Raw genomic sequence first — 115,343 nt, forward strand, 5'->3', positions numbered from 1 at the left:
GTGGAAAATATCCATGACTTATGGAATCGCGTGCTCGCGGAAATCGAGCAGAAAATTAGCAAGCCGAGCTTTGAGACTTGGCTCAAATCAACGAAGGCCCACTCTTTGCGAGGTGACACGCTCGTCATCGTAGCCCCGAACGAGTTTGCTAGAGATTGGCTTGACTCCCGCTACTCCCATTTGATTGCCGAAACAATCTATGCCATTACCGGCGAAGAGCTGGCCGTCAAATTTATCATTCCGCCTAACCAAGGCGACGAAGACGCTGAATTTCAGGCGGCAGCGAAAAAACAGCGCAAGCCATACGAAGAGACGAACGATTTCCCGCAGAGCATGCTAAATCCGAAGTACACCTTCGATACGTTTGTCATCGGCTCCGGCAACCGATTTGCGCACGCCGCTTCCCTAGCCGTCGCCGAAGCCCCGGCGAAAGCGTACAATCCGCTGTTCATCTACGGCGGTGTCGGGCTAGGGAAAACGCATCTCATGCACGCCATCGGCCATTACGTCATCGAACATAATCCGTCAGCGAAAGTCGTCTACTTATCTTCGGAAAAGTTTACGAACGAGTTTATCAACGCCATCCGCGACAACCGTCCTGATGACTTTCGCAATAAGTATCGAAACGTCGACGTTCTGTTAATCGATGATATTCAATTTTTGGCGGGAAAAGAACAAACGCAGGAAGAGTTTTTCCATACGTTCAATACGCTTCATGAAGAAAGCAAGCAAATCGTCATCTCGAGCGACCGGCCTCCAAAAGAGATCCCAACGCTTGAGGACCGTTTGCGTTCGCGCTTTGAGTGGGGATTGATCACAGACATCACGCCGCCTGATTTGGAAACGCGAATCGCTATTCTCCGGAAAAAAGCGAAGGCAGAGGGATTTGATATCCCAAATGAAGTGATGCTCTACATCGCCAACCAAATCGATTCAAACATCCGCGAGCTGGAAGGGGCGCTCATTCGCGTCGTCGCCTATTCCTCGCTCATTAATAAAGAAATCACCGCCGATCTAGCAGCTGAGGCGCTCAAGGACATCATTCCGAGCGCGAAGCCGAAGGTCATCACGATTCAAGACATTCAGCGCGTCGTCGGCCAACACTTCAACATTAAGCTTGACGATTTCAAAGCTAAAAAACGAACCAAATCGGTCGCGTTTCCCCGGCAGATCGCCATGTATCTCTCCCGTGAGCTGACCGACTGTTCGCTGCCGAAAATCGGCGACGAATTCGGCGGCCGCGACCATACGACGGTCATTCACGCCCATGAAAAAATAACGAAGCTTTTGCAAACGGACACGCAGCTGCAAAAACATATTCAAGAGATTCAAGAAAAGCTGAAGCAATTGTGAATAACAGTCGCTGTCTTACGCACAGCTTATCCACATGTGGACAGGCTGTGCTTGCTCGTCTTTATTTGTTTATCCACATACCAACAAGCCATACGACTAGTACTATGATCTTTGCTTTTATATCTTTATAATTTATTTCCGAAGACATTCCAAATGGGGAGGAACAACAGCGTGAACATTTCCATTGACCGCGAAGCGCTCGTCAAAAGCGTTCAAGATGTGATGAAAGCCGTATCGACAAGAACGACGATCCCGATTTTGACCGGGATTAAACTGACAGCCTCGGCTCGCGGAGTCACCTTAACCGGAAGCGACTCGGACATCTCCATTGAATCGTTTATTCCGCTCGAAAAAGAAGGACGGCTGCTGGTGGATGTAAAGAGGCCGGGAAGCATCGTCTTGCAGGCGCGCTTTTTCTCTGAAATCGTGAAAAAGCTGCCGCAGCAAACGGTGGAAATCGAAACGGAAGACAGCTTTTTAACCGTGATTCGCTCAGGGCACTCCGAATTCCGTCTCAACGGATTTAACGCCGATGAGTACCCGCGCTTGCCGCAAATCGAGGAAGAACACGCCTTTCAAATTCCGGCTGATTTGCTGAAGGCGGTGATCCGCCAAACGGTATTTGCCGTCTCAACATCGGAAACGCGCCCCATCTTGACAGGTGTCAACTGGAAAATAGAAGATGGTGAACTCGTCTGCACCGCTACCGACAGTCACCGTCTGGCAATGCGCAAAGTCAAAATCGGCATTGAAAGCGATTGGGCGTATAACGTCGTCATTCCTGGAAAAAGTCTGAATGAATTGAGCAAAATTTTAGATGATGGCAACCATCCGATCGATATTGTCATCACGGCCAATCAAGTGCTGTTTAAGGCGGAGCATCTTCTGTTTTTCTCACGCCTGCTCGACGGGAACTATCCGGAGACAGCCCGCTTAATCCCGACGGACAGCAAAACAACGGTGACCGTCAATGCCAAGGAGTTTTTGCAGGCGATCGACCGCGCCTCCTTGCTAGCAAGAGAAGGGCGAAACAACGTGGTGAAACTGGCGACGCTCTCAGGAGAGAGGTTGGAAATTTCCTCAGTTTCCCCGGAGATTGGAAAAGTAACAGAACAGCTGAAAGCCGAATCGCTTGAAGGCGAAGAGTTGAACATTTCATTCAGCGCCAAATATATGATGGACGCGTTGCGCGCGCTTGATGGCACCGACATTCAAATCAGCTTCACCGGGGCGATGCGGCCGTTTGTCTTGCGCCCGCTCCACAGCGACTCCATGCTTCAGCTCATCCTGCCGGTCAGAACGTATTGAAGCCGATCCGCTTTGGCGCGTCTGATGGCTAAGGCTGACTTGAATGCCATCAGGCGTTCATTCAATGTAACTATTCACCCCAGTGCTAGTGTATAAAAAAGCCCAGCACAAATAGGGCATTTCGGTCATAGAAAATGCCCTAGGTAGCGGAAAGAACTCGATCGATCGTTTCGCCTGCCAACAGAAGACATAACGAATCCCACACGTTTTTTTCGTGTTTCGTCAGTGTGGAAACGATGCTTCTTGCGATGCAAAACGACTGCGCGAATGTTTCTTCGCGAAACGTACCCGAAATGTTCTCTTTGACTTTGACCATGCGAAGATCGCGTTCGGCTTGGTTGTTATCAAAGGGAACATGTACTTCACGTAAGAAACGCAGCGCTTCTTCCTTTCGTTTTTGAAGGCGTCGAACAAAAGCGAGTGCTTTTTTCGGAAGAGGCGTCATCGTTTCTAATCGGTGTTGTGCTCTTTCTAGGATGCGATCATACACTCGTTCCCACCGTCTCGCTTCTTCTTCGGAAAGTGCACCGTGATGGGCTTCGACGGCTTGCTTGGCGGCTAACAGAAACGTGGTCATGCGCATCGCCCACGTATGCCCCTGTTCGATGAATCCTTTTAACTCACGCAAATGGTGGGCATGACAAAGGGCATGGGTGGCATGTGTGTATTTCGGATACGTACCGAACGCATCGTGCATCATCGTCCCTTCATATCGGGGAAGAATCCCGATATCATCGGTCGCTTTTTTTCCACGAGAAGCGTGAGGAGCCAAGTATGTATATCTCGATGTACACGCGACATGCACCCATGCGAGTTTCCCATTGATGCGCAAACTCGTTTCATCGACATGCAGGATGTTGGATTCAAGTAAGGCGTCTTCGATGATGTCCATATTGGATTCCAACGATTCGCGTCCTCGTTTCACCATATTGGCAAGAGTTCCCGTACTAATCGAGTGTTGATATAACGCTTCGATTGTATCACTTAAACGCTTGTACGGGATCAATTGGATATGATGTAAATAAACAACGAGCGCCGTGAGCCGTGGACCGTATTGCACATGATTCGTGACATGGGATGGGAATTCGGCTTGTTGCACGCATCGACAATGTGGACACGATTTCACTTCACGTTCATGTTGTGTCACCTCGATCGCCACAGGAGGGACATCAAACACTTGACGGATATCGACTTTGAACGGTTTGACTTCACGCAAAGAAGCTCCACATCCTTGACACGTATGCACACGGTGGACGACACGATGATGTGGATGTTCCACTTGACGGAGCGTCTTCCCCTCATGTCCCTCTTGCCCACCAAGCTTTTTGCCAGACGGCTCGCGGGAGGAACGCTTTTTCTCAAAACGGTCAGAAGATGGGGGCAAATGGCTATTGGAGCTGTTTTTTTTCGTGCGTGCTTCCAGCTCTTGAACACGGTACTTCAGTTGTTCATTTTCTTTGCGTAGCTGTTTGTTTTCTTTCAACAGTTGCTCAATGACTTGTTGTTGGTGAGTAATGAGCTGCTTTTGTTGTTGGGCTTTGCTGATTAAGCTTTCAACTGTAAATACAGCTTGTTGTACCGTCAACATGCGATTCACCTCCTTGTCTATCAATATTCACATCATGGACAGGAAAAGCAAAAAATATTCAGCTCACTTTATGATGTGGCTGAATAGTTACCATTCAATGAGGGAGAGCCACCGCTTTTCTCCCTTTCATCGGGTTTCTTTGCGAACGAACGAATTTTTCGGTAAAATAAAAGAATAGGCAGTTTGTAACGAAAGCGAGCGATGAACGGATGGAACGACAAGTCGCCATTAAGACGGAGACGATTACGCTAGGGCAGATGCTAAAGTTGGCGCATGTGATTGACACCGGCGGCGCAGCCAAATGGTTTTTGCAGGAACATGACGTGCTGGTGAACGGGGAACGGGAAAACCGGCGCGGGCGGAAGTTAAAAGAAGGCGACCGGGTCGAGATCAAAGAGGTCGGCGCGTTTGTCATCGTAAAAGCGGAGTAGGTGAAGGCCGGGTGTTTTTAACCGACTTAGCGTTGACGAACTACCGCAATTATGAGCGGGAAACGATGCGTTTCGATCAAGGGGTAAACATTATTTTGGGGGAAAACGCCCAAGGAAAAACGAATATGATGGAGGCTATTTACGTTTTGGCGATGGCCAAATCGCATCGCACGTCCAACGATAAAGACCTTATTCGTTGGAATGAAGAGTATGCTAAAATAGAGGGGAAAGCAGAGAAACGCAACGGATCGTTGTCGCTCGAACTGTTGATCTCCAAAAAAGGGAAACGAGCCAAATGCAATCACATTGAGCAGCAGCGGCTCAGTCAATATGTCGGCCATTTAAATGTCGTCATGTTCGCCCCGGAAGACTTGAATTTAGTCAAAGGAAGCCCGCAAGTGCGGCGCCGGTTTATCGATATGGAAATCGGGCAGATTTCGCCCGTTTATATACACGATTTAAGCCAGTACCAGAAGTTGTTGCAGCAGCGCAATCATTGCCTGAAAATGATGCAGACCCGCGAGCGGAGCGACGAGGCGGTGCTTGACGTCCTAACCGAACAGCTTGTTTGGCTGGCGGCCAAAATTACGTTGCGACGCCGCCAGTTTTTGTCGTTGCTTGAGCAGTGGGCGGCTCCCATCCATCGCGAAATCAGCCGTGGGGCCGAACAGCTCCACATTCGCTATGAACCGTCGGTCGACGTATCAGACAAGGCGGAATTGTCGAGAATAGTAGAAGCATACAGAGAAACGTTCGCCGCCGTAAAGGAGCGAGAAGTTCAACGAGGGACGACCTTGGTCGGCCCCCACCGCGATGAGGTGGCGTTTTGGGTGAACGGAAAAAATGTACAAACTTTCGGTTCACAAGGACAACAGCGCACGACAGCGCTGGCAGTCAAATTGGCAGAAATTGAGCTCATCTTTTCCGAGTTAGGCGATTACCCCATTTTATTGCTTGATGATGTATTGTCGGAGCTGGACGACTTTCGGCAAACCCACCTCCTTGATGCCATCCGGAAAAAAGTGCAAACTTTTGTCACAACGACAAGCATCGACGGCATTAACCACGATGTGATTCAAGAAGCGGCGATTTATCGAGTCCATTCCGGTTCGGTCATCGCTCCTTCTTGATCGTGATTGAACGTTTGCAAAGAAAGCGTAGGTGATCAGGCATGACCATGGAACAGCGAGTCGAGGCGTACGATGCAAGTCAAATTCAAGTGCTTGAAGGCCTTGAAGCCGTCCGCAAGCGCCCAGGAATGTATATCGGATCAACGGGATCAAAAGGGCTGCACCACCTCGTTTGGGAAATCGTCGACAACAGCATCGACGAAGCGCTGGCAGGCTATTGCACGACCATTGATGTGACGATCGGCAAAGACAACAGCATCACCGTCGCCGACAATGGACGCGGCATCCCGGTTGACATTCATGAAGCGACTGGCCGCCCGGCTGTTGAAGTCATTATGACCGTTCTGCATGCCGGCGGGAAGTTTGGCGGAGGGGGTTATAAAGTATCCGGCGGCTTGCACGGGGTTGGCGCTTCCGTCGTCAACGCCCTGTCGGAGTGGCTCGAAGTGTACGTGTATCGCGATGGAAACATCCATTATCAGCGGTACGAGCGGGGAGAGCCTTGCACCGACTTGCAAATCATCGGCGAAACGGACCGAACCGGGACAACGACTCGCTTTAAGCCGGACCCAGAGATTTTTACCGAAACGATTGAGTTCGATTACGAAACGCTGGCCGCCCGGTTGCGCGAGCTCGCCTTTTTAAATCGCGGCTTGAAAATCACGTTGACCGATGAACGGGTTGACAACCGGAGAAACGAATATGTTTATGAAGGCGGCATTCGCTCCTATGTCCAGCATTTGAATCGGACGCGCGAAGTGCTGCATGAGGAGCCGATTTATATCGCCGGCGAGCGGGACGGCATTGCAGTTGAAATCGCCTTGCAGTACAACGACGGGTACACGAGCAACATCTATTCGTTCGTCAACAACATTCATACGCATGAAGGCGGCACGCATGAATCCGGCTTTAAAATGGCGCTGACGCGCATTATCAACGACTATGCCCGCAAGCAACAATTGGTGAAAGACAACGATGCCAATTTAACCGGTGAGGATGTGCGTGAAGGATTGACCGCCATCGTGTCGATCAAACACCCGTCTCCGCAATTTGAAGGGCAGACGAAAACGAAGCTCGGTAACAGCGATGCCCGTACGGTGACCGATGCGATTTTTTCCGAACAGTTTGAAACGTTTTTGCTGGAAAACCCGACAATCGCCCGCAAGATTGTGGAAAAAAGCATGATGGCAGCGCGCGCCCGGCTGGCGGCGAAAAAAGCGCGCGAGTTGACGCGGCGCAAAAGCGCGCTCGAAATTTCCAATTTGCCGGGGAAATTGGCCGACTGTTCATCGCGAGATCCAGCGATCAGCGAGCTGTACGTCGTTGAGGGCGACTCGGCGGGCGGATCAGCGAAACAAGGGCGTGACCGCCATTTTCAAGCCATTTTGCCGCTGCGCGGGAAAATTCTTAACGTGGAAAAAGCACGCTTGGACAAAATTTTGTCAAACAATGAGGTGCGGGCGATTATTACGGCGCTTGGCACGGGCATTGGCGAAGATTTTGACATCTCGAAAGCCCGTTATCATAAAGTCATTATCATGACCGACGCGGACGTTGACGGCGCTCACATCCGCACGCTCCTTTTGACGTTCTTTTACCGCTATATGCGTCAATTGATTGAACAAGGCTATATTTATATTGCCCAGCCTCCGCTCTATAAAATCGAGCAGGGAAAACAAGTCCGTTACGCTTACAACGACCGTCAGCTTGAACAAATTCTCGCCGCGTTGCCCGATCAGCCCAAACCGACGATTCAGCGCTACAAAGGATTGGGCGAGATGAATCCGGAACAGCTTTGGGAAACGACGATGAATCCAGAGACGAGAACACTGCTGCAAGTAAGTTTGCAGGACGCCATCGATGCGGACGAAACGTTTGAAATTTTAATGGGCGATAAAGTCGAACCGCGCCGCCAGTTTATCGAAGAAAACGCGCGTTACGTGAAAAACTTAGATATCTAGGAGGCCGGTGAAAAACCGCTGATCCCCTTCATCAATGGGAGAGTGATTGAAAAGCAGGCCCGATACAACAAGGTTTTTCTAATTGAGAAATGACATGGTAAAGCCGTATACGCCATTAAATCACAACCTTCTAGGAGGGTCGGTGAACGTCACATCATTGGAGTCCGTTTTAAAGCTGATCCATCTGATTTTTTGTAGGCTTTGAACTGAGAGGAAGACAGCCCCCTTCCCGCTTCGTGACGCCGCTGGGTGTCCTCGCATGCGCAGGTGGACTGACGCCACCCGTCTGTCGCCGGCCAGTCGGATCGGAGGAGGGTTTTAAGGGAGGTTTGAAGAATGGCAGAACATGAACAACCGCGCATTCGCGAAGTCAATATCAGCCAAGAGATGCGCTCCTCGTTTCTCGACTATGCGATGAGCGTCATCGTTTCCCGCGCGTTGCCGGATGTGCGCGACGGCTTGAAACCGGTGCACCGCCGCATTTTGTACGCCATGCATGATCTTGGAATGACCGCCGATAAACCGTACAAAAAATCAGCTCGCATCGTCGGCGAAGTGATCGGGAAATACCATCCGCACGGGGATGCCGCCGTGTATGATACGATGGTGCGCATGGCGCAAGATTTCAACTACCGCTACATGCTTGTTGACGGCCATGGGAACTTTGGATCGATCGACGGCGACGCTGCCGCCGCCATGCGCTATACGGAAGCGCGCATGGCGAAAATCGCGATGGAATTGCTTCGTGATATCAATAAAGATACGATTGACTACCAAGACAACTATGATGGCTCGGAAAAAGAGCCGGTCGTGCTGCCGTCCCGATTTCCGAATTTATTGGTCAACGGCTCATCGGGCATTGCGGTTGGAATGGCGACGAACATTCCGCCCCATCAGCTCGGTGAAGTGATCGATGCGTTGCTGGCGCTAAGCCGAAACCCAGAGATGACGGTTGCCGACTTGATGAAATACATCCCGGGCCCCGATTTTCCGACCGCCGGACAAATTATCGGCCGCAGCGGCATCCGCAAAGCGTATGAAACCGGCCGCGGTTCGATTACGCTGCGCGCCAAGGCCGAAATTGAACAGCAGCCGAACGGCAAAGAAACGATCATTGTGAGCGAACTTCCTTACCAAGTGAACAAAGCGAAGCTGATTGAGCGGATCGCCGAACTTGTCCGTGAGAAAAAAATCGACGGGATCACTGATTTGCGCGATGAATCGGACCGGAGCGGCATGCGCATTGTCATCGAGGTGCGGCGCGATGCGAACGCCAAAGTCGTGCTGAACAATTTGTACAAACATACCGCGCTGCAAACGAGCTTTGGGATTAATATGCTCGCTTTGGTGAACGGCGAGCCGAAAGTGCTGAACTTAAAAGAATGTTTGGAGCATTATTTAAACCATCAAAAGACAGTGATTCGCCGACGGACGGCATTTGAACTGCAAAAAGCCGAAGCGCGCGCTCACATTTTAGAAGGTTTGCGCACGGCTCTCGATCATTTGGATGAAGTGATTGATCTCATCCGCCGTTCGCAGACGACAGAAGCGGCGCGCCAAGGATTGATGGAGCGGTTTTCCCTCAGCGAGCGGCAGGCGCAGGCGATTTTGGATATGCGTTTGCAGCGGCTGACCGGCCTCGAGCGGGAAAAAATTGAACAAGAATATCAAGAGCTTGTCCGCTTGATCGCTGAGCTGAAAGCGGTGCTCGCCGATGAAGAAAAAGTGTTGCAAATCATCCGTGACGAATTGAGCGAAATCAAGGAGCGGTTTAATGATGAGCGGCGCACGGAAATCGTGGCAGGAGCCGTCGAACAGTTTGATGACGAAGACTTGATTCCGCACGAGCGCGTCGTCATTACCCTCACCCATAAAGGCTACATCAAGCGTCTGCCTTTATCGACGTACCGGAGCCAAAAGCGCGGCGGTCGGGGTGTGCAAGGAATGAACACAGCGGAAGATGATTTTGTCGAACACTTGCTGATCACATCGACTCATGACACTGTCCTATTTTTCACGAACAAAGGGAAAGTATATCAGGCGAAAGGCTACGAAATTCCAGAGTTCGGACGAACCGCCAAAGGGCTTCCGATCGTGAACTTGCTCGAACTTGAAAAAGGTGAATGGATCAACGCTATGATCCCGATCGAGGAATTTGACGGCGAACGTTACCTCGTGTTTGCAACGAAACAGGGGATCGCGAAACGCTCTTCGCTCTCCGCGTTTGCCCATATTCGCAACAATGGGTTGATCGCTATTCATTTGCGTGAAGGCGATGAACTCATTTCGGTCCGATTGACAGACGGTCAAAAGCATGTAATTGTCGGCACGAAAAATGGTCTGCTCATTCGCTTTCCGGAAACCGACGTGCGGGCCATGGGACGCAGCGCGACTGGAGTCAAAGCGATCACGCTTGACGACAACGACGAAGTAGTCGGGATGGAGATTTTGGAAGATCACCATGACGTGCTTGTCGTCACGAAAAAAGGGTTCGGCAAGCGCACTCCGGCTTCGGAATACCGCGTGCAAAGCCGCGGTGGCAAAGGATTGAAAACATGCAATGTTACACCAAAAAATGGCCCGGTTGTTGCGGTGACGACTGTCGTCGGCAACGAAGATTTGATGGTCATTACGACAGGCGGCGTGCTCATTCGTATGGCGGTCAGTGACATTTCCCGCACAGGGAGAATCGCTCAAGGCGTAAAACTTATCCGCCTTTCTGGCGATGACGAGCATGAATGTGTAGCCACTGTGGCGAAAGTGCCTGAAGAAGAAAAAGAAGAAGGACATCTCGCCTAATGGGGACGACGCTCTGCTGCAACGGACAGGGAGCGTCGGTTTTTATGTCGAAACCGCTGTCCATGCACCCAAAGTCATGTTACGATAAAAGATATAAGAGAAGGGAGGAACAAACTGATGGTTCGCGTAAACCGTTCCCGGCTTCGTGAAGGATGCGTGCTTGCCGATGATGTGCTTGGCCCGACCAAGCGGCCCATTATCCCGAAAAATACGATCATCACGGAGCCGCTGCTGCACGTGCTTGAAAAGTTTCTCATTGACGAGGTGGAAATCGAGCCAGTTCTCGCCAATGGTGAGCCGTTTTTTGAAGAAGATGTCATCGGGGCGACGGCTCATCGACAGCCCATTTCCTCGTATTTGCAGGCGGTCCAACGATATAAACAGCTGTTTCAATCATGGCAATCGGGACTGCCGATTGAAATCAGGGAAATCCGCGAGCTGATCATTCCGCTTTTAGAGCAAATGGCGCACGCGAAGCACGATTTGCTCACAGTTCGTCATTATGCGTCCAAGGACGATTATCTTTATCATCACGCTGTCAGTGTAGGAGTGATCGCTGGTTTGCTGGCAATGGAGCTCGGATACAGCGAAGGGGAATGCTATCAAGTTGCTCTTGCCGGCGCGCTAGCAGACTGCGGAATGGCGAAAGTCAGCAAACAGGTTTTATGGAAATCGTCCGCTCTTACCGAGGCTGAATTTAACGAGGTGAAACAGCATCCGATTTTCGGTTATCGCATGGTACAAAAAATCCCGGCCTTAACTCATGGAGCCAAACTCGCGGTGTTGCAACATCATGAACGAAAGGATGGCAGGGGTTACCCGCTTGGCATTCAAGCAGAAAAAATTCATCCGTACAGCCTGATTGTGGCTGTCGCCGATGTATTTCATGCCATGACTTCAGAACGGCTATACCGCCGGAAACAATCACCGTTTCGGGCGATTGAAACGATTTGGCGAGAACAACCTAGCAAACTGGACGCCCAAGCTGTCGCCGCGTTGATCAACGGCCTCATTGGGCTGCAAAAGGGCACGATTGTCCGGCTTTCTGACGGCCAGCGGGCCGAAGTAATATCTGCTCGCTCTGACGATCCTGTCCGACCGATTGTCAAAATCATTGAAACGGGACAGTTGCTTCCATTGAATCAACGGCGCGATCTATTTATCGATGAGATCCTATAAAAACCGTCATTCCAAAAAATTCTGTTGCAAAAATGAAAGAGACGTGATACAATCAAATTTGCTTGCAACGATAAAAAAGAAAAAAGCGTTGACTTTTGATCGCTTTTTTGTTATTATTTAATAGCTGTCTTTATTCGTGATCATGCTCCTTGAAAACTAAACAAAACCCAAGCGCCAATACGAAAAGCGGAGGTCGCTTGCCTATCGGCGAAACGCGCTGGAGGGCCTGCGAGGAGGCTATGGCTGCCGCAGCAGGACCGAAGCGTCGCGAGCCGATAGCGGCCGAAGCTAGACAATCCGAAAAGTGGAGGCCGCTTGACACGTTTGGTGTCGGTGCCGAAGCTTGCAAAGCCAATCCACTTTCTTTTGGAGAGTTTGATCCTGGCTCAGGACGAACGCTGGCGGCGTGCCTAATACATGCAAGTCGAGCGGACCGAATCGGAGCTTGCTCTTATTTGGTCAGCGGCGGACGGGTGAGTAACACGTGGGCAACCTGCCCGCAAGACCGGGATAACTCCGGGAAACCGGAGCTAATACCGGATAACACCGAAGACCGCATGGTCTTTGGTTGAAAGGCGGCCTTTGGCTGTCACTTGCGGATGGGCCCGCGGCGCATTAGCTAGTTGGTGAGGTAACGGCTCACCAAGGCGACGATGCGTAGCCGGCCTGAGAGGGTGACCGGCCACACTGGGACTGAGACACGGCCCAGACTCCTACGGGAGGCAGCAGTAGGGAATCTTCCGCAATGGGCGAAAGCCTGACGGAGCGACGCCGCGTGAGCGAAGAAGGCCTTCGGGTCGTAAAGCTCTGTTGTGAGGGACGAAGGAGCGCCGTTTGAACAAGGCGGCGCGGTGACGGTACCTCACGAGAAAGCCCCGGCTAACTACGTGCCAGCAGCCGCGGTAATACGTAGGGGGCGAGCGTTGTCCGGAATTATTGGGCGTAAAGCGCGCGCAGGCGGCTTCTTAAGTCTGATGTGAAAGCCCACGGCTCAACCGTGGAGGGTCATTGGAAACTGGGGAGCTTGAGTGCAGGAGAGGGGAGCGGAATTCCACGTGTAGCGGTGAAATGCGTAGAGATGTGGAGGAACACCAGTGGCGAAGGCGGCTCTCTGGCCTGTAACTGACGCTGAGGCGCGAAAGCGTGGGGAGCAAACAGGATTAGATACCCTGGTAGTCCACGCCGTAAACGATGAGTGCTAAGTGTTAGAGGGGTCACACCCTTTAGTGCTGCAGCTAACGCGATAAGCACTCCGCCTGGGGAGTACGGCCGCAAGGCTGAAACTCAAAGGAATTGACGGGGGCCCGCACAAGCGGTGGAGCATGTGGTTTAATTCGAAGCAACGCGAAGAACCTTACCAGGTCTTGACATCCCCTGACCACCCAAGAGATTGGGCGTTCCCCCTTCGGGGGGACAGGGTGACAGGTGGTGCATGGTTGTCGTCAGCTCGTGTCGTGAGATGTTGGGTTAAGTCCCGCAACGAGCGCAACCCTCGCCTCTCGTTGCCAGCATTCAGTTGGGCACTCTAGAGGGACTGCCGGCGACAAGTCGGAGGAAGGTGGGGATGACGTCAAATCATCATGCCCCTTATGACCTGGGCTACACACGTGCTACAATGGGCGGTACAAAGGGCAGCGAACCCGCGAGGGGGAGCGAATCCCAAAAAGCCGCTCTCAGTTCGGATTGCAGGCTGCAACTCGCCTGCATGAAGCCGGAATCGCTAGTAATCGCGGATCAGCATGCCGCGGTGAATACGTTCCCGGGCCTTGTACACACCGCCCGTCACACCACGAGAGCTTGCAACACCCGAAGTCGGTGCGGTAACCCTGACGGGAGCCAGCCGCCGAAGGTGGGGCAAGTGATTGGGGTGAAGTCGTAACAAGGTAGCCGTACCGGAAGGTGCGGCTGGATCACCTCCTTTCTAAGGGGAAAAGCGAAGGTCGCCCGCCTATCGGCAAAACGCGCTGGAGGGCCTGCGAGGAGGCTATTGCCGCCGCAGCAGGACCGAAGCGTCGCGAGCCGATGGTGGACGGAGCTAGCCAATACGAAAAGCGGAAGCAAGACAACGATGGATCGTTCACACAGAGGCGCTTGTGGTTTTGTTTAGTTTTGAGGGAGCATGATTCCTCGACACAACGATATTGGTTATGGGCCTATAGCTCAGCTGGTCAGAGCGCACGCCTGATAAGCGTGAGGTCGGTGGTTCAAGTCCACTTAGGCCCATCTCGATGAAGGGGCCTTAGCTCAGCTGGGAGAGCGCCTGCTTTGCACGCAGGAGGTCATCGGTTCGATCCCGATAGGCTCCACCATTTCCATCGTTCCTTGAAAACTAGATAACCGGAAACGCAAAGGAAGAAGCCGAGACGCTGTAGGTTAAGCTAGAAAGGGCGCACGGTGGATGCCTTGGCACTAGGAGCCGATGAAGGACGGGGCAAACGCCGAAACGCTCCGGGGAGCTGTAAGCAAGCGTCGATCCGGAGATGTCCGAATGGGGGAACCCCCTGTCCGTAATGGGGCAGGATCCATGCCTGAATCCATAGGGCATGGAGGGCACACCCGGGGAACTGAAACATCTTAGTACCCGGAGGAGAAGAAAGCAAACGCGATTCCCTGAGTAGCGGCGAGCGAAACGGGAACAGCCCAAACCAAGAGGCGTGCCTCTTGGGGTTGTAGGACCGCTCATAGGGGAGTGAGAAAGGAACGGGGTAGACGAACCGGTCTGGAACGGCCGGCCAGAGAAGGTGAGAGCCCTGTAGTCGAAACTTCGTTCCCTCCCGAGCGGTTCCTGAGTACGGCGGGACACGGGAAATCCCGTCGGAAGCAGGGAGGACCATCTCCCAAGGCTAAATACTCCCTAGTGACCGATAGCGAACCAGTACCGTGAGGGAAAGGTGAAAAGCACCCCGGAAGGGGAGTGAAAGAGAACCTGAAACCGTGTGCCTACAAGTAGTCAGAGCCCGTTCATGGGTGATGGCGTGCCTTTTGTAGAATGAACCGGCGAGTGACGATGGCGTGCGAGGTTAAGCCGGGAAGGCGGAGCCGCAGCGAAAGCGAGTCTGAACAGGGCGTGAAGTACGTCGTCGTCGACCCGAAACCAGGTGATCTACCCATGTCCAGGGTGAAGGCCGGGTAACACCGGCTGGAGGCCCGAACCCACGCACGTTGAAAAGTGCGGGGATGAGGTGTGGGTAGGGGTGAAATGCCAATCGAACTTGGAGATAGCTGGTTCTCCCCGAAATAGCTTTCGGGCTAGCCTCGGGTGTAAGAGTCTTGGAGGTAGAGCACTGATTGGGCTAGGGGCCCTCATCGGGTTACCGAACCCAGTCAAACTCCGAATGCCAACGACTTATGCCCGGGAGTCAGACTGCGAGTGATAAGATCCGTGGTCGAGAGGGAAACAGCCCAGATCGCCAGCTAAGGCCCCCAAGTGCACGTTCAGTGGAAAAGGATGTGGAGTTGCGAAGACAACCAGGATGTTGGCTTAGAAGCAGCCACCATTTAAAGAGTGCGTAATAGCTCACTGGTCGAGTGACTCTGCGCCGAAAATGTACCGGGGCTAAACGTGCCGCCGAAGCTGCGGGATGACCGTTGGTCATCGGTAGGGGAGCGTTCTAAGGGCAGAGAAGCCAGACCGGAAGGACTGGTGGAGCGCTTAGAAGTGAGAATGCCGGTATGAGTAGCGAAAACAGAGGTGAGAATCCTCTGCGCCGAAAGCCTAAGGGTTCCTGAGGAAGGTTCGTCCGCTCAGGGTTAGTCGGGACCTAAGCCGAGGCCGAAAGGCGTAGGTGATGGGCAACAGGTGGAGATTCCTGTACCACCTCCTTCCCGTTGGAGCGATGGGGGGACGCAGGAGGATAGGGCGAGCAGGCGGCTGGAAGAGCCTGTCCAAGCAGTGAGGCTGGCCAGTAGGCAAATCCGCTGGCCGGAAGGCCAAGCTGTGATGGCGACGGAGTCATCCGGAAGTCCCCGATTTCACACTGCCAAGAAAAGCCTCTAGCGAGGGAAGAGGTGCCCGTACCGCAAACCGACACAGGTAGGCGAGGAGAGAATCCTCAGGCGCGCGGGAGAACTCTCGTTAAGGAACTCGGCAAAATGACCCCGTAACTTCGGGAGAAGGGGTGCTCTTTCGGGTGAAGAGCCTGGAAGAGCCGCAGTGAAAAGGCCCAAGCGACTGTTTATCAAAAACACAGGTCTCTGCGAAGCCGAAAGGCGACGTATAGGGGCTGACACCTGCCCGGTGCTGGAAGGTTAAGGGGAGCGCTGAGCGGAAGCGAAGGTGCGAACCGAAGCCCCAGTAAACGGCGGCCGTAACTATAACGGTCCTAAGGTAGCGAAATTCCTTGTCGGGTAAGTTCCGACCCGCACGAAAGGTGTAACGACTTGGGCGCTGTCTCAACGAGAGACCCGGTGAAATTATACTACCTGTGAAGATGCAGGTTCCCCGCGACAGGACGGAAAGACCCCGTGGAGCTTTACTGCAGCCTGATATGGAATTTTGGTATCGCTTGTACAGGATAGGTGGGAGCCTGAGAAGCCGGAGCGCCAGCTTCGGTGGAGGCGCCGGTGGGATACCACCCTGGCGGTATTGAAATTCTAACCCGCACCCCTTAGCGGGGTGGGAGACAGTGTCAGGTGGGCAGTTTGACTGGGGCGGTCGCCTCCCAAAAGGTAACGGAGGCGCCCAAAGGTTCCCTCAGAATGGTTGGAAATCATTCGGAGAGTGCAAAGGCACAAGGGAGCTTGACTGCGAGACGGACAGGTCGAGCAGGGACGAAAGTCGGGCTTAGTGATCCGGTGGTTCCGCATGGAAGGGCCATCGCTCAACGGATAAAAGCTACCCCGGGGATAACAGGCTGATCTCCCCCAAGAGTCCACATCGACGGGGAGGTTTGGCACCTCGATGTCGGCTCATCGCATCCTGGGGCTGTAGTCGGTCCCAAGGGTTGGGCTGTTCGCCCATTAAAGCGGTACGCGAGCTGGGTTCAGAACGTCGTGAGACAGTTCGGTCCCTATCCGTCGCGGGCGTAGGAAATTTGCGAGGAGCTGTCCTTAGTACGAGAGGACCGGGATGGACGCACCGCTGGTGTACCAGTTGTCCCGCCAGGGGCACCGCTGGGTAGCTATGTGCGGACGGGATAAGCGCTGAAAGCATCTAAGCGTGAAGCCCCCCTCAAGATGAGATTTCCCATCGCGTTAGGCGAGTAAGATCCCTCGAAGATGACGAGGTCGATAGGTCCGAGGTGGAAGCGTGGCGACACGTGGAGCTGACGGATACTAATCGATCGAGGGCTTAACCTAGAAAAGCGGAGGCCGCCCGCCGATCGGCGAAACGCGCTGGAGGGCCTGCGAGGAGGCTATGCCGCCACAGCAGGACCGAAGCGTCGCGAGCCGATGGCGGCCGGAGCTAGACCGGACGATACGCGGCTTCTTCCGACGGTTATCTAGTTTTGAAGGAATGCGTTCCTTCTTGACAGGAATTAATTTTCTGGTATAATGATTGATGAAAAACGGAATCGCTTGCCTAGTGGTGATAGCGGAGGGGAAACACCCGTTCCCATCCCGAACACGGAAGTTAAGCCCTCCAGCGCCGATGGTAGTTGGGGCCAGCGCCCCTGCAAGAGTAGGTCGCTGCTAGGCAAAAAATCCCTTGTCGATGTTCATATCGACAAGGGATTTTTTGTTTGGTTTGACCGTTATGTTTCGTACTGTAAAGAAATAGTTTGTTCTCAGCCAACGCAGAGTGGCAGCCGTTACTGCGGGTTGGATCATAACGGCATTTACGCATCGGCTGAGCAGCTGTTCCATTTTTGCATCAAGTATTCATTCACGAGCCATGGAACTTTTTTCGCTGACACGGTGAGAAATTCGACAATAAAAATATACGCTTTGCTTGGATAGGAGTGAAGAAGCTCGCACCACCACTCGGTTTCATACCGAGAAATCATGCTCAAATTGTACAACAATAAATAGTGAGCATGTATTTCCGGTAACAAAAAAATTTTTTCTTTCTTGACCGCGATTCGATAGGTGCCATCAAGCTGAAAGAAAAATGGTCCCTCCCCGACCGGGGAAAGCGGCGCTGTCAGTTGAAAACGTAGCCATTCTCCTTCTTCATTGACAAATGTGATCGCCTTTCCTTGCCCCTCTTCCCGTAGGTATTGAAGGAAGCGAGTCAATGGCATGTGATAATAGTCTAAAATGGCTTTTGGGATGGCTACCATTGGAGGGGAGACAGTATGTACAACCGGCAAAGACAACTGCTTTTTTCGTCCACTTAAGAGGAAAAAGGTGTCATGCAATTCGCCGATCCGTTGCAACAACGCCCCCATCCGAAACTTCTCCCCGGCTTCCTGTTTCACATGAAACATTTTTTCAGAAAAATGAGTGAATAAACCGTTTTTTTGTACTTTTACCTCATCATCAAGAAATTCATAACCTTGCTTTTTCCGTTTCCTTGCTGATACACCGTGGGCGAGGACTGACGTCGACTCAGGATAATCGGGATCAACGGTAAGCAGACATGCTTTTAAAAGCTGCACCATACCATAAAACAACAACACAGGCTTGATTGACAGCGGTGCCTGTTGAGCTGTAGCATAAAAGTTCTGCCCGTGCTCCAAATAATATAAAAACGGGTAGCAGTTCGTATAGCTGCGCTGAACAGCATCTTCGCGATGCAATTGTTTGTAGCATTGCTGCAAAAATTGGCGAGCGGTGTCAGCGGATTGGAAAACGGAAAGGCGGGGTTGTTTGTTGTTATTTCCGAACATTTTATCCCCCCTGTCACTAGATGATGAACAAATAACTGAAAAGTTGAACATTTCCCTGATTCCTTGACAGTAGTTTAACCAGTTGTTAAGCTACTAATAATATTTCCGGACAAGGGGGAGAAAACATGTGGGAAACGAAATTTGCAAAGGAAGGTTTGACGTTTGACGATGTTCTTCTCATCCCAGCCAAATCAGACGTATTGCCGCGCGACGTTGATGTGACGACAAAATTGAGCGATACCCTGCAGCTGAACATCCCCATTATTAGTGCCGGCATGGACACTGTGACGGAAGCCGAGATGGCCATTGCCATGGCTCGGCAAGGAGGACTTGGCATTATTCATAAAAATATGTCCATTGAGCAGCAAGCCGAACAAGTGGACAAAGTGAAACGCTCAGAGCGGGGGGTTATTACCGATCCCTTTTTCTTGACACCTGACCATCAGGTGTATGACGCGGAACATTTAATGAGCAAATACCGGATTTCAGGTGTGCCGATCGTCAACAATGCCGACGAACAAAAGCTTGTTGGCATCATTACGAACCGCGATTTGCGCTTCATTCAAGATTACTCGATAAAAATTTCCGAGGTAATGACGAAGGACCATTTAATCACTGCTCCGGTTGGAACAACGTTGGAGGAAGCGGAGAAAATTTTGCAAAAACATAAGGTTGAAAAACTGCCTTTGGTCGATGAAAACGGAGTGTTGAAGGGGCTCATCACCATTAAGGATATTGAAAAGGTGATCGAGTTTCCCAACTCGGCAAAGGACGCTAAAGGACGGCTTGTTGTCGGTGCAGCCGTAGGGGTGACAGCCGACACAATGATCCGCGTCAAAAAGCTTGTTGAGGCGGGAGTCGACGTCATTGTTGTCGACACAGCGCACGGTCACTCCAAAGGTGTTCTTGAGACGGTAGCGAACATTCGTCGTCAATACCCAGACTTGAACATTATCGCTGGCAATGTCGCGACAGCTGAGGCGACGCGCGATTTAATTGAGGCGGGGGCGAACATTGTCAAGGTTGGAATTGGACCGGGATCCATTTGTACGACGCGGGTTGTCGCCGGGGTCGGTGTTCCACAAATTACGGCGATCTACGACTGTGCGACAGAGGCGCGCAAACACGGCGTTCCCATTATCGCTGATGGCGGGATTAAATACTCCGGTGACATCGTGAAGGCGATCGCAGCTGGAGCGCATGCCGTCATGCTTGGAAGCTTGCTCGCCGGCGTTTCGGAAAGCCCGGGAGAGACAGAAATTTATCAAGGCCGCCGCTTTAAAGTATATCGGGGCATGGGATCGGTCGCGGCGATGGAGCGCGGCAGCAAAGATCGCTACTTTCAAGAAGATGCGAAAAAGTTCGTTCCCGAAGGCATTGAGGGGCGCGTGCCATACAAAGGACCGCTCGCCGATACGATTTACCAGCTCGTCGGCGGACTGCGCGCCGGTATGGGCTATTGCGGGACGAGAAACTTGGATGAGTTGCGGGAGAAAACGCAATTTATCCGCATGACGGGCGCAGGGTTGCGCGAAAGTCATCCGCACGATGTACAAATTACGAAAGAGGCGCCAAACTACTCCGCGTTTTAAGCGCAGTTGCGCCAATCGTCCTAAGTTTGACGGAGATTCGTCCTCCGTCTATTTTTTTGGCTGTCCATATGTTACAATAACGGTTGTGTAAGGAGGGTGCGACGTGAAAACGAAAAAACAAACTTGGTTTTTTTGGCTGCTATCGATTTGTCTTTGTTTGACCGTTTGGCCGTTCCAACGAACGGTGCAAGCGGAAAGCGCGCCGCTTGACATTCGAGCCGATGCGGCCATTTTAGTGGACGCGCAAACAGGAAGAATTTTGTATGAAAAAAATATTGATACAGTGCTCGGCATTGCCAGTATGACAAAAATGATGACTGAATATTTGCTTCTTGATGCGATTAAGGCGAAGCGCGTCAAATGGGATCAAACGTATACGCCGAGCGAGTATGTATATCGGCTTTCCCAAGACCGTGCCTTGTCGAACGTCCCGCTGCGCAAGGACGGCAAATATACGGTGCGGGAACTGTATGAAGCGATGGCGATTTATTCAGCTAATGCCGCAACGGTTGCCATTGCTGAGATCATAGCTGGATCGGAAAAAAATTTTGTAACGATGATGAACAAAAAAGCGAAGCAGCTTGGGCTCAAAGATTATAAGTTCGTCAATGCGACCGGGCTCAGCAATCAAGACTTAAAGGGCTTCCATCCAGAGGGAACGAACACGGATGAGGAAAATGTTATGTCCGCACGGTCCATGGCGATGCTTGCCTACCGGCTGTTGAAAGACCATCCCGAAGTGCTGGAAACAGCGAGTATTCCCCGAAAAATATTCCGGGAAGGAACAGAAGATGAAATTCGAATGGACAACTGGAATTGGATGCTTCCTGGCCTTGTATACGGATACGAAGGGGTTGACGGGCTGAAAACTGGCTATACAGAATTTGCCGGCAACTGCTTTACCGGAACGGCAAAGCGGAACGGGGTGCGCCTCATTTCTGTTGTTATGAACGCGAAAGACGCGAGTGGAAAAACGACAAAAGAGGCGCGCTTTCAAGAGACGGCCAAACTGTTTGATTACGGATTCCATCAATATTCGCTTCAAACACTTTATCCGAAAGGATATGAACTGAAAGGAAAAAGCACAGTTCCGGTAGTCAAAGGGAAAGAAAAAGAAGTGCGCGTCGCTACGGCGAAAAAGCTGGCACTGCTCGTCAAAAACGGTGAGGAAAAACAGTACAAGCCCGTCTATGTATTCGATAAGAAAAAAATGACAAAGGAAGGGAAACTGCTCGCTCCACTGAAAAAAGGAGAAACTGTCGGGTATATGACGCTCGACTATAAAGGAGATGACTCCCTTGCCTTTTTAAGCCCGGACATGGAGAAAAACATCCGTGTTCCGCTTGTGACGACCGCTGAGGTGGAAAAAGCAAACTGGTTTGTGCTCTCCATGCGCGCGATCGGCGGCCTGTTCGCCGACTTATGGACGAGCGCTGCGAAAACGGTGAAAAGCTGGCTGTGAAGCGACTCCCCTGCTTGGGGAGCTTTTTTCCATTGTGATTTTTGTAAAAATTGAGGTAAAATAAAACAGTGGAATCATCCTTTTGCGTATATGACTAAGCATAAGGATAGGAATAGGGGGAATCAACGTTGGCATTGACAGGCACAGACCGCGTCAAACGCGGCATGGCAGAAATGCAAAAAGGCGGCGTCATCATGGACGTTGTCAATGCGGAACAAGCGAAAATTGCTGAGGCGGCAGGGGCTGTCGCGGTCATGGCGCTTGAGCGCGTCCCGGCGGACATTCGCGCTGCCGGCGGCGTCGCGCGCATGGCGGACCCGACGGTGGTCGAAGAAGTGATGAACGCCGTTTCCATCCCGGTGATGGCGAAAGTGCGCATCGGTCATTATGTGGAAGCGCGCGTCCTTGAGGCGCTCGGCGTTGACTACATCGACGAAAGTGAAGTGTTGACGCCAGCTGATGAAGAATTTCATATTGACAAGCGGCAGTTTACGGTTCCGTTTGTATGCGGGTGCCGCGACTTAGGTGAGGCCGCCCGCCGCATCGCGGAAGGGGCGTCGATGCTGCGGACGAAAGGGGAGCCGGGGACAGGCAACATCGTTGAAGCGGTGCGCCATATGCGCAAAGTCAACGCGCAAATCCGCAAAGTCGTCAGCATGAGCGAGGACGAGCTTGTCGCTGAGGCGAAGCAGCTTGGGGCTCCGGTCGAAGTGTTGCGTGAAATTAAACGGCTTGGCCGCCTCCCGGTCGTCAATTTCGCCGCCGGTGGTGTCGCGACACCGGCTGACGCTGCTCTCATGATGCACTTAGGCGCAGACGGCGTCTTTGTCGGGTCAGGCATTTTCAAATCGGAAAACCCAGAAAAATATGCGCGGGCGATCGTTGAAGCGACGACTCATTACGAGGACTACGAGCTGATCGCCCACTTGTCCAAAGGGTTGGGCGGCGCGATGCGCGGCATCGATGTCGCGACATTGTTGCCGGAGCACCGCATGCAAGAACGCGGTTGGTAAGCCGGACAAAGGAGCTAAGGAACGATGAAAATTGGAGTGCTTGGACTGCAAGGGGCCGTGCAAGAACATATGCGCGCCATTGAGGCGTGCGGCGCCGAGGCGGTCATCGTGAAAAAACCGGAGCAGCTCGCTGGACTCGATGGGCTCGTGCTGCCGGGTGGCGAAAGCACGACGATGCGGCGCCTGATTGACCGGTACGGACTCATGGAGCCGCTGAAGCAATTTGCCGCCGCCGGCAAGCCGATGTTCGGCACGTGCGCCGGACTCATTTTGCTGGCGAAACGAATCGTCGGTTACGACGAGCCGCACTTAGGGTTGATGGACATTACGGTCGAGCGGAACTCGTTCGGACGGCAGCGGGAAAGCTTTGAAGCGGAGCTGTCGATTCAAGGGGTCGGCGACGGGTTCGTCGGCGTCTTCATCCGTGCGCCGCACATCGTCGAGGTCGGAGACGGGGTCGATGTCCTCGCGACATACAACGACCGCATTGTCGCGGCCCGGCAAGGCCAATTTCTTGGCTGCTCGTTCCACCCCGAACTGACCGATGACCATCGGTTCATGCAATACTTCTTAAATATGGTCAAGGAAGCAAAAAAGGTATCAAGCGTATAATAAATGCGAACGCGATGAGAGGAACTAGTAGCAGGCATTCCTCCTTTCAGAGAGCCGGTGGGTGGTGCGAATCGGCAGGCGGCGCCTGTGAATCCATCCTCGAGCAAAATGCTGAACACCTAAGCGGTCAGTAGGCGTTTTCGGCAGCCGCCGTTATCGGCATGAGCGGAAGGCATGATGAGCCTTCAATAAGGGTGGCACCGCGGGATGGCTCCCGTCCCTTTTTTGGGACGGGAGCGTTTTTATGTATAATAAATGGTGGGTAAGGAGGTAAAACAAATGCTGGATGTCAAATTACTGCGCACTCAATTTCCAGAGGTAAAAGAAAAGCTGATGCAGCGGGGCGGGGACTTGGCCCACATCGACCGGTTTGAGCAGCTCGACAAGGAGCGCCGCCGTTTGATCGCGGAAGTCGAAGAGTTGAAAAGCAAGCGCAACAATGTGTCGCAACAAATCGCTGTCTTAAAGCGTGAAAAAAAGGACGCTGAACCGTTGATCGCCGAAATGCGTCAAGTCGGCGACCACATTAAACAATTGGACGAGCAAATTCGCCAACTTGAAGAAGAGCTTGACGGTCTTCTTTTGTCGATGCCAAACGTGCCGCATGAGTCTGTGCCGGTCGGCCAATCGGAAGAAGATAACGTCGAAGTGAGACGATGGGGAGAACCACGCTCGTTTCCGTTTGCACCGAAGCCGCATTGGGACATTGCTGACCAGCTCGGTTTGCTTGATTTTGAGCGGGCCGCCAAAGTGGCAGGAAGCCGGTTTGTGTTTTATAAAGGGCTAGGGGCTCGTCTTGAGCGGGCCTTAATCAACTTTATGCTCGACATTCACCTCGATGAGTTTGGTTACCAAGAGGTGTGGCCGCCATATTTAGTGAACCGGGCGAGCATGATCGGAACCGGTCAGCTTCCGAAGTTTGCTGAAGATGCGTTTCATTTGGACAGCGAGGATTATTTCCTCATTCCGACAGCGGAAGTGCCGGTGACGAACTTGCATCGCGATGAAATTTTAGCGGCTGACGATTTGCCGCTTTACTATGCGGCTTACAGCGCGTGCTTCCGCGCCGAAGCTGGCTCGGCTGGCCGCGACACGAGAGGACTCATCCGCCAGCACCAATTCAATAAAGTCGAGCTCGTCAAGTTCGTCAAGCCGGAGGATTCATATGCGGAGCTCGAAACATTGACGCGCCAAGCGGAAACGATCTTGCAGCGGCTCGGGCTTCCGTATCGTGTCGTCGCCTTGTGTACAGGGGATCTTGGATTTTCCGCCGCGAAAACGTATGACATCGAGGTGTGGCTGCCAAGCTATGGGACGTACCGGGAAATTTCGTCGTGCAGCAACTTCGAGGCGTTCCAAGCGCGCCGCGCCAATATCCGCTTCCGCCGCGAGCCGAACGCAAAGCCGGAGTATGTGCATACGCTAAACGGCTCAGGGCTGGCGATCGGGCGCACTGTCGCCGCCATTTTGGAAAACTATCAGCAGGAAGACGGTTCGGTCGTAATTCCCGAGGCGCTCCGTCCGTACATGGGGAATCGGGATGTCATTCGCTAAGCGGGGAACAGAGGTGATTCCTCTTCGCCATTGATTGACTTTTCCTTACGGTCGTGTTATAGTGAATGACGTTGGCAATGAGAAGAAAGGAACGGCGGACGCCAATCCCCCTATTCTCGGCCACGGCGATGAAGAGCCATACTGACGCGCATAAGAGGAGAATTGTCTATTCGGAACGGCTTCCCACTAAGCCGCCGTTTCCGACCATAAAAAAACCCGCCTTCAATCGGCGGGTTTTTTTATCCGTCATCCTCCCCTCTTTCCGACGATAAACTGATCATTGATCAACAACCCATTTTGCGGGAAATCAACGCCAAGCTTCCAGTAGCTCACCCCGCGCAGCCCGAGTTCTTTGACTAACTGGAATTTGGCTTGAATCGACCGCGCGTCTTCAAACCATACCTCATGTTCGCGGCCGTTCTCATCGCGATAGCGAAAGTGCGGCGCTTGCGCCTCGATGTCGTATTCAATGGCGACGTTATACCTCGCAGCGAGGGCGATGGCTTGCTGCGGACTAAGCGCTCGGGCGTATGGACCTCCCGGTACGTACGGCAACGTCCAGTCATAGCCATACAAGTTTTGTCCCATTAAAATTTTCCCTGCCGGTATTTCCGAAATGGCATACTCAAGTACGCGCCGGACCGGGCCGATTGGCGAAACGGGCATTGGCGGTCCGCCGCTGTACCCCCATTCGTACGTCATAATGACGACAAAATCGGCGATTTGCCCGTGGGCCCGGTAATCGTGCGCCTCATACCAGCGCCCGCGCTGAGTCGCACTCGTTTTCGGCGCTAACGCGGTCGACATTAGCCACCCTTCTCGTTCAAACCGCCGTTTTGCCTTGCGCAAAAAGGCGTTGTATGCCTCGCGGTCTTCCGGGCGCAAATATTCAAAATCGAAATGAATGTCGCGAAAACCGTAACGTCTGGCGGTCGCGACAATGTTGTCGAGCAAGCGGTTTTGTAGCGTCTCATTCGTTAAAATAAGGGCGCCAAGCTCGTCGCTGAACTGTCCGTTTTCAATGTTGGCAACCACCATAACAAGCGTGACGCGGTTGGCGCGGGCGATGGCGGGAAAGTCGTCAAGCGGCGGTTCTTGCAGTGTTGCGTCGCGCCGGATAGAAAAATAAAAGGGGCTTAAATAGGTCAAATACGGGGCGGCCTCGCGGGCGCTCGCTTCCAGTGCCGGGCTGACCGTGGCTCCGCGCGGCTCAATGTATGCGTTAAATTCCGCTCTCCGCTTGGCGCCGGGAGGGATGTACAACCGCTGACCGACCCGCAGCGGGGCATTTAACGAGAGGCGGTTCACCTCTGCAAGCCGCTGCATCGGAATCGAGAATCGGCGTGCAATCGACCATAAACTGTCGCCGCGCTGCACCCAATAAAAACGGCCAACGATCGGGATCACCAGCGTCTGGCCGACAACGAGTTTATCAGGGTTTGGGAGCTTGTTGGCCCGGACAATTTCCTCGACGGTCGTTCCGTATGCCTCGGCAATCCCGCTCAACGTTTGTCCGCTCTGTATGACATGGATTTGCATACTGGCCCTCCTAGTTGCGTCTTTATTCTCCATATTTTATGATGGAAAGGCAAGAGAAATGACCGTTTGCGCAAAGGGGTATACGATGAACCACGATGAGTATTACATGAGGTTGGCGATTGAAGAGGCAAAAAAAGCCGAGCAAATCGGTGAAGTGCCGATCGGCGCCATCATCGTCCAAGACGGCCGCATCATCGCCCGCGCCCATAATTTGCGGGAAACGGAGCAGCGCGCCATTGCCCATGCGGAAATTTTAGCGATTGATGAAGCGTGCCAGGCGATCGGTTCATGGCGGCTTGAGCGGGCGACGTTGTATGTGACGCTTGAGCCATGCGCCATGTGTGCGGGAGCGATCGTTCTTTCCCGCATTGAGCGGGTGGTGTTTGGCGCCAGCGACCCAAAAGGAGGCTGCGCCGGGACGTTGATGAACTTGCTGCAAGAGAGCCGGTTCAATCATCAAGCTAGCGTGACGAGCGGTGTGTTGGCAAGCGAGTGCGGCTTGCTGTTAAGCGATTTTTTCCGCCGGCTGCGGGAACAGAAGAGAAATGTTGGCGGGAGTTCCAATGAAAAATCGGTTCGGTGACATTGCTTTTTTTCTGCAAACGAGCTATACTGATAGTGCCGTGCTAAGCGGGGAGGTAGCGGTGCCCTGTACTCGCAATCCGCTCTAGCGAGGCTGAATTCCTTCTCGAGGTTAGTCTGTTGTGAGGTCTGTCTCAAGCAAGTGGTGTTGACGTCTGGGTCCTGCGCAATGGGATTCCGTGAACCCTGTCAGGTCCGGAAGGAAGCAGCAGTAAGCGGATGCTCCCATGTGCCGCAGGGGTGCCTGGGCTGAGCTAACTGCTTGAGCAACGCTCGGGGCAGCTAATCGACAGAAGGTGCACGGCCTTACATAGAAGAAAAAACCCACTCATAACGAGTGGGTTTTTTGTTATTTCAAATCGAAACGAGAAGTTATATAATAAATAAGATGAGAGGAAGAGGAGGGCCGTTTTCCGTGGCATATCAAGCGTTATACCGTGTTTTCCGGCCGCAGCGCTTCGCTGACATGGTTGGCCAGGAGCACGTGACTAAGACGTTGCAAAGCGCCCTGCTTCACCATAAAATATCGCACGCTTACCTATTTTCCGGTCCGCGCGGGACGGGAAAAACGAGCGCGGCGAAAATTTTTGCCAAGGCGGTCAACTGCGAACGGGCTCCGGCGGCCGAACCATGCAACGAATGCCCTGCTTGCCTCGGCATCACAGACGGAACGATTCCGGATGTGTTGGAAATTGACGCCGCCTCCAACAACCGTGTCGATGAAATCCGCGACATTCGCGAAAAGGTCAAATTCGCTCCGACCTCGGTCCGCTACAAAGTGTACATTATCGATGAAGTGCACATGCTATCAATTGGCGCGTTTAACGCCTTGCTGAAAACGTTGGAAGAGCCGCCGAAACACGTCATTTTTATTTTGGCTACCACTGAACCGCACAAAATTCCGGCGACGATTATTTCCCGCTGCCAACGGTTTGATTTTCGCCGCATCCCGCTATCGGGTCTCGTGTCGCGTCTGAAATACGTAGCCAATGCCCAGGGGGTGCAGGCATCTGATGAGGCACTGTCCGCTATCGCGCGTGCTGCCGATGGCGGAATGCGTGATGCTCTCAGTTTGCTCGATCAGGCCATCTCGTTTAGCGATGGAACGATCGAGCTTGACGATGTGTTGATGATGACCGGGGCGGCATCATTTGCAGTGTTGGCCGGTTTGATTGAAGCGATTCACCGGAAAGACACGGCCGCAGTGTTGCAACAGTTTGAGGCGATGATGGAGCAAGGAAAAGACCCGAATCGTTTGGTGGAAGACTTGATTTTGTACTATCGTGACTTGCTTTTCTATAAAACCGCCCCTCATGTCGAAGACGCCATTCAAATTGCCATTGTTGATGAAACGTTCGTCTCCCTTGCTGAGACGATTTCGCTCCACGATGTGTACGGGGCTATTGAATTGCTGAACAAAAGCCAGCAAGAGATGAAATGGACGAACCACCCGCGCCTTTTGCTGGAAGTGGCGCTTGTGAAGCTTTGTCATTCGCCATCCGCCGCTTCGGCGCTCTCTGTTTCCGAACTTGAACCGTTGATGAAGCGACTGGACATGCTAGAAGCAGAATTGCGCCGTCTAAAGGAACAATCGTCCGTTTCTTCATCCGCTCCCGCCTCAACGAAAAAACCGGTGAAAGCGGTGAAAGCAGGGGGATATAAAGCGCCAGTCGGCCGCATTTATGAGCTGTTGAAGCAAGCGACGCACGAAGATTTGGCACTGGTGAAAGGCCGCTGGGCGGATGTGCTTGATACGTTAAAGCGGCAGCACAAAGTATCGCATGCCGCGCTCCTGCAAGAAAGCGAGCCTGTTGCGGCAAATGCCTCGGCATTTGTGTTAAAATTTAAATATGAAATCCATTGCAAAATGGCAACCGATCCAGCAAGCTCGGTCAAAGAAAACGTTGAAGCCATTTTGTTTGAACTGACTCATCGGCGCTTTGAAATGATCGCTATCCCGGAAGAGGAATGGGGAAAAATAAGGGAAGAGTTTATCCGCAACAAAGAAGCCAAAGCGGAAAAAAGCGAGGAGGAGCCGTTGATCGCTGAGGCAAAGCGGCTGTTTGGCGAGGAATTGATCGAAATGAAAGAATAACCGACCAAAGGAGGATGTGAAAATGATGCGTGGCGGAATGGGCAATATGCAAAAAATGTTAAAGCAAATGCAAAAAATGCAAAAAGAAATGCAAAAGGCGCAGGAAGAACTGGCGGAAAAAACAGTGGAAGGCACAGCCGGGGGCGGCATGGTAACCGTGATCGCCAACGGCCATAAACAAATTTTACAGGTAAACATTAAAGAAGAAGTGGTCGATCCGGATGACATTGAAATGCTGCAAGATTTGGTTTTAGCAGCGACAAACGACGCCCTCAAAAAAGCGGATGAACTGGCCAATGATATGATGGGGCAGTTTACAAAAGGGCTTAACATTCCAGGATTGTTCTAGGGGGATACGATGCATTATCCAGAACCGCTATCCAAACTGATTGATAGCTTTATGAAACTGCCCGGGATCGGCCCAAAAACGGCTGCCCGCCTAGCTTTTCATGTGTTAGCCATGAAAGAGGATACCGTGCTTGAATTTGCCAAAGCGCTTGTTGACGTCAAGAGACAGATTCGTTACTGCACGGTTTGTGGGCATATCACCGATCGCGATCCTTGCTACATTTGCAAAGATGAGCGTCGGGATCGAACAACGATTTGTGTCGTACAGGATCCGAAAGACGTCATCGCCATGGAGAGAATGAAAGAATACAACGGCTTATATCACGTCTTGCACGGCGCAATCTCCCCAATGGAAGGCATTGGTCCGGAAGATATTAAAATCGCCGAACTATTGGCGCGGTTGCAGGACGAAACGATTCAAGAAGTCATTTTGGCAACCGACCCAAACATTGAGGGAGAAGCAACGGCGATGTATATCTCGCGCCTGTTGAAGCCAACGGGGATTAAAGTGACTCGCATCGCTCATGGCTTGCCTGTTGGCGGTGATTTGGAATATGCGGATGAAGTGACACTGTCAAAGGCGTTGGAAGGGCGTCGCGAACTATAGAGAAAAAAAGGTGGGGATCGATTTGCTTTGGCGGCGAAAGGGGAAACTAAAGAGACAGTTTGATGAAAAGCTGCTAGCTGAACTGCAAAAGGCAAGAGACGAATGGCTCGAGCAAAAGCAGCTCATCGAAAAAAGTGTCGACCCGTCACCAGAAGTGTGGAGCGCGCTGCAACTCGCCGAGGCCAAATATTTGTTTCTTCTCCGCGAGGCAAAGCACCGCCGCGTGACAAACGTCCATCGGTTCCATCCTATGCGCGGAGCGGTTCGTCGCTGAGCATAGGAGAAGCCGGTGATGTCGGTGTGGAAATCGTTGGTGATCGTTTCTTCCGGTTAGACGGCTTTGAGCGCCCACTACTAGGGCTGAAATGCAGCCGAGGGGTTAGAAACGCCTGAAACCATGGAAGGCCGGTGATTGAAGGAGAAATACCGCTCTCCAACAGTGTTTCTCAAACCTTCCTTCTGATGAAAAGAATGTGCCCTTCGCTATATTTTTTGTTCTTTTTTCCCCCGCTGTTCATACGTTTGTAGTACAAGCGTAGAAAAAAGGGGGTTGAGTCTTTGGAGCCAAATGTTGTGATTCCTTTGTTATTGGTATTCATCACAATGCTGCTGATTGTTGGCGCCCGCCTTAAAGCGCTCCGCTTGATCGGTTACGCTGCCGTTCGGCTGCTCGTCGGCGCGCTTGCATTGTTTGTCATCAACGCCATCGGCGGACAGTTCAGCGTTCATATACCGATCAATTTCATCACTTCACTCATTTGCGGGTTTCTCGGTCTTCCCGGAGCAGCAGCGTTGATTGTCATTGATCAGTATATTTTGTAGGAGAAAGGCCATTCTTGTAGCGAAAGGGCAAAATCCAATATAAAGAAACGATGGAACACGAATCGTTTTGTGATGGAGAGAAAGAGACGTCTCCTTACTTTTTTAGGGACGTCATTTTTTTTATAAAAAACCATTGACTTTTTGATCATTGTTAGGTATATTAAATAACGTCGCTGTCGACAAAAAACATCTTGACAATGACTTGATGGATGTCTATAATAATAAAAGTGTGCGAGATGATATCGCTCATGCTCCTTGAAAACTAAACAAAACCCAAGCGCCAATCCGAAAAGCGGAAGCGCCGTGATCGGCTCTCGAAGCCAAATGTTCTTCACCCAGAGGGGTGCTTGCACCCCGAGGGGGGAGGTTATTTGGCAGAAGAGAGCCAGGCGCTGGAGCTAGACAATCCGAAAAGCGGAGGCTGCTTGACACGTTTGGTGTCGGCGCCGAAGCTTACAAAGCCAATCCACTTTCTTTTGGAGAGTTTGATCCTGGCTCAGGACGAACGCTGGCGGCGTGCCTAATACATGCAAGTCGAGCGGACCGAATGAGAGCTTGCTCTTATTTGGTCAGCGGCGGACGGGTGAGTAACACGTGGGCAACCTGCCCGCAAGACCGGGATAACTCCGGGAAACCGGAGCTAATACCGGATAACACCGAAGACCGCATGGTCTTTGGTTGAAAGGCGGCCTTTGGCTGTCACTTGCGGATGGGCCCGCGGCGCATTAGCTAGTTGGTGAGGTAACGGCTCACCAAGGCGACGATGCGTAGCCGGCCTGAGAGGGTGACCGGCCACACTGGGACTGAGACACGGCCCAGACTCCTACGGGAGGCAGCAGTAGGGAATCTTCCGCAATGGGCGAAAGCCTGACGGAGCGACGCCGCGTGAGCGAAGAAGGCCTTCGGGTCGTAAAGCTCTGTTGTGAGGGACGAAGGAGCGCCGTTTGAACAAGGCGGCGCGGTGACGGTACCTCACGAGAAAGCCCCGGCTAACTACGTGCCAGCAGCCGCGGTAATACGTAGGGGGCGAGCGTTGTCCGGAATTATTGGGCGTAAAGCGCGCGCAGGCGGCTCCTTAAGTCTGATGTGAAAGCCCACGGCTCAACCGTGGAGGGTCATTGGAAACTGGGGAGCTTGAGTGCAGGAGAGGGGAGCGGAATTCCACGTGTAGCGGTGAAATGCGTAGAGATGTGGAGGAACACCAGTGGCGAAGGCGGCTCTCTGGCCTGTAACTGACGCTGAGGCGCGAAAGCGTGGGGAGCAAACAGGATTAGATACCCTGGTAGTCCACGCCGTAAACGATGAGTGCTAAGTGTTAGAGGGGTCACACCCTTTAGTGCTGCAGCTAACGCGATAAGCACTCCGCCTGGGGAGTACGGCCGCAAGGCTGAAACTCAAAGGAATTGACGGGGGCCCGCACAAGCGGTGGAGCATGTGGTTTAATTCGAAGCAACGCGAAGAACCTTACCAGGTCTTGACATCCCCTGACCACCCAAGAGATTGGGCGTTCCCCCTTCGGGGGGACAGGGTGACAGGTGGTGCATGGTTGTCGTCAGCTCGTGTCGTGAGATGTTGGGTTAAGTCCCGCAACGAGCGCAACCCTCGCCTCTCGTTGCCAGCATTCAGTTGGGCACTCTAGAGGGACTGCCGGCGACAAGTCGGAGGAAGGTGGGGATGACGTCAAATCATCATGCCCCTTATGACCTGGGCTACACACGTGCTACAATGGGCGGTACAAAGGGCAGCGAACCCGCGAGGGGGAGCGAATCCCAAAAAGCCGCTCTCAGTTCGGATTGCAGGCTGCAACTCGCCTGCATGAAGCCGGAATCGCTAGTAATCGCGGATCAGCATGCCGCGGTGAATACGTTCCCGGGCCTTGTACACACCGCCCGTCACACCACGAGAGCTTGCAACACCCGAAGTCGGTGCGGTAACCCTGACGGGAGCCAGCCGCCGAAGGTGGGGCAAGTGATTGGGGTGAAGTCGTAACAAGGTAGCCGTACCGGAAGGTGCGGCTGGATCACCTCCTTTCTAAGGGGAAAAGCGAAGGTCGCCCGCCTATCGGCAAAACGCGCTGGAGGGCCTGCGAGGAGGCTATTGCTGCCGCCGCAGGACCGAAGCGTCGCGAGTCGATGGCGGCCGGAGCTAGCCAATACGAAAAGCGGAAGCAAGACAACGATGGATCGTTCACACAGAGGCGCTTGTGGTTTTGTTTAGTTTTGAGGGAGCATGATTCCTCGACACAACGATATTGGTTATGGGCCTATAGCTCAGCTGGTCAGAGCGCACGCCTGATAAGCGTGAGGTCGGTGGTTCAAGTCCACTTAGGCCCATCTCGATGAAGGGGCCTTAGCTCAGCTGGGAGAGCGCCTGCTTTGCACGCAGGAGGTCATCGGTTCGATCCCGATAGGCTCCACCATTTCCATCGTTCCTTGAAAACTAGATAACCGGAAACGCAAAGGAAGAAGCCGAGACGCTGTAGGTTAAGCTAGAAAGGGCGCACGGTGGATGCCTTGGCACTAGGAGCCGATGAAGGACGGGGCAAACGCCGAAACGCTCCGGGGAGCTGTAAGCAAGCGTCGATCCGGAGATGTCCGAATGGGGGAACCCCCTGTCCGTAATGGGGCAGGATCCATGCCTGAATCCATAGGGCATGGAGGGCACACCCGGGGAACTGAAACATCTTAGTACCCGGAGGAGAAGAAAGCAAACGCGATTCCCTGAGTAGCGGCGAGCGAAACGGGAACAGCCCAAACCAAGAGGCGTGCCTCTTGGGGTTGTAGGACCGCTCACTGTGGGAGTGAGAAAGGAACGGGGTAGACGAACCGGTCTGGAACGGCCGGCCAGAGAAGGTGAGAGCCCTGTAGTCGAAACTTCGTTCCCTCCCGAGCGGCTCCTGAGTACGGCGGGACACGGGAAATCCCGTCGGAAGCAGGGAGGACCATCTCCCAAGGCTAAATACTCCCTAGTGACCGATAGCGAACCAGTACCGTGAGGGAAAGGTGAAAAGCACCCCGGAAGGGGAGTGAAAGAGAACCTGAAACCGTGTGCCTACAAGTAGTCAGAGCCCGTTCATGGGTGATGGCGTGCCTTTTGTAGAATGAACCGGCGAGTGACGATGGCGTGCGAGGTTAAGCCGGGAAGGCGGAGCCGCAGCGAAAGCGAGTCTGAACAGGGCGTGAAGTACGTCGTCGTCGACCCGAAACCAGGTGATCTACCCATGTCCAGGGTGAAGGCCGGGTAACACCGGCTGGAGGCCCGAACCCACGCACGTTGAAAAGTGCGGGGATGAGGTGTGGGTAGGGGTGAAATGCCAATCGAACTTGGAGATAGCTGGTTCTCCCCGAAATAGCTTTCGGGCTAGCCTCGGGTGTAAGAGTCTTGGAGGTAGAGCACTGATTGGGCTAGGGGCCCTCATCGGGTTACCGAACCCAGTCAAACTCCGAATGCCAACGACTTATGCCCGGGAGTCAGACTGCGAGTGATAAGATCCGTGGTCGAGAGGGAAACAGCCCAGATCGCCAGCTAAGGCCCCCAAGTGCACGTTCAGTGGAAAAGGATGTGGAGTTGCGAAGACAACCAGGATGTTGGCTTAGAAGCAGCCACCATTTAAAGAGTGCGTAATAGCTCACTGGTCGAGTGACTCTGCGCCGAAAATGTACCGGGGCTAAACGTGCCGCCGAAGCTGCGGGATGACCGTTGGTCATCGGTAGGGGAGCGTTCTAAGGGCAGAGAAGCCAGACCGGAAGGACTGGTGGAGCGCTTAGAAGTGAGAATGCCGGTATGAGTAGCGAAAACAGAGGTGAGAATCCTCTGCGCCGAAAGCCTAAGGGTTCCTGAGGAAGGTTCGTCCGCTCAGGGTTAGTCGGGACCTAAGCCGAGGCCGAAAGGCGTAGGTGATGGGCAACAGGTGGAGATTCCTGTACCACCTCCTTCCCGTTGGAGCGATGGGGGGACGCAGGAGGATAGGGCGAGCAGGCGGCTGGAAGAGCCTGTCCAAGCAGTGAGGCTGGCCAGTAGGCAAATCCGCTGGCCGGAAGGCCAAGCTGTGATGGCGACGGAGTCATCCGGAAGTCCCCGATTTCACACTGCCAAGAAAAGCCTCTAGCGAGGGAAGAGGTGCCCGTACCGCAAACCGACACAGGTAGGCGAGGAGAGAATCCTAAGGCGCGCGGGAGAACTCTCGTTAAGGAACTCGGCAAAATGACCCCGTAACTTCGGGAGAAGGGGTGCTCTTTCGGGTGAAGAGCCTGGAAGAGCCGCAGTGAAAAGGCCCAAGCGACTGTTTATCAAAAACACAGGTCTCTGCGAAGCCGAAAGGCGACGTATAGGGGCTGACACCTGCCCGGTGCTGGAAGGTTAAGGGGAGCGCTGAGCGGAAGCGAAGGTGCGAACCGAAGCCCCAGTAAACGGCGGCCGTAACTATAACGGTCCTAAGGTAGCGAAATTCCTTGTCGGGTAAGTTCCGACCCGCACGAAAGGTGTAACGACTTGGGCGCTGTCTCAACGAGAGACCCGGTGAAATTATACTACCTGTGAAGATGCAGGTTCCCCGCGACAGGACGGAAAGACCCCGTGGAGCTTTACTGCAGCCTGATATGGAATTTTGGTATCGCTTGTACAGGATAGGTGGGAGCCTAAGAAGCCGGAGCGCCAGCTTCGGTGGAGGCGACGGTGGGATACCACCCTGGCGGTATTGAAATTCTAACCCGCACCCCTTAGCGGGGTGGGAGACAGTGTCAGGTGGGCAGTTTGACTGGGGCGGTCGCCTCCCAAAAGGTAACGGAGGCGCCCAAAGGTTCCCTCAGAATGGTTGGAAATCATTCGGAGAGTGCAAAGGCACAAGGGAGCTTGACTGCGAGACGGACAGGTCGAGCAGGGACGAAAGTCGGGCTTAGTGATCCGGTGGTTCCGCATGGAAGGGCCATCGCTCAACGGATAAAAGCTACCCCGGGGATAACAGGCTGATCTCCCCCAAGAGTCCACATCGACGGGGAGGTTTGGCACCTCGATGTCGGCTCATCGCATCCTGGGGCTGTAGTCGGTCCCAAGGGTTGGGCTGTTCGCCCATTAAAGCGGTACGCGAGCTGGGTTCAGAACGTCGTGAGACAGTTCGGTCCCTATCCGTCGCGGGCGTAGGAAATTTGCGAGGAGCTGTCCTTAGTACGAGAGGACCGGGATGGACGCACCGCTGGTGTACCAGTTGTCCCGCCAGGGGCACCGCTGGGTAGCTATGTGCGGACGGGATAAGCGCTGAAAGCATCTAAGCGTGAAGCCCCCCTCAAGATGAGATTTCCCATCGCGTTAGGCGAGTAAGATCCCTCGAAGATGACGAGGTCGATAGGTCCGAGGTGGAAGCGTGGCGACACGTGGAGCTGACGGATACTAATCGATCGAGGGCTTAACCTAGAAAAGTGGAGGACCCCCGCCGATCGGCGAAACGCGCTGGAGGGCCTGCGAGGAGGCTATGCCGCCATAGCAGGACCGAAGCGTCGCGAGCCGATGGCGGCCGGAGCTAGACAGTGTGATACGCGGCTTCTTCCGACGGTTATCTAGTTTTGAAGGAATGAGTTCCTTCTTGACAGGAATTGATTTTCTGGTATAATGATTGATGAAAAACGGAATCGCTTGCCTAGTGGTGATAGCGGAGGGGAAACACCCGTTCCCATCCCGAACACGGAAGTTAAGCCCTCCAGCGCCGATGGTAGTTGGGGCCAGCGCCCCTGCAAGAGTAGGTCGCTGCTAGGCAATTGAAGGCAGCTCATTGCACACAATAAGCAATGAGCTGCTTTTGTTTTTACAGGAACGTGAGAAATCAAGGTAACGTATCTTTTCAACTACTATTTTCAACTGCTAGCAGTATAGAACGGTAGAAATGGGGGAAACATAGAGGATGGGAGGTGGAGAGTGTGAGAGCGTCGGCGGCAGGCGGAAATCAGCGTGAGGCGGTTTGCCTTGTATGTGAACAGGAAAAAAAGGAAGGCATTTTTCTTTTCGGCCATTTTCTTTGTCTAGATTGCAACAAGGCGATCGTACAGACGGATCCCGATGATCCGAATTATTCATTTTATGTGCAGCAGCTGCGAAAAATGTTCATATCGAAAATTTATTCATAACAAGGGCCTGTTTTGTGTATCAGGCCTATTTTTCTTGTATGGGCGTACTAGACTTGTTACTATTATTCTTAGTATTCACCCTCGTTCCTCTTTGGCGAGAACGGTTTCTTCTTGAGAAAACGGTGCCTTGGTCGGTCATTTTCAGCTAGCATAGAGAACAAAACGTGGTCGCGAACGTTTTTTGAGAAAAGTACGGCCGCTCTTGTTTTCTTCTAAGAAGTGTCCCTGTTGATCAAAGCGGGGGACGGGAAAGATGATGCATTTCATGTTTTTAGATGAAAAGGAAGAGGTTGATGATGGATCAGTCACGAACGCCTTTATATGATGCCCTCATGCATCATTGGACACAGCGTCCGGTTTCCTTCCATGTGCCGGGCCATAAATATGGGACGGTGTTCTCAAAAAAAGCGAAGACTATGTTTCTGCCGTTATTGGCATTGGATGCTACGGAGATTGCTGGACTTGATGATTTGCATCATCCGGAGTCGGTCATTGCCGAGGCGCAGGCGTTAGCAGCTGAGCTGTATGGCGCCCGGGAGACGTTTTTTCTTGTGAACGGATCAACGGCAGGAAATTTGGCTATGATCGCCGCTGTATGTCGGGAAAAGGGACAGAAAGTGATTGTGCAACGCAACTGCCATAAGTCGATTATGCATGCGCTGCAACTGATGGGAGCGACTCCAGTTCTTCTTTCACCGGAAGTTGACACCCATGTGCGTGTCGCCTCCCACGTTCGCACCGATCGCATCAAAGAAGCGTTGGCGTTGCATAGCGATGCGGTTGCCATTGTGCTGACCAACCCGAATTACTATGGAATGGCCGTTGATTTGACAGAGATTGTCCGTTTGGCTCATGAACGGGGCATTCCTGTACTGGTGGATGAGGCTCATGGCGCCCACTTTGTCGCCGGTTGCCCGTTTCCTAAACCAGCGTTGGCATGCGGCGCTGATATCGTCGTACAATCGGCGCACAAAACGCTGCCCGCCATGACGATGGGGGCTTTTTTGCACGTGAACAGTGAACAGGTTGATATCGAGCGGTTGAAATATTTTTTGCAACTGTTTCAGTCAAGCAGCCCGTCCTATCCGATTATGGCGTCGCTTGACTTAGCGCGAAACTATGTGGCGGAACTTACGAAAGACGATGTGGCGGCGATCGTTGCTGAAGTGGAAGAATTGAAGGCTGTCATAGATGACATCGATGGAGTGGCCGTGGTGTCATCGCAGCAGTCTGGCGTGCAGACCGATTTGTTAAAGGTGACGGTGCAGACGCGCTGTCGGTTGACAGGGTATGAACTGCAGCAACAGCTCGAGCGTCAAGGAGTGTTTGCCGAGCTGGCTGATCCGTTCAATGTGTTGCTTGTTTGTCCGTTGGCGGCGACAGGGCGTCTTCGTGAAGCAGCAGAACGAATGAAGCGGGCATGGCGGCAATTGCCTACAGGCGAGGAGCCGACGTTTGGTTCGTTCATGTTGTCCGATTCGCCATTGTCAAGTGTCGTTTCGTACGAGAAATTGCGTCATGCACGGAAAAAGGCGGTGTCTTTAGAGGAAGCGGAAGGGCGTGTGGCGGCGGAAACGGTAATCCCATACCCTCCGGGGGTGCCGCTCGTTTGGATTGGGGAGCGGGTCGGTTCGATCCATATTGCGCGAATTCGTGAACTTCTCCGCCATCGAGCGCATTGGCAAGGAGGAAGCCAGCTCCGGGAAGGGAAGCTCGTTGTATACGAATGGGAAGGGTAGAAAGGAGGCGACGACGATGAACGGATGCTTTTTTTCGTTTGAAGGGCCGGAGGGGGCCGGGAAAACGACGATAATCAGCAAACTCGAACGGTTTTTGCGGGAGCAGGGCAGGGCCGTCTTAACAACGAGAGAGCCTGGAGGGGTCCGCATCGCTGAGGCGATTCGTTCGCTCATTTTAAACCGCGAGTACACGGAAATGGATGGGCGCACGGAGGCACTGTTGTATGCAGCAGCGAGAAGGCAGCACTTGCTGGAAAGGATTGTTCCGGCGCTTGAAGCCGGGTGCATCGTTCTTTGCGACCGGTTCGTTGACAGCTCTCTTGCTTACCAAGGATTTGCCCGCGGTCTTGGCATCGAAGAAGTATGGAAAATCAACGAGTTTGCCATTGACGGGCATATGCCGGACTTGACGATTTACTTTGATCTTGATCCGCGCATTGGACTCGAGCGAATTCGACACAATGCGAGAGAGGTCAATCGGCTTGATCTTGAGGCGTTGTCTTTCCATGATAAAGTAAGGGAAGGGTATCGGCGGTTGGTTGAGCGATTTGCCGATCGGATTGTTGTTATTGATGCGAGCCGCTCGCTTGATGATGTTTTCGCTGAAACGGCAGCAGTGGTGCTCGCTCGCCTGAAAGGAAGATGAAAGCGTGATTTCCATGAATCCGGCCGTGATGATGATGAGCGGACATGATAGAATAGAAAGTGAAAAAGGGGAAAAGAGTGATGACGATGCGGTGGGAACAGTTAGCGAAGCGGCAGCCGGTCGTGGCGAAAATGCTGCAAAGTGGGCTTGAAAAGGGACGGATTTCCCATGCCTATCTGTTTGAAGGGCGGCGAGGGACAGGAAAAAAAGCGGCGAGCCTCCTGCTGGCCAAAAGTTTGTTTTGCCTGTCCCCGTCTGGCGTCTTTCCATGTTTTCAATGCCGCAACTGCCGTCGCATCGATTCAGGCAATCATCCGGATGTGCGGGTGATCAGTCCGGATGGGGAAACGATCAAAAAAGAGCAAATTGAATGGCTGCAGCGAGAGTTTACAAAAACGGCGGTCGAGTCGGATAAAAAAATGTACATTGTGGAGCACGCTGAACAAATGACGACAAGCGCCGCCAACAGCCTGCTAAAGTTTTTGGAGGAACCGCATCCGGGAACGGTGGCGGTGTTGCTGACCGAACAATATCACCGCCTGCTGGAAACGGTGATTTCCCGTTGCCAAGTGTTTTCGTTTCGGCCGTTGCCGCCATCGGAACTCGCCGATCAGCTTGTCGGCGAGGGGGTGCCGTTGCCGTTGGCATTGCTTGCTGCCCATTTGACAAACAGCGATGACGAGGCGTTGGCGCTCAGCCAAGATCGTTGGTTTGCCGAGGCTCGAACAGTAGTGCTACAATTATACGAGATGCTCAGCAAACCGGAGCTACAGCTGCTGTTTTTTGTGAATGACCGCTGGATTCCGCATTTTTCCGAAAAACATCAGCTTGACTTGGGACTTCAGTTGCTTTTCTATCTGTATCGCGATTTGTTGCATATCCAGGCCGGACAGACGGACGGCTTGTTATACAGCGACCAACTTGAACGTTTGCAGCAATGGGCGCTCACTTGCCCGCAGCGTCGGATTTTGGACGGCATGGAAGCCATTTTGCAAGCGAAGGCGCGTTTCCATACAACGAATATGAGCACGGTGCTGCTTGTCGAGCAGCTCGCTCTTCAATTAAAGCGGTAAAGGAGGGAGAACGGTTGTATACAGTCGTCGGCATCCGTTTTAAAAAAGCGGGGAAAATTTATTATTTTGATCCAGGCGATTTTGTCATTCCCGTCGGCGAATTTGTCATTGTTGAAACGGCTCGCGGGATTGAGTATGGCAAAGTCGTTATCGCCAATAAACAAGTCGATGAAAACGATATTGTGCTGCCGCTTAAAAAGGTGATTCGTGTCGCGAATGAAAAAGACAAATGGATCGTGGAAGAAAATAAAAAGGCGGCGCGGCAAGCGTATGATATTTGCTTGCGCAAAGTGGAAGAGCATGGGCTGGAAATGAAGCTTGTCGATGTGGAATACACGTTTGACCGCAATAAAGTGATTTTCTACTTCACAGCAGACGGACGGGTTGATTTTCGCGAGCTGGTGAAAGATTTGGCATCGATTTTCCGCACGCGCATCGAATTGCGGCAAATCGGGGTGCGCGATGAAGCGAAAATGCTCGGCGGCATCGGACCGTGCGGCCGCATGCTTTGCTGCTCGACATTTCTTGGCGATTTTGAGCCGGTGTCGATCAAAATGGCCAAAGACCAAAACTTGTCGCTCAATCCGACGAAAATTTCCGGATTGTGCGGACGGTTGATGTGTTGTTTGAAATACGAGAGCGAAGAGTATGAAACGGCGAAAGAACAGCTCCCGGATTTAGGGGAATACGTCGAGACACCGTACGGGTTTGGCAAAGTGGTCGGTTTGAACATTCTAGAGCGGGTGCTGCAAATCGAACTGCCGGAACACGGCCGGGTTGTTGAGTATACGCTGGATGAGTTGATGAAGAACGGAACGCTGTCCATTCGAGCGGCAGATTAAGTTGGGGTGGGGCTAGGTGGAAAAAGTAGATAAACAGGAAGTGTTTCAATCGGTAACGAACATGGAAGAGCAGCTCAGCCATTTTTACCGCGAGCTTGTGCAGTTGAAACAACGGGTTGCGGAGCTGTTGGAGGAAAACCATCAGCTCCAGATCGAAAATGCCCATTTGCGCCGGCGCCTCGAAGAGCTGTCGGAGGCGTGGGAAGAGGGAAGGCGGAAAGGGGCGAAACATGGCAAAAAGTTGATCGACATCGGTGAAGGATATGACAATTTAGCTCGCCTTTACCAAGAGGGGTTCCACATTTGCCATGTCCATTATGGAAGTGTCCGCACAGATGGTGATTGTTTGTTTTGTTTGTCGTTTTTAAACAAAAAATAAAAGCAACGCCATCCTTTCCGCTTTGGAAAGGTTATTTTTTCAATGGAGGAAGATGTATGACGGTGGAACTGCGCGAAGATGAACGGCTCGATTATTTGTTCAATGAGGAGCTCCGCATCATTCAAAGTCCATCCGTATTTTCCTTCTCCCTTGATGCCGTCCTGCTCGCCCATTTTGTCTATATGCCGATTCAAAAGGGAGAGATTGTCGATTTATGTACTGGCAATGGGGTCATTCCGTTGTTGTTGAGCCGGAGAACAAAAGGGACGATCATCGGCATGGAAATCCAAGAACGGCTTTGCGACATGGCGAGGCGAAGCGTGCGGTACAACGGGCTGGAAGATCGCATTCGCATCATTCATGGCGACATTAAAGAGGCGCCGTCACGCATCGGTTACAGCCGATATGATGTTGTTACGTGCAATCCGCCGTATTTTCCGATGGTCGGCAAAGATGAGCTCAGCAAAAATGAACATATGGCCATTGCTCGCCACGAAACTTATTGTACATTGGAAGACGTCGTTCGTATCAGCAGCCAGTTGTTGAAGCAAGGCGGCAAGGCGGCATTCGTCCATCGACCGGGGCGTCTCCTTGATTTGGTGACGTTGATGCGCCAATACCGGCTGGAACCGAAGAGGCTTCGTTTTGTTTATCCCAAAGCCGGGAAAGAGGCCAACATGATTTTAATCGAAGGAACGAAAGATGCGAGTCCGGATGTAAAGGTGCTGCCACCGCTGGTCGTTTACGGCGAGGATAATGAATATACTGAGGAGATCAAGGGGATCTTATCCGGCATCATTTCGTAACCGGGCTCGATTGACAGGCGGTCTTTCATCACGATGGTAAAGGGGCGGAACAGAATGCTTTGGCGACAAACCAGTTTTGCCGAATCGCCAAAACGGGGAACGCTGTATGTCGTTCCGACGCCGATCGGCAATTTGGAAGATATGACGTTTCGTGCGGTACGAACGCTGCGGGAGGTGGATGTGATCGCTGCGGAGGACACGAGGCAGACGAAAAAGCTGCTCGCCCATTTCGACATTCATACGCCGCTTGTGAGCTATCATGAGCATAATAAGTACGCCAGCGGCCGGCAGCTTGTCGAATGGTTGAAAGAAGGAAAAACGGTCGCGTTGGTGAGCGATGCGGGCATGCCGGGTATTTCCGACCCGGGGTATGAGCTGATCGCGGCGGCGCTCGCTGAGCGCTGTTCCGTTGTTCCGCTTCCCGGCCCCAATGCAGCTTTGACCGCATTGGTCGCCTCCGGGCTGCCGACGGACCGCTTTTTGTTCGTCGGCTTTTTGGGGCGGACAAAAAAAGAGAAGCGGGAACAGCTGCAGTCGTTACAGGCGGCGACGGAGACGCTTATTTTTTATGAAGCCCCTCATCGCTTGAAGGAAACGCTTGCCCTGATGTACGAAATGTTTGGCGAGCGGCGCATCGCCATTGGCCGTGAGCTGACGAAACGGTTTGAAGAGTTTATTCGCGGCGATTTGAGCGAGGCAGTTGCTTGGGTGGAGACGGCGGACATTCGCGGGGAATTTTGTTTGATCGTGGAGGGAGGAACGGGCGAAAAAGAGGAGGGCCAAGCCGGGGAAGCGTGGTGGCAGCCGCTTTCGCTTGTCGAACATGTCGATTATTATATTCGCGAACATCGCCTCTCTCTCAAGGAAGCGGTCAAACAAGCGGCCGATGACCGAAATATGTCGAAACGTGACGTTTACCAAACCTATCACCAACAGCGAGAAAAAAAAGAGTTTCTCTGAAACCAGAGAAACTCTTACCTTATTCTTCTTTGCCAGCGGCCGTTTCCAATTGTTGTTGGATTTCTTGCAGCAAAATTTCTGCGCCTTCGCGGCTCAAAATGATCTTTCCGCCAGCCAGTTTAAAGTTGTCGTCCGACACTTCTCCTGTGACCACACACGTCATGTTTGGTTTGTATTTTTTCAAGATGATGCGGTCATCGTCAACGTAAATTTCCAAGGCGTCTTTTTCGTTAATATCCAAGGTGCGGCGCAGTTCAATCGGAATGACGACACGACCCAACTCATCCACTTTACGCACAATTCCTGTCGATTTCATTGTCTCGGTTCTCCTCTCCAAATAGAATAGTTTTGTCGTTTATTCGTCAATATTCGACAAGTTCCTACACCCTAATCATATCAGTGTTTCCATTAAGCGTCAATCCTTTAATATGTAAAATTTAAAAAAAATGTATTTTGTTATTTCAAAAAAAGATTTGCTGATCGGGGAAAGCGCGTTTTCTGAGGCGGATTGGCATCGGCCCTGATCGTGTCGACAATGGGAAAAGAAGATTGTCCGCGAATTTGGGCGTTATCCATCTCGGAGCCGCCAAAAAGAGAACGAATGATGCTGGTTGCAAAAATCTTATCTTTATATAATAAATTCAGGGGGTGATGATAGAAAATAGGACGGTATTTTGGAGCGCTCGGGTATATTTTTTTCGTCAAGGAGAAATAGATGTTTTTGTAGCAATGAAAAAATTATGTAAAATAGAAGTAACGCCGCTCCCGTCGCCGGACGGGGGTTTTTGTGCTCAACAGTACGAGGGAGGGCCTGTTGATGGAGAAAAAGACGTTTTACTTGACAACGCCGATTTATTACCCAAGCGATCGCTTGCATATCGGGCATGCGTATACGACGGTGGCGGGGGACGCGATGGCGCGCTATAAGCGGATGCGCGGATACGATGTCATGTATTTGACCGGCACCGATGAGCACGGGCAAAAAATTCAGCGCAAGGCGGAGGAAAAAGGAGTGACGCCGCAGCAATACGTTGATGAAATCGTCGCCGGCATTCAGGAGCTATGGAAAAAACTTGATATTTCCTATGACGATTTCATCCGGACAACGCAGGAGCGGCATAAAAAAGTAGTGGAAGCCATTTTTGCCCGCCTTGTCGAACAAGGCGATATTTATTTGGGCGAGTATGAAGGCTGGTACTGCACCCCGTGCGAATCGTTTTACACCGAGCGGCAGCTTGTCGACGGCAACTGCCCGGACTGTGGCCGTCCGGTTGAAAAAGTGAAAGAGCAGTCGTACTTTTTCCGGATGAGCAAATACGTCGACCGCTTGCTTCAATATTACGAGGAAAATCCGGACTTTATCCAGCCAGAGTCGCGGAAAAACGAGATGATCAACAACTTTATTAAGCCGGGGCTTGAAGATTTGGCTGTGTCGCGGACAACGTTTGATTGGGGCATTCAAGTGCCCGGCGATCCGAAGCATGTGATTTACGTCTGGATCGATGCGCTCGCCAACTACATCACCGCGCTTGGCTATGGTACGGACGATGACGAGAAGTTCCGCAAATATTGGCCGGCCGATGTTCATTTGGTCGGCAAAGAGATCGTTCGTTTCCATACGATTTATTGGCCGATTATGTTGATGGCGCTCGGCTTGCCGCTGCCGAAAAAAGTGTTCGGCCATGGCTGGCTGCTCATGAAAGACGGAAAAATGTCGAAATCGAAAGGCAATGTCGTTGACCCAGTGACGCTCATTGACCGGTATGGGCTCGATGCGCTCCGCTATTATTTGCTGCGGGAAGTGCCGTTCGGTTCGGACGGTGTATTCACCCCGGAAGGATTCGTTGAGCGCATCAACTACGATTTGGCCAATGACCTAGGCAATTTATTGCATCGCACTGTCGCGATGATTGAAAAATATTTCGCCGGGACCATTCCGCCGTACCGCGGGCCGAAGACGCCGTTTGACGAAGAGCTGACGCAAACGGCGCGTGAGGTGGTTCGACAATATGAAGAGGCGATGGAGCGGATGGAGTTTTCGGTGGCTCTTGCTTGCGTTTGGCAGCTGATCGGTCGCACGAACAAATACATTGATGAAACGCAACCGTGGGCATTGGCCAAAGATGAAAGCAAACGGGAAGAGCTCGCTTCCGTCATGGCTCACCTCGCGGAGTCGCTCCGCCATACGGCCGTTTTGTTGCAACCGTTTTTGACGCGCACGCCGGAGCGTCTGCTTGCTCAGCTTGGCATCCATGACCGTTCATTGAAAGAATGGGACAGCCTGTACGATTTCGGCCTCATCCCGGAAGGAACGAAGGTGCAAAAAGGTGAGCCGCTCTTCCCGCGCTTGGACATTGAGGCGGAAGTCGAGTACATTAAGGCGCATATGCAAGGCGGCAAACCGGCCGGTGAACCGGCCAAAGCGGAAACGCCAACCGCTGAGACCGCTGAAATTTCCATCGATGAGTTTGCCAAAGTCGACTTGCGCGTGGCCGAAGTCGTGCGCGCCGAACGGATGAAAAACGCCGACAAGCTGCTGAAGCTCGAGCTGGATCTTGGCGGTGAGAAACGGCAAGTGATCTCCGGCATCGCGGAATTTTACAAGCCAGAAGAACTCGTCGGTAAAAAGGTCATTTGTGTCGCTAATTTAAAACCGGCCAAACTGCGCGGCGAATGGTCGGAAGGAATGATTTTGGCCGGCGGCAGCGGCGCGGAGTTTTCCTTGGCGACGGTTGACCGCCATGTTCCAAACGGAACGAAAATAAAGTGATGGCTGGGGGGTGTCGCGCCTGACACCTCCTTGTCGTTGTTTTGTAATGGAAATGTTAATGAATTGTGACGTATGTAACCAATTTCTATGCTACACTTAACATCAAAGTGGAAAAGAGGGTCATCGTATGCTTTTTGACACGCATGCCCATTTGAATGCGGTCCAGTACAAGGAAGATGTCGAACAAGTCATCGAACGCGCCCGCGCTGAAGGGGTTTCCCATATCGTCGTCGTTGGGTTTGACCGGCCGACGATTGCCCGAGCGATCGAGCTGGCTGAACAGCATTCGTTTATTTACGCGGCGGTCGGCTGGCACCCGGTGGATGCGATCGATATGACGGATGACGATTTGCAGATGATTGAACAGCTGGCGGCCCATCCGAAAGTGGTGGCGCTCGGCGAGATGGGGCTCGATTACCATTGGGATCGCTCGCCGAAAGACGTGCAGAAGGATGTGTTTCGCCGGCAAATTCGTCTGGCCAAAAGAGTGAAATTGCCGATCATCATCCATAACCGCGAAGCGACAGCGGATATTTTAGATATTTTGCAGGAGGAAAACGCCGCCGAAGTCGGCGGGATCATGCACTGTTTCAGCGGCAGCGTTGAAGTGGCGAAGCGGTGCTTGGACATGAATTTTCTCATTTCCCTTGGCGGACCGGTCACGTTTAAAAACGCGAAAAAACCGAAGGAAGTGGCAAAGGAAATCCCGCTCAGCCATTTGCTGATCGAGACCGATTGCCCATATTTAACGCCTCACCCTTTCCGCGGCAAACGGAATGAGCCGAGCTATGTCAAATACGTCGCCGAAGCCATCGCCGAAATCAAAGGTGTTTCCTTTGACGAAGTAGCAGAAACAACGGCGGAAAATGCCAAAAAATTGTTCGCCATAGACCGATAAAATAAGGCATCGAATGTTGGGGAGGCTTGTCAAAAAAGAAGGAAAAAGGAATCCGTTCGACATATTCAGCCAAGATGGAACAACGGCGTGTCGACAAGTCTTCCTTCCTTTTTCACTGAATTTTCTGCATAATAGAGTATGCTCGCGCGTACATGTTAGAGGGAGAGGGGAATTTCAGGAGGAAAAGGAGGCGTTTCGTCTGATGTTGCCGAACGGGAGGAAATGGCTGGACTTATGGAGGAAAAACGTGACGGTCACAGCGGGAGGATTTCTCGCCATCTCCGCGACAACAGGAGTGGCCAGCTATGAGATGGCCAAAGATGATGTGGCACTGACCGCCAATGGGGAAAAGCGGGAGATTCGCACGCATGCGCAAACGGTGAAGGAGCTGCTTGCTGAGCAGCACATTGAACCGCGCAAGGAGGATTACGTTTATCCATCGCTCGATACACCGATCACTGACGATTTGCACATTATTTGGGAAGCGAGCAAGGAAGTAACGTTGGCGGTCAATGGGGAAAAGAAAACGATTTGGACGACGGCCGATACGGTCGCGGAGCTGCTCCGTTTGCAGCACGTGACGGTCGGTCCGCATGACAAAATTACGCCGTCGCTCTCAGCCAAAATTAAAAAAGGCATGAAGATCGGCGTTGAAAAAGCGTTCCCCGTCCGCATTGATGTCGGCGGCAAACAGCAGCAGGCATGGACCACTTCGACTACGGTCGCTGACTTTTTGAAGCAGCAAGGAATTCAGCTAGGGCAACTCGATCGCATCGAACCCTCCTTGCAGGAAACGGTCAGAGAGCCAATGACCATTCGCATTGTTCGGGTCAAAAAAGTCACCGATGTAGTGGAAGAGCCGATTGATTTTGCCGTGGTGACAAAGCGGGACGATTCGCTGCCAAAAGGAGAGCGGCGCGTCATTGCACTTGGGGAGGAAGGCAAAGTGCAAAAAACGTACGAGGTAACGTTGGAAAATGGAAAGGAAACGGCGCGCCGGCTGGTTGCTGCCAGAACGGTAAAAGAAAGCAAGGCGCGCATCATCGCCATCGGCACGAAAGCCATGCCCCCACGGTGGACGTTATCCGACCGGCCATCCTCGCGCGGCGCGGATGATACCGCTGCGAAGGAGTTTTACGTCACCGCCACCGCCTATACCGCCTATTGCGAAGGATGTTCAGGCATCACAAGCACAGGCGTCAACCTGCGACAAAATCCTTCCGCCAAAGTGATTGCAGTCGACCCGTCCATCATCCCCCTCGGGTCGAAAGTATACGTGGAAGGATACGGATACGCCATTGCCGCTGACACCGGTTCTGGCATCCGTGGATACAAAATCGATGTGTTTTTCCCGGATCGGTCGGATGCGTTTCGTTGGGGCAGAAAACGCGTGAAAATACGGGTATTGCCATAAGACGGGCTGGGGCACAGCGGAGGGGTTTTTCCCCTCTGCTTTTTTTCGTTATAATGGCATTGTGCCAAGACGCCGCGCGCCTTGCTGCTTCTAATGAATTAGACGGTTGATGTGGAAAAAAGTTTCGATGGAATTGAAAAAATAAACATCAAGGAAGAACAAGCAGCGGCGCATTCTATTGCTTATTTTACCGGAAAGGAGGCCGTGCAGAAATAGGAAAAAGCTCTTATTCCAAGGTTTTTCACCAACGATCGATCTGGGCATCCGCAAGGACACATCATCCGCCCTTACGCCGAATCTAGAAGGCCGGTGAGTTAGTGCAAAACGCACTGATTCCATTTGTTTCTCAATTAGAGAAACATTGCAGAATCAGTTTTCTTTTCTAAATGAACATACCGCCGATTCGCGTGTGACAGCGGTTTTTCGCCGCCCTTCTAGAAGGCTGGTGCGTTGTGGTGATGAACCTTATTCCGTCGTTTCTGCCATGATTATGATGAAAGTGAAAGAAGTGATTGTCGTAGAAGGAAAAGATGATACGGCGGCCATTCGGCGCGCCGTTGACGCCGATACGATTGAAACCAATGGGGCGGCCATCGGTGCGGACGTGATTGAGCGGATCAGGCTGGCGAAAGAACGCCGCGGCGTGATTATTTTTACCGATCCCGATTTCCCGGGTGAAAAAATTCGCCGCACGATTGCCGAGCAGGTGCCGGGGTGCAAGCACGCGTTTTTGCCGCGCGAGGCGGCGAAAGCGAAAAACGGGAAAGGGATAGGGGTGGAACACGCGTCCCCTGACGATATCCGGCGGGCGCTGGCCAACGTGTATGAGGAAGCAGCGGATTGGAAAGAAGAAATTACGTTCACTGAACTGGTCGAAGCGGGATTGGTCGGCGGCAATATGGCACGCCGGCGTCGGCAGCGTCTTGGGGAGGAGCTGAAAATCGGCTATGCGAACGGTCGGCAGTTTCATAAGCGGCTCCGAGTGTTTCGCATTTCCCGGGCCGCTTTCTATGACGCGCTGGCACAAGTCATACAGGAGGAGGCAGGCGATGCATAAAGATATTGCCACACCGGGGCGAACAAAAGCGATTTTGGAGCGGTATCGCGTTTCGCTGAAAAAGAGTCTCGGGCAAAACTTCTTGATTGACGCAAACATTTTGCGAAAGATTGTCGATGCGGCTGGCGTTTCCAGCGACACGGGCGCCATTGAAATCGGGCCGGGCATCGGGGCGCTCACCGAACAGTTGGCGCGGCGGGCGAAAAAAGTGATTGCCTTTGAAATTGATGGCCGCTTATTGCCGATTTTGGCCGACACGTTGTCCCCTTATCAAAATGTGCGCATCATTCATCAAGATGTGCTGAAGGCGGATTTGCACGCGGTGATCGCGGAACAATTGGCCGATGTCAGCGATCGAATGGTCGTCGCCAACTTGCCATATTATGTGACGACGCCGATTCTCATGAAGTTGCTCAGCGAACGGCTGCCGATCCGCGGCATGGTTTTGATGATGCAAAAGGAAGTCGCTGACCGGCTTGCCGCCAAGCCAGGAACGAAAGATTACGGTTCGCTGACGATTGCCGTGCAGTATTACACCGAGGCGGAAGTTGTGATGACGGTGCCGCGCACGGTTTTTATGCCGCAGCCGAACGTCGATTCCGCCGTCATCCGCCTGACGAAGCGGTCTGCCCCTCCTGTTGACGTCTCCGACGAAGAGACGTTTTTTCAAGTGGTGCGGGCCAGCTTCGCCCAACGCCGCAAAACGTTGTTCAACAATTTAGTGAACAATTTGCCGGGTGGGAAAGAGAAAAAAGGGCTCATTGAACAGGCGCTTGTCGCTGCAGGCATTGACCCGCGCCGCCGGGGCGAAACGCTCGACATGGCGGAGTTCGCCTCATTGAGCAACGAACTGGCGCCCCTTTTTGCCTAAAAGGTTGGTGAAAAACCGCTGTTTGCTTTGATCGATGATGGGGCGCGCGAACATAGAGGTTGAGGCAACAAGTTTTTTTACTTGAGAAACGATTCGGAGAAGCGGTTGCGCGATTCAATCATCAGCCTTCTAAAAGCAGTTCGTTCCCGATTTGGGCCCGCCCATCGTTTTGCCCTTGCCTTCGTTGGGTGCCGTTAGGCTGGCGCCCGATAGAAGTGCGCGGCTATCACCTATTGTCCGTCCTTGCATATCGTATGGATGACAACGATCATGCATTGGAGTGAGCGGGGATGGACGTCATTCAAATCGGCGATATTGTTGCGCGCAAGTCTTATCAATGCGATGTATTGTTTCGGGTCATCGACATTAAAGAAAAAAACGGCGAACGAGAAGCGATTTTGTATGGCGAAGATGTCCGCCTTGTTGCTGACGCGCCGTGCAGCGATCTCGTTGTGATCGACGAGCGGGAGCAGCAAGAACGCAAAAAACGGGAACGGGAATGGATTGAACAGTCTTACCGTTTGTTTCGCCAAGACTATCAAGCGATGAAGCAAAAAGTGGAGTATCGGGCCACGGGTGGATATCGGGTGGAGAAAGATTTTTTTCAAATTCCAGGGCGCGTTCTCCATTTGGACGGTGACCCGTTATATTTGCGCAAATGTTTAGATTTATACGAGCGGATTGGGGTGCCGGTGCATGGCGTTTACTGCGAGGAGAGCGAAATGCCGGAGGCGGTGGGCCATCTGATTGAGCAGTTTCGCCCGGATATTTTGGTCATCACCGGCCATGATTCATATTCGAAAACAAAAGGAGGCGTAAACGATTTAAAAGCCTACCGCCACTCGCGCCATTTTGTGCAAACCGTCAAAGAAGCGCGCAAAAAAATTCCCCACTTGGACCAGCTGATTATTTTTGCCGGAGCCTGCCAGTCCCACTTTGAGTCACTCATCCGGGCTGGTGCCAATTTCGCCAGTTCGCCGGCAAGGGTGAACATTCACGCCCTTGATCCGGTCTATATTGTTTCACGGCTTAGTTTGACTCCGTTTACAGAGACCGTCGATGTATGGGATGTGCTTCGCAACACGTTGACCGGGGAGAAGGGGCTGGGAGGTGTTGAAACGAAAGGCGTTCTTCGCACCGGCATGCCGTTTCGCCTTATTGCGAATCGCGAGGAAAACCGCCACGGTTGATGGGCGGTTTTTTCTATCTTTTGTCGCATTTTTTTACAAAAAAGTTCCATGAGGTACATAAAAAGAAGGATATTGTAGAAAAATATGCATTGACAGAAACAAAAATACACTGATATAATCATTATTTTTTGACTTTCAGGACCAATTTTGTTATAATTGCAACCAGTGAGGTGGATGACGAATGCCAAAAACTTTATCCGATATTAAAAAAACGCTGGATTCTAATATCGGGAAACGGTTGACGCTGCGGGCCAACGGCGGACGCAGAAAAATGATTGAGCGTTGCGGCATTTTGGCGGAAACATACCCATCGGTATTTGTCATTGAACTGGATCAAAAAGAAAACTCGTTTGAACGGGTCTCGTTTAGTTACGCTGATGTATTGACAGAGACAGTCAAGTTGACGTTTTGGGATGACGAGCAAGCAGGGGGGCAGTAGACAACATTTGTTTGCTGCTTTTTGTTTTGCCGCGGAAAAAGCGCGGTTCGGCCTAGAAGGCTGCGTTCGATCGGGGAGAAATCACAACGAATGAAATGATGACGCTGCCACGTTTTTCGGTTTGGGAAACACTGTCGAAGAGCAGTATTTCCCCTTACATCACCGCCCTCTTAGAAGGCGGGGGAAAAACCATTCGCTTCATTGACACGAAATCACAACGAACGAATGGGCGACGCTGCCACGTTGACGCTGTTGAAGCGCAGCAGGTCCCCCTGCCATTGCCAGACATAAAGCGCCCCTCTTCTTTTCATACTAAAACTGCCGCAGAAAGCCGTCTTTTTCTCAGCCGTAGGAAATCAGCTGGCGAGTTTGCCTGAGGATTGCGAAACATTTCGTGCCATTGCGCCACTGAACGGAGAAAGGGGTTGCTGACATTGGGTCGACGCCGTGGAGTGATGTCGCAACGCTTAAAGGAAGAGCTGGCGAAAGAGCTAGGCTTTTATGATGTCGTGCAGCGCGAAGGATGGGGCGCCATCCGTGCGAAAGACGCAGGAAACATGGTGAAATTGGCAATTGAACGGGCGGAACGTCAGCTGGCTGGAAAAACGGAATAGCATCGGCGGCATGCTGCGGCGGGGGTGTCCCCAATCAAAGGGGCGCCCTTTTTTTGCATACATAAATTATGATTTGGCGGCATCGTCAAGACGTGGTAATATGGTAAAATGGATTGACGGAAAAAGTCGGGGCGGGCGCGGCTCGCAGAGGGTTGACGTCCATTGGTGAATGCGCGTGGAAGTAGGTGAAGATGGAGTGGGATTGTCGATCAAGGCGCCGGCGAAAATCAATTTATCGCTTGATGTTCTATATAAACGGCCGGACGGCTATCATGAAGTGAAAATGGTGATGACGACGATCGATTTGGCCGATCGCATCGAGCTCATTCCGCTGCCCGGGGAAGATGTCATTCGCATCGTTTCCCAAAACCGTTTTGTGCCGGATGATTGCCGCAACTTGGCGTATCAAGCGGCTAAACTTCTGAAGGAGACGTTTTCGATTCGCGAAGGCGTGGCCATTTCGATTACAAAACATATTCCGGTCGCGGCCGGTTTAGCTGGGGGGAGCAGCGACGCTGCCGCGACGTTGCGCGGGCTGAATAAGCTTTGGAGGCTCGGGCTGACGACGCGCGAACTGGCGGAGCTTGGGGCAACCATCGGCTCGGATGTCGCTTTTTGTGTTTACGGTGGAACAGCTGTGGCGACAGGACGCGGGGAAATCATCACCCCGATTCCGTCTCCGCCGCCGTGCTGGGTCGTATTGGCCAAGCCTCCGATCGGCGTGTCAACGGCGGAAGTGTATCGAAACCTAGAGCTTGAGCATGTCGTTCATCCGGATGTCGACGCGATGGTGGAGGCGATTAAGCGGCAAGATTACGCGGCGATTTGCCGATCGGTCGGCAATGTCCTTGAAGAAGTGACATTAAAAAAATATCCGGAAGTCGCGCATATTAAAGAGCAAATGAAGCGCTTTGGCGCCGATGCCGTGTTGATGAGCGGAAGCGGGCCAACGGTGTTCGGCCTGATTGAACACGATTCCAGAATGCAGCGTGTATACAACGCGTTGCGCGGCTTTTGCGATCAAGTATTTGCCGTAAGACTGCTCGGTGAACGGCATTCCCTTGATTAAAAACGTACATTTTTGTTAAAATGTATTTATAATATTCGGTTTCGGGAGGTCGGCTATGAAGCTAAGGCGAAGCGGCCGTTTAGTGGATATGACGCATTATCTTCTTGAACGGCCCCATCAGCTCATTCCGCTGACGTTTTTTGCGGAGCGATACGAATCGGCCAAATCATCGATCAGTGAAGATTTAACGATCATTAAACAGACGTTCGAGCAGCAGGGAGTCGGAACGGTCCGGACGCTGCCCGGCGCCGCTGGCGGGGTACAGTATATTCCGAAAATGGCCGCCGAGGAAGCGGACGAGGTGGTTGCCTATTTATGCGGGCAGTTGTCGCGCCCAGATCGGCTCCTCCCCGGGGGATACTTGTATATGACGGACATTCTTGGCGACCCAAGGATTATGAATAAAATCGGCCGCCTTTATGCATCGATTTTCGCCGACCGTCCGGTAGATGTCGTCATGACGATCGCCACCAACGGCATTCCGCTCGCCTACGCCGTCGCCCATTTTTTGTACGTGCCTGTTGTCATCGTCCGCCATGATAATAAAGCAACGGAAGGACCGATGGTGAGCATCAACTATGTATCCGGTTCGTCCAAACGCATCCAAACGATGGTTTTGTCGAAGCGGAGTTTGGCGGAGGGGGCGAACGTGCTCATCATCGACGACTTTATGAAGGCCGGAGGCACCATCAACGGCATGATCAGCTTGTTGCAGGAGTTTCGCGGAAATGTGTCCGGCATCGGTGTGCTCGTCGAATCGGAAGAGGCAAAGGAGCGGTTGGTGGACGAGTACATTTCGCTCGTCAAATTGTCCGAGGTGGATGTGAAGGAAAAGCGCATCGCCGTCAAAGAAGGCAACTACAAATCCTTTGTTTGATCGATCTTATCATCCAAAACAAGAAAGGGGAACAAACGATGAAAAAAGTCGAAACGACAAAAGCGCCACAAGCGATTGGCCCTTATTCGCAAGGCATCATCGTTAACAATATGTTTTACAGCTCAGGGCAAATCCCGCTTACCCCGGAAGGTGAAATGGTAAAAGGCGATATTCAAGCGCAGACGCATCAAGTGTTTCAAAACTTGAAAGCCGTTCTCGAGGCAGCGGGCGCGTCGCTCGATACCGTTGTCAAGACAACCGTATTTTTGAAAAGCATGGACGATTTTGCGGCCATGAACGAAGTTTACAGCCAATACTTCCCGAATCACAAACCGGCGCGTTCGTGCGTGGAAGTCGCTCGTCTGCCGAAAGACGCCCTTGTTGAAATTGAAGTCGTCGCCCTTGTTCGCTAACGAAATGGTCACCACTTTTTCCCTGTGAAAATTTTATAAAAAATTTTTCGAAAAAGCAGGAAAAGGCTCGGATGCGTGGAATTTAATACACCGAGTCTCATATCGGGAAAAGGTGGTGAGCAGATATGGAAGTGACAGACGTAAGATTACGCCGCGTCAATACCGAAGGTCGGATGAAAGCGATCGCTTCCATCACGTTGGACAATGAATTTGTCGTCCATGACATCCGCGTGATTGACGGAAACAATGGGCTGTTCGTTGCCATGCCGAGCAAGCGCACTCCGGATGGGGAGTTCCGCGATATCGCACATCCGATCAATTCCGCTACGCGCGGAAAAATCCAAGAGGCGATTCTTGCTGAATACCACCGCCTCGGGAAGATGGAAGAAGAACTTGAAGAAGCGGGCGCTTCGTAAACATATGAGAGGGAGCTGAGGTGAAATTCACCAAGCTCTCTATTTTTTTGGCAACCGCATTGTTTCCTTGAAAAGTGAGGCCGATTCATATATATTCAATTATGGATAAAAGGGTAATTGGAGGCCTTTCACATGAATCGATATGCGGTCGTTTTGGCGGCCGGACAAGGAACGCGGATGAAATCAAAGCAGTATAAAGTGCTTCATCCCGTTTGCGGCAAGCCAATGGTTCAGCATGTAGTAGACCAAGTCTCCAAACTTGGGGTGGAAAAAACGGTTGTCGTCGTCGGATTTGGAGCGGAGCAAGTGAAAGAACAGCTTGGCTCCCAGTGTGAATATGCCTTGCAGGAAGAGCAGCTGGGAACAGCGCACGCGGTGATGCAAGCGGCTGCGCACTTGCGCGGCCTTGAGGGGATCACGATCGTGGTTTGCGGGGATACGCCGCTCATTACCGCCGAAACGATGGAAGCGTTGATCCAACATCACGTCAACGCCGAGGCGAAGGCGACGGTGTTAACGGCCATCGCCGAAAATCCGACTGGATATGGCCGCATTGTCCGCAATAAAGCCGGCCATGTCGAAAAAATTGTCGAACATAAAGATGCGAGCGAAGCAGAAAAGAGCATTTGTGAGATTAACACCGGAACGTATTGCTTTGATAACCAAACGTTGTTTCAAGCGCTTACAAACGTGACCAATGACAATGCTCAAGGGGAATATTACTTAACCGATGTGATTGAGATTATCAAAGCGAACGGCGGCGTAGTGTCCGCCTATCAGGCGCCGTCGTTTGAGGAAACGATCGGCGTCAACGACCGCATCGCTCTTGCTGAAGCGGAGCGGCTCATGCGCCGCCGCATCTGCCGCCACCACATGCAAAACGGAGTGACCATCGTTGATCCGGATGCTACGTACATTTCCGCTGATGCAGTGATTGGGCGCGATACGGTCATTTACCCTGGCACCGTGATCGAAGGCGAAACCGTGATCGGCGAAGATTGTGTCATCGGCCCTTATTCGGAAATCAGCCGCTGTATGATCGGTCATCGCACCTCGATTCGTCATTCCGTCGCTCATGACAGCGAAATCGGCTCCGATGTCACGATCGGTCCGTTCGCCCATATCCGTCCGCTGTCCAAAATCGATGATGACGTGCGAATCGGCAATTTTGTCGAAGTGAAAAAATCGACATTCGGTAAAGGAAGCAAAGCGTCGCATTTAAGCTATATCGGCGATGCCGAAGTCGGCGCTGAGGTGAATCTTGGCTGCGGTTCGATTACCGTCAACTACGATGGGGTCAACAAGCACCTCACGAAAATTGAAGATGGGGCGTTTATCGGTTGCAACGTGAATTTGATCGCGCCGGTTACCGTCGGCCGAGGTGCTTACGTCGCCGCTGGATCGACGGTCACCGACGATGTTCCCGGCCGTGCGCTCGCCATTGCCCGGGCGCGGCAGGTCAATAAGGAAAACTATGCCGACCGTCTGCCAGGCAAGAAAAAATCGTGATGGAGGTTTATCATGTCTGACTGCCAGCACCAATTAAAGTTGTTCGCCCTGAACTCCAACATGAAACTCGCCCAAGAAATCGCTGAAGTCATGGGAATGGAGCTTGGCAAATGCTCCGTTTCCCGCTTTAGCGATGGGGAAATTCAAATTAATATCGAAGAAAGCATCCGCGGCGATGATGTATTTGTGATTCAATCAACGAGTGTACCGGTCAATGAGCATTTAATGGAGCTGCTCATCATGATCGATGCGCTCAAACGCGCCTCGGCCCGTACGATCAACATTGTGATGCCGTATTACGGTTATGCGCGCCAAGACCGGAAAGCGCGTTCGCGCGAACCGATCACGGCCAAGCTGATCGCCAATTTGCTCGAGACGGCAGGAGCGTCGCGCGTCATTACGCTTGATTTGCACGCTCCGCAAATTCAAGGATTTTTCGATATCCCGATCGATCATCTGATGGGTGTGCCGATTTTAGCCGATTATTTCAAAAGCAAGCAACTGGAAGATATCGTCGTCGTTTCGCCGGATCATGGCGGTGTGACACGGGCGCGGAAGCTGGCTGATCGCTTGAAGGCGCCGATTGCCATCATCGACAAGCGCCGGCCGAGGCCGAACGTGGCGGAAGTGATGAACATCGTCGGGCAGGTGGCGGGGAAAACGGCCATTTTGATCGACGACATCATCGATACGGCCGGCACGATTACGTTGGGCGCCAACGCTCTTGCGGAACACGGAGCAAAGGAAGTGTACGCCTGTTGCACCCATCCGGTGTTGTCCGGCCCGGCGATTGAGCGCATTCAAAATTCCAAAATTAAAGAGCTCGTCGTCACCAATTCAATCGCCTTGCCAGAAGAGAAGAAAATTGATAAAATTGTAGAGCTGTCGGTGGCGCCGCTCATTGCCGAAGCGATCACGCGCGTCTATCAAATGAAGTCTGTCAGCGTCCTGTTCGACTGACAACGAAAACATGTTTATCCCTTCTTGTTTTAGGATAAAGTAATCAATAGATTCTAATTCAGGAAGGTGAGGAAACATGACGATCGTGTTGGAAGCGAAAGAACGCACAGACAAAAAACGTTCGACATTGCGCCGTATTCGTTCGCAAGGAGGCATTCCGGCCGTTTTGTACGGCAAGAAAGTCGAAAACAAAATGATCGCAGTCAGCGCCGCTGAGCTGGAAAAAGTGCTTCGCGAAGGCGGACGCACAAGCCTGCTGACGCTGAAAGTCGGCGGCCAAGATTACTCGGTGCTGCTGCGCGAGATGCAGCGCGATCCGCTGCGCGGCGAGCTGCTCCATGCCGATTTTCAAGCCGTCGACTTATCGACTGAGGTGGATATTGACGTTGAAGTGCGTTTAATCGGCGAGGCGCCTGGCGTCAAAGATGGCGGTGTGCTCCAGCAAAACTTGCATGAGCTGTCCATCCGCGTCTTGCCCGCTAACATTCCGCCAGCGATTGAAGTCGACATTTCCGGGCTGCAAGTCGGCGATACCATCACCGTTGGCGACGTGCAAACGAACGGCCAATTTGAAATTAACCATGAACCTTCCGAAGTGATCGCCACGATTTTGCCGCCGCAGCAGGAAGAAGAAATTCACAGCGGCGAACAGCAAGAGCCGGGGCGTCCTGATGCTGAGGAAGGAAGAGAGACAACGCCGGAAGAATGACAGACGTAACCGCTTCGGTTACGTCTTTTGTAGTATCATACAACGGGAGGGGCGCCAAGATTGAAACTGTTTGTTGGGCTTGGAAATCCGGGTAAAGAATACGAACAAACCCGGCATAATATCGGTTTTTTTGTCATTGATGAGCTGGCCAAACGCTGGGGGGTGTCGTTAACGGTCGCCAAGTTTCGCGGCCTGTTCGGCACGGCGGTAGTTAACGGCAAAAAAGTAGCATTATGCAAACCATTGACATATATGAATTTATCAGGGGAATGTGTCCGTCCCCTCATGGACTACTACGGCATTGCCCTCGACGATATCATCGTCATTTACGATGACCTCGACCTTCCACCGGGGAAAATCCGCCTTCGCCTCAAGGGAAGTTCCGGGGGTCATAACGGTGTCAAATCGTTGATTCGACACCTTGGCACGGAACAGTTTAAGCGCATCCGCATCGGCATCGGCCGGCCAACGAACGGGCAGCCGGTGGCTGACTATGTGCTCAGCCGCTTTACCGACGAGGAACAAGGAGCGGTGGAAACGGCAGTGCTGCGGGCAGCCGACGCGTGCGAACAGGCGTTGTCCGTGCCGTTTGCCCAAGTCATGAACGATTTTAACGAGTGAATATTTTCCTCCGAACTGGTGCACAATGTGAGTATACGATTGTGGCGGAACAGTCCAGTGAGGAGGTTGTCACAGATGGCGCTCCATTACTATTGCCGGCATTGCGGAGCAAAAGTGGGAACGATTGAGCAAATGCCGATCTACAGCGAAAAGTTGGGCTTCCATCATCTCACCGAAGAAGAACGGCTTGACATGATTTCATATGAACCAAACGGCGACATTCATGTCAAAACCATTTGTGAAGACTGTCAGGAAGCGTTGACGCGAAACCCGGAGTGGCATCAATACGAAAAATTTATTCATTAGAGCTTTGGGCGACCAAAGCGTTTTTGCGTTTGCGCCAATTCAAAACGGGCGTTGAGAGGAGGGAGAATAGGGGTGCTTTCGCTGCATCGCTATTTAGCTGAAAATCAGGATGTTCGCACCATTATCGAAGGGATTCGTGTCCGCTTAAAGGAACAGCTTGTCGCTGGGCTGTCAGGGTCGGCCCGGTCTGTTTTTATTTCTGCCCTCTATCGGGAAACGGATCGGCCGCTCTTAGTCGTCGCGCACAATTTGTTTCAAGCGCAAAAAATGTATGATGATCTCGTTGCGCTGCTCGGGCCGGACGAAGTGTTTCTCTATGCGGTCAATGAAGTTATTGCCGCGGAAATGGCGGTGGCCAGCCCGGAACTGAGGGCACAGCGCCTAGAAATTATGAACCATTGGCTGCAAGGGAGAAAAGGGGTCGTCGTCTGTCCGGTGGCTGGGGTGCGTCGTTTATTGCCGCCGCCGTCGCTTTGGAAACAATATTTGTTCACGTTTTCTATCGGACAAGAGCTTGAGTTGGAACGTTACAAACAGCTGTTTGTCGACATGGGATACAAGCGGGTCGCTACTGTTTCCGCTCCTGGAGAGTTCAGCATCCGCGGCGGCATCCTTGATATTTATCCATTGACCGCCGAGCTGCCGTACCGCATCGAGCTGTTTGATACGGAAATCGAATCGATTCGCACGTTCACCCCTGACGACCAACGTTCACAAGGGCAAATCGAGCGCATCATGGTCGGACCGGCGGAGGAAATCATTCTCGATGGCGAAACGCGGCGCCGCGGCGTGGAGCGGATTGAAGCGCAGCTTGCGGTGAGTTTGGAGAAAGTAAAAGACGAGTCGGCTAAGCAGCGGATGTACGAACAGATTCACGCGGAACTTGAACAGCTGCGCGCCGGGCAAGAAGTCGAACAACAATATAAATATATGTCGCTCTTTTATGAAAAGGCTGCCAGTTTGCTAGATTATATGCCGGAAGATGGCGTGCTCCTCATGGATGAAATGAGCCGCCTTCAAGAGGCAGCGGAGCGGCTGGAACGCGAAGAAGCCGAATGGTATACGAGCCTGCTCGAGAGCGGAAAAATGATCCATGGCGTTCCCCTTTCGCATTCCTTTTCTGAATTATTGCAAAAGCATCGATTGCAACGAGTGTATTTGTCTTTGTTTTTGCGCCATGCGCCGCATACCCATCCGCAAAATGTCGTCAATATTACGTGCAGGCAAATGCAAAACTTTCATGGCCAAATGGCGCTGCTTCAGTCGGAAATCGATCGATGGAAAAAGGCGAACTATGCCGTCGTTTTTTTGGCGCCGACTGCCGAGCGCGTGAAAAAGCTGCAATCATTGCTTCAAGATTATGAGATTGACGCGCTGCCGCTCGCGCGCGATGCAGCGCTGCTATACGGCAAATGTCAGCTCCTCCAAGGCGATTTAAACACCGGGTTTGAATTGCCGCTGCAAAAACTCGCGGTCATCACGGAAGAAGAGCTGTTCAAAAAGCGGGCGAAACGCCCGGCGCGCCGGCAGAAACTGTCCAACGCCGAGCGGATCAAAAGCTATGCCGAACTGCAAGTCGGCGACTACGTCGTCCATGTCAACCACGGCATCGGAAAATATTTAGGCATCGAGACGTTAGAAATCAATGGAGTGCATAAAGATTACATCCATATCCAGTACCAAGGCGGCGATACGCTGTACGTTCCGGTCGACCAAATGGATCAAGTGCAAAAATACGTCGGCTCGGAGGGAAAAGAGCCGAAAATTTATAAGCTTGGCGGCACGGAATGGAAAAAGGTCAAAAAGAAAGTGGAATCGTCCGTCCAAGACATTGCCGAAGACTTAATCAAGCTGTACGCTGAGCGCGAAGCAAGCAAAGGATATGCGTTTTCCCCGGATACGGAGATGCAGCGCGAATTTGAAGCGGCGTTTCCGTATCAAGAGACGGAAGATCAGCTTCGGTCGATTGAGGAAATCAAGCGTGATATGGAGAGCGACAAACCGATGGACCGCCTCCTTTGCGGCGATGTCGGCTACGGGAAAACGGAAGTGGCGCTGCGGGCGGCGTTTAAAGCCATTATGGACGGCAAACAAGTCGCCTTCCTCGTGCCGACGACGATTTTGGCCCAACAGCATTACGAAACGGTGCGCGAACGGTTTCAAGGGTTCCCGATCAACGTCGGACTGTTGAACCGCTTCCGGACGAAAAAACAGCAGGCGGAGACCATTAAAGGGTTAAAAGACGGTACGATCGACATGGTCATCGGCACGCACCGGCTGCTGTCGAAAGACGTGAAATTCAAAGATTTAGGCTTGCTCATTATCGACGAAGAACAACGGTTTGGTGTGGCGCATAAGGAAAAAATTAAACAGCTGAAGGCGAACATTGACGTGCTCACCTTAACGGCGACGCCGATTCCGCGCACGCTCCATATGTCGATGATCGGGGTGCGCGATTTGTCGATCATCGAGACGCCGCCGGAAAACCGATTCCCGGTGCAAACGTATGTCATGGAATATACCCCGGAGCTCGTCAAAGAGGCGATTGAACGCGAGCTCGCCCGCGATGGGCAAGTGTTTTTCCTTTACAACCATATTGAAGACATCGACTTGAAAGCGGAAGAAATCGCCCAGCTTGTCCCGGAAGCGCGCGTCACTTACGTGCATGGCCGCATGTCGGAAACGGAGCTCGAATCGACGATTTTGGCGTTTTTGGAAGGGCAATACGATGTGCTGGTGACGACGACGATCATCGAAACGGGCATCGATATACCGAATGTCAACACGCTCATCGTCTATGATGCCGACCGGATGGGACTGTCGCAGCTGTACCAGCTGCGCGGGCGCGTCGGCCGCTCCAACCGCGTCGCGTATGCGTATTTCACCTATCGGAAAGATAAAGTGCTCAACGAAGCGGCGGAAAAGCGGCTGCAAGCCATCAAAGAGTTTACCGAGCTCGGCTCCGGGTTTAAAATCGCCATGCGCGATTTGTCGATCCGCGGCGCGGGCAACATTCTCGGTGCCGAACAGCACGGCTTTATCGACTCGGTCGGATTCGATTTGTATTCGCAAATGTTGAAAGAGGCGATTGAAAAACGGCGCGGCATCAAGCAGGAAGATGAGCAGCCGGATGTCGTCATTGATATCGAAGTCGACGCCTATATTCCGGGCACATACATTGCGGATGAGTTGCAAAAGATTGAGATGTACAAGCGATTCAAGGCGGTCGAGACGCTTGAGGATGTCGAAGCGTTGCGAGAAGAAATGGTCGACCGCTTTGGCGATTATCCGGATGAGGTCGCCTATTTGTTCCAAATCGCCGAGATGAAAGTGCTGGCCAAGCAGTTGGGCGTTGAGTCGCTGAAGCAGCATAAGCAGCAAATTGACATCATCTTTACAGAAGAGTCATCGAAAACGGTGGAGATTCAGCGTCTGTCGGATATCGGCCGCCAACATGGGCGCCTGTTCGGGTTCGGCATGGACGGAGGAAAGCTGAAAATCGTGCTCTATATTAAGGGGATGAAGACGCACGAATGGCTGTTGATTTTAGAACAAACGCTGCGGCGGCTGTCCGGGATGGAACAAGAAAAGTCGGTGACGGCATAATCAAGAAAAAGTTTTCACATGTTTATCGTTTTCTGCATGTGGCGATAATGAAGGATGGGCAATTTTATCTAAAATGGCCAAAATCACTTTCATCACGTATAGAACGCGGATGATGAAGGATACTAATGACAGCAATGGTGAATTCCCCATGATCAAGGGTTCATCGGAGTATCCTTCAAATCCTATGATGAAAGTGAGGTCATATGAAGGCATGAAAGCAACCGGTATTGTTCGTCGCATCGACGATTTAGGAAGGGTTGTCATTCCGAAAGAAATTCGCAGAACACTGCGCATTCGTGAAGGGGATCCGCTCGAAATATTTGTTGACCGCGATGGAGAAGTCATTTTGAAAAAATATTCGCCGATCAGTGAATTAGGCGACTTTGCCAAAGAGTACGCTGAAGCGCTGTTTGACAGCCTCGGGCAGCCTGTGCTCATTTGTGACCGCGATGTGTATATCGCTGTCGCCGGTGTTTCGAAAAAGGAATATATGAACAAAAGCGTCAGCCCGTTGGTGGAAAAAGCCATGGAAGACCGTCATTCCATCCTTCATACCGAGGAAGGGGAAGTCGAGCTTGTGGATGGGATGACAGAAACGTTGAAATCATACACGATTGGCCCGATTGTCGCCAACGGCGATCCGATTGGAGCGGTCATCATTTTATCGCGCGAGAAAACCATTGGTGAAGTGGAACATAAAGCAGCTGAAACGGCGGCCAGCTTTTTGGCTCGACAAATGGAGCAATAAATGAACTGTGAGGGAAAGGCGTCCCCAACCTCGGTTGGGGCGCCTTTTTTTGCTTCCTGCTGCGCTTTTCGGCCTTCGCTTTTGTCTGTTGGACGAAAGTTGCGCTATAATATCGAGCGTAGCCGTGGCATTGGGCGGTGTCGCTCGCCCGTTGCCATCGAGGAGGAGAAAAGTGGGAAACGCATGGAAAGGAGCGGCCGTTTTGACCGCGGCTGCTTTGGTCACCAAACTATTGAGCGCCTTGTATCGCATTCCGTACCAAAATATGGTTGGCGATATCGGTTTTTATATTTATCAACAAGTATACCCGATTTATGGCATCGTCGTCGCCCTCTCGCTGACCGGCTATCCGGTCGCTGTCTCCCGGCTCATTGCCGAACGAAGGGCGGTGCCGGATGCGGCGGGGGCGGCCGCTGTCGGTCGCGCTGCCTTATTCGTGCTCGGGGCGATCGGGGCGGCGCTGTTTGCTTTGTTGTATATCGGGGCGGAGACGGTGGCTTTATGGATGGGGGACCGGCGGCTGGAACCGCTTTTGCGGCAGCTTTCTTTTTCCTTTTTGCTCTTTCCACCGCTCGCTTGGTTGCGCGGATATTTTCAAGGCCGGCATGACATGGCGCCGACGGCGATGTCCCAGGTGGTGGAGCAGTCGGTGCGAGTGACGGCGATTTTAGGGTTGTCGTATTGGGTGTTGCGGCGCGGCGGCGGCGATTACGCCTGCGGCATGGCGGCTATAGCTGGCACGCTCGCCGGCATGGTGGCGGCGCTGTTCGTTTTGCTTTGCTTTCTCGTCCAGCGCAGGCCGCAGGGCTGGAGAGAGCCCGCGCCGCCGGCTTTGACCCGACGTTTTGCCCGCCATCTGTTAACGGCCGGCTCGCTCGTCTGTTTGACGAATATGGCGTTGACACTCATTCCACTTGTTGATTCGTTTTTGTTCGTCCCGCTTCTCAAAGAGGCGGGGACAAAGCTGAATGAGGGGCAATGGCTGAAAGGAGTATACGACCGCGGACAGCCGCTCATTCAGCTCGGCACGGTGGTCGGCACGTCGTTTTCATTGGCGCTCGTTCCGTTGATTTCGGGCGCGCGCCGGCCGGACGACGCGACCGCTCATGGAGCGTTGGCGATCCGGATTGCCGCCGTCATCGGCGCCGGTGCTTCGCTCGGGCTCGTTTGTCTTATTCGCCCGATCAATCAAATGTTGTTTGAAAACACTCACGGCTCGCTGCTTCTTGCCGTGCTGTCCGCCTCTGTCTTTTTCACCACCATCGCGCTGACCGCTTCAGCGCTCCTGCAAGGAATCGGAAGGGAGCGGATCGCGGCTGTTGGAGTAGCGATCGGGGTGGCGGGAAAAATGGCGCTCATGCATTGGTTTGTGCCGCTGTGGGGGGCGCTTGGTGCGGCTGCCGCTACGACGGGGGCCTACGCGCTGATGGCCGCCTTTTTGTACGCGGCGTTGCCGCGTGAGTACCGGGCGGCCGGCTATCGCTGCGCGTTTCCGATCGTGAAGGCGGCAGCGGTGATGGTCATTGTGCTCCGAGGTTATCTATGGGTGTTGACGTCTGCTTTTGGAGGACGTCTATGGGCGGCGGTCGCAGCGCTTGGCGGCTCCGCCATCGGCGCGGCCGTGTATGTGGCGTGCATCGTGAAAAGCCGCGCGTTTTCTGAACGGGAATGGTCGACGCTACCGTTTGTCAGCTCATTTCGCTTACGGATAGGAGGAAAGTGAGTGGCGATGAATACGATTCATGTTTTCGGGCTCGGCGCCGGGGATTTTGAACAGCTCCCGGTCGGCGTTTATCGAAAGCTGAAGCGGGCGCATCCGCTCTTTTTGCGAACGAAGGAACACCCGGCTGTCCAAGGGCTGAGAGAAGAAGGAATCGCGTTTGTGTCATTTGATGATGTGTATGAAAAGCACGGGCAGTTTGCCGATGTGTATGCAGAAATCGCCAAGCGATTGACGGACGAAGCGAAGCGCGGCGATGTGTTTTACGCCGTCCCCGGCCACCCGCTCGTTGCCGAACGGACGGTACAGCTTCTGTTTGAAGCGGAACAGAGCGGCGCCTGCCGGGTGGTCATTGAAGGCGGGCAAAGCTTTTTGGATGCTTTGTTTGCCGCGTTGCGCATTGATCCGGTTGACGGATTTCAATTGCTTGACGCGACCGCTTTCCGCGGTGACGAGTGGTCGCCATCGCTTCACGCCGTCTTTTGCCAAGTCTATGATTCGTTCGTCGCTTCGAATGTGAAGCTGTCTTTAATGGAACAGCTTCCCGACGAGTATCCGGTCTATATCGTCACCGCAGCGGGAACGAAAGCGGAGCAGGTGAAACGCGTGCCGCTCTACGAACTAGACCGGCAGACAGCGCTCGACAATTTGACAAGCGTTTATGTCCCGCCGGTCCAAGATGAATCCCTTCTTTATCACCGGTTTGAGACGCTGCGCCGCGTCATCGCTGCACTGAGGGGGCCGAACGGCTGTCCGTGGGATCGGAAGCAGACGCATGCCTCATTGAAACGTTATTTGCTAGAGGAAGCGTATGAACTGCTGGAAGCGATTGATGAAAACGACGATGACCATATGGTCGAAGAGCTCGGCGACGTGTTGCTGCAGGTGATGCTTCATGCGCAAATCGGCGCTGACCGTGGACAGTTTTCGATCGATGACGTGATCCGCACGTTGACGGCCAAAATGATTCGTCGCCATCCGCACGTATTTGGTGATGCGACGGCCGAGACGGCGGAACAAGTGGTTGAGAATTGGGAAGCGATCAAGCAGAAGGAAAAAGGGAGCGAGAGGGCGAAATCGATCTTGGCTGATATTCCAAAAAGCTTGCCGGGGACGATGCGGGCGTACGAACTGCAGAAACAGGCAGCCAAAGCCGGATTTGACTGGGACGATGCCGCTCCGATATGGAAAAAAGTCGAAGAAGAAATGGCTGAATTTCGCGCGGCAGCGTCCGGCGCCCGCCGGAACGAGCTGATCGGAGAATTCGGCGATTGGCTGTTTGCCCTTATCAATCTCGCCCGCCACTATGACATTCAGCCGGAAGAAGCGTTGCAAATGGCGAATGATAAATTTGCTCGCCGCTTTGCTTACATCGAGGAACAAGTGCGGAAAAGCGGCCGGCCGATCGCTTCATTTTCGCTCGCTGAGCTCGATCGTTTTTGGGATGAAGCAAAAGAACAAGAACGGCAGGAGGGATGATCATGCGCTTGGATAAGTTTTTGAAAGTCTCCCGGCTCGTAAAGCGCCGCACGCTCGCCAAAGAAGTGGCAGATCAAGGGCGGGTATGGATTAACGGCCATGTCGCCAAGGCGAGTTCGGACGTCAAAATTGGCGATGAACTGACGATTCAATTCGGGCAAAAACGGGTAACGGTAAAAGTGACCGCAGTCAAAGAAACAGCGAAAAAAGAGGAGGCTGCCGAACTGTACGAACTCATTCGCGAAGAGCGGACCGCCCCCGAACCGGAACAGGATGACGTCTAATTTGGTTTGAAGCTGAAACGCCTTGACGGAATTGACGAACGAGCCGCCCGAACCGGAACAGGATGGCGTCTAATTTGGTTTGCAGGCTTGTTCTAAACCGTCCCCCGCTGACATACATATGGTACAAACAGCGAATGTGCCGGCTTTCATGACCAATATGGAAATGCGGGGGATGATGAGCATGAATCGACATGATGAATTTAGCACAAACGCGAATAAAGGTCCGGTCCAAGAACATGATGTGATCATGCGCGGCCGGCGTCTTCTTGACATCACCGGGGTGAAACAAGTCGAGAGCTTTGACAATGAAGAGTTTTTGCTTGAAACCGTCATGGGCTTTTTGGCCATCCGCGGGCAAAACTTGCAAATGAAAAATTTGGACGTGGAAAAAGGCGTCGTTTCGATCAAAGGCCGCATTTTTGACCTTGTGTATGTAGACGACCATCAGGAGAAGGCTAAAGGGTTCTTTAGCAAGTTGTTCAAATGAGCATAAGCATCCAGTTTTACACCATGCTGGCGATGATCGGCATGGGGGGCTGGATCGGCATGGCGTTCGATACGTACAGCCGCCTTTTCAAGCGGCATGAGCGGGCGCATTGGCTCGTGTTTGTGAACGATGTGCTGTTCTGGGTCGTGCAGGCGCTGTTCGTGTTTTATGTGCTGCTGCTCGTCAATGAAGGCGAGCTTCGCTTTTATTTGTTTCTCGCTCTTTTGTGCGGGTATGCCGCCTACCAAAGCTTGCTCCGTTCATCGTATGTTCGACTGTTGGAGCGGCTCATTTGGTTGGCGGCAAGGATTGGACAGGCGCTTGCTGAACTGTTCCGCGCCGTCGTCGTTCGCCCGCTCGTTTTCGTTGGACAGATCGGACTTGCGCTGCTTTTGTTTGTTTTTCGGCTGCTCGTTTGGGCGACCCGGTTCGGCCTGCTCGCCGTCTGGAGGACGATTCGGTTGCTGCTCGCCCCGTTCGTTTGGGCGGCCATGAGCATTTGGCGCCGCATGCCGCCTCCCGGACGGGCGATGGTGGCAAAAATTTTGCGCCCTTTCAAAGGATTTGCTGGACAAATCGAGAATACAAAAGAGAAAATAGGCATGTGGCTTGCGAAATGGCGAAAGTAAAGAGGTGCAAAGGCAATGAACGTGCCCCGAAACATGAATGTGACAAAGCTCTCATCAATGTACACGGCTAAGCAGGAGGAGAAAAAGCAGCGGGCGGCAAGAAGGCGGAAAGCGGTGGCCGTACGCTTGGCCTTTTGGTCCGTATTGTTGGCATTGCTCGCTTCCAGTCTCATGTATTTGTTGCACTCCCAAGCGAAAGCGATCGATGCGAAACGGACGGAAGAGCGAAAGATGCAAGAGCAGCTGGCGGAGCTTCAGCGGCAGGAGCAGCAGCTGAAAAAAGAGATAAAAAGGCTGCATGATGATGACTATATCGCTGAGCTAGCGCGAAAAAAATATTACTTATCGAAAGACGGAGAAATCATTTTCGTCCTGCCGGAAAAATAATGGTGTTCATCCATGCCCGTTTTATACGGGCGTTCGTCATATTGACACGCATTTTTCCCATTCGCTATAATGAAAGAAACATCATATTTCAAGCGTTTTAAGGAGGAGCACTTTTTTTATGTCGATTGAAGTAGGCAGCAAGTTACAAGGCAAAGTCACAGGCATTACGAAATTTGGGGCGTTTGTGGAGCTGCCGGAGGGGGTCACGGGACTCGTTCACATTAGCGAAGTGGCCGACAACTATGTCAAGGACATCAACGACCATTTAAAAGTCGGCGATCTCGTGTACGTGAAAGTGATCAACGTCGGTCAAGATGGAAAAATCGGCTTATCGATTCGCAAAGCCAAAGACACGCCTTCTTCGCAGCGGCCGCGCCATCGAGGCCACGATCGCTCCGCAGCGGACAGCCTTGAACAAAAAATCAGCCGTTTTTTGAAAGAGAGTGAAGATCGGTTGGCATCGCTGCGCCGTCATACCGAATCAAAGCGGGGAGGTCGTGGGGCGAGACGAGGGTAACTTGCTGCTGAAAGACCGCGATAAGAACGATCACGAAACGCGGAATCTACAAGCATCCATCGGATATGGATGCTTTTTGTTTCGCATGGCCAACAACAGGATGTATTTTCCGCTCGTCTTTTTCGCTTATGTGTATTGACAACGGTCGTCTTCTTCGTTATGATAGTAACTGTTGCACGAGGCGGTGTAGCTCAGCTGGCTAGAGCGTACGGTTCATACCCGTGAGGTCGGGGGTTCGATCCCCTCCACCGCCACCAAATCTCATACAAAACGGCCCGTTGGTCAAGTGGTTAAGACACCGCCCTTTCACGGCGGTAACACGGGTTCGAATCCCGTACGGGTCATAGAAAACGAGCATGCGCTAGCAAGCGACATGCTCGTTTTCTTTTTTGTCTTCTGCTGTTGGAAGAGGGGCATCGGCGGCGGTTTTCCGTAGAAACCGTCGAACGATTTTTCATTTTTCTCTTTTGTTTTGACAAATTTCTGACAATTGAAGCGATATAATAGGGGGTAATAGAAAGGAAAAGGAGAGGATCGGAAATGGAAAGAGCGGAAAGAGGGACGGTGCGTCGCATTTCGGAAGTGCCGATGAGCGAAACGCAGGCGACGGTGTCGCGTTGGATGCGTCATGTGAAGTTGCGTCTTGGCCATCTGTTCGTTCATCAAGGTTTTTTGCTTCTTCTTGTCGGCTTTTTGCTTGGACGAGCCCTCATCTTATCAAAACTGACACCGTTTGCCTTGCCGTTTTTTGTGTCGGTCTATATGCTGCGCCGTGACAAGGCGGCTTTTGCTTTCGTTTCTTTGCTGGCCGGCGCTTTGACATTGTCGTTTGACGCTGCGCTGTTTGTCGGCTTGTCCATGTTTGCGTTCCTGCTGATTTATGGCTGGGTGCGAAAGGTGATTAGCGAGTCGCTGAAAATCGTTCCGTTTGTCGTATTTGTGCTGTCGTTTTCCGCTAAATGGCTCATCTCTTATTATTGGCTTGGGGAGCGGACGGCTTACGACGTGGCGATGGCTGTGGTCGAAGCCGGGCTGTCGCTCGTCTTGACATTGATTTTCATGCAGAGCATTCCGCTGTTGGCTGCGCGGAAACATCGACATACGCTGCGCGCGGAAGAGATCATTTCCTTGATTATTTTGCTCGCCTCCATGCTGACGGGAATGATCGGCTGGACGCTGTCGGGGTTGGCGCTCGAGCATGTGGCATCGCGCTATCTCGTGTTAGTATTTGCGTTTGTAGCTGGAGCGGCGACCGGCTCGACCGTCGGCGTCGTCACCGGTCTCGTTTTGAGCTTAGCCAATGTCGGCAATTTGTCAGAAATGAGCTTGCTGGCGTTTGCGGGGTTGCTTGGCGGGCTGTTGAAGGAGGGGAAAAAGCCGGGGGTTGCGCTCGGCCTACTCATTGCCACCTTATTGCTCGGCTTGTACGGATCAGGGAAGGCGGAGATCATGCCGACGCTTTTGGAGTCGCTCATCGCTGCCGCGCTGTTTTTCGCCACCCCCCGTTCGCTGACGGAGAAAATGGCGAAACACATCCCTGGTACCGCCGAATATGTGAACGAACAGCAGCAATACGTCCGCAAAATTCGCGATATGACGGCACAGCGCGTTTATCAGTTTTCGAACGTCTTTCAGGCGCTGGCGGAAAGTTTTTCCCCCGAGCCATTAAGGGAGGCGGCTGAATATGAGGAGCGCGAGGTCGATTACTTTCTCAGCGACATTACGGAAAAGACATGCCAAACGTGCTTTAAGAAAGCGCAATGCTGGGCCGACAACTTTCCTACGACGTATACCTATATGAAACAAATGATGCGTGAAGCGGATGAACAAACGATCGGACAAAACCAGTCGTTGATGCGCGAGTGGGAGCGGTACTGCGTCAAGGCGGGCAAAGTCGTTGATGCCATTGAAAAGGAAATGATCACCTATCAGGCGAACCGCAGGCTCAAACGGCAAATCCATGAAAGCCGGAAACTAGTGGCGGAGCAGCTGCTAGGCGTTTCACAGGTCATGGATGATTTCGCCAAAGAAATGCAAAAAGAACAGGAAAATCATTACTTGCAGGAAGAACAAATTTATCACGCGCTGCAAGAGTTTGGCGTCGAAGTCGGACATGTTGACATTTACAGTTTAGAAAAAGGAAATATCGACATTGAAATGAGCATTCCGTATTGTGAAGGGCGCGGCGAGTGCGAAAAGCTGATCGCCCCGATGCTGTCCGATATTCTCGGCGAGACGATCGTTGTCAAGCGCGAGGAGTGCGCCGCCTATCCGAACGGGTATTGCCGCGTCGCTTTCGGTTCGACAAAGGCGTTCGTCGTCGAAACGGGCGTCGCGTTCGCGGCAAAAGGCGGAGGGTTCATTTCCGGTGACAGCTATGCGACGATTGAGCTTGCGACCGGCAAATACGCGGTCGCCATCAGCGACGGCATGGGCAACGGCCAGCGGGCGCATTATGAAAGTCGCGAAACACTGCGCCTGTTGCAAAAAATTTTGCAGACGGGAATGGATGAATCGATTGCGATTAAGTCGATCAATTCAATCTTAGCGTTGCGGACGACCGAAGATATGTATGCGACGCTCGATTTGGCAATCATCGACTTGCAAGACGCAACGACCAAGTTTTTGAAAATCGGTTCGACACCGAGCTTCATTAAGCGCGGCAACAAAGTGATGAAGGTGGAAGCGAGCAATTTGCCGATGGGGATTATTAAAGAAGTGGAGTTTGACGTGGTCACCGAGCAGCTGAAATCCGGCGATTTGCTCATTATGATGAGCGACGGCGTGTTCGAAGGGCCGATCAACGTGGAAAACCACGATCTATGGATGAAGCGGAAAATTCAAGAATTGAAAACGAACGATCCGCAGGAAGTGGCCGATGTGATTATGGAGGAAGTGATCCGGCAATGCGGAGGGGAAATTGAAGATGACATGACGGTCGTCGTTGCCAAAGTCCGGCACAACACCCCGAAATGGGCGACCATTCCCGCTTATATGTACATGAAAAAGGCGCAGTAGTCGGGGTATAAAAACCGTTCCCCGCGGCGATGATGGTAATACATTCGTCAAGGAGGGGGAACGAACGTGCGAACAGGAACATTGCGGCAAATTTTGCTCATTACCGATGGTTGTTCCAATCATGGCGAGGACCCGGCCGCCATGGCGGCGCTCGCCCGCGAGCAAGGGATTACCGTGAACGTGATTGGCGTGTTGGATCAAGATACCATCGATGAAAACGGCCGCCGGGAAATCGAGGCGATCGCGGCCGCCGGCGGCGGGATGAGTCAAATTGTATATGCGAAGCAGCTGTCGCAGACGGTGCAAATGGTGACGCGCCAAGCGATGACCCAGACGCTGCAAGGGCTCGTCAATCGCGAGCTGAAACAAATTTTAGGCTCGAACGCTTCGCTCGAGGATTTGCCGCCGGACAAGCGCGGCCAAGTGATGGAAGTCGTCGATGAGCTCGGGGAAACGGTCGCGCTTGAGGTGCTGATTTTAATCGACACAAGCGGAAGCATGAAAACGAAACTGCCGACCGTCAAGGAGGCGCTCGTCGATTTGTCGCTCAGTTTAAACGCGCGCATGGGCGCCAATCGGTTTTCGGTCTTGATTTTCCCGGGAAAACGATCGCATGTGGAAAAACTGGTCGACTGGACGCCGAGAATGGAGGAGTTATCGGCGATTTTTCCGAAGCTGGCATCGGGCGGACTGACGCCGACCGGGCCGGCGCTGCGCGAAGCGATCGCCTATTTTGAGCGAAAACGGTCGCTAAGGAGCTGGATCGGCCATGGCGATGAGCCATACGTGGAAGAGTCATCTTTGTAGCTTGCCGCCGGGTACGATCATCACCGGCAAATGGCACGGCCATTCGTATCGGCTGCTGCGGCGGCTTGGCAGCGGGGCCAACGGCGTCGTCTATTTGGCGGAGAACGGGCGGAATCGGGTCGCTGTCAAATTGAGCGATGATTACGCGTCATTGGCGTCGGAAATGAATATATTGCGCCGCTTTTCCAAGGTCCAGGGAGCCGCCCTCGGGCCTTCTTTGCTGGAAGCCGATGACTGGCCGAGCCCATTCGCCCGAGGCACGATTCCGTTTTACGTCATGGAGTATATTGAAGGAGAGCCGTTCGCGGTTTTTGTTCGCCGCCACGGAAAAGAGTGGGCGCCCGTGCTGCTCGTGCAGCTGTTGTCGGTGCTCGAGCGGCTGCATGAAGAAGGCTGGGTGTTTGGTGATTTAAAGCCGGACAATGTAATGGTCACCGGCCCTCCGCCTTCGGTTCGGCTGTTGGACGTAGGAGGAACGACGCTGCAGGGCAGGGCGGTCAAAGAGTTCACCGAATTGTACGACCGCGGCTACTGGGGGCTTGGATCGCGCAAAGCCGAACCGTCGTACGACTTGTTTGCCGCCGCCATGGTGATGATCGTTTCTTGTTCCCTAGGTCCGATAGAAAAAAAGGGGAACGGACGGGCGCAGCTTTTTGCCCTCATTGAAGCGGACCGTTTTCTTTCACGCTATAAGGAAGTGCTGCAAAAGGCGCTTGACGGCCGATATGCAAAGGCGGCCGAGATGCGCCGCGACTTATTGGCCGCTTCCGCGCATCGGCCAACCACCCACAACGTTCGTCGCCAGACAGCGCCGAGCCGCCGACCGAGCCGGCGAACGAATAGGCGCCGCAAAGCGAGAGGGGTAGTGGAGACCGTCCTGATTGCCGCCTTATTGCTTGGCCTCTATGGTTTTTATATTTATCGGCAGCTGTCAATGTAACGATCAGCAAACGGAAGTTTTGAGAAAATAAGATGAACGTGTTACGATGAAGCTAAAAGGGTGAAGAAGGGTTTTATCGATGATCGAAAAAGTGCGTGCGTTTATCGACAAGCATCGGCTGCTTGCCGAAGGAACGACGGTCATTGTCGGCGTCTCCGGGGGGCCTGATTCGCTCGCGTTGCTGCATGTTTTGCTTTCGCTTCGCGGCGAGCGGAAGCTGCGGCTTGTCGCTGCCCATGTCGACCATATGTTTCGCGGCCGGGAATCAGAAGAAGACATGGAGTTTGTGAAACATTTTTGTGCCCAGCATCGTATTGTATGTGAGGCGGCGCAAATCGATGTTCGAGCGTTTCAGCGGCGCATGGGCATGGGCGCCCAAGAAGCGGCGCGCCGCTGCCGTTACGATTTTTTTGCCAAAATGATGGAAAAACATCGGGCTCAGTACCTCGCGTTAGGCCATCATGGCGATGATCAAGTCGAAACGATTTTGATGCGGCTCGTCCGCGGCAGCACGAGCAAAGGGTACGCCGGTATACCGGTGAAGCGGCCGTTTCAAGGAGGCGATCTCATCCGCCCGCTTTTGGCCGTCAGCCGCGCCGAAATCGAAGACTATTGCGCCAAAGAAGGATTGGCCCCGCGGCGCGATCCGAGCAATGAAAAGGACGACTATACGCGCAATCGGTTCCGTCATCATATTATCCCGCTGCTGCGGCAGGAAAATCCGCGCCTGCACGAACGCTTTCAGCAATATAGCGAGATGATGGCGGAAGATGAACGGTTTTTAGAGGAATTGGCGTCAGAGGCGCTGAATAAAGTAATGGAAAACGAGCTTGGCGATGTCGTGCTTCGCATCGGCCCGTTTTTGGCGCTGCCCCGACCGCTGCAACGCCGGGCGCTGCAAGAGCTGCTACTTCGTCTTTATGGCGGCGTTCCGCCAGCGTTGACATCTGTACATATCCATCATATACTGATGCTTTGTGAAAGCGGCCAACCTTCCGGGACGCTTGATTTGCCGCAAGGGCTGCAAGCGGTTCGTTCGTATGACCGCTGCTTGTTCACCTTCGGCCAAAAACCGTGCGGAAAAGGGTATCGGTTCGAGCTGCCCGTTCCGGCGCGATTGCCTCTCCCAAACGGGCGCGCAATTGTCAGTGAATTTCGGGAACACTATCCGGGAAAGCAGGCGGGCAAAGACGTGTTCATCATCGATCCCGCTTCCATCGCGTTGCCGCTTTACGTGCGGACGCGCCGTCACGGCGACCGCATGGTGCTGAAAGGAACGGGAGGGACGAAAAAGCTGAAGGAAATTTTCATTGAAGCGAAAGTTCCGCGGATGGAGAGGGATTGCTGGCCGGTGGTGGAAGATGCCGACGGCCGCGTCCTTTGGGTGCCCGGCCTGAAAAAGTCGGCTTTTGAAGCGAAAAACCAAGGGAAAGGCCCATATATTTTGTTGCACTATCAGGCGATGAACAGCTAGGAGGAAAAAAGATGGGGATGAAAGACGATATCCAAGAAGTGTTGATTACGGAAGAGGAAATTCAGGCAAAAGTCAAGGAACTTGGCCGTCTGTTGACCGAAGAATATGAAGGCCGTTTTCCGCTCGCTGTCGGCGTCCTCAAAGGAGCGATGCCATTTATGGCCGATTTGCTTAAGCATATCGATACATATTTGGAAATGGATTTTATGGATGTGTCAAGTTACGGCCATGCGACGGTTTCATCCGGCGAAGTGAAAATCGTCAAAGACTTGAACACGTCAGTGGAAGGGCGCGACATTTTAATCATTGAAGACATTATTGACAGCGGGCTGACGCTCAGCTATCTCGTCGATTTGTTCCGCTACCGGAAGGCGAATTCGATCAAAATCGTCACGCTTCTTGACAAGCCGTCTGGGCGGAAGGCGAACATTCAAGCCGATTACATCGGATTTACCGTCCCGGATGAATTCGTCGTCGGCTATGGGCTCGATTACGCGGAAAAATACCGCAACCTCCCGTTTATCGGCGTCTTGAAGCCGGAAGTGTACCAGAAGTAGAACCGTTGTTGCGCGCCGGCCGAATTGTTTGTATTTCAGCAAATTTCTATGATAGTATTGAGTATAGTGTGTTTCATATGGGAGGAGGCAAGCAATGAACCGCATTTTGCGCAACACCATCTTTTATTTGCTGATTTTCCTCGTCGTGATCGGCGTTGTCAGCTTTTTTAACGGAACGAATCAGCGGACGGAGCCGATGACGTACGATAGGTTTATCACTCATCTGGAAAACGGGGATGTCGAATCGTTTTCCATTAAGCCGGAGCGCGGCGTATATGAAATTAAAGGTCGATTGAGAACATATAATGAGGGGCAGTATTTTTCCACCTATGTCGTGAATAGCGATAAAGTGCTTGACCGCATTGACGCTGCGGCGGCGCGAACGCGGGTGGAAGTGGTGCCGGCGGATGAAACGAGCGGATGGGTGACGTTCTTTACCTCCATCCTCCCGTTTGTCATCATGTTTATTTTGTTTTTCTTCTTGCTGAATCAAGCGCAAGGCGGTGGCAGCCGGGTGATGAATTTCGGCAAAAGCCGGGCGCGGCTGTATACGGATGACAAGCGGAAAGTCCGTTTCCGTGATGTGGCTGGGGCGGACGAGGAAAAAGAGGAACTCGTCGAAATCGTTGAGTTTTTGAAAGACCCGCGCAAATTTGCGGAGCTCGGCGCCCGCATTCCAAAAGGAGTGCTGCTTGTTGGACCGCCGGGGACAGGGAAAACGCTGCTGGCGCGCGCGGTCGCAGGGGAGGCGGGCGTGCCGTTTTTCTCGATCAGCGGGTCGGACTTTGTAGAAATGTTCGTCGGGGTCGGCGCCTCGCGCGTGCGCGACTTATTTGAAACGGCGAAAAAAAATGCGCCGTGCATCATCTTCATTGATGAAATTGACGCCGTGGGCCGCCAGCGTGGCGCCGGTCTTGGCGGCGGCCATGACGAGCGCGAGCAGACGCTCAACCAACTGCTTGTTGAAATGGACGGCTTTAACGGCAACGAAGGGATCATTATTATCGCGGCGACGAACCGACCGGACATTTTGGACCCAGCGCTGTTGCGTCCGGGCCGTTTCGACCGGCAAATCACTGTCGACCGGCCGGATGTCAAAGGGCGCGAAGCGGTGTTGCGCGTGCATGCCCGCAACAAGCCGCTCGATGAATCGGTTGACTTGAAGACGATCGCCATGCGGACACCGGGATTTTCCGGCGCCGATTTGGAAAATCTGCTCAATGAAGCGGCGCTTGTAGCTGCGCGCCGCAACAAAAAGAAAATCGATATGAGCGATATCGATGAGGCGACGGACCGGGTAATTGCCGGACCGGCGAAGAAAAGCCGCGTCATTTCCGAAAAAGAACGGCGCATCGTCGCGTTTCACGAGGCCGGCCATACGGTGATCGGCATGGTGCTCGCCGATGCGGAAATGGTGCACAAAGTGACGATCGTTCCGCGCGGCCAAGCCGGCGGCTATGCGGTCATGTTGCCGAAAGAAGACCGCTACTTTATGACGAAAGCCGAACTCATGGATAAGATCACCGGGTTGCTCGGCGGGCGCGTTGCCGAGGAAATTGTGTTCAACGAAGTAAGCACCGGAGCCCACAACGATTTCCAACGGGCGACGAACATCGCGCGCCGCATGGTGACGGAGTTTGGCATGAGCGAAAAACTCGGACCGCTTCAATTTGGCCAACCGAGCGGGCAAGTGTTTTTAGGCCGCGATTTGCATAACGAACAAAACTACAGCGACAAGATCGCGTATGAAATTGACCTAGAGATTCAACGCATCATCAAGGAATGCTACGACAAAGCGAAACAAATTTTGACCGAGTACCGGGATAAATTGGATTTGATCGCCAATACCTTGTTGGAAGTCGAGACGCTCGATGCCGAACAAATCAAGCATTTGTTTGAACACGGCACGTTGCCGCCAGATCGCAAAGGGCGCGATGAGACCGTGGATGTCAAAATCAACATTCAAAAGAAAGACGAATGAGAGCGGATGTCTCTGTTTTGGAGGCATCTCTTTTTTTGCCGCTGCGCCGGGAAGAGAGCCGGCTTTTTGGCGGCAATTATGATATGATAGAAAGGGGAATTTTATTTGTGAAAAGTGAGGAATGAAGCGATGATTTTTGTCTTGGATGTCGGCAATACAAACACGGTGTTAGGAGTTTACGACGGCGATGAACTGAGGCACCATTGGCGCATTGAGACGAACCGGGCGAAGACGGAAGACGAGTACGGCATGACGATCAAGTCGCTTTTCAACCATGTCGGTCTTCAGTTTTCCGACATTCATGGCATCATCATCTCATCGGTGGTGCCGCCGATCATGTTCGCTCTTGAGCGGATGTGCGTAAAATATTTTCATATTAAGCCGCTGATTGTTGGTCCCGGCATTAAAACCGGGCTTGACATCAAATACGAAAACCCACGCGAAGTCGGAGCTGACCGAATTGTCAATGCGGTCGCCGGCATCCACCTGTACGGCAGTCCGCTCATCATCGTTGATTTTGGCACGGCGACGACGTATTGTTACATTAATGAACATAAACAATATATGGGAGGGGCCATTGCCCCGGGAATTATGATCTCAACCGAAGCGCTGTTTGCGCGGGCGGCGAAGTTGCCGCGTATTGAAATCGCCCGTCCGGACGATATCGTTGGCAAAAATACAGTCAGCGCCATGCAGGCGGGCATCGTGTACGGTTACGTTGGGCAGGTGGAAGGGATCGTTTCCCGAATGAAAGCCAAAAGCAAAGTTCCGCCCAAGGTGATTGCGACCGGTGGTCTCGCTCCGCTCATTGCCAGCGAGTCGGACGTCATTGATGTCGTAGATCCGTTTTTAACGCTGACAGGACTGAAATTGTTGTATGAGAAAAATATAGAGAAAAAAGGATGAAAGGCTTGATGGAGATGAACGATTATTTAGTGAAAGCGCTCGCTTATGATGGACAAGTGAGGGCGTATGCGGCAAGGACAACGGAGACGGTTGCCGAAGCGCAACGCCGCCACCAGACGTGGCCGACCGCCTCAGCGGCCCTCGGCCGGGCGTTGACCGCCGGCGTCATGATGGGGGTGATGCTGAAAGGCGAGGAAACGTTGACGATAAAAATTGACGGCGGCGGCCCGATTGGCGTCATTTTGGTTGACAGCAACGCCAAAGGGGAAGTGCGTGGCTATGTGACAAACCCGCATGTCCATTTTGAACTGAATGAGCATGGGAAGCTCGATGTGGCGCGGGCGGTTGGCAAAAACGGGATGTTGACGGTCGTGAAAGATTTAGGCCTGCGCGACTTTTTCACCGGACAAGTGCCGCTTGTCTCCGGGGAGCTCGGCGATGATTTTACGTATTATTTTGCTTCGTCCGAGCAAATTCCGTCATCGGTCGGCGTAGGTGTGCTCGTCAATTCCGATCATACGATTCGGGCGGCGGGAGGTTTTATCATCCAGTTAATGCCCGGAACGGACGAGCGTACGATCACCGGCATTGAAGAGCGGCTGAAACAAATTCCGCCCGTATCGCGCATGATTGAAAGCGGGCTCAGCCCGGAGCAGATGCTCGAACAGCTGCTCGGTGACGGCGGCGTGCGGGTGCTTGAAACGATGCCGGTGTCTTTCGCTTGCCGCTGTTCGCGCGAGCGGATTGCGGACGCCTTGATCAGCCTAGGGGCTGATGAAATCCAAGACATCATTGACAAAGAAGGCAAGGCCGAGGCTTCATGCCATTTTTGCAACGAAGCGTATCATTTTACCAAAGAGGAACTGGAGCAGCTCAAGCAACTCGCCAAAAAAGGATGAAAACATCAAAATGATTGACAATTACGCCAATAACTGATACATTGGAAACAAATTCGATAAAATTAATCGGGATTAGGGGTGGAATCGTGGCACGCACAGTCAACTCGATCACCGAATTGATCGGCGATACGCCGGCCGTGAAATTGAACCGCATCGTCGATGAAGACAGCGCGGACGTGTACTTGAAGCTGGAATTTATGAACCCGGGCAGCAGCGTCAAAGACCGGATTGCGCTGGCGATGATTGAAGCGGCGGAAAAAGCAGGCAAGCTGAAGCCGGGCGACACGATCGTTGAGCCGACAAGCGGCAACACTGGGATCGGTTTGGCGATGGTCGCGGCGGCGAAAGGGTATAAGGCGGTCTTGGTCATGCCGGATACGATGAGCTTGGAGCGCCGCAACCTGCTGCGGGCGTATGGGGCCGAGCTTGTGCTCACACCGGGCGCACAAGGGATGCGCGGCGCCATCGCCAAGGCGGAAGAGCTCGTCCGCGAGCACGGCTACTTTATGCCGCAGCAATTTAAAAACGAAGCGAACCCGGAAATTCATCGCTTGACGACCGGCAAAGAGATCGTGGAGCAAATGGGCGACCAGCTCGATGCGTTTGTCGCCGGCATCGGCACGGGCGGAACGATTACAGGTGCTGGAAAAGTATTGCGCGAGGCGTATCCGAACATTAAAATTTACGCCGTTGAACCGGCCGATTCGCCGGTGTTGTCTGGCGGCAAACCGGGTCCGCATAAAATCCAAGGAATTGGAGCCGGGTTTATTCCGGATATTTTAGATACAAGCATTTACGACGAAGTGATCACGGTGACTACGGAAGAAGCGTTTGCGGCGGCCCGCCGCGCGGCTCGCGAGGAAGGCATTCTCGGCGGCATTTCGTCTGGCGCCGCGATTCATGCGGCATTGAAAGTGGCGAAAGAGCTCGGCAAAGGGAAAAAAGTGCTCGCCATCATCCCGAGCAACGGCGAACGTTATTTGAGCACTCCTCTTTACCAGTTCGAAGAATAAGACTAGCATTTCTCGGCAGGGGCGACCCTGTCGAATTTTTTATAGGGAGGATGACCGGAACAGCGAATCATTGTACAATAAGAGTAACGATGGACACCATAAGGAGCTGACAAGGATGAAGCAGCGGCGCAGGCGACTGAAACGAACGATCGACTATCGCGGGCGGGATTGGTTCCGCCAGTATGAGCGGCTGGCCTATGGCCGGTCTCATCATGTGTTGCTTCAGAGCGGTCAAGGGGGAAGGTATAGCGTGATCGGCCTTGACCCGATCGGAGTGATCCGCGCTGATGAGCAACGGCTCTTCATCAAGCAGCGCGAGGGTGAAACGGTGCTCGACGGCTCGCCGCTTGAAGGGCTCCGGCAATGGTTTCGCTCGTTCGCCGTGCCGGATGAAGGCGACTCGCTGCCTTGCCAAGGCGGGCTGATCGGTTTCGTTAGCTATGATGCCGTTCGTTATTTAGAACGGCTCCCGGTGCTCGCGCAAGATGATTTGCGACTGCCGTTTTTGTATTTTTTTCTCTTTGATGACGTAGCGATTTATGACCACCAAACGGAACAGCTTCATTTGCTTGTCTATGCGAATGAAGGGGAGGAAGACGATGCCAAGCAGCGGCTTGAGGAGCAGGCGCGGATGTGGCTCGAGGACCGGACGGAATCCCCTGTTTGGCCGTTTGCCGCCTCGAGAGCGACGCCATCTATGTCAATGACAAAAGAGCGGTTTATGGAGGCGGTTCGCCGCGTGCAGCGCTATATTGCGGCGGGCGACGTGTTTCAAGTCAACCTATCGGTGCGCCAGTCGCAGCCGCTGTTGACACACCCATTTGCCGTCTACAAACAGTTGCGGGCTCTAAATCCATCCCCTTATATGGCGTATTTGCACACCCCGGAGTTTCAAGTGGTCAGCGGCTCGCCGGAGTTGCTCGTCCGCAAGCGGGGATGGCGCCTTGAGACGCGCCCGATTGCCGGCACCCGTTCGCGCGGTCGGACAGCGGCAGAGGATGAACAAATCGCCCGCAAGTTGCTGGCGAGTGAAAAAGAGCGGGCCGAGCACGCCATGCTCGTTGATCTCGAACGGAACGACCTTGGGCGCGTCTGTGCCTACGGGACGGTTCGCGTGGACGAATGGATGACTATCGAAAAGTATTCTCATGTGATGCATATCGTTTCTCACGTATCCGGCACGATGGCGCCGGAGCACGATGCGTTTTCCGTCATTCGCGCCATGTTCCCCGGCGGGACGATCACCGGCGCCCCCAAAGTGCGAACAATGGAAATTATTGAAGAGCTGGAGCCGGTTCGCCGCGGCTTGTATACGGGTTCGATCGGTTGGATCGATTTTCAAGGCAACATGGAGCTCAACATCGCCATTCGCACGATGGTCGTCAAAGACGGATTGGCGCATGTCCAGGCAGGGGCGGGCATCGTCATCGACTCCAACCCGGAGCATGAGTACAAGGAATGTGTAAAGAAAGCGGCCGCCCTTTGGAAAGCGAAAGAGCTGAGCGAAGCAGAGGCATTATTTTTGAGCACGAGGTGAGAATTGATGATCGTCATGATTGATAATTACGATTCGTTTACGTACAATTTGGTGCAATATTTGGGCGTGTTGGGCGAAGAGCTGATTGTCAAACGGAATGATGAAATTACGGTGGCTGAAATCGAACGGCTCCGCCCCGATTTTATCATGATTTCCCCCGGCCCTTGCACACCGAATGAGGCAGGGGTCAGCCTAGAAGTCATTGATCGCTTTGCCGGTCAAATTCCGATTTTCGGCGTCTGCCTTGGCCATCAAGCCATCGCCCAAGCATTCGGCGGCCGCGTCGTCCGCGCGCCAAGGTTGATGCATGGGAAAACATCGTCCGTCTACCATGATGGGGAGACGATTTTCCGCGGCGTGCCGAACCCGTTTACGGCCACGCGCTACCATTCTTTGATCGTCGAGAAAGAGACGCTTCCGGACTGTTTCGTCGTGTCGGCTTGGACGGAAGAGGAGGAAGTGATGGCCATTCGCCATCAAACGCTGCCGGTGGAAGGCGTGCAGTTTCACCCCGAATCGATTATGACCAGCCATGGGATGCAGCTATTGAAAAATTTTATCGACACATATAAAAAGGCGTGACGGTCATGTATGTGTATATGAACGGGGCGGTCGTTCCGCGCGAGGAGGCTCGGCTGTCAGCGTTCGATCACGGGTTTTTATATGGGCTCGGCTTATTTGAAACGTTCCGCACGTATCGCGGTCACCCGTTTTTGCTTGACGATCATTTGGCCCGATTGAACAAAGGGCTGTCTGAGCTTCACATCGAAAGGCAGTTCGGCCGCGCCGAAGCGGTGGCGATCATCGAACAGTTGCTCGAAGCCAATGGCTTGTGCGACGCGTATGTGCGCTTCAATGTATCGGCCGGGGTCGGCGATCTCGGCTTGCCGATCGAAAAGTACCGAAGTCCGACCGTGATTGTCTATATGAAGCCGCTGCCGCCGCCTGCCCCCTCGGAAGGAAAAGAAGGGGTGGTGCTCGCGACAAGGAGGAACAGCCCGGAAGGAAAGGAGCGACTAAAGTCGCACCATTATTTAAACAATATGATTGGGAAATGGGAGCTCGGACATCGACCGGATGCGGAAGGAATTTTTTTGAATTCAGAAGGGGCGGTAGCGGAGGGGATCGTTTCCAATCTTTTTTGGGTGAAAGACGGCGTTGTCTACACGCCGGCGCCGGCTGTCGGCATATTGAACGGCATCACAAGACAATTCGTCATCGCACTGCTCAGACAGTTGGGCATTCCCGTTGAAGAAGGGGCCTATCCGCTCTCCCATCTGTTGCAGGCGGACGAAGCGTTTATCACCAACTCGGTGCAGGAAATTGTCCCCCTTTTCCGCATTGGCCGTTGCGTCTACCAAGGAAAAAACGGCCCGGTCGTTCAGACGCTGCAGCATCATTACCGGCGCTTGGCCCATCAGTTATGGACGAGGAATGAATTGGCGGAAAGGATGAACGGCTGATGACAACATTGACGCGCCCTCTTCGGCTTCAATGCCGCGGGCATGAATTTGACTTAAGCAAAAAAACGTTAATCATGGGCATTGTCAACGTTACGCCCGATTCGTTTTCCGACGGCGGCCGGTTTTACGACATCGAAAACGCGGTCAAGCACGCGAAGCGGCTTGTAGCGGAAGGAGCAGACATCATTGACATCGGCGGGGAATCAACTCGTCCGGGGGCAGATCCAGTGCCGCTCGATGAAGAGCTGCGCCGAGTCATCCCGGCGGTCAAAGCGATCGCTGAGGCGGTGAACGTACCCATTTCCATTGACACTTACAAAGCCGAGGTCGCCCGGCAAGCGATCGAAGCCGGAGCGCACATCATCAACGACGTTTGGGGAGCAAAAGCCGATCCCGATATGGCGCGCGTCGCCGCCACGTACGGCGTGCCGATTATTTTAATGCACAACCGCCGCGATATGGCGTATCGCGAGTTGATTTCCGACATGATCGCTGATTTGCAGGAAAGCATTCGCATTGCCAAAGGAGCCGGTGTGAAAGAGGAAAACATCATTTTAGACCCAGGCATCGGCTTCGCCAAGACGGTCGAGCATAACTTGGAAGTGATGCGCCGTCTTGACGAATTTGCCGCTCTTGGCTATCCGCTGTTGCTCGGTACGTCGCGCAAACGGTTTATCGGCCATGTGCTCGATTTGCCGGTAGAGGATCGGGTGGAAGGAACGGGCGCGACCGTTTGCCTCGGCATCGTCAAAGGCGTGCATATCGTCCGCGTCCACGATGTATTGCCGATCGCTCGCATGGTGAAAATGATGGATGCCATGCTTGGGAAGGGAGAGAGCAGCCATCGATAAAATTTACGTGCACGGCATGGAATTTTACGGCTACCACGGGGTGCTTCGCGAAGAAAACATCCTCGGCCAGCGGTTTTTGGTCGATGTGACGCTGGAGCTCGATTTGCAGTCCGCTGGGCGGAGCGACCGTCTTGAGCATACCATCAACTACGCTGATGTGTACGAGCGCTGCCGGATGATTGTGGAAGAACGGACGTTTGCCTTGATCGAGGCGGTCGCCGAAGCGATCGCCGCCGACTTGCTTGCAGCGTTTCCTCGTATCCAGCGCTGCACGGTGAAAGTGATCAAACCGAATCCGCCGATCCGCGGCCATTATCAGCACGTCGCGGTCGAGATGAGCAGGGGGCGTTGAATGGAAACGATCGCGTACATTGCGTTAGGTTCCAATCTCGGAGACCGTTTGTCATATTTGCGTTCGGCGATTGAAGCGCTGAATGATCATAAGGAAATTGCTGTAACATCCAGTTCATCCATTTATGAAACCGACCCGGTTGGCTATGTACAGCAAGGCAAGTTTTTAAACATGGTGATCGAGGTGGCGACAACGCTATCACCGTTTGCCTTGCTTGACGTGACCCAAGAAATCGAACAAAAATTGGGGAGAAAAAGGGAAGTCCGTTGGGGGCCGCGAACGTTAGACCTTGACATTTTGCTGTATAATCATGAAAATATTGAGACAGAGCAACTGACGATCCCGCATCCGCGCATGATGGAGCGGGCGTTTGTGCTCATTCCGTTGTTGGAAGTCAATGCGTTTGTGACCATACCAACTCTTTCTGAACCGCTAACCGACATCATTGACCGGCTGCCGGACAAAAAAGGAGTTCGCCTATGGAAGCAGAAAGATGGGGAAAACGTATTCGCGCTTTTCGAAAGCTGAAAGGATATACACAAGAAAAGTTGGCTAAGGAGCTTGGTATTTCAGTATCCATTCTTGGTGAAATTGAGCGTGGTAATCGGATGCCATCCGATGTGCTCATCGGGCAAATCGCCGAACGGTTGAATGTGTCAGTGGAGGAGCTGTCTCCGCCAACGTTCGAATCAAACAAGTAGAAAGGAGGCGTTTTCGATGTTTCGCATCGGTGACGTCGAAATCAAAAACCGTGTCGTGCTCGCTCCGATGGCAGGCGTGTGCAACTCGGCGTTCCGCCTGACCGTCAAAGAATTCGGCGCCGGGCTCGTATGCGCTGAGATGGTCAGCGACAAAGGAATCGTATACAACAATGAAAAAACGTTGAATATGTTGTACATCGATGAGCGGGAAAAGCCGATCAGTTTGCAAATTTTCGGCGGCGAGAAAGAAACGCTTGTCAAAGCGGCGAAATTTGTCGATAAAAATACGAATGCCGATATCATCGACATTAACATGGGTTGCCCAGTGCCGAAAATTACAAATTGTGACGCTGGAGCGAAATGGCTGCTTGATCCGAATAAAATCTATGATGTCGTTGCCGCGATCGTTGATGCCGTGGAAAAACCGGTCACGGTGAAAATGCGGATCGGTTGGGATGAACAGCACATTTACGCCGTCGAAAACGCTCAAGCTGTCGAGCGCGCCGGCGGCAAAGCTGTCGCTGTCCACGGACGGACAAGGGTGCAAATGTATGAAGGAAAAGCGGATTGGAACATCATCAAGCAAGTGAAAGAAGCGGTCAACATCCCTGTCATCGGCAACGGCGATGTCAAAACGCCGCAAGATGCCAAACGGATGCTGGAAGAGACAGGAGTCGACGGTGTCATGATCGGGCGGGCGGCGCTCGGCAATCCGTGGATGATCTACCGCACGGTCCGCTATTTAGAAACGGGGGAACTCATCCCCGAACCGACGCCGCGGGAAAAAATCGATGTTTGCCTGTTGCATTTGGATCGGTTGATTGCCTTAAAAGGCGAGTATATCGCCGTAAAAGAAATGCGCAAACACGCAGCTTGGTATTTAAAAGGGATTCGTGGGGCGGCGAAAATCCGCAATGCCATCAACGAATGCGAAACGCGAGACGAATTGGCCGCGCTGCTGCTTCAAGTAGCGGAAGAAGCAGAAGCCCAAGCAGCGGCGAACGCCGAAGCTGTTTAGCGTCGCTTTGCAAGACGGTTCCTGCTCCGAAGCAAAGGGAGAGTGGGGAATGCGTCAAGACGCAACCGAAGGCGGTGATCGAACCGTGGGGCGCATGGGGATCGCTCAGCCCATTTTCCGGCATAAGATGGGATGATCGGAGAAGCCCCCGTCTTCTATGCATGACCATAGAAGATGACATGGTCCAACAAGGACGATGTTCATGCAGGGGAGAACTGCCAGCGGGCGCTGGCAGTATTTTTCGTAAAAAATCGCTAAATGGAGTGAATGAGCTATGAGCCACGAGGAATTGAACGACCAACTACTCGTCCGCAGGGAAAAGCTGAAAAAAATCGAAGAATTGGGCGTCGACCCGTTTGGCAAACGGTTCGAGCGCACGCACAAGGCACAAGAGCTATTTGAACTATACGGTGAATGGTCAAAAGAGCAGCTAGAAGAAAACCCGATCGAAGTCGCTATCGCCGGTCGCATCATGACTAAGCGCGGCAAAGGCAAAGCGGGATTTGCCCACATCCAAGACGTTACAGGGCAAATCCAAATTTATGTCCGCCAAGACGATGTCGGCGAACAACAGTACGAACTGTTTAAAATCTCCGATCTTGGCGATATCGTTGGCGTGCGTGGCACGGTGTTCAAAACAAAAGTCGGCGAACTTTCCATTAAGGTGTCGTCGTACGAATTTTTGACCAAGTCGTTGCGCCCGCTGCCTGAGAAGTACCACGGCCTTAAGGACATTGAGCAGCGCTACCGCCAGCGTTATCTCGATTTAATCATGAATCCGGAAAGCAAGAAGACGTTTATTACTCGCAGTTTGATCATCCAATCAATGCGGCGGTATCTTGACAGCCATGGTTATTTGGAAGTTGAAACGCCGATGATGCACGCTGTGGCTGGAGGCGCTGCGGCGCGTCCGTTCATTACGCATCATAACGCATTGGATATGACGCTTTATATGCGAATCGCCATCGAGCTCCATTTAAAACGGCTCATCGTTGGCGGTTTGGAAAAAGTGTACGAGATCGGCCGCGTTTTCCGGAACGAGGGCATTTCCACCCGTCATAATCCGGAGTTTACGATGCTCGAATTGTACGAGGCGTACGCCGATTTCCGCGACATCATGAAACTGACCGAAAATTTGATCGCCCACATCGCCAATGAAGTGCTCGGAACGACGAAAATTCAATACGGCGAACATACCGTTGACTTAACGCCCGAATGGCGGCGCCTCCATATGGTTGACGCCATCAAGGAATATGTTGGCGTCGATTTCTGGCGACAGATGAGCGACGAAGAGGCGCGGGAGCTGGCGAAAGAACATGGCGTGGAAGTCGCTCCCCACATGACCTTTGGCCATATTGTCAACGAGTTTTTTGAACAAAAAGTCGAGTCCCATCTCATCCAGCCGACGTTTATTTACGGCCATCCGGTTGAAATTTCGCCATTGGCCAAGAAAAATCCGGACGACCCGCGTTTTACCGACCGATTTGAGCTGTTTATCGTCGGGCGCGAACATGCCAATGCCTTTACCGAACTGAACGACCCGATCGATCAGCGTCAACGCTTCGAGGCGCAGCTAAAAGAGCGCGAACAAGGAAACGATGAAGCGCATGAAATGGACGAGGACTTCCTTGAAGCGCTTGAATACGGCATGCCGCCAACAGGCGGGCTTGGCATCGGCGTGGATCGCTTGGTGATGCTCTTGACCAACTCGCCGTCCATTCGTGACGTGCTGCTCTTCCCACAGATGCGCCATAAATGATAGCGATCGTCCCCTGTTTCTTTCCTTGACAGGGGACGATTGGCTATTGACTTTAAAACAAGAAGCGTATAGAATAAAAGTCGTCTTTATGAACGAAGATAAAAAATCATCGTTGACAAACCGTTTTTGGTGTGCTATATTGTGATAGCATGCTGAAATGACAATCGTTGCGTTCAAAAATAAAGATTGTATTGACAAACGCAACAATTTGGCTATAATATGACTTGTCTAATTGGTCGCCTAGTGGTGATAGCGGAGGGGAAACACCCGTTCCCATCCCGAACACGGAAGTTAAGCCCTCCAGCGCCGATGGTAGTTGGGGCCAGCGCCCCTGCAAGAGTAGGTCGCTGCTAGGCGATGGCGTGGAGGATTAGCTCAGCTGGGAGAGCACTTGCCTTACAAGCAAGGGGTCGGCGGTTCGATCCCGTCATCCTCCACCATCTTAACTTATCCCTTTGGCGCAACAACGAGCGCTGCATCGTCGAGTTAACTACGAGTTGCCTCGACGCACTTAGCTTCCTCGAAATGGCTCGTAGAGGAAGAGGCAGGTAGAGCTCATCAGTACTTAGAGTGTTATGATGACATGAGCCATTCACTCAGTAGGTAGAGCAACGAGCGCTACATCTTTGAAATTGCTGCGAGTTGTCCCGACGCACTCGGCATCCTTGGATCAGCTAGCAGAGGAAGGGACATCGTCAGAGATCTGAGTGTATACCAAACTATGAGCCATTAGCTCAGTAGGTAGAGCATCTGACTTTTAATCAGAGGGTCGGAGGTTCGAGTCCTCCATGGCTCACCACAATTGATTTGCGGGTGTGGCGGAATTGGCAGACGCGCTAGATTCAGGGTCTAGTGCCCTTTACGGGCGTGGGGGTTCGAGTCCCTTCACCCGCATAAAACTGGGCGGAAGTAGTTCAGTGGTAGAACACCACCTTGCCAAGGTGGGGGTCGCGGGTTCGAGTCCCGTCTTCCGCTCCATTTATTTGTCTTTAATCGATTTCGCCTGTTAGCCGGGGTGGCGGAATTGGCAGACGCACAGGACTTAAAATCCTGGGGTAGGTAACTACCGTGCCGGTTCGAGTCCGGCCCTCGGCACTTGCGCTCGTAGCTCAATTGGATAGAGCATCTGACTACGGATCAGAAGGTTAGGGGTTCGAATCCTCTCGAGCGCGTTAGCGGGAAGTAGCTCAGCTTGGTAGAGCACATGGTTTGGGACCATGGGGTCGCAGGTTCAAATCCTGTCTTCCCGATCGCGGAGCACGTGGGGCCTTAGCTCAGCTGGGAGAGCGCCTGCTTTGCACGCAGGAGGTCATCGGTTCGATCCCGATAGGCTCCATCCTCGTTCCTTGAAAACTGAACGAAACGAAGCGCAACGAAAGGCTGAGGCCGCTTGCCTATCGGCGAAACGCGCTGGAGGGCCTGCGAGGAGGCTATCGCCGCCGCAGCAGGACCGAAGCGTCGCGAGCCGATAGCGGCCGAAGCTAGACAATACGAAAAGCGGAGGTCGCTCGGCGCCTTTGGCGCTGCGGCTGAAGCAAAAAGCCAATCAACTTTCTTTTGGAGAGTTTGATCCTGGCTCAGGACGAACGCTGGCGGCGTGCCTAATACATGCAAGTCGAGCGGACCGAATGAGAGCTTGCTCTTATTTGGTCAGCGGCGGACGGGTGAGTAACACGTGGGCAACCTGCCCGCAAGACCGGGATAACTCCGGGAAACCGGAGCTAATACCGGATAACACCGAAGACCGCATGGTCTTTGGTTGAAAGGCGGCCTTTGGCTGTCACTTGCGGATGGGCCCGCGGCGCATTAGCTAGTTGGTGAGGTAACGGCTCACCAAGGCGACGATGCGTAGCCGGCCTGAGAGGGTGACCGGCCACACTGGGACTGAGACACGGCCCAGACTCCTACGGGAGGCAGCAGTAGGGAATCTTCCGCAATGGGCGAAAGCCTGACGGAGCGACGCCGCGTGAGCGAAGAAGGCCTTCGGGTCGTAAAGCTCTGTTGTGAGGGACGAAGGAGCGCCGTTTGAACAAGGCGGCGCGGTGACGGTACCTCACGAGAAAGCCCCGGCTAACTACGTGCCAGCAGCCGCGGTAATACGTAGGGGGCGAGCGTTGTCCGGAATTATTGGGCGTAAAGCGCGCGCAGGCGGCTCCTTAAGTCTGATGTGAAAGCCCACGGCTCAACCGTGGAGGGTCATTGGAAACTGGGGAGCTTGAGTGCAGGAGAGGGGAGCGGAATTCCACGTGTAGCGGTGAAATGCGTAGAGATGTGGAGGAACACCAGTGGCGAAGGCGGCTCTCTGGCCTGTAACTGACGCTGAGGCGCGAAAGCGTGGGGAGCAAACAGGATTAGATACCCTGGTAGTCCACGCCGTAAACGATGAGTGCTAAGTGTTAGAGGGGTCACACCCTTTAGTGCTGCAGCTAACGCGATAAGCACTCCGCCTGGGGAGTACGGCCGCAAGGCTGAAACTCAAAGGAATTGACGGGGGCCCGCACAAGCGGTGGAGCATGTGGTTTAATTCGAAGCAACGCGAAGAACCTTACCAGGTCTTGACATCCCCTGACCACCCAAGAGATTGGGCGTTCCCCCTTCGGGGGGACAGGGTGACAGGTGGTGCATGGTTGTCGTCAGCTCGTGTCGTGAGATGTTGGGTTAAGTCCCGCAACGAGCGCAACCCTCGCCTCTCGTTGCCAGCATTCAGTTGGGCACTCTAGAGGGACTGCCGGCGACAAGTCGGAGGAAGGTGGGGATGACGTCAAATCATCATGCCCCTTATGACCTGGGCTACACACGTGCTACAATGGGCGGTACAAAGGGCAGCGAACCCGCGAGGGGGAGCGAATCCCAAAAAGCCGCTCTCAGTTCGGATTGCAGGCTGCAACTCGCCTGCATGAAGCCGGAATCGCTAGTAATCGCGGATCAGCATGCCGCGGTGAATACGTTCCCGGGCCTTGTACACACCGCCCGTCACACCACGAGAGCTTGCAACACCCGAAGTCGGTGCGGTAACCCTGACGGGAGCCAGCCGCCGAAGGTGGGGCAAGTGATTGGGGTGAAGTCGTAACAAGGTAGCCGTACCGGAAGGTGCGGCTGGATCACCTCCTTTCTAAGGGGAAAAGCGAAGGTCGCCCGCCTATCGGCGAAACGCGCTGGAGGGCCTGCGAGGAGGCTATGCCGCCGCAGCAGGACCGAAGCGTCGCGAGCCGATGGCGGTCGGAGCTAGACAATACGAAAAGCGAAGGTCGCTAATGGCCAATCATTCACCAATCGCGCTTTCGTTTCGTTCAGTTTTGAAGGAATGAGAATTCCTTCCACTGCTTCGTTTGCGTCTGCGTCTACAAGTGAATCCAGAGAAGCTAGATTCCTCGACGCAAACCAGCGAAGAAGCAAGCTCAATGGAGCGACTTCGTTCCTTGAAAACTAGATAACCGATACACAAAAGGAAGAAGCCGAGACGCTGTAGGTTAAGCTAGAAAGGGCGCACGGTGGATGCCTTGGCACTAGGAGCCGATGAAGGACGGGGCAAACGCCGAAACGCTCCGGGGAGCTGTAAGCAAGCGTCGATCCGGAGATGTCCGAATGGGGGAACCCCCTGTCCGTAATGGGACAGGATCCATGTCTGAATCCATAGGGCATGGAGGGCACACCCGGGGAACTGAAACATCTTAGTACCCGGAGGAGAAGAAAGCAAACGCGATTCCCTGAGTAGCGGCGAGCGAAACGGGAACAGCCCAAACCAAGAGGCGAGTCCTCTTGGGGTTGTAGGACCGCTCATAGGGGAGTGAGAAAGGAACGGGGTAGACGAACCGGTCTGGAACGGCCGGCCAGAGAAGGTGAGAGCCCTGTAGTCGAAACTTCGTTCCCTCCCGAGCGGCTCCTGAGTACGGCGGGACACGGGAAATCCCGTCGGAAGCAGGGAGGACCATCTCCCAAGGCTAAATACTCCCTAGTGACCGATAGTGAACCAGTACCGTGAGGGAAAGGTGAAAAGCACCCCGGAAGGGGAGTGAAAGAGAACCTGAAACCGTGTGCCTACAAGTAGTCAGAGCCCGTTCATGGGTGATGGCGTGCCTTTTGTAGAATGAACCGGCGAGTGACGATGGCGTGCGAGGTTAAGCCGGGAAGGCGGAGCCGCAGCGAAAGCGAGTCTGAACAGGGCGTGAAGTACGTCGTCGTCGACCCGAAACCAGGTGATCTACCCATGTCCAGGGTGAAGGCCGGGTAACACCGGCTGGAGGCCCGAACCCACGCACGTTGAAAAGTGCGGGGATGAGGTGTGGGTAGGGGTGAAATGCCAATCGAACTTGGAGATAGCTGGTTCTCCCCGAAATAGCTTTCGGGCTAGCCTCGGGTGTAAGAGTCTTGGAGGTAGAGCACTGATTGGGCTAGGGGCCCTCATCGGGTTACCGAACCCAGTCAAACTCCGAATGCCAACGACTTATGCCCGGGAGTCAGACTGCGAGTGATAAGATCCGTGGTCGAGAGGGAAACAGCCCAGATCGCCAGCTAAGGCCCCCAAGTGCACGTTCAGTGGAAAAGGATGTGGAGTTGCGAAGACAACCAGGATGTTGGCTTAGAAGCAGCCACCATTTAAAGAGTGCGTAATAGCTCACTGGTCGAGTGACTCTGCGCCGAAAATGTACCGGGGCTAAACGTGCCGCCGAAGCTGCGGGATGACCGTTGGTCATCGGTAGGGGAGCGTTCTAAGGGCAGAGAAGCCAGACCGGAAGGACTGGTGGAGCGCTTAGAAGTGAGAATGCCGGTATGAGTAGCGAAAACAGAGGTGAGAATCCTCTGCGCCGAAAGCCTAAGGGTTCCTGAGGAAGGTTCGTCCGCTCAGGGTTAGTCGGGACCTAAGCCGAGGCCGAAAGGCGTAGGTGATGGGCAACAGGTGGAGATTCCTGTACCACCTCCTTCCCGTTGGAGCGATGGGGGGACGCAGGAGGATAGGGCGAGCAGGCGGCTGGAAGAGCCTGTCCAAGCAGTGAGGCTGGCCAGTAGGCAAATCCGCTGGCCGGAAGGCCAAGCTGTGATGGCGACGGAGTCATCCGGAAGTCCCCGATTTCACACTGCCAAGAAAAGCCTCTAGCGAGGGAAGAGGTGCCCGTACCGCAAACCGACACAGGTAGGCGAGGAGAGAATCCTAAGGCGCGCGGGAGAACTCTCGTTAAGGAACTCGGCAAAATGACCCCGTAACTTCGGGAGAAGGGGTGCTCTTTCGGGTGAAGAGCCTGGAAGAGCCGCAGTGAAAAGGCCCAAGCGACTGTTTATCAAAAACACAGGTCTCTGCGAAGCCGAAAGGCGACGTATAGGGGCTGACACCTGCCCGGTGCTGGAAGGTTAAGGGGAGCGCTGAGCGGAAGCGAAGGTGCGAACCGAAGCCCCAGTAAACGGCGGCCGTAACTATAACGGTCCTAAGGTAGCGAAATTCCTTGTCGGGTAAGTTCCGACCCGCACGAAAGGTGTAACGACTTGGGCGCTGTCTCAACGAGAGACCCGGTGAAATTATACTACCTGTGAAGATGCAGGTTCCCCGCGACAGGACGGAAAGACCCCGTGGAGCTTTACTGCAGCCTGATATGGAATTTTGGTATCGCTTGTACAGGATAGGTGGGAGCCTGAGAAGCCGGAGCGCCAGCTTCGGTGGAGGCGCCGGTGGGATACCACCCTGGCGGTATTGAAATTCTAACCCGCACCCCTTCAGCGGGGTGGGAGACAGTGTCAGGTGGGCAGTTTGACTGGGGCGGTCGCCTCCCAAAAGGTAACGGAGGCGCCCAAAGGTTCCCTCAGAATGGTTGGAAATCATTCGGAGAGTGCAAAGGCACAAGGGAGCTTGACTGCGAGACGGACAGGTCGAGCAGGGACGAAAGTCGGGCTTAGTGATCCGGTGGTTCCGCATGGAAGGGCCATCGCTCAACGGATAAAAGCTACCCCGGGGATAACAGGCTGATCTCCCCCAAGAGTCCACATCGACGGGGAGGTTTGGCACCTCGATGTCGGCTCATCGCATCCTGGGGCTGTAGTCGGTCCCAAGGGTTGGGCTGTTCGCCCATTAAAGCGGTACGCGAGCTGGGTTCAGAACGTCGTGAGACAGTTCGGTCCCTATCCGTCGCGGGCGTAGGAAATTTGCGAGGAGCTGTCCTTAGTACGAGAGGACCGGGATGGACGCACCGCTGGTGTACCAGTTGTCCCGCCAGGGGCACCGCTGGGTAGCTATGTGCGGACGGGATAAGCGCTGAAAGCATCTAAGCGTGAAGCCCCCCTCAAGATGAGATTTCCCATCGCGTTAGGCGAGTAAGATCCCTCGAAGATGACGAGGTCGATAGGTCCGAGGTGGAAGCGTGGCGACACGTGGAGCTGACGGATACTAATCGATCGAGGGCTTAACCTAGAAAAGCGGAGGCCGCCCGCCGATCGGCGAAACGCGCTGGAGGGCCTGCGAGGAGGCTATGCCGCCATAGCAGGACCGAAGCGTCGCGAGCCGATGGCGGCCGGAGCTAGACAGTGTGATACGCGGCTTCTTCCGACGGTTATCTAGTTTTGAAGGAATGCGTTCCTTCTTGACAGGAATTGATTTTCTGGTATAATGATTGATGAAAAACGGAATCGCTTGCCTAGTGGTGATAGCGGAGGGGAAACACCCGTTCCCATCCCGAACACGGAAGTTAAGCCCTCCAGCGCCGATGGTAGTTGGGGCCAGCGCCCCTGCAAGAGTAGGTCGCTGCTAGGCAGTAGATCTTTTAGCACGCCTTTTCTCCAAAAAGAAAAGGCGTGCTTTTTGTTTATCTGTTCTTTTTGACGTTTTGCCATTGGAAAAAGAGGATATTCTATAGATGCCCGCTGTTTTTCAGTAACGCTTGCATTTTTTCGCCATACATTATATAGTAAAAGTAAGGTCAAATATAGTCAAAGTCAACGGATGGATTTGATCGTCTGAGCAGTTCGGTTGTAAGGAAGGTGGGAGGTAGAGTGCCAAACATTTCCGACATTATTGAGCAATATTTAAAGCAAGTTCTCAATATGAGTGATCAAGATATTGTAGAAATTAAGCGAAGTGAAATCGCCAGTAAGTTTCAATGCGTTCCGTCACAAATCAATTATGTCATCAACACAAGGTTTACCTTGGAAAGAGGATATATTGTTGAAAGCAAACGCGGCGGCGGCGGGTATATTCGGATTATGAAGGTAAAGACAAAAAGTGAGGCGCAGCTCATTGATCAGCTGCTTGAGCTCATTGGTTCTCGCATCAGCCAGTCGAATGCTGAGAATATGGTGAAACGTCTCGTTGATGAAAACGTGATTTCGGAGCGCGAGGCAAAAATGATGTTAAGTGTCATGGATCGCTCCGTTTTATACATTGACCTGCCTGAACGGGATGAACTGCGAGCGCGCATGCTGAAGGCGATGTTGACGTCGCTGAAATATAAATAGGGGGAGGGGAAGTCTTTGGTTTGCCAAGAATGCAAGCAACGGCCGGCTACGATGCATTTTACGAAAATCGTCAACGGAGAAAAAACGGAGTTTCATCTTTGCGAACAATGCGCTAAGGAGCACGGCCATATGTTTATGTTATATGGCCATGACGATTTTCCACTCAACAACTTGTTGGCGGGGTTACTCAACTTCGAGGCTCCGGTGAAGGAGATGACGGCGAACGCGTTTCCAAACCCGGATTTGCTGCAGTGCCAGACATGCCAGATGACCTATCATCAGTTTACACAAATTGGGCGGTTCGGCTGTGCGGATTGTTATCGAACATTTGCCCGTTACTTGCCGCCGATCTTGAAACGGCTTCATAGCGGCAATACGGCCCATTCAGGGAAAATTCCGAAGCGAAAAGGGGGCGTGCTTCATTTGCGCAAGCAGCTTGCCGCTCTGAAACAAAAGCTTCAGGAATTGATCGCCCGCGAGGAATTTGAGCGAGCGGCAGAGGTGCGTGACCAAATCCGCTCGTTGGAAAATGAACTTCGCCAGCGCGGAGAGGGGGATATGTAACGGCATGTCGTTTGAGAAATTTTTCAATACTGCGGTCAGTTCGTGGATGAGTCAAGAGGGACCGGATTCGGATATCGTCTTAAGCAGCCGCATCCGGCTGGCGCGCAATATCGTTGATTTTCGTTTTCCGACGCTGTTCAGCAGCGAGGAGGCAAGACAAATCGTCTCGCTGTTCGAGCGGGCGTTTGCGCACCGCTCTTATAGGGAGGCGGGGCGTTTCGAGCTGTTGAAAATGTCGGAGCTTCAGCCAATTGAAAAGAGGGTTTTGGTGGAAAAACATTTGATCAGTCCCCATTTGGCGGAAGATTCGCCGTTTGGCGCCTGCCTGCTCTCGGAGAACGAAGAAATCAGCATCATGATTAACGAAGAGGATCATATTCGCATCCAATGCCTGTTCCCCGGTTTGCAGCTTGCTGAGGCGCTGGAAGCAGCGAGCGAATTGGACGATTGGATTGAAGGGCATGTCAACTACGCCTTCGATGAACGGCTTGGCTATTTGACAAGCTGTCCCACCAATGTGGGGACGGGGTTGCGGGCTTCGGTAATGATGCATCTTCCGGCGCTTGTCTTGACGCAGCAAATGAACCGCATTGTTCCGGCGATCAATCAACTCGGTCTTGTCGTTCGCGGGACATACGGCGAAGGGAGCGAGGCGTTGGGGAACATTTTCCAAATTTCCAACCAGATCACACTCGGCAAATCGGAGGAAGATATTGTCGCTGATTTGCATACGATCGTCCAGCAGCTGATCGCCCAAGAACGAGCGGCGCGCCAGGCATTAGTCAAAACTTTGGGCATACAATTAGAAGATAAAGTGTTCCGTTCATACGGCATATTGGCCAACTGCCGCGTCATCGAATCAAAAGAGGCGGCGCAATGTTTGTCCGATGTGCGTCTTGGCATTGATTTAGGATATATCCAAAACATCTCGCGCAACATTTTAAATGAGCTGATGATTTTGACGCAGCCAGGATTTTTGCAACAGTACGCCGGTGGGGCGCTCCGCCCGGAAGAACGCGACGTCCGCCGTGCAGCGCTGATCCGGGAGCGTTTAAAGATGGAGGAACGAAGAAAGATGGAGGGTGATGAACGATGATGTTTGGCAGATTTACGGAACGGGCACAAAAGGTGCTGGCGCTGGCGCAAGAAGAAGCCATTCGCCTTGGCCATAACAATATCGGGACCGAACATATTTTGCTCGGATTGATTCGTGAAGGGGAAGGAATTGCAGCCAAAGCGCTCATGGCGCTCGGACTAGGCCCTGAAAAAATTCAAAAAGAAGTCGAATCGCTCATCGGCCGTGGCAATGAAGCGTCGCACACGATTCATTATACGCCGCGGGCGAAAAAAGTCATTGAGCTGTCGATGGATGAAGCGCGGAAGCTTGGCCATTCCTATGTCGGCACGGAACATATTTTGCTTGGGCTCATCCGTGAAGGGGAAGGGGTAGCGGCCCGTGTGCTGAACAACTTGGGCGTCAGCTTGAACAAAGCGCGCCAACAAGTGCTGCAGCTGCTCGGCAGCAACGAATCGATCTCAGGCCATGGAGGCGGAGGGGCCTCACATGTGAGCACGCCAACGCTTGACAGCCTCGCTCGCGACCTGACGGCGATCGCTCGCGAAGGTCGCCTTGATCCGGTTATCGGCCGGAGCAAAGAGATTCAGCGCGTCATTGAAGTATTAAGCAGACGGACGAAAAACAACCCGGTGCTGATCGGGGAGCCGGGAGTCGGGAAAACCGCGATCGCCGAAGGGCTGGCGCAGCAAATCGTCAATAACGAGGTGCCGGAAACGCTGCGCGACAAACGGGTGATGACGCTCGATATGGGAACGGTTGTCGCCGGAACGAAATACCGTGGCGAGTTCGAAGACCGTTTGAAAAAAGTGATGGATGAAATCCGGCAGGCGGGCAACATCATTCTGTTCATCGATGAACTGCATACGCTGATCGGCGCCGGCGGGGCGGAAGGAGCGATCGACGCGTCGAATATTTTAAAACCGGCGTTGGCGCGCGGAGAATTGCAATGCATCGGAGCGACGACGCTTGATGAATATCGGAAGTACATCGAGAAAGATGCTGCTCTTGAACGTCGTTTCCAACCGATTTATGTCGATGAACCGACTGTTGAAGAATCGATCCAAATTTTAAAAGGGCTGCGCGACCGCTATGAGGCGCACCATCGTGTTTCCATTTCCGATGAAGCGATTGAGCAAGCGGTGAAGCTGTCCGATCGTTACATTACCGACCGTTTCCTGCCCGATAAGGCGATTGACTTGATCGACGAAGCTTGCTCGAAAGTGCGCCTCCGTTCGTTTACAGCGCCGCCGAAGCTGAAAGAGCTCGAGCAAAAGCTCGAGGAAGTGCGGAAGGAAAAAGATGCTGCCGTGCAAAGCCAAGAGTTTGAAAAGGCGGCTTCGCTGCGCGATATGGAACAACGGCTGCGCGAAGAGTTGGAAGAGACGAAACGGGCGTGGAAGGAAAAACAAGGGCAAGAAAACTCGGAAGTCACGGTGGAGGATATCGCTGCGGTTGTGTCAAGCTGGACCGGCATCCCGGTATCGAAACTGGCCGAAACGGAAACAGAACGATTGCTCAAGCTTGAGGAGATTTTGCATGCCCGCGTCGTCGGCCAAGATGAGGCGGTGAAAGCGGTGGCGAAAGCGGTGCGCCGCGCCCGCGCCGGTCTGAAAGATCCGAAACGCCCGATCGGTTCGTTTATTTTCCTCGGCCCGACCGGCGTTGGGAAAACGGAATTGGCTCGCGCCTTAGCAGAAGCGATGTTTGGCGATGAAGACGCCCTGATCCGCATCGACATGTCGGAGTATATGGAAAAACACTCGACATCGCGGCTCATCGGTTCACCGCCGGGGTATGTCGGCTACGAAGAAGGTGGCCAGCTGACAGAAAAAGTGCGCCGCAAGCCGTACTCCGTCATTTTGCTCGATGAGATGGAAAAGGCGCATCCGGATGTGTTCAATATTTTGCTGCAGGTGCTGGAAGACGGGCGCTTGACTGACTCGAAAGGACGGACGGTCGACTTCCGCAACACGATCATCATTATGACGTCGAACGTTGGCGCCGACGCGCTGAAGCGGAACAAATACGTCGGATTTAACATTCAAGATCAGCATCAGCAGTATAAAGACATGAAAAGCAAGGTGATGGACGAACTGAAAAAGGCGTTCCGTCCAGAGTTTTTAAACCGGATCGACGAAATTATCGTCTTCCATTCGCTTGAAAAAGAACATTTGAAACAAATTGTCCGCCTGATGGCCGATACGCTTGTGAAACGCCTGAAGGAACAGGATATTGACTTGGAGTTGACCGAGGCGGCCATTGAGAAAATTGCCGCTGAAGGGTTTGATCCGGAATACGGCGCTCGCCCATTGCGCCGCGCCTTGCAAAAGCATATCGAAGATCGGTTGTCGGAAGAGTTGCTAAAAGGCACGATCGCCAAAGGGCAGACAGTCGTCGTCGATGTCAAAGACGGGGAGTTTGTCGTGCTGGCGAAACAGGCGGTTGTGTAAGGGAAGGGGTATGCGGCAGTTTGCTGCCCATACCTTTTTTCTCATCTTGCCGATCCGGCGATAGAAGGGGTTTGTAGAAATGGTCAAAAAGAAAACGAAGTTTGTTTGTCAAGAGTGCGGTTATGAGTCGGCCAAATGGCTCGGCCGCTGTCCAGGATGCCAAACGTGGAATTCGTTTGTGGAGGAAATCGAGCGGGCGGTTTCTGGGCGCGGCGCGTTTTTTCACACTGAACCGTCCAGTTCGGCCCAACCGGTTCCGATTACGGCGGTCACAGCTACGCAAGAGCCGCGCATCCGAACGAACAGCGCGGAACTCGATCGCGTGCTCGGCGGCGGGATCGTCAAAGGTTCGCTCGTCTTGATCGGCGGTGACCCTGGGATTGGCAAATCGACGTTGCTGCTGCAGACGTCGGCCCAGCTCGCCGCGGCCCGCCACAAGGTGTTGTATATATCCGGGGAGGAATCAGTGAAGCAGGTGAAGCTGCGCGCCGGGCGCCTCCACGCCGAATCAAATGAACTATATGTGTTAGCCGAAGCGAATATGGAATATATTGTAACAGCGGTGGAAACGATTCAGCCTGCCTGTGTGATCATCGATTCCATTCAGACGGTGTACCGGACCGATATTACGTCAGCCCCGGGCAGCGTCGCCCAAGTGCGCGAATGTACGGCCGAGCTGATGAAAATCGCCAAAACGAAAGGCATCGCCATTTTCATTGTCGGCCATGTGACGAAAGAAGGGGCGATCGCCGGGCCGCGCTTGCTTGAACATATGGTTGATACGGTTCTTTATTTTGAAGGGGAGCGGCATCATACGTACCGTATTTTGCGGGCGGTGAAAAACCGCTTCGGTTCGACGAATGAAATCGGCATTTTTGAAATGCGCGACATCGGGCTGCGAGAGGTGGAAAACCCGTCGGAAGTGTTTTTGGAAGAGCGGTCGCGTGGAGCGGCGGGCTCCACGGTCGTCGCGGCCATGGAAGGGACGCGCCCGGTGCTCGTTGAAATTCAGGCGCTCGTTTCGCCGACGAGTTTTGGCAACCCAAGGCGAATGGCGACCGGCCTCGATCACAACCGCGTTTCGCTGCTGATGGCGGTGCTTGAAAAGCGGGTCGGGCTGCTGTTGCAAAACCAAGACGCCTACTTGAAGGTAGCGGGCGGGGTAAAGCTTGACGAACCGGCCATTGACTTGGCGGTCGCCGTCAGCATCGCCTCAAGTTTTCGCGACCGGCCGACCCATCCGGCCGATGTGATCATCGGCGAGGTTGGCTTGACCGGCGAGGTGCGCCGTGTCTCGCGCATTGAACAACGGGTGCAAGAGGCGGCCAAACTAGGGTTTTCGCGCGTCATTGTGCCAAAAAACAATATCACGGGCTGGCAGCCCCCCGACGGCATCCAAGTAATCGGCGTATCACATGTCGCTGAGGCCCTCGAGCATACGATGGTGTAGAAAAGTACAGTAAACAGGCTGAATCTTTTTGCTTTGTCAAACGTAAGAAATTAGTGAGAGTCTCAAATGATCATCGCTTGATAATAGATGTTTGACAGCTGCTTAAAAATGGCGAAAATTACTTTCCAATTGATTTCAAACATGGGAAACTGTTTATAATGTTAAATAGGAGGTGAAAATGGGCCGATGGTGAAACGAATTGTGCAATTGTTTTTTCTTGCCGTAGGCGGAACGTTAGGCGCCATGTTTCTGCCCGATTTGTTTCAGCTGTTAAATGTAAGCGACCTGCCGCTTCTTCATCATTCATATTTGTTGGCGCTCTTGGGGGCCGTTCTGTTCTTTTTACTGACGTTTTGGCTTGTGGATTATGTCGTCGATATGATCCGATGGGTTGAGGAAACATTGGTGAAAGCGCCAGCCGTCGATGTGCTGTTTGGCAGCCTTGGGTTGATTTTTGGTCTCATTATCGCGTTTTTCATTGTCATGCCGTTGCAGTCGTTTCGCATTGAAGTGCTCAATACAGTGCTGCCGGTTTTTTTGACCATTTTGCTCGGCTATTTAGGGTTTCGCGTTGGTTGGAAGAAACGGAATGAGCTGATGAATTTATTTTCACTTTCCAATCGCATGACAAAGAAAAAAAGCGCAGAGGCTGAGAACGAACCGTCAAAAGGTGGCGCCGTCAAAATTTTGGACACGAGCGTCATCATCGATGGGCGGATTGCGGACATTTGTCAAACCGGCTTTTTGGAAGGACCGCTTGTCATCCCGCGATTTGTCCTCGAAGAATTGCAGCATATCGCCGATTCGTCCGACGTGCTGAAGCGGAACCGCGGCCGCCGCGGCTTGGACATTTTGAACCGCATTCAAAAAGAAATGGACATGAAAGTAGAAATTCACGAAGCGGATTTTAATGATGTGCAAGAAGTCGACAGCAAGCTTGTCAAATTGGCTAAGCAGCTGCAAGGGATCGTTGTGACGAACGATTTCAATTTAAACAAAGTATGTGAGCTGCAAAACGTGCGCGTCTTAAACATCAACGACTTGGCGAACGCGGTCAAACCGGTCGTGCTGCCGGGGGAAGAGCTGAACGTGCACGTCATCAAAGACGGCAAAGAGCATAACCAAGGTGTCGCCTATTTGGACGATGGAACAATGATCGTTGTGGAAGATGGCAAAGAATATATCGGCAAACGGGTTGACGTTTTGGTGACTAGCGTGTTACAAACATCTGCGGGGAGAATGATTTTTGCCAAGCTAAAACTGTTGCAAAAAGCGCTTTAGAAGAATAGGGGAAACGTCCAATGAAGTATGAAGCGATCGTGCTGGCGGCCGGACAAGGAAAGCGGATGAACGCCGGCATGAACAAGCAATTTCTTGAACTTGGCGGCGAACCGCTCATCGTTCGGACATTGAAAGTGTTTGACGGCGATGCGCGGTGCGCTGGCATTGTGCTCGTCGTCAATCCGGCTGAACGACAGCGATTGGCGCAACTGCTTGAACGTTATCGCATCCGCAAAGTCACAGCGCTGGCCAACGGCGGACAGGAGCGGCAGCATAGCGTGTATAACGGGCTGCAGGCGCTCAAGGGAGAGGGAATCGTCCTCATCCATGACGGCGCTCGCCCGTTTATTCGCGTCCGGCAGTTGCATGAGCTGGCCGATGCCGCGGTTCAAGACGGGGCGGCCATTCCAGCTGTGCGGGTGAAAGACACGATTAAAAAAGCGAACGGCTTGTTTGTTGAAGAAACGATCGATCGTTCCAGCTTGTGGGCGGTGCAAACGCCACAAGCTTTTCGTCTGTCTTTGATCATGGAGGCGCACGAGGCGGCGAAACGGGATGGTTACCTAGGCACGGATGATGCTAGCCTCATCGAACGGCTCGGCAAGCCGGTGAGGCTTTTGGAGGGAGACTATCAGAACATTAAGTTGACAACACCGGACGATCTGCTGTTTGCCGAAGCGATTTTAGCAAGCCGCCTTGTCGAGTAGAATGGGGGAAAAGATATGTTTCGCATTGGACAAGGGTTTGACGTTCATCAGCTCGTGGAAGGGCGCCCGCTCATCATCGGTGGTGTCCATATCCCATATGAGAAAGGGCTACTCGGTCATTCTGATGCCGATGTGCTGTTGCACGCGGTGGCCGATGCGTGTCTCGGCGCGATTGGCGCTGGCGACATCGGGCGGCACTTCCCTGACACCGATCCGCGTTATAAAGATGCTGATTCAGCCGAACTGCTTGCGCGCGTATGGAGGCTCGTTCGGCAAGAAGGCTATGTGTTGGCGAACATGGACTGTACGATTATTGCGCAAAAACCAAAGATGGCCCCGTATATTGAGGAGATGAGGGCGATCATCGCCCGGCTGCTAGAAGCCGAGCGTTCGCAAGTAAACATCAAAGCGACGACGACAGAAACGCTCGGGTTCACCGGCCGAGGTGAGGGCATCGCCGCACAGGCGGTCGTTTTGTTGCAAAGACAAACAACCTAGGAGGCCGGTGATTTAGGGAAAAATACTGCTGATCCCATCTGTTTCTCAATTAGAGAAACCTTGCACAATCAACTTTCTTTTCTGAATGAACATGCCGCCGATTCGTGTGTGACAGCGGTTTTTCACCGGCCTTCTAGATGGACGGTGAAAAACGGTTGTTTCTTTTAAGCAACGGGAGAGCGTTTGAAAGGTGATCTTGGTGCAACAAGGCTTTTCTATTTGAGAAACTGGATTGGTAAGCGACTTGCCCCCTTCAATCACCGGCTTCCTAGAAGGCCGGTGATTGAAGCGGAACCCGCGAGCAAAACCGTACTTTCGCCAATCCAGTCAGATTGTCTTCTCCGCGGCATGTCGCCACATCATCGTGGTTGGGGTCCTAGTGGAGCGGTTCGCGGACCGACGGGGCGGCGCGGATGGGATGAGCCGTTCATTTTGAACTTTGCGGTCATAAACGGTACAATAATAGCACAAGTTTTGATGGAAGTGGAGGGGTTGGACGATGGCAAAAGAGGTGCGCGTGCGCTATGCGCCGAGCCCGACCGGCCATTTGCATATCGGCGGGGCGCGAACAGCGTTGTTTAATTATTTGTTTGCCCGCCACCACGGTGGAAAAATGATCGTCCGCATCGAGGATACGGATCTTGAACGGAACATTGAAGGCGGCGAACAGTCGCAGCTGGAAAACTTACAATGGCTTGGCATCGACTATGATGAGTCGGTCGACAAAGACGGCGGCTACGGTCCGTACCGGCAGACGGAGCGGCTCGATATTTATCGGAAATATGTGAATGAATTGCTTGAGCAAGGCCATGCGTACAAATGTTTTTGCACGCCGGAGGAGCTTGAACGGGAACGCGAGGAACAGCGGGCCGCCGGCATCGCCGCTCCGCAATACAGCGGCAAATGCCGGCATTTGACCCCGGAGCAAACGGCGGAGTTGGAAGCGCAAGGAAAGCCATATACCATTCGCCTCAAGGTGCCGGAAGCAAAAACGTATGAGTTTGACGACTTAGTGCGCGGAAAAGTGACGTTTGCGTCCAAGGATGTCGGCGGTGACTGGGTGATCGTCAAAGCGAACGGCATTCCGACGTACAACTTTGCGGTCGTCATTGATGACCATTTGATGGAGATCAGCCATGTGTTCCGCGGCGAGGAACATTTGTCCAATACGCCGAAGCAGCTCATGGTATACGACTATTTCGGCTGGGAGCCGCCGCAGTTCGCTCATTTGACGCTGATTGTCAACGAGCAGCGGAAAAAGCTGTCGAAGCGCGATGAATCGATCATTCAGTTCGTTTCGCAATACAAAGAGCTCGGCTATTTGCCAGAAGCGATGTTCAACTTTTTCGCGCTGCTTGGCTGGTCGCCGGAAGGGGAAGAAGAAATTTTTACGAAAGACGAATTGATCCGTTTGTTTGACGTTTCTCGGCTGTCGAAATCGCCGTCGATGTTTGATACGAAAAAGCTGGCTTGGATGAACAACCAATACATGAAACAGCTCGATCTCGATCGGCTTGTTGATCTCGCTTTGCCGCATTTAGTGAAAGCCGGGCGCCTACCGGCGGATATGACGGAGGAGCAGCGGCAATGGGCGCGCGATTTGATCGCCTTGTACCAAGAGCAAATGAGCTACGGGGCGGAGATTGTTCCGCTGTCCGAGCTGTTCTTCAAGGAAGAGGTCGACTATGAAGAAGAAGCGCGTCAAGTGCTGGCTGAGGAGCAGGTGCCGGAAGTGCTGTCTGCCTTTCTAGCGAACGTGCGGGAGCTTGAACCGTTTACAGCCGATGAGATTAAAGCAGCGATCAAAGCGGTGCAAAAGTCGACCGGACAAAAAGGGAAAAAGCTGTTCATGCCGATCCGCGCCGCAGTGACCGGACAAACGCACGGGCCGGAGCTGCCGTTTGCCATTCAGCTGCTCGGCAAACAAAAAGTGATCGAGCGGCTGGAGCGGGCGCTGCAGCAAAAATTTTAACTCCGCTTTGCACGTTCAGGCGGCAAATGTGATATAATAATACAAAGTTTTTGGTGGAACAAGTTCATCATGATAAAGCGTTGACGAGGAAAAGTAGGAGGCATCGGCATTCCAGAGAGAGCCGTCTTGGCTGGGAGCGGCTTATGTGCGGTGCCATCCGAAATGCGCCTCGGAGCCTCCTTTCGAACCGGAACAGAGACGTTCTGCAGTAGAGGGGAGCGGAGCATCTCCGTTATCGGACTCGAGCGAGCGAAGCGTCCCCCCGTTTCGCTAAACAGAGTGGAACCGCGCCAACAGCGTCTCTGTGTCTTCGGCACAGAGACGTTTTTTATTTGAGACAGCTTAGGAGGCTGGTGGAAAACGGTTGTTTCTCTTGAGCAATGGGGGAACGTTTGAAAGGCGCCCCTGATGCGCCAAGGCTTATTTATTTGAGAAACGAGTTTGATAAGCGCCTTTGCTCCCTTAAATCACCGGTCTCTTAGAAGTGGAGGGAGGATGTCATGTTTAAAACATTGAAAGAAGACATTGAAGTCATTTTTGAACAAGACCCGGCGGCGAGAAGCTATTTGGAAGTCATTTTAACGTATTCCGGTCTGCATGCCATTTGGGCGCATCGGATCGCCCACGCGCTTTACAAGCGGAAATTTTATTTCCTTGCCCGCTTGATTTCGCAAATCAGCCGTTTTTTCACCGGCATTGAAATCCATCCGGGCGCGAAAATCGGCCGCCGCTTTTTCATCGATCACGGCATGGGGGTGGTGATCGGCGAAACGTGCGAAATCGGCGACAACGTCACGGTCTATCAAGGGGTCACATTAGGCGGGACGGGGAAAGAAAAAGGAAAGCGCCATCCGACGATTAAAGATAACTGTTTGATCGCTGCCGGCGCGAAAGTGCTCGGATCGATTACGATCGGGGAAAACTCGAAAATCGGCGCCGGCTCGGTCGTGTTAAAAGACGTGCCACCCAATTCAACCGTCGTCGGCATCCCGGGCCGTGTCGTCGTGCGCGACGGGGTCAGGGTGAAGAAAGATTTAAACCATACCGACCTGCCTGATCCGATCGCCGACCGGTTCCGGGAGCTTGAAGAGGAAATCGCTCGGCTGAAAAGCGAGCTTGAGGCATTGAAACAACAAGAAAGGAAGAACGAGTATGAGCAGCATACGGCTTTATAATACGTTGACACGAAAAAAAGAACCGTTTGAGCCGTTGGAACCGAACAAGGTGAAAATGTATGTGTGCGGCCCGACGGTGTATAACTATATTCATATCGGCAATGCGCGGGCCGCCATCGTTTTTGACACGATCCGCCGCTATTTGGAGTTCCGCGGCTATGATGTGACGTATGTATCGAACTTTACCGATGTTGATGACAAGCTGATCAAAGCGGCTCGCGAGCTCGGCGAGAGCGTTCCGGCGATCGCCGAGCGGTTCATTGAGGCGTATTTTGAGGACATTCAAGCGCTCGGCTGCAAAAAAGCGGACATCCATCCGCGCGTGACCGAAAACATCGGTACGATTATCGAATTCATTCAGGCGCTCATTGACAAAGGATATGCCTACGAAGTCGAAGGCGATGTGTATTACCGGACGCGCAAGTTCCGCGAATACGGCAAGCTGTCCCATCAATCGATCGATGAGCTGCAAGCGGGGGCGCGCATTGAAGTTGGCGAGAAAAAGGACGATCCGCTTGATTTTGCCCTTTGGAAAGCGGCAAAAGAAGGGGAGATTTCATGGGACAGCCCATGGGGGAAGGGGCGGCCCGGCTGGCATATCGAATGCTCGGCGATGGCGCGCAAATATTTGGGCGATACGATCGATATTCACGCTGGCGGCCAAGACTTGACGTTTCCGCACCACGAAAACGAAATCGCCCAGTCGGAGGCGCTGACCGGCAAACCGTTCGCGAAATATTGGCTGCACAATGGGTATTTAAATATTAACAACGAAAAAATGTCGAAGTCGCTTGGCAATTTCGTGCTCGTTCACGATATCGTCCGGCAGATCGACCCGCAAGTGCTGCGCTTTTTCATGCTGTCGGTGCATTACCGCCATCCGATCAACTACAGCGAAGAGCTGCTTGAGAGCGCGCGGCGCGGGCTTGAGCGCCTGAAGACGGCGTACGGCAATTTGCAGCATCGCCTGCAGGCAAGCACGAACTTGACGGACAATGATGAGGAATGGCTGTCGCGCCTTGCTGACATCCGCGCTTCGTTCATCCGTGAAATGGACGACGATTTCAACACCGCAAACGGCATTGCGGTATTGTTTGAATTGGCGAAACAGGCCAACTTGTACTTGCAGGAAAAAACGACGTCCGAGAAGGTCATTGCCGCGTTTTTGCGCGAGTTCGAGCAGCTGGCGGGCGTACTGGGGCTTACCTTGAAACAGGAGGAGCTGCTTGATGAGGAAATCGAAGCGCTGATCCAAAAGCGCAATGAAGCGCGAAAAAATCGCGATTTTGCCTTGGCTGACCGCATTCGCGACGAACTGAGAGCCAAAAACATCATTTTGGAAGACACGCCGCAAGGAACGAGATGGAAACGAGGATCGTAAGCGATGATGCCGTTTGAGACAGTCGAGAATGCAGGGCAGTTAAACGGTTTGGCGCTCGCTTACATCGGCGATGCGGTCTATGAGGTGTACGTGCGCCGCCATTTGCTCGCGGCTGGGAACGTTCGGCCGCATGAGCTGCACCGGCGGGCGGTTCGCTATGTGTCGGCGCGGGCGCAAGCGAAAGTCATTTTTGCGCTGCTTGACGAAGGCGTGCTGACCGATGAGGAAAAAGAGATTGTTCGCCGCGGCCGCAACGCCAAATCCGGCACGATCCCGAAAAACACGGATGTGCAAACATACCGGCACAGCACGGCCTTTGAAGCGCTGATTGGGTATCATTTTTTAGTGAATAACGAAGCACGGATTATGGAATTGATCAGCCGTTCCTTTGCCATTATTGAAAGGGAAGAAAGGGCGTTGGAATGATGGACTACATTATCGGTAAAAATCCGGTCATTGAAGCGCTCAAAGCGGGGCGTGACATCAATAAAATTTGGATCGCTGAAGGGGCGCAGCGCCATACCGTCGAACCTGTGCTTGAATGGGCGAAACGGCGGGGCGTGCTCGTTCAATACGTCCCGAAACGCAAGCTGGACCAGATGGCGGAAGGGGCCCATCAAGGGGTGATCGCCCAGGCGGCGGCCTACCGCTACTATGAAATCGATGACTTGTTCGCTCGCGCCGCCGAGCGGGGTGAGGTGCCGTTTTTTCTCATCTTGGACGAGCTTGAGGATCCGCATAATTTAGGGGCGATCATGCGCACTGCTGATGCCGTCGGGGCGCATGGCCTCATCATTCCGAAACGGCGTTCGGTTGGGCTGACCCCAACGGTGGCGAAGGCTTCGACCGGGGCGATTGAGCACGTTCCGGTCGCGCGTGTTACAAACTTGGCGCGGACGATGGACGAGCTAAAAGAGCGCGGCGTCTGGATCGCCGGCACCGATGCGGCTGCCAAAGATGACTACCGTTCGCTCGATGGCACGATGCCGCTGGCGCTCGTGATCGGCAGCGAAGGGAAAGGGATCAGCCGGTTGGTGCTGGAAAAATGCGATTTTTTGATCCGACTGCCGATGCGCGGGCACGTCACCTCGCTCAACGCCTCTGTCGCCGCCAGCCTGCTCATGTACGAGGTGTACCGGAAGCGGTATCCGTTAGGGGAATAGCCGATGAACATTTTGATTGTCGACGGCTATAACATGATCGGTGCTTGGCCGGCGCTCCGGCGGTTGAAAGAAGAGGGCGATCTGGCAGCGGCAAGGGATTTGTTAATTGCGAAATTGGCCGATTATAAAGGATTCACCGGCGATCATGTCGTCATTGTGTTTGACGCCCATCTCGTGCAAGGCAATGAAAAAAAATATAAGCATTATGATATTGACGTCATTTTTACAAAAGAGCATGAGACAGCCGATGAACGGATTGAACGGTTGGCAAAAACATTGATGAACGCGCGCACGAAAGTGTACGTCGCTACCTCCGACTACACCGAGCAGTGGACGGTGTTCAGCCAAGGCGCCTTGCGCAAATCGGCCCGCGAGCTGTTATATGAGGTCGAATCGGTCGAGCGGGACATTTCCAAAAAACTGAGCGATATCAAACAGCACACCCCAACCTCGAAAATGCCGCTCAGTGACCAAGTTGCCGAAATCTTCGAAAAATGGCGAAGAGGGCAAAAATGAGCGGTTGACGCTGTAAAAATTTGTCCTGTATAATAACTAATAGCGAGTTATGCGGTCGGGGGGATCAGCGTGGGGGAATGCGTCAACGTACATAAAATCAAGGATTATCGCCACCTTGATGACGAACAGCTTGTTGCGCTTGTTCACGAGGGGGATCGGGAAGCGCTCGATTTTTTGATCCACAAGTACCAAAATTTTGTGCGCGCTAAGGCCCGCTCCTATTTTTTGGTCGGCGCTGACCGGGAGGATATCGTGCAGGAAGGGATGATCGGCCTGTATAAGGCCGTCCGCGACTTCAAGGGGGACAAGCTTTCTTCGTTTAAAGCGTTTGCAGAACTTTGCATTACTAGGCAAATGATCACCGCCATTAAAACGGCGACCCGCCAAAAGCATATTCCGCTCAATTCATATGTGTCTTTGGACAAACCGATTTATGATGATGAATCGGATCGCACGCTGATGGACGTGCTGTCCGGCACGCAGGCGACCGATCCGGAACAGCTGATCGTCAACCGTGAGGAAGTAGGGGACATTGAGTTGAAGATGGCTGAGCTGTTAAGCGACCTCGAGCGGAAAGTGCTCGCGTTATATTTGGATGGGCGCTCGTACCAAGAGATTTCTGAAGAATTGAACCGCCATGTCAAGTCGATTGATAACGCCTTGCAGCGCGTCAAGCGGAAGCTGGAAAAATACTTAGAATATCGTGAAGTTCATTTGTAGGTGGCGTGTCGGGCAGCGACAAGGAGAAAAACATGACATTGACAGCGGGACGGACAGTATGATAAATTTTTATGGACATCTGGCTGAAACAGGCGGAACGTTGGAGCGTCGAACAGCGCCGTTGCCGCGCAGACGATCGGCGCGCGCCTAGTGCTGACCAAGATGCGGCAAGCGTGCGGTCCATCGCCAAATCAAACCGGTGATGGAGACAGTTTGGAGCGATCGTGGAGGTACGAGTGATGCAGCGGATAACAAATTTTTTGCGTGAAGTTGTGCGCGAGCTAAAAAAAGTAAGCTGGCCCAACCGGAAGGAATTGGTGAACTATACGGCGATTGTGTTGGCTACGGTGGTGTTTTTCACCGTCTTTTTTGCCGTTGTCGACCTCGGCATTTCCGAACTCATTCGTCTTTTGTCTGAATAAGCAGGCGAATGATATGCTATAATGAAAGATAATCGCACGAGCATGGAACCCGGCAACGGGTTTTTGTTTTGCGCAAAAATGGGATAAAAACCGCCCGAGGGAGGCTCGCTGATGGAGAAAAACTGGTATGTCGTCCATACCTATTCGGGATACGAAAACAAAGTGAAGGCGAATTTGGAAAAGCGTGTTGAATCGATGGGGATGCAGGATAAAATTTTTCGCGTCATCGTTCCGGAAGAGACCGAGACCGACGTGAAAAACGGAAAACGAAAAACGACCAAGAAAAAAGTGTTTCCTGGCTATGTGCTTGTTGAAATGGTCATGACGGACGACTCATGGTATGTAGTGCGCAATACGCCGGGGGTGACCGGATTTGTCGGCTCAAGCGGAGCCGGCTCAAAACCGACGCCGCTGATGGAGGAGGAAGTCAAACTAATTTTGAAGCGGATGGGCATGCCGCTCGCTGAGGTGGACGTCGACTACGAAGTGAACGAAATGGTCCGCATCAAAGAAGGGCCGTTTGCGAACTTTGTCGGGAAAATTGAAGCTATTGACCCAGACAAGCATAAAGTGAAACTGTTGATCGATATGTTTGGGCGCGAAACGCGGATGGAGCTCGAGTTTTCCCAAATTGAAAAAATCTAGCTGGATAAAGAACTTGCAATTACTAGGGAAAAGTGATACTATTTTAAAGTCAGTATGTCTCTGAACCGGAGACATCAAGCAATGAACTTATACCGGCGCGTATAAGGGAGCCTGTTATTGTTCTGCTGATCCTCTCAACGGAAACGGGAGATATCGAAACGGCTCATAAGATGGGGAGCCGGATGAGTGGGAGGGGCAATCCCTAATACCACATCACGGACGTAAGGAGGTGTGTCTCGTGGCGAAAAAAGTCATCAAGGTCGTCAAATTGCAAATTCCTGCAGGAAAAGCGAATCCGGCGCCGCCAGTAGGTCCTGCGCTCGGTCAAGCCGGTGTCAATATTATGGCGTTTTGCAAAGAGTTTAATGCTCGCACGGCTGATCAAGCAGGGTTGATCATTCCGGTTGAAATTACGGTTTTTGAAGACCGTTCGTTTACATTCATCACGAAAACGCCGCCTGCCGCTGTATTGCTGAAAAAAGCGGCTGGCATTGAATCGGGCTCCGGCGAACCGAACCGCAACAAAGTGGCGACGATCAAACGCGACAAAGTGCGTGAGATCGCCGAGCTGAAAATGCCGGATTTGAACGCGGCGAGCATTGAAGCTGCCATGCGCATGGTCGAAGGCACGGCCCGCAGCATGGGCATCGTGATTGAAGACTAATGCTGTCGCGCGGCTCGGGAGGAGAGGTTGCATCAAGTGGCAACCTCTTTCTCCATGAATGACACTTGCCTGCCGCGCCTTTCTTCACTTTTTTCGCAAGGTGAAGAGCGTTTCGTGTGGGAGGTTTTTTCCGCTACAACCACAACCGAGGAGGATGTTTTATATGCCAAAAAGAGGAAAAAAATACTTGGAAGCATTGAAGCTTGTTGATCGCTTTAAAGCGTACCCGATTGCCGAAGCGATCGAGCTCGTGAAAAAAACGAACGTAGCGAAATTTGACGCCACGGTCGAAGTCGCGTTCCGTTTGGGTGTTGACCCGAAAAAAGCGGACCAGCAAATCCGCGGCGCTGTCGTCCTGCCGCATGGCACAGGGAAAGTCGCGCGCGTGTTGGTGTTCGCGAAAGGGGAAAAAGCGAAAGAAGCGGAAGCCGCTGGCGCTGACTATGTCGGCGATACCGAATATATCAACAAAATCCAGCAAGGCTGGTTTGACTTTGACGTCGTCGTTGCTACGCCGGACATGATGGGCGAAGTCGGGAAACTCGGCCGCATCTTAGGTCCGAAAGGCTTGATGCCAAACCCGAAAACCGGAACCGTCACGTTTGACGTCGCGAAAGCGGTGCAAGAAATCAAGGCCGGGAAAGTGGAGTACCGCGTTGATAAAGCAGGGAACATCCATGTTCCAATCGGCAAAGTGTCGTTTGACAACGAGAAGCTGGCTGAAAACTTCGCCGCTGTTTACGAAGCGATTTTGAAAGCGAAGCCGGCGGCGGCGAAAGGGACGTACGTGAAAAACGTCACCATTACGTCAACGATGGGCCCTGGCATCAAAGTCGATCCGTCGACGGTAGCTGTCGCGCAATAACCGTTGACTTTTGCTTGCCCATCTGCTAAAATGCCATTTGGTTGAGCAAATGAATATCATTTGTACCGTAGACAGTAGGTGCCCGTTTGCGGCTTAATTTCCTACCGAGGTATGTGGACGATAGAACAGCGCGCTGTCTGTTTTCCGTTCGGTGCGCTGAACGACACCTCCATGTCTACGCGGCATGGAGGTTTTTTGTTGAACGCCCAAGCGGTATAAGTGGTATTCTTCGATTCTTTTCACAGGAGGTGCAGAACGTGTCGAGCGCGATTGAACTGAAAAAACAGGTCGTCGCTGAAATCGCGGATAAATTCCGGGCCAGCAAGGCGACGGTCATCGTCGACTACCGCGGCTTGAACGTGGCGGAAATGACCGAGCTGCGTAAACAGCTGCGTGAGGCGGGCATTGAGTTTAAAGTGTACAAGAACACATTAACCCGCCGGGCGCTCGCGGAAGTCGGCTTGGAAGGATTGGATGAAGTGTTTACGGGTCCGAACGCCATTGCCTTCAGCAATGAAGATGTCGTGGCGCCGGCGAAAGTTTTAAGCGAATTTGCTAAAACGCACGAGGCGTTGGAAATCAAGGGCGGTGTCATTGAAGGAAACGTCGCCAGCAAAGAAGAAATCGACGCCTTGGCCAAACTCCCGTCCCGCGAAGGCTTGCTTTCGATGCTGCTTAGCGTTCTTCAAGCCCCGATCCGCAACTTGGCGCTTGCGGTTAAAGCGGTGGCTGACAAGCAAGAAGAGCAAGGCGCGTAACAGCGCGCTCGGATATGCGTAAACGATCATGATCAAAAAAGGAGGAAGTCACGATGACGAAAGAACAAATCATTGAAGCAGTGAAAAACATGACGGTATTGGAATTAAACGAACTTGTTAAAGCGATTGAAGAAGAATTTGGCGTAACGGCTGCGGCTCCGGTTGTTGTAGCGGGCGGCGCAGCGGCTGGCGCTGAAGCGGCGGCTGAGAAAACCGAATTCGATGTCATCCTCGCTGACGCTGGTGCGCAAAAAATCAAGGTCATCAAAGTCGTTCGCGAACTTACTGGCCTTGGCTTGAAAGAAGCGAAAGACTTGGTTGACAACACGCCGAAACCGATCAAAGAAGCTGTCTCCAAAGAAGAAGCTGAAGAAATTAAAGCAAAACTCGAAGAAGTTGGCGCGAAAGTCGAAGTCAAGTAATGGCTGCGCCGCTGAAAAAAGAGGCTGGCCCGAAGCAAGGGTCGGTCTCTTTTTTGTTACACTATGGGATGAAGGCGGTGCAATCTGTCAGCAAAAAAGGAGGGAACGATCGTGAGTGAGCATTATTACTCGGTCCGTCCAGCGTCGGAGCGAAATCCGCAAACGTGGACGTACGTGCTGCGAGGACATGAATTCCGCTTCACGACGGACAGCGGAGTGTTTTCGAAACGCGACGTGGACTTTGGTACACGCTTGCTAATCGAAACGTTCGAAGAGCCTGAAGTGGCGGGGGATTGGTTGGATGTCGGCTGTGGATACGGGCCGATCGGGCTGGCCTTGGCTCGATCGTTTCCGGATCGGCGTGTTCACATGATCGACATCAACGAACGGGCGCTCGAGCTGGCGGAGACAAACAGGCGAGCGAACGCGATTGCCAATGCGGTCGTGTACCAAAGCGACCTGTTTTCCGCAGTCGGTGAACAGCGGTTTGCGGCCATTATCACCAATCCGCCGATCCGGGCCGGCAAGCGGGTCGTGTACGCAATTTTTGAACAAAGCCGCGATCATCTGCTTGATCAAGGCGAGCTATGGGTGGTCATCCAA

97 protein-coding genes, 14 tRNA genes, 10 rRNA genes, 1 other RNA gene and 3 other annotated features (1 of these 125 running past the window's edge) are annotated in these 115,343 nt (G+C 52.9%); of the genes, 118 read left to right on the forward strand and 4 right to left on the reverse strand.

What is annotated here, in order from left to right; translation table 11 throughout:
- Both dnaA and dnaN read left to right on the forward strand, forming a co-directional pair.
- Positions 1-1,353 carry a chromosomal replication initiator protein DnaA gene (gene dnaA / locus NST29_RS00005; protein WP_033017854.1) on the forward strand — a complete coding sequence of 451 codons (1,353 nt, stop codon included), beginning with the start codon at positions 1-3 and terminating at the stop codon, positions 1,351-1,353.
- A gap of 171 nt (positions 1,354-1,524) precedes the next feature.
- Positions 1,525-2,661 (forward strand): DNA polymerase III subunit beta, encoded by a 1,137-nt coding sequence (dnaN, locus tag NST29_RS00010; RefSeq protein WP_033842760.1) that lies wholly within the window; start codon positions 1,525-1,527, stop codon positions 2,659-2,661.
- A 139-nt stretch (positions 2,662-2,800) separates the two neighbouring features.
- Here the strand turns inward: dnaN and NST29_RS00015 are convergent, their stop codons facing one another.
- Positions 2,801-4,249 (reverse strand): IS66-like element ISGst1 family transposase, encoded by a 1,449-nt coding sequence (locus NST29_RS00015; RefSeq protein WP_033019592.1) that lies wholly within the window; start codon positions 4,247-4,249, stop codon positions 2,801-2,803.
- Between the two features lie 209 nt (positions 4,250-4,458).
- Here NST29_RS00015 and yaaA point away from each other — a divergent pair, with 209 nt between their 5' ends.
- The 10 genes from yaaA to rrf (NST29_RS00065) all read left to right on the forward strand — a co-directional run bounded on the left by yaaA (position 4,459) and on the right by rrf (NST29_RS00065) (position 17,386).
- Positions 4,459-4,680, forward strand: coding sequence for a S4 domain-containing protein YaaA (gene yaaA, locus NST29_RS00020; protein WP_033017852.1), 222 nt, complete (start codon positions 4,459-4,461; stop codon positions 4,678-4,680).
- An 11-nt stretch (positions 4,681-4,691) separates the two neighbouring features.
- On the forward strand, positions 4,692-5,810 hold the full coding sequence (recF, locus tag NST29_RS00025; RefSeq protein WP_033017850.1) for a DNA replication/repair protein RecF: 1,119 nt from the start codon (positions 4,692-4,694) through the stop codon (positions 5,808-5,810).
- 47 nt (positions 5,811-5,857) lie between these two features.
- Complete coding sequence (gene gyrB, locus NST29_RS00030; RefSeq protein ID WP_061912677.1) at positions 5,858-7,771, forward strand: DNA topoisomerase (ATP-hydrolyzing) subunit B; 1,914 nt, start codon at positions 5,858-5,860, stop codon at positions 7,769-7,771.
- Between the two features lie 336 nt (positions 7,772-8,107).
- Entirely contained in the window at positions 8,108-10,570 is a 2,463-nt protein-coding gene (gyrA, locus tag NST29_RS00035; RefSeq protein WP_339232560.1) for a DNA gyrase subunit A, read from the forward strand.
- 117 nt (positions 10,571-10,687) lie between these two features.
- The gene (locus NST29_RS00040; protein ID WP_033017847.1) at positions 10,688-11,749 is read left to right on the forward strand and encodes an HD-GYP domain-containing protein; all 1,062 of its coding nucleotides are present in this window, start codon (positions 10,688-10,690) and stop codon (positions 11,747-11,749) included.
- A gap of 363 nt (positions 11,750-12,112) precedes the next feature.
- Positions 12,113-13,670, forward strand: a 16S ribosomal RNA gene (locus NST29_RS00045).
- A gap of 228 nt (positions 13,671-13,898) precedes the next feature.
- Positions 13,899-13,972 (forward strand) — tRNA-Ile (locus tag NST29_RS00050).
- A gap of 10 nt (positions 13,973-13,982) precedes the next feature.
- Positions 13,983-14,058 (forward strand) — tRNA-Ala (locus NST29_RS00055).
- Between the two features lie 62 nt (positions 14,059-14,120).
- A 23S ribosomal RNA gene (locus NST29_RS00060) occupies positions 14,121-17,047 on the forward strand.
- 222 nt (positions 17,048-17,269) lie between these two features.
- Positions 17,270-17,386 (forward strand): 5S ribosomal RNA (gene rrf, locus NST29_RS00065).
- The 16S, 23S and 5S rRNA genes sit together here with 2 tRNA genes alongside, the layout of an rRNA operon.
- Before the next feature lie 140 nt (positions 17,387-17,526).
- Here the strand turns inward: rrf (NST29_RS00065) and NST29_RS00070 are convergent.
- Positions 17,527-18,519, reverse strand: a complete 993-nt coding sequence (locus NST29_RS00070) for a YaaC family protein (RefSeq protein ID WP_033018347.1) — start codon at positions 18,517-18,519, stop codon at positions 17,527-17,529.
- A 125-nt stretch (positions 18,520-18,644) separates the two neighbouring features.
- On the opposite strand from NST29_RS00070, the gene guaB reads away from it, so the two are divergent.
- The 5 genes from guaB (at position 18,645) to serS (ending at position 24,752) form a co-directional block, all read left to right on the forward strand.
- Positions 18,645-20,111 carry an IMP dehydrogenase gene (gene guaB, locus NST29_RS00075; RefSeq protein WP_033018346.1) on the forward strand — a complete coding sequence of 489 codons (1,467 nt, stop codon included), beginning with the start codon at positions 18,645-18,647 and terminating at the stop codon, positions 20,109-20,111.
- Between the two features lie 103 nt (positions 20,112-20,214).
- Positions 20,215-21,573, forward strand: coding sequence for a D-alanyl-D-alanine carboxypeptidase family protein (locus tag NST29_RS00080; RefSeq protein WP_061912683.1), 1,359 nt, complete (start codon positions 20,215-20,217; stop codon positions 21,571-21,573).
- A 128-nt stretch (positions 21,574-21,701) separates the two neighbouring features.
- Entirely contained in the window at positions 21,702-22,586 is an 885-nt protein-coding gene (gene pdxS, locus NST29_RS00085) for a pyridoxal 5'-phosphate synthase lyase subunit PdxS (RefSeq protein WP_033018342.1), read from the forward strand.
- A 24-nt stretch (positions 22,587-22,610) separates the two neighbouring features.
- A complete protein-coding gene (pdxT, locus tag NST29_RS00090; protein ID WP_033018341.1) occupies positions 22,611-23,198 on the forward strand; it encodes a pyridoxal 5'-phosphate synthase glutaminase subunit PdxT in 588 nt (195 codons plus the stop codon).
- Between the two features lie 5 nt (positions 23,199-23,203).
- Positions 23,204-23,423 (forward strand) — a binding site (T-box leader).
- A gap of 54 nt (positions 23,424-23,477) precedes the next feature.
- The gene (serS, locus tag NST29_RS00095; RefSeq protein WP_033018340.1) at positions 23,478-24,752 is read left to right on the forward strand and encodes a serine--tRNA ligase; all 1,275 of its coding nucleotides are present in this window, start codon (positions 23,478-23,480) and stop codon (positions 24,750-24,752) included.
- 246 nt (positions 24,753-24,998) lie between these two features.
- On the opposite strand, the gene NST29_RS00100 is transcribed toward serS, so the two are convergent.
- On the reverse strand, positions 24,999-26,291 hold the full coding sequence (locus NST29_RS00100; RefSeq protein ID WP_033018338.1) for a glycoside hydrolase family 18 protein: 1,293 nt from the start codon (positions 26,289-26,291) through the stop codon (positions 24,999-25,001).
- Positions 26,292-26,376: 85 nt separating this feature from the next.
- Between NST29_RS00100 and tadA the strand changes: the two genes are divergently transcribed.
- The 20 genes from tadA to rsmI all read left to right on the forward strand — a co-directional run bounded on the left by tadA (position 26,377) and on the right by rsmI (position 43,306).
- A complete protein-coding gene (gene tadA, locus NST29_RS00105; protein WP_033018337.1) occupies positions 26,377-26,874 on the forward strand; it encodes a tRNA adenosine(34) deaminase TadA in 498 nt (165 codons plus the stop codon).
- Between the two features lie 38 nt (positions 26,875-26,912).
- An RNA gene (ffs, locus tag NST29_RS00110) (signal recognition particle sRNA large type) lies at positions 26,913-27,177 on the forward strand.
- 111 nt (positions 27,178-27,288) lie between these two features.
- Positions 27,289-28,968, forward strand: a complete 1,680-nt coding sequence (gene dnaX, locus NST29_RS00115; RefSeq protein ID WP_033842752.1) for a DNA polymerase III subunit gamma/tau — start codon at positions 27,289-27,291, stop codon at positions 28,966-28,968.
- 22 nt (positions 28,969-28,990) lie between these two features.
- Complete coding sequence (locus NST29_RS00120) at positions 28,991-29,317, forward strand: YbaB/EbfC family nucleoid-associated protein (protein ID WP_033018335.1); 327 nt, start codon at positions 28,991-28,993, stop codon at positions 29,315-29,317.
- A 9-nt stretch (positions 29,318-29,326) separates the two neighbouring features.
- The gene (gene recR, locus NST29_RS00125) at positions 29,327-29,923 is read left to right on the forward strand and encodes a recombination mediator RecR (protein ID WP_033018333.1); all 597 of its coding nucleotides are present in this window, start codon (positions 29,327-29,329) and stop codon (positions 29,921-29,923) included.
- Positions 29,924-29,945: 22 nt separating this feature from the next.
- Positions 29,946-30,197, forward strand: coding sequence for a YaaL family protein (locus NST29_RS00130; protein ID WP_033018348.1), 252 nt, complete (start codon positions 29,946-29,948; stop codon positions 30,195-30,197).
- Positions 30,198-30,481: 284 nt separating this feature from the next.
- Entirely contained in the window at positions 30,482-30,745 is a 264-nt protein-coding gene (locus NST29_RS00135) for a pro-sigmaK processing inhibitor BofA family protein (RefSeq protein WP_033018332.1), read from the forward strand.
- 473 nt (positions 30,746-31,218) lie between these two features.
- Positions 31,219-32,776 (forward strand): 16S ribosomal RNA (locus NST29_RS00140).
- Positions 32,777-33,004: 228 nt separating this feature from the next.
- Positions 33,005-33,078, forward strand: a tRNA-Ile gene (locus NST29_RS00145).
- A 10-nt stretch (positions 33,079-33,088) separates the two neighbouring features.
- Positions 33,089-33,164, forward strand: a tRNA-Ala gene (locus NST29_RS00150).
- A gap of 62 nt (positions 33,165-33,226) precedes the next feature.
- Positions 33,227-36,154 (forward strand): 23S ribosomal RNA (locus tag NST29_RS00155).
- Positions 36,155-36,376: 222 nt separating this feature from the next.
- Positions 36,377-36,493, forward strand: a 5S ribosomal RNA gene (gene rrf / locus NST29_RS00160).
- A 161-nt stretch (positions 36,494-36,654) separates the two neighbouring features.
- Complete coding sequence (locus tag NST29_RS00165) at positions 36,655-36,861, forward strand: sigma factor G inhibitor Gin (protein WP_033017933.1); 207 nt, start codon at positions 36,655-36,657, stop codon at positions 36,859-36,861.
- Between the two features lie 296 nt (positions 36,862-37,157).
- Positions 37,158-38,600 (forward strand): aminotransferase class I/II-fold pyridoxal phosphate-dependent enzyme, encoded by a 1,443-nt coding sequence (locus NST29_RS00170; RefSeq protein WP_033017934.1) that lies wholly within the window; start codon positions 37,158-37,160, stop codon positions 38,598-38,600.
- Between the two features lie 16 nt (positions 38,601-38,616).
- Entirely contained in the window at positions 38,617-39,246 is a 630-nt protein-coding gene (gene tmk, locus NST29_RS00175; RefSeq protein ID WP_033017936.1) for a dTMP kinase, read from the forward strand.
- Between the two features lie 80 nt (positions 39,247-39,326).
- Positions 39,327-40,319 carry a DNA polymerase III subunit delta' gene (holB, locus tag NST29_RS00180; protein WP_033017938.1) on the forward strand — a complete coding sequence of 331 codons (993 nt, stop codon included), beginning with the start codon at positions 39,327-39,329 and terminating at the stop codon, positions 40,317-40,319.
- Positions 40,320-40,333: 14 nt separating this feature from the next.
- Positions 40,334-41,161, forward strand: coding sequence for a stage 0 sporulation family protein (locus NST29_RS00185; protein WP_033017940.1), 828 nt, complete (start codon positions 40,334-40,336; stop codon positions 41,159-41,161).
- A 16-nt stretch (positions 41,162-41,177) separates the two neighbouring features.
- A complete protein-coding gene (gene yabA / locus NST29_RS00190) occupies positions 41,178-41,540 on the forward strand; it encodes a DNA replication initiation control protein YabA (RefSeq protein WP_033017941.1) in 363 nt (120 codons plus the stop codon).
- A 56-nt stretch (positions 41,541-41,596) separates the two neighbouring features.
- On the forward strand, positions 41,597-42,346 hold the full coding sequence (locus NST29_RS00195) for a tRNA1(Val) (adenine(37)-N6)-methyltransferase (protein ID WP_033017942.1): 750 nt from the start codon (positions 41,597-41,599) through the stop codon (positions 42,344-42,346).
- 54 nt (positions 42,347-42,400) lie between these two features.
- On the forward strand, positions 42,401-43,306 hold the full coding sequence (gene rsmI / locus NST29_RS00200; protein ID WP_033017943.1) for a 16S rRNA (cytidine(1402)-2'-O)-methyltransferase: 906 nt from the start codon (positions 42,401-42,403) through the stop codon (positions 43,304-43,306).
- A gap of 19 nt (positions 43,307-43,325) precedes the next feature.
- On the opposite strand, the gene NST29_RS00205 is transcribed toward rsmI, so the two are convergent.
- Positions 43,326-43,622 carry an AbrB/MazE/SpoVT family DNA-binding domain-containing protein gene (locus tag NST29_RS00205; protein WP_033017948.1) on the reverse strand — a complete coding sequence of 99 codons (297 nt, stop codon included), beginning with the start codon at positions 43,620-43,622 and terminating at the stop codon, positions 43,326-43,328.
- Between the two features lie 501 nt (positions 43,623-44,123).
- On the opposite strand from NST29_RS00205, the gene metG reads away from it, so the two are divergent.
- The 81 genes from metG to NST29_RS00610 all read left to right on the forward strand — a co-directional run.
- A complete protein-coding gene (gene metG / locus NST29_RS00210) occupies positions 44,124-46,076 on the forward strand; it encodes a methionine--tRNA ligase (protein WP_033842740.1) in 1,953 nt (650 codons plus the stop codon).
- Positions 46,077-46,203: 127 nt separating this feature from the next.
- Positions 46,204-46,974: a TatD family hydrolase gene (locus tag NST29_RS00215; RefSeq protein WP_033842739.1), complete on the forward strand. Its 771-nt coding sequence runs from the start codon at positions 46,204-46,206 to the stop codon at positions 46,972-46,974.
- Positions 46,975-47,176: 202 nt separating this feature from the next.
- Positions 47,177-48,388 (forward strand): G5 and 3D domain-containing protein, encoded by a 1,212-nt coding sequence (locus NST29_RS00220; protein ID WP_033842738.1) that lies wholly within the window; start codon positions 47,177-47,179, stop codon positions 48,386-48,388.
- Positions 48,389-48,881: 493 nt separating this feature from the next.
- Positions 48,882-49,445 (forward strand): ribonuclease M5, encoded by a 564-nt coding sequence (rnmV, locus tag NST29_RS00225; RefSeq protein WP_033022423.1) that lies wholly within the window; start codon positions 48,882-48,884, stop codon positions 49,443-49,445.
- Entirely contained in the window at positions 49,438-50,316 is an 879-nt protein-coding gene (rsmA, locus tag NST29_RS00230; protein ID WP_033022410.1) for a 16S rRNA (adenine(1518)-N(6)/adenine(1519)-N(6))-dimethyltransferase RsmA, read from the forward strand. The genes rnmV and rsmA overlap by 8 nt, the downstream gene beginning before the upstream one ends.
- A 290-nt stretch (positions 50,317-50,606) precedes the next feature.
- Entirely contained in the window at positions 50,607-51,506 is a 900-nt protein-coding gene (yabG, locus tag NST29_RS00235) for a sporulation peptidase YabG (RefSeq protein WP_033022408.1), read from the forward strand.
- A 181-nt stretch (positions 51,507-51,687) separates the two neighbouring features.
- Positions 51,688-51,945, forward strand: a complete 258-nt coding sequence (locus NST29_RS00240; protein WP_011229553.1) for a Veg family protein — start codon at positions 51,688-51,690, stop codon at positions 51,943-51,945.
- A 434-nt stretch (positions 51,946-52,379) separates the two neighbouring features.
- Complete coding sequence (locus tag NST29_RS00245) at positions 52,380-52,559, forward strand: small, acid-soluble spore protein, alpha/beta type (protein ID WP_165570950.1); 180 nt, start codon at positions 52,380-52,382, stop codon at positions 52,557-52,559.
- Positions 52,560-52,755: 196 nt separating this feature from the next.
- The gene (gene ispE, locus NST29_RS00250; protein WP_033022404.1) at positions 52,756-53,628 is read left to right on the forward strand and encodes a 4-(cytidine 5'-diphospho)-2-C-methyl-D-erythritol kinase; all 873 of its coding nucleotides are present in this window, start codon (positions 52,756-52,758) and stop codon (positions 53,626-53,628) included.
- A gap of 55 nt (positions 53,629-53,683) precedes the next feature.
- A complete protein-coding gene (purR, locus tag NST29_RS00255) occupies positions 53,684-54,505 on the forward strand; it encodes a pur operon repressor (protein WP_033842736.1) in 822 nt (273 codons plus the stop codon).
- Positions 54,506-54,543: 38 nt separating this feature from the next.
- Positions 54,544-54,918, forward strand: coding sequence for a RidA family protein (locus tag NST29_RS00260; RefSeq protein ID WP_033842734.1), 375 nt, complete (start codon positions 54,544-54,546; stop codon positions 54,916-54,918).
- Between the two features lie 125 nt (positions 54,919-55,043).
- The gene (gene spoVG, locus NST29_RS00265) at positions 55,044-55,334 is read left to right on the forward strand and encodes a septation regulator SpoVG (RefSeq protein ID WP_033022394.1); all 291 of its coding nucleotides are present in this window, start codon (positions 55,044-55,046) and stop codon (positions 55,332-55,334) included.
- A 132-nt stretch (positions 55,335-55,466) separates the two neighbouring features.
- Positions 55,467-56,843 carry a bifunctional UDP-N-acetylglucosamine diphosphorylase/glucosamine-1-phosphate N-acetyltransferase GlmU gene (gene glmU / locus NST29_RS00270; protein ID WP_033842733.1) on the forward strand — a complete coding sequence of 459 codons (1,377 nt, stop codon included), beginning with the start codon at positions 55,467-55,469 and terminating at the stop codon, positions 56,841-56,843.
- 12 nt (positions 56,844-56,855) lie between these two features.
- Positions 56,856-57,803, forward strand: coding sequence for a ribose-phosphate diphosphokinase (locus NST29_RS00275; protein WP_033022384.1), 948 nt, complete (start codon positions 56,856-56,858; stop codon positions 57,801-57,803).
- A gap of 76 nt (positions 57,804-57,879) precedes the next feature.
- Positions 57,880-58,512 carry a 50S ribosomal protein L25/general stress protein Ctc gene (locus tag NST29_RS00280; protein WP_033842732.1) on the forward strand — a complete coding sequence of 211 codons (633 nt, stop codon included), beginning with the start codon at positions 57,880-57,882 and terminating at the stop codon, positions 58,510-58,512.
- Positions 58,513-58,572: 60 nt separating this feature from the next.
- Positions 58,573-59,133 (forward strand): aminoacyl-tRNA hydrolase, encoded by a 561-nt coding sequence (gene pth / locus NST29_RS00285; RefSeq protein ID WP_033842731.1) that lies wholly within the window; start codon positions 58,573-58,575, stop codon positions 59,131-59,133.
- 75 nt (positions 59,134-59,208) lie between these two features.
- On the forward strand, positions 59,209-59,439 hold the full coding sequence (locus tag NST29_RS00290) for an anti-sigma-F factor Fin family protein (RefSeq protein WP_033022379.1): 231 nt from the start codon (positions 59,209-59,211) through the stop codon (positions 59,437-59,439).
- A 72-nt stretch (positions 59,440-59,511) separates the two neighbouring features.
- Positions 59,512-63,045: a transcription-repair coupling factor gene (gene mfd / locus NST29_RS00295; RefSeq protein WP_339232568.1), complete on the forward strand. Its 3,534-nt coding sequence runs from the start codon at positions 59,512-59,514 to the stop codon at positions 63,043-63,045.
- Between the two features lie 211 nt (positions 63,046-63,256).
- Complete coding sequence (spoVT, locus tag NST29_RS00300; protein WP_033022422.1) at positions 63,257-63,793, forward strand: stage V sporulation protein T; 537 nt, start codon at positions 63,257-63,259, stop codon at positions 63,791-63,793.
- A gap of 172 nt (positions 63,794-63,965) precedes the next feature.
- A complete protein-coding gene (locus NST29_RS00305; protein ID WP_033022372.1) occupies positions 63,966-65,516 on the forward strand; it encodes a polysaccharide biosynthesis protein in 1,551 nt (516 codons plus the stop codon).
- Between the two features lie 6 nt (positions 65,517-65,522).
- Entirely contained in the window at positions 65,523-66,992 is a 1,470-nt protein-coding gene (gene mazG, locus NST29_RS00310) for a nucleoside triphosphate pyrophosphohydrolase (RefSeq protein WP_033022421.1), read from the forward strand.
- A 2-nt stretch (positions 66,993-66,994) separates the two neighbouring features.
- Entirely contained in the window at positions 66,995-67,276 is a 282-nt protein-coding gene (locus tag NST29_RS00315) for an RNA-binding S4 domain-containing protein (RefSeq protein ID WP_033022369.1), read from the forward strand.
- A gap of 181 nt (positions 67,277-67,457) precedes the next feature.
- A complete protein-coding gene (gene yabP / locus NST29_RS00320) occupies positions 67,458-67,763 on the forward strand; it encodes a sporulation protein YabP (RefSeq protein WP_033022420.1) in 306 nt (101 codons plus the stop codon).
- Complete coding sequence (gene yabQ / locus NST29_RS00325) at positions 67,760-68,392, forward strand: spore cortex biosynthesis protein YabQ (protein WP_033022367.1); 633 nt, start codon at positions 67,760-67,762, stop codon at positions 68,390-68,392. Before yabP ends, yabQ begins: the two co-directional genes overlap by 4 nt.
- 15 nt (positions 68,393-68,407) lie before the next feature.
- A complete protein-coding gene (locus tag NST29_RS00330; protein ID WP_033022365.1) occupies positions 68,408-68,779 on the forward strand; it encodes a septum formation initiator family protein in 372 nt (123 codons plus the stop codon).
- Positions 68,780-68,897: 118 nt separating this feature from the next.
- Complete coding sequence (locus tag NST29_RS00335; protein WP_033022363.1) at positions 68,898-69,296, forward strand: S1 domain-containing RNA-binding protein; 399 nt, start codon at positions 68,898-68,900, stop codon at positions 69,294-69,296.
- A 180-nt stretch (positions 69,297-69,476) separates the two neighbouring features.
- A tRNA-Met gene (locus NST29_RS00340) sits at positions 69,477-69,553 on the forward strand.
- A gap of 15 nt (positions 69,554-69,568) precedes the next feature.
- Positions 69,569-69,640: transfer RNA gene (locus NST29_RS00345), tRNA-Glu, on the forward strand.
- Between the two features lie 196 nt (positions 69,641-69,836).
- Positions 69,837-72,314, forward strand: a complete 2,478-nt coding sequence (spoIIE, locus tag NST29_RS00350; RefSeq protein WP_033022360.1) for a stage II sporulation protein E — start codon at positions 69,837-69,839, stop codon at positions 72,312-72,314.
- A gap of 66 nt (positions 72,315-72,380) precedes the next feature.
- Positions 72,381-73,121: a VWA domain-containing protein gene (locus NST29_RS00355; protein ID WP_033022359.1), complete on the forward strand. Its 741-nt coding sequence runs from the start codon at positions 72,381-72,383 to the stop codon at positions 73,119-73,121.
- Positions 73,084-74,061 (forward strand): serine/threonine protein kinase, encoded by a 978-nt coding sequence (locus NST29_RS00360; protein ID WP_033842723.1) that lies wholly within the window; start codon positions 73,084-73,086, stop codon positions 74,059-74,061. The genes NST29_RS00355 and NST29_RS00360 overlap by 38 nt, the downstream gene beginning before the upstream one ends.
- A gap of 79 nt (positions 74,062-74,140) precedes the next feature.
- Positions 74,141-75,535, forward strand: a complete 1,395-nt coding sequence (gene tilS / locus NST29_RS00365) for a tRNA lysidine(34) synthetase TilS (RefSeq protein ID WP_033842722.1) — start codon at positions 74,141-74,143, stop codon at positions 75,533-75,535.
- 11 nt (positions 75,536-75,546) lie between these two features.
- Positions 75,547-76,092, forward strand: a complete 546-nt coding sequence (gene hpt / locus NST29_RS00370; RefSeq protein WP_033842721.1) for a hypoxanthine phosphoribosyltransferase — start codon at positions 75,547-75,549, stop codon at positions 76,090-76,092.
- Between the two features lie 94 nt (positions 76,093-76,186).
- Positions 76,187-78,073 (forward strand): ATP-dependent zinc metalloprotease FtsH, encoded by a 1,887-nt coding sequence (gene ftsH, locus NST29_RS00375; RefSeq protein WP_033842720.1) that lies wholly within the window; start codon positions 76,187-76,189, stop codon positions 78,071-78,073.
- 129 nt (positions 78,074-78,202) lie between these two features.
- On the forward strand, positions 78,203-78,979 hold the full coding sequence (locus NST29_RS00380; protein WP_033022350.1) for a type III pantothenate kinase: 777 nt from the start codon (positions 78,203-78,205) through the stop codon (positions 78,977-78,979).
- A gap of 14 nt (positions 78,980-78,993) precedes the next feature.
- Positions 78,994-79,878 (forward strand): Hsp33 family molecular chaperone HslO, encoded by an 885-nt coding sequence (gene hslO, locus NST29_RS00385; protein ID WP_339232974.1) that lies wholly within the window; start codon positions 78,994-78,996, stop codon positions 79,876-79,878.
- Between the two features lie 86 nt (positions 79,879-79,964).
- Positions 79,965-80,891, forward strand: a complete 927-nt coding sequence (gene cysK, locus NST29_RS00390; protein WP_033022348.1) for a cysteine synthase A — start codon at positions 79,965-79,967, stop codon at positions 80,889-80,891.
- A 115-nt stretch (positions 80,892-81,006) separates the two neighbouring features.
- Positions 81,007-82,428 (forward strand): aminodeoxychorismate synthase component I, encoded by a 1,422-nt coding sequence (gene pabB / locus NST29_RS00395; protein WP_033022347.1) that lies wholly within the window; start codon positions 81,007-81,009, stop codon positions 82,426-82,428.
- Between the two features lie 6 nt (positions 82,429-82,434).
- Complete coding sequence (pabA, locus tag NST29_RS00400; RefSeq protein ID WP_033022345.1) at positions 82,435-83,010, forward strand: aminodeoxychorismate/anthranilate synthase component II; 576 nt, start codon at positions 82,435-82,437, stop codon at positions 83,008-83,010.
- A 5-nt stretch (positions 83,011-83,015) separates the two neighbouring features.
- Complete coding sequence (pabC, locus tag NST29_RS00405) at positions 83,016-83,891, forward strand: aminodeoxychorismate lyase (protein WP_033022343.1); 876 nt, start codon at positions 83,016-83,018, stop codon at positions 83,889-83,891.
- A complete protein-coding gene (gene folP / locus NST29_RS00410) occupies positions 83,891-84,742 on the forward strand; it encodes a dihydropteroate synthase (protein WP_033022341.1) in 852 nt (283 codons plus the stop codon). The genes pabC and folP overlap by 1 nt, the downstream gene beginning before the upstream one ends.
- Positions 84,735-85,094 carry a dihydroneopterin aldolase gene (gene folB / locus NST29_RS00415; RefSeq protein ID WP_304439356.1) on the forward strand — a complete coding sequence of 120 codons (360 nt, stop codon included), beginning with the start codon at positions 84,735-84,737 and terminating at the stop codon, positions 85,092-85,094. The genes folP and folB overlap by 8 nt, the downstream gene beginning before the upstream one ends.
- Positions 85,095-85,622, forward strand: coding sequence for a 2-amino-4-hydroxy-6-hydroxymethyldihydropteridine diphosphokinase (gene folK / locus NST29_RS00420; protein WP_033022340.1), 528 nt, complete (start codon positions 85,095-85,097; stop codon positions 85,620-85,622).
- The gene (locus NST29_RS00425; protein WP_033022339.1) at positions 85,574-85,795 is read left to right on the forward strand and encodes a helix-turn-helix transcriptional regulator; all 222 of its coding nucleotides are present in this window, start codon (positions 85,574-85,576) and stop codon (positions 85,793-85,795) included. The genes folK and NST29_RS00425 overlap by 49 nt, the downstream gene beginning before the upstream one ends.
- A gap of 16 nt (positions 85,796-85,811) precedes the next feature.
- On the forward strand, positions 85,812-86,813 hold the full coding sequence (gene dusB / locus NST29_RS00430; protein WP_033022338.1) for a tRNA dihydrouridine synthase DusB: 1,002 nt from the start codon (positions 85,812-85,814) through the stop codon (positions 86,811-86,813).
- A gap of 274 nt (positions 86,814-87,087) precedes the next feature.
- On the forward strand, positions 87,088-88,572 hold the full coding sequence (lysS, locus tag NST29_RS00435) for a lysine--tRNA ligase (RefSeq protein WP_033022337.1): 1,485 nt from the start codon (positions 87,088-87,090) through the stop codon (positions 88,570-88,572).
- 239 nt (positions 88,573-88,811) lie between these two features.
- Positions 88,812-88,928: ribosomal RNA gene (gene rrf, locus NST29_RS00440) — 5S ribosomal RNA — on the forward strand.
- An 8-nt stretch (positions 88,929-88,936) separates the two neighbouring features.
- Positions 88,937-89,012: transfer RNA gene (locus tag NST29_RS00445), tRNA-Val, on the forward strand.
- Between the two features lie 283 nt (positions 89,013-89,295).
- Positions 89,296-89,371 (forward strand) — tRNA-Lys (locus NST29_RS00450).
- A gap of 10 nt (positions 89,372-89,381) precedes the next feature.
- Positions 89,382-89,466, forward strand: a tRNA-Leu gene (locus NST29_RS00455).
- Positions 89,467-89,475: 9 nt separating this feature from the next.
- A tRNA-Gly gene (locus tag NST29_RS00460) sits at positions 89,476-89,550 on the forward strand.
- A gap of 31 nt (positions 89,551-89,581) precedes the next feature.
- Positions 89,582-89,667: transfer RNA gene (locus NST29_RS00465), tRNA-Leu, on the forward strand.
- 3 nt (positions 89,668-89,670) lie between these two features.
- Positions 89,671-89,744 (forward strand) — tRNA-Arg (locus NST29_RS00470).
- Between the two features lie 4 nt (positions 89,745-89,748).
- Positions 89,749-89,822 (forward strand) — tRNA-Pro (locus NST29_RS00475).
- A 13-nt stretch (positions 89,823-89,835) separates the two neighbouring features.
- Positions 89,836-89,908, forward strand: a tRNA-Ala gene (locus NST29_RS00480).
- Between the two features lie 218 nt (positions 89,909-90,126).
- Positions 90,127-91,684: ribosomal RNA gene (locus NST29_RS00485) — 16S ribosomal RNA — on the forward strand.
- 356 nt (positions 91,685-92,040) lie between these two features.
- A 23S ribosomal RNA gene (locus NST29_RS00490) occupies positions 92,041-94,969 on the forward strand.
- A 222-nt stretch (positions 94,970-95,191) separates the two neighbouring features.
- Positions 95,192-95,308, forward strand: a 5S ribosomal RNA gene (gene rrf, locus NST29_RS00495).
- A gap of 239 nt (positions 95,309-95,547) precedes the next feature.
- Positions 95,548-96,009 carry a CtsR family transcriptional regulator gene (locus NST29_RS00500; RefSeq protein WP_033021074.1) on the forward strand — a complete coding sequence of 154 codons (462 nt, stop codon included), beginning with the start codon at positions 95,548-95,550 and terminating at the stop codon, positions 96,007-96,009.
- Between the two features lie 15 nt (positions 96,010-96,024).
- Positions 96,025-96,573, forward strand: a complete 549-nt coding sequence (locus NST29_RS00505; protein ID WP_033021072.1) for a UvrB/UvrC motif-containing protein — start codon at positions 96,025-96,027, stop codon at positions 96,571-96,573.
- A gap of 4 nt (positions 96,574-96,577) precedes the next feature.
- Positions 96,578-97,669 carry a protein arginine kinase gene (locus tag NST29_RS00510; RefSeq protein WP_033021069.1) on the forward strand — a complete coding sequence of 364 codons (1,092 nt, stop codon included), beginning with the start codon at positions 96,578-96,580 and terminating at the stop codon, positions 97,667-97,669.
- Positions 97,666-100,101 (forward strand): ATP-dependent protease ATP-binding subunit ClpC, encoded by a 2,436-nt coding sequence (clpC, locus tag NST29_RS00515; protein ID WP_033021066.1) that lies wholly within the window; start codon positions 97,666-97,668, stop codon positions 100,099-100,101. The genes NST29_RS00510 and clpC overlap by 4 nt, the downstream gene beginning before the upstream one ends.
- 79 nt (positions 100,102-100,180) lie before the next feature.
- Positions 100,181-101,551: a DNA repair protein RadA gene (gene radA / locus NST29_RS00520; protein WP_033021064.1), complete on the forward strand. Its 1,371-nt coding sequence runs from the start codon at positions 100,181-100,183 to the stop codon at positions 101,549-101,551.
- A 186-nt stretch (positions 101,552-101,737) separates the two neighbouring features.
- Positions 101,738-102,832 (forward strand): PIN/TRAM domain-containing protein, encoded by a 1,095-nt coding sequence (locus NST29_RS00525; protein WP_033842700.1) that lies wholly within the window; start codon positions 101,738-101,740, stop codon positions 102,830-102,832.
- Positions 102,833-102,852: 20 nt separating this feature from the next.
- The gene (gene ispD / locus NST29_RS00530; RefSeq protein ID WP_033842699.1) at positions 102,853-103,539 is read left to right on the forward strand and encodes a 2-C-methyl-D-erythritol 4-phosphate cytidylyltransferase; all 687 of its coding nucleotides are present in this window, start codon (positions 102,853-102,855) and stop codon (positions 103,537-103,539) included.
- Between the two features lie 15 nt (positions 103,540-103,554).
- Positions 103,555-104,037 (forward strand): 2-C-methyl-D-erythritol 2,4-cyclodiphosphate synthase, encoded by a 483-nt coding sequence (gene ispF / locus NST29_RS00535; RefSeq protein WP_172418727.1) that lies wholly within the window; start codon positions 103,555-103,557, stop codon positions 104,035-104,037.
- Positions 104,038-104,536: 499 nt separating this feature from the next.
- Positions 104,537-106,009, forward strand: coding sequence for a glutamate--tRNA ligase (gltX, locus tag NST29_RS00540; protein WP_033842698.1), 1,473 nt, complete (start codon positions 104,537-104,539; stop codon positions 106,007-106,009).
- Positions 106,010-106,080: 71 nt separating this feature from the next.
- Positions 106,081-106,316: a binding site (T-box leader), on the forward strand.
- A gap of 193 nt (positions 106,317-106,509) precedes the next feature.
- Positions 106,510-107,184: a serine O-acetyltransferase gene (gene cysE / locus NST29_RS00545; RefSeq protein ID WP_033021051.1), complete on the forward strand. Its 675-nt coding sequence runs from the start codon at positions 106,510-106,512 to the stop codon at positions 107,182-107,184.
- Positions 107,162-108,565: a cysteine--tRNA ligase gene (gene cysS / locus NST29_RS00550; protein WP_172418728.1), complete on the forward strand. Its 1,404-nt coding sequence runs from the start codon at positions 107,162-107,164 to the stop codon at positions 108,563-108,565. The genes cysE and cysS overlap by 23 nt, the downstream gene beginning before the upstream one ends.
- Before the next feature lie 3 nt (positions 108,566-108,568).
- Complete coding sequence (locus NST29_RS00555) at positions 108,569-108,991, forward strand: Mini-ribonuclease 3 (protein WP_033842695.1); 423 nt, start codon at positions 108,569-108,571, stop codon at positions 108,989-108,991.
- Complete coding sequence (gene rlmB / locus NST29_RS00560) at positions 108,991-109,728, forward strand: 23S rRNA (guanosine(2251)-2'-O)-methyltransferase RlmB (RefSeq protein ID WP_033842693.1); 738 nt, start codon at positions 108,991-108,993, stop codon at positions 109,726-109,728. Before NST29_RS00555 ends, rlmB begins: the two co-directional genes overlap by 1 nt.
- 3 nt (positions 109,729-109,731) lie before the next feature.
- Positions 109,732-110,244 (forward strand): NYN domain-containing protein, encoded by a 513-nt coding sequence (locus tag NST29_RS00565; RefSeq protein WP_033021043.1) that lies wholly within the window; start codon positions 109,732-109,734, stop codon positions 110,242-110,244.
- 69 nt (positions 110,245-110,313) lie between these two features.
- Positions 110,314-110,964 (forward strand): RNA polymerase sporulation sigma factor SigH, encoded by a 651-nt coding sequence (gene sigH, locus NST29_RS00570; RefSeq protein WP_033021041.1) that lies wholly within the window; start codon positions 110,314-110,316, stop codon positions 110,962-110,964.
- Positions 110,965-111,035: 71 nt separating this feature from the next.
- Positions 111,036-111,167: a hypothetical protein gene (locus tag NST29_RS00575; protein ID WP_255358694.1), complete on the forward strand. Its 132-nt coding sequence runs from the start codon at positions 111,036-111,038 to the stop codon at positions 111,165-111,167.
- Between the two features lie 36 nt (positions 111,168-111,203).
- On the forward strand, positions 111,204-111,386 hold the full coding sequence (gene secE, locus NST29_RS00580; RefSeq protein ID WP_033021039.1) for a preprotein translocase subunit SecE: 183 nt from the start codon (positions 111,204-111,206) through the stop codon (positions 111,384-111,386).
- Positions 111,387-111,497: 111 nt separating this feature from the next.
- On the forward strand, positions 111,498-112,031 hold the full coding sequence (gene nusG, locus NST29_RS00585) for a transcription termination/antitermination protein NusG (protein ID WP_033021037.1): 534 nt from the start codon (positions 111,498-111,500) through the stop codon (positions 112,029-112,031).
- Between the two features lie 238 nt (positions 112,032-112,269).
- The gene (gene rplK / locus NST29_RS00590; protein ID WP_033842689.1) at positions 112,270-112,695 is read left to right on the forward strand and encodes a 50S ribosomal protein L11; all 426 of its coding nucleotides are present in this window, start codon (positions 112,270-112,272) and stop codon (positions 112,693-112,695) included.
- A gap of 163 nt (positions 112,696-112,858) precedes the next feature.
- Complete coding sequence (gene rplA, locus NST29_RS00595; RefSeq protein ID WP_033021026.1) at positions 112,859-113,560, forward strand: 50S ribosomal protein L1; 702 nt, start codon at positions 112,859-112,861, stop codon at positions 113,558-113,560.
- A 47-nt stretch (positions 113,561-113,607) separates the two neighbouring features.
- Positions 113,608-113,766 (forward strand) — a sequence feature (ribosomal protein L10 leader region).
- A gap of 51 nt (positions 113,767-113,817) precedes the next feature.
- Positions 113,818-114,318: a 50S ribosomal protein L10 gene (gene rplJ, locus NST29_RS00600; RefSeq protein WP_033842687.1), complete on the forward strand. Its 501-nt coding sequence runs from the start codon at positions 113,818-113,820 to the stop codon at positions 114,316-114,318.
- Between the two features lie 53 nt (positions 114,319-114,371).
- Positions 114,372-114,740: a 50S ribosomal protein L7/L12 gene (rplL, locus tag NST29_RS00605; protein ID WP_033008641.1), complete on the forward strand. Its 369-nt coding sequence runs from the start codon at positions 114,372-114,374 to the stop codon at positions 114,738-114,740.
- 111 nt (positions 114,741-114,851) lie between these two features.
- Positions 114,852-115,343: the 5' portion of a class I SAM-dependent methyltransferase gene (locus NST29_RS00610; protein ID WP_033842686.1), read on the forward strand. It continues 111 nt past the right edge of the window; the window shows 492 of its 603 coding nt (coding positions 1-492); the start codon lies at positions 114,852-114,854; its stop codon lies beyond the right edge, outside the window.

Source organism: Geobacillus sp. FSL W8-0026 (assembly GCF_037966255.1).
In the GTDB taxonomy this organism is placed as follows: Bacteria; Bacillota; Bacilli; order Bacillales; family Anoxybacillaceae; genus Geobacillus; species Geobacillus icigianus.

What these genes read in the sequence shown, in the direction of transcription:
- NST29_RS00425 (WP_033022339.1), top strand. Translation starts at nt 85,574, where the DNA reads ATGGAAGCAGAAAGATGGGGAAAACGTATTCGCGCTTTTCGAAAGCTG.
- nusG (WP_033021037.1), top strand. Translation starts at nt 111,498, where the DNA reads ATGGAGAAAAACTGGTATGTCGTCCATACCTATTCGGGATACGAAAAC.
- NST29_RS00040 (WP_033017847.1), top strand. Translation starts at nt 10,688, where the DNA reads ATGGTTCGCGTAAACCGTTCCCGGCTTCGTGAAGGATGCGTGCTTGCC.
- rplL (WP_033008641.1), top strand. Translation starts at nt 114,372, where the DNA reads ATGACGAAAGAACAAATCATTGAAGCAGTGAAAAACATGACGGTATTG.
- NST29_RS00260 (WP_033842734.1), top strand. Translation starts at nt 54,544, where the DNA reads ATGAAAAAAGTCGAAACGACAAAAGCGCCACAAGCGATTGGCCCTTAT.
- NST29_RS00565 (WP_033021043.1), top strand. Translation starts at nt 109,732, where the DNA reads ATGAACATTTTGATTGTCGACGGCTATAACATGATCGGTGCTTGGCCG.
- guaB (WP_033018346.1), top strand. Translation starts at nt 18,645, where the DNA reads ATGTGGGAAACGAAATTTGCAAAGGAAGGTTTGACGTTTGACGATGTT.
- hslO (WP_339232974.1), top strand. Translation starts at nt 78,994, where the DNA reads ATGAACGATTATTTAGTGAAAGCGCTCGCTTATGATGGACAAGTGAGG.
- ispD (WP_033842699.1), top strand. Translation starts at nt 102,853, where the DNA reads ATGAAGTATGAAGCGATCGTGCTGGCGGCCGGACAAGGAAAGCGGATG.
- NST29_RS00240 (WP_011229553.1), top strand. Translation starts at nt 51,688, where the DNA reads ATGCCAAAAACTTTATCCGATATTAAAAAAACGCTGGATTCTAATATC.
- ispF (WP_172418727.1), top strand. Translation starts at nt 103,555, where the DNA reads ATGTTTCGCATTGGACAAGGGTTTGACGTTCATCAGCTCGTGGAAGGG.
- recR (WP_033018333.1), top strand. Translation starts at nt 29,327, where the DNA reads ATGCATTATCCAGAACCGCTATCCAAACTGATTGATAGCTTTATGAAA.
- pabA (WP_033022345.1), top strand. Translation starts at nt 82,435, where the DNA reads ATGATCGTCATGATTGATAATTACGATTCGTTTACGTACAATTTGGTG.
- yabG (WP_033022408.1), top strand. Translation starts at nt 50,607, where the DNA reads ATGGACGTCATTCAAATCGGCGATATTGTTGCGCGCAAGTCTTATCAA.
- NST29_RS00170 (WP_033017934.1), top strand. Translation starts at nt 37,158, where the DNA reads ATGGATCAGTCACGAACGCCTTTATATGATGCCCTCATGCATCATTGG.
- spoIIE (WP_033022360.1), top strand. Translation starts at nt 69,837, where the DNA reads ATGGAAAGAGCGGAAAGAGGGACGGTGCGTCGCATTTCGGAAGTGCCG.
- pabB (WP_033022347.1), top strand. Translation starts at nt 81,007, where the DNA reads ATGAAGCAGCGGCGCAGGCGACTGAAACGAACGATCGACTATCGCGGG.
- NST29_RS00525 (WP_033842700.1), top strand. Translation starts at nt 101,738, where the DNA reads ATGGTGAAACGAATTGTGCAATTGTTTTTTCTTGCCGTAGGCGGAACG.
- yabP (WP_033022420.1), top strand. Translation starts at nt 67,458, where the DNA reads ATGAATCGACATGATGAATTTAGCACAAACGCGAATAAAGGTCCGGTC.
- tmk (WP_033017936.1), top strand. Translation starts at nt 38,617, where the DNA reads ATGAACGGATGCTTTTTTTCGTTTGAAGGGCCGGAGGGGGCCGGGAAA.
- NST29_RS00335 (WP_033022363.1), top strand. Translation starts at nt 68,898, where the DNA reads ATGTCGATTGAAGTAGGCAGCAAGTTACAAGGCAAAGTCACAGGCATT.
- NST29_RS00220 (WP_033842738.1), top strand. Translation starts at nt 47,177, where the DNA reads ATGTTGCCGAACGGGAGGAAATGGCTGGACTTATGGAGGAAAAACGTG.
- NST29_RS00070 (WP_033018347.1), bottom strand. Translation starts at nt 18,519, where the DNA reads ATGTTCGGAAATAACAACAAACAACCCCGCCTTTCCGTTTTCCAATCC.
- pabC (WP_033022343.1), top strand. Translation starts at nt 83,016, where the DNA reads ATGTATGTGTATATGAACGGGGCGGTCGTTCCGCGCGAGGAGGCTCGG.
- gyrB (WP_061912677.1), top strand. Translation starts at nt 5,858, where the DNA reads ATGGAACAGCGAGTCGAGGCGTACGATGCAAGTCAAATTCAAGTGCTT.
- tadA (WP_033018337.1), top strand. Translation starts at nt 26,377, where the DNA reads ATGAACCACGATGAGTATTACATGAGGTTGGCGATTGAAGAGGCAAAA.
- serS (WP_033018340.1), top strand. Translation starts at nt 23,478, where the DNA reads ATGCTGGATGTCAAATTACTGCGCACTCAATTTCCAGAGGTAAAAGAA.
- rsmI (WP_033017943.1), top strand. Translation starts at nt 42,401, where the DNA reads ATGCTTTGGCGACAAACCAGTTTTGCCGAATCGCCAAAACGGGGAACG.
- pdxT (WP_033018341.1), top strand. Translation starts at nt 22,611, where the DNA reads ATGAAAATTGGAGTGCTTGGACTGCAAGGGGCCGTGCAAGAACATATG.
- rplA (WP_033021026.1), top strand. Translation starts at nt 112,859, where the DNA reads ATGCCAAAAAGAGGAAAAAAATACTTGGAAGCATTGAAGCTTGTTGAT.
- cysS (WP_172418728.1), top strand. Translation starts at nt 107,162, where the DNA reads ATGAGCAGCATACGGCTTTATAATACGTTGACACGAAAAAAAGAACCG.
- rnmV (WP_033022423.1), top strand. Translation starts at nt 48,882, where the DNA reads ATGAAAGTGAAAGAAGTGATTGTCGTAGAAGGAAAAGATGATACGGCG.
- glmU (WP_033842733.1), top strand. Translation starts at nt 55,467, where the DNA reads ATGAATCGATATGCGGTCGTTTTGGCGGCCGGACAAGGAACGCGGATG.
- NST29_RS00575 (WP_255358694.1), top strand. Translation starts at nt 111,036, where the DNA reads ATGGACATCTGGCTGAAACAGGCGGAACGTTGGAGCGTCGAACAGCGC.
- NST29_RS00330 (WP_033022365.1), top strand. Translation starts at nt 68,408, where the DNA reads ATGAACGTGCCCCGAAACATGAATGTGACAAAGCTCTCATCAATGTAC.
- radA (WP_033021064.1), top strand. Translation starts at nt 100,181, where the DNA reads ATGGTCAAAAAGAAAACGAAGTTTGTTTGTCAAGAGTGCGGTTATGAG.
- NST29_RS00015 (WP_033019592.1), bottom strand. Translation starts at nt 4,249, where the DNA reads ATGTTGACGGTACAACAAGCTGTATTTACAGTTGAAAGCTTAATCAGC.
- NST29_RS00275 (WP_033022384.1), top strand. Translation starts at nt 56,856, where the DNA reads ATGTCTGACTGCCAGCACCAATTAAAGTTGTTCGCCCTGAACTCCAAC.
- purR (WP_033842736.1), top strand. Translation starts at nt 53,684, where the DNA reads ATGAAGCTAAGGCGAAGCGGCCGTTTAGTGGATATGACGCATTATCTT.
- NST29_RS00510 (WP_033021069.1), top strand. Translation starts at nt 96,578, where the DNA reads ATGTCGTTTGAGAAATTTTTCAATACTGCGGTCAGTTCGTGGATGAGT.
- metG (WP_033842740.1), top strand. Translation starts at nt 44,124, where the DNA reads ATGGAGAAAAAGACGTTTTACTTGACAACGCCGATTTATTACCCAAGC.
- holB (WP_033017938.1), top strand. Translation starts at nt 39,327, where the DNA reads ATGACGATGCGGTGGGAACAGTTAGCGAAGCGGCAGCCGGTCGTGGCG.
- gltX (WP_033842698.1), top strand. Translation starts at nt 104,537, where the DNA reads ATGGCAAAAGAGGTGCGCGTGCGCTATGCGCCGAGCCCGACCGGCCAT.
- ftsH (WP_033842720.1), top strand. Translation starts at nt 76,187, where the DNA reads ATGAACCGCATTTTGCGCAACACCATCTTTTATTTGCTGATTTTCCTC.
- NST29_RS00215 (WP_033842739.1), top strand. Translation starts at nt 46,204, where the DNA reads ATGCTTTTTGACACGCATGCCCATTTGAATGCGGTCCAGTACAAGGAA.
- yaaA (WP_033017852.1), top strand. Translation starts at nt 4,459, where the DNA reads ATGGAACGACAAGTCGCCATTAAGACGGAGACGATTACGCTAGGGCAG.
- lysS (WP_033022337.1), top strand. Translation starts at nt 87,088, where the DNA reads ATGAGCCACGAGGAATTGAACGACCAACTACTCGTCCGCAGGGAAAAG.
- NST29_RS00360 (WP_033842723.1), top strand. Translation starts at nt 73,084, where the DNA reads ATGGCGATGAGCCATACGTGGAAGAGTCATCTTTGTAGCTTGCCGCCG.
- gyrA (WP_339232560.1), top strand. Translation starts at nt 8,108, where the DNA reads ATGGCAGAACATGAACAACCGCGCATTCGCGAAGTCAATATCAGCCAA.
- NST29_RS00280 (WP_033842732.1), top strand. Translation starts at nt 57,880, where the DNA reads ATGACGATCGTGTTGGAAGCGAAAGAACGCACAGACAAAAAACGTTCG.
- spoVG (WP_033022394.1), top strand. Translation starts at nt 55,044, where the DNA reads ATGGAAGTGACAGACGTAAGATTACGCCGCGTCAATACCGAAGGTCGG.
- folK (WP_033022340.1), top strand. Translation starts at nt 85,095, where the DNA reads ATGGAAACGATCGCGTACATTGCGTTAGGTTCCAATCTCGGAGACCGT.
- NST29_RS00205 (WP_033017948.1), bottom strand. Translation starts at nt 43,622, where the DNA reads ATGAAATCGACAGGAATTGTGCGTAAAGTGGATGAGTTGGGTCGTGTC.
- mazG (WP_033022421.1), top strand. Translation starts at nt 65,523, where the DNA reads ATGAATACGATTCATGTTTTCGGGCTCGGCGCCGGGGATTTTGAACAG.
- NST29_RS00195 (WP_033017942.1), top strand. Translation starts at nt 41,597, where the DNA reads ATGACGGTGGAACTGCGCGAAGATGAACGGCTCGATTATTTGTTCAAT.
- hpt (WP_033842721.1), top strand. Translation starts at nt 75,547, where the DNA reads ATGGGGATGAAAGACGATATCCAAGAAGTGTTGATTACGGAAGAGGAA.
- dusB (WP_033022338.1), top strand. Translation starts at nt 85,812, where the DNA reads ATGTTTCGCATCGGTGACGTCGAAATCAAAAACCGTGTCGTGCTCGCT.
- NST29_RS00290 (WP_033022379.1), top strand. Translation starts at nt 59,209, where the DNA reads ATGGCGCTCCATTACTATTGCCGGCATTGCGGAGCAAAAGTGGGAACG.
- yabQ (WP_033022367.1), top strand. Translation starts at nt 67,760, where the DNA reads ATGAGCATAAGCATCCAGTTTTACACCATGCTGGCGATGATCGGCATG.
- NST29_RS00315 (WP_033022369.1), top strand. Translation starts at nt 66,995, where the DNA reads ATGCGCTTGGATAAGTTTTTGAAAGTCTCCCGGCTCGTAAAGCGCCGC.
- NST29_RS00555 (WP_033842695.1), top strand. Translation starts at nt 108,569, where the DNA reads ATGATGCCGTTTGAGACAGTCGAGAATGCAGGGCAGTTAAACGGTTTG.
- NST29_RS00380 (WP_033022350.1), top strand. Translation starts at nt 78,203, where the DNA reads ATGATTTTTGTCTTGGATGTCGGCAATACAAACACGGTGTTAGGAGTT.
- cysE (WP_033021051.1), top strand. Translation starts at nt 106,510, where the DNA reads ATGTTTAAAACATTGAAAGAAGACATTGAAGTCATTTTTGAACAAGAC.
- rlmB (WP_033842693.1), top strand. Translation starts at nt 108,991, where the DNA reads ATGGACTACATTATCGGTAAAAATCCGGTCATTGAAGCGCTCAAAGCG.
- NST29_RS00100 (WP_033018338.1), bottom strand. Translation starts at nt 26,291, where the DNA reads ATGCAAATCCATGTCATACAGAGCGGACAAACGTTGAGCGGGATTGCC.
- clpC (WP_033021066.1), top strand. Translation starts at nt 97,666, where the DNA reads ATGATGTTTGGCAGATTTACGGAACGGGCACAAAAGGTGCTGGCGCTG.
- spoVT (WP_033022422.1), top strand. Translation starts at nt 63,257, where the DNA reads ATGAAAGCAACCGGTATTGTTCGTCGCATCGACGATTTAGGAAGGGTT.
- secE (WP_033021039.1), top strand. Translation starts at nt 111,204, where the DNA reads ATGCAGCGGATAACAAATTTTTTGCGTGAAGTTGTGCGCGAGCTAAAA.
- rsmA (WP_033022410.1), top strand. Translation starts at nt 49,438, where the DNA reads ATGCATAAAGATATTGCCACACCGGGGCGAACAAAAGCGATTTTGGAG.
- tilS (WP_033842722.1), top strand. Translation starts at nt 74,141, where the DNA reads ATGATCGAAAAAGTGCGTGCGTTTATCGACAAGCATCGGCTGCTTGCC.
- folP (WP_033022341.1), top strand. Translation starts at nt 83,891, where the DNA reads ATGACAACATTGACGCGCCCTCTTCGGCTTCAATGCCGCGGGCATGAA.
- NST29_RS00120 (WP_033018335.1), top strand. Translation starts at nt 28,991, where the DNA reads ATGATGCGTGGCGGAATGGGCAATATGCAAAAAATGTTAAAGCAAATG.